The organism is Novosphingobium profundi, from assembly GCF_018491765.1.
Classification (GTDB): domain Bacteria; phylum Pseudomonadota; class Alphaproteobacteria; order Sphingomonadales; family Sphingomonadaceae; genus Novosphingobium; species Novosphingobium profundi.
In genome coordinates, this window is record NZ_JABWCU010000007.1 from 1 (window position 1) to 114615 (window position 114615).

The following is a 114615-nucleotide window of genomic DNA, read 5'->3' on the forward strand; positions in this document are numbered from 1 at the left end:
ACACCTGACGGTGCGCGTCGTCGTCCGTGGGCCCCTCCTATCGACTACCGGGATAACCGCCAGACTACCGAAAGGTGGGGTCAATATTGGACGCCGATAGGGGGTCAGTTTTGCGCGCCGGTTGACAAGCTGGCGGCATGGTCACTGCCGACTTCTCGGTTATCGGCACCGGCACCGAGCCTGTCGTTGATGCTGAGGGCCTCGAACTTGCTTCTGCAACTGCGGTCCTAACTAACGCGACCTATGCGGCTGCTGGCACGAACGAGAAGTTCGCTGGCCCAGACGTCAAGAACATCACAATCGAAGGGCTTGGAACCGTCGATTACCAGACCCTCAACTTCACCCTAACTCCTGAGCGCTCGCCTCAGACCATGCTCGGTAGCGCATACGCTCGCGGCATCGGCACTGCGAGCAAGTCCAGCGAAATCGCTGTCACGTTCTACCGCGCAGACCTCTCGCCAGAAAAGCTCATCCGCAACGGCATCGAGAACCCAGCGGTCGATATTTCGTGGGAGTATGTGATCGGCGGCGAAGGCTACAGGATCACCACAAAAGCACAGCCTTCCTTCCCAGAAGATAACGAAGATGGCGCAAACCAGATGGTCAACATCACGTTCGTTCCAGTCGGCTTCCTAGAAGGCGGCGTAGAAACGGACTTCATCGTTGAGAAGCTGACTGCATAAGAGCCCCCAACTGTTCAACCGCAGTTAGCTTCAGGAGGTAATGGTTCCCTCAGGTCCATTACCTCCACCCATGAGTATCCTCAGCATAAATACACGGCAGCAAGATGCTGTTACAAAACCTGAGGTGAAATTAATGTCTAAGTTCAAACTACCTACCCCTATCTCGACTGATGCTGTCTGGACGGAAATCTGGAAAGACGGTGAATGCTATGGCCAGTTCAAGGTCAAGTATCAGGATATCAGTTCGCCAGAATTCAACTTGCAGTTCAAGCGCGCGGCGGACCAGCTGAGCAAGAGCGAACGCCATCGTGCAGATAACCCCAAAACGCCAGAAGAGGTTCTACTCAAGCGCAATCTCTACATCGGCATCCTTGCTTCCAACTACATCGTAGATAGCAAGATCATTGGCTCGGACGGGGAAACGCTTCCACACAATATGGCGACGGTCCTCGAAATGCTTTTGACCCCTGAACTCTACTTCGTCGCACAGGAACTCGACCAGTTCGCTTCAACTGAAGATAACTTCAAGGCGGCGGTCGCGGCAAAGGAAGCCAAAAAAAACTAATCGACAAACTGTCGTGGCAGCTAGGTCATGCACCCGGCCAACTCGAAAAGATGTATGCCACAGCTGAAGCCTTCCGCAAGCGAGGCGAATTCACACACGCTGTTTTCGCCCAGCTTGCTGAAGAGCCAGAAATCTCCAAAGAGCATCATTCCTATTGGGATGCTTTCCGCATTCTTGAAAGTGAAAGACCAGCCGCAGGATTAGGCGGCGTTTGTCGCATCCCTTGGTCTTCCATCCTCAAATATGCCGAACACTACGGAATGTCCTTCGATGAGACAGAGAGGTTCGTCGATATCATCCGCGAAATGGACGCGACTGTTTTGAAGTCAGCTGAGAGCAAGCCTTCTGAACCAAAGAAGCCCAGCAAACCAAAATAAATAACGGCAGTAATCCTAAGCGGAGTCCTGCCATATGTCTGAAACAGTTGTCCGCATTGTAGTTGATAGCAGCAATGCCCGCTCCGAAAGCCTCGCTGCTGAACGCTCTCTAGACCGCTTTGGTAACGCCTCCCAGCGACTAGATCGAAACCTCGGATCACTAGACCTTCGCATTACCAGCGTCACCCGCAACATGCGCGGAATGCGTACCGCGATTGGTACACTCGGAGTGGGCTTTCTAATCCGAGAGTTCACCCAACTCGCCGACGTATCGACGCAAATGGACGCAAAGCTGCGCCTAGCAGCAGGTAGCCAATACTCGTTTGCTCAGGCCCAACGAGACACCCACGATATTTCCAAGCGCACTCGTAGTGAGCTTTCGAGCACGACCACGCTCTACGCAAAAATGACGCAGAACGGTAAGGCGTTGAAGGCAACTCAGGAAGAGATTGCCCGCGCAACCGAGACCGTCACGAAATCACTCAAAGTGAGCGGCGCGACCAACGGCGAAACATCCTCGACCGTGTTGCAGTTGGGTCAGGCTCTCGCATCTGGCAAGCTGGCCGGTGACGAATTCCGTTCCCTCGCTGAGAACGCCCCTCGCCTAATGCAGCTGATTGCTGACGCGATCGGCAAGCCAAAGGGCGAACTGAAGAAGCTCGCAAGTGAAGGCAAGCTGACCAGCGAAGTGCTGTTCAAGGCCCTTTCGGATAAGCGCTTCACGGCTGCGCTTGATGAGGAATTCAACGCCATTCCGCCTACCTTTGGCGATGCGATGACGGCAGTGAAGAACGCGGCAATTGATGCCTTCGGCGCGTTCGACAAGGGCGGCCAGTTCAGCCAGTCCATCTACAACTTCGCCACTGGTGCAACCGGCGACATGGGCAGCATCACGAAGACGATGCAGAACGCCGGTCAGACAATCTCGACCGCTCTGCGCCTCGTGATCGACAACGCATCGACACTCGGTCTCATCCTAGGCGGTGTCGTAGCCGCTAAGATCGGCCTGTTTGCACAAACGCTAGCGGTCAATGCCGTTGGCGCGCTCGTGGCGTTCCGCAACGCAAATCTGGGCGCAGTCGCCGGAGCCCTTGCTCTCGCCCGTGTCGCTCCGGTCGCCGGCACGGCAACTATCGCACTGACCGGCCTCCGTGCAGCTGGTTCCGGCCTGTTGGCGATCTTCGGTGGTCCTATCGGTGCTGCCGTCACCGCGCTCACGGTGGCCTTTGGCTACTTCGCAGCAACCGCAGCCAACACCGCATCGGTCATGCAGAACACCAACAACGTGATCGCTGACACAGACACCCTCATCAAGCAAATGAGCCTGTCAGGGGACGATGCGAAGACCACTGTTACCGGTGTCGGCACCGAGGCCAACAGCGCAGTTCCAAAGATCAATGCGTTCGCTGGTGCAGTCGGTGAAGCTGCTCAGAAGCTCTACGAACTGGCCGAAGCTCGCCGTGCTGCGAACGTGGCGGAACTTGAAGGCCGTCGCACCGAACTGTCCCAGCAATACACCGAACTCTACAAGGTCAGCAAGAAGGGTCGCCGTGAGGCCATGACGAGCAATCGTCCACAGAAGCTCATGGATAACCTCAGGTCTATCGGCAATTGGGCCGGTGGCGAACTGGGCGAACTCGTTGGCGCTGGAACACCTGACGCTGAAATCGAACAGCGTATGAAGGACCTCAAGACTTCGATGGGCAACATCGACAAGTCCTTGAAGCAGATCACCGCGACCCCTCTCAAGACCATCGCTCAGGACCCCAATTTGCGCGCTCAGGCCGGTGTTGGAGGCGTCTCGACCATTCCACTTGCAGAGGGTTCAGGCAGCAAGGGCACGCACAAGAAGACTGATGCCGAGCGCGAGGCCGAGCGAGCAGCAAAGGAAGCAGAGCGCCAGAAGCAGGCAGCAGAAGACCTTTGGAGGACACTGGAAGAGAACAGGCAGATTGCTTCCAAGATGCCGATTGAGGCGGAGAAGTTCACGGCTCAGCTGGACCTACAGAATGCAGGCGGCAAGGAACTAACCGCGCAGGAAAAGGAGCGTCTATCGACCCTACTCGACCAGACCCGCGCTGCGAAACTGCTCACTGATTTGAAGGTCGCCAACGATAATGGAAAGGCCGAACTGGATTACCAGAAGCGCCGCCTGTCGATGACCGATAAGGAAGCTGCAATCGCAGAATCGGCTTGGGAGTGGGAGAAGCGAGCACTTGAGGAAAAGGTCGATCTAAGCGGCGAAGAGTACAAGGCGCAGCTGGATCAGGTGAAGGCTCGCGCTGCCGAGACCTACGAGATCGAAAAGCAGAACAGGCTCATCAAGAGCCGCGAAAGCCTGCTCCGTGACTACAGCCCGGCCAATGCGCAGGAACTCGACCTTGAGCAGATCGCAGCAGACAGGAAGCAACTGGACCTGTTGCGCTCAAAGTCGCTTGCCGATGGCGGCATCACGGAAGAGCAGTATCGTCGTTCGCTCGACGGCCTGAACCGCGCAACCGCTGAAGTTGCTACTCGCTTCGAATACGAGTTGGGCCAGAGCATCGACCAACTCGGTAGCCAGTTCTCTGGTACGCTAGGCAAGGTCATCAGCAAGTTCGGCCAGCTAATTTCAGGTCTGGCCGATGCTGCGCGCGGTAGCTTCGGCGGCCTTGGCGCTATCGGTTCGCTCATCGAAGTGCTGGGGAAGAACACCGATGGTACCCTGAACGGAATAGGCCAGGCTGCATCGAGGGCATCGCAGAATACCCTAGATAGCATCCTTGGGCGCAACGGTCAGAAGTCGGCCCTGCTGAACCCGCTGAAGAGCCTCGGCGACGGCTTCGAAGGCTTCACCGGCGACATGAAGAAGATATTCACCGGCAAGGGACCGGGTAGTGTCGCAGGCGCAATCGGCAACACCCTCGGCAACGCTGCCTCCGGTATGCAGATGGGCCAGATGGCTGATGGCTTGATGAAGGCCCTCGGCATCGGTTCTAGCAGCACTGGCGCTCAGTTGGGTGGCGCGCTTGGTTCGGCGGTCTTCGGTCCCATCGGTGGCCTCATCGGCTCGATTGGCGGCGGTTTGCTCGGCGGTCTGTTCAAGAAGAAGAAGTACGGCACAGCCAGCATTTCGCTAGGCGATCAGGGATACCTGACCAGCGATGTTACGGGCAACAAGGCCGCATACAAGCAAGCCGCAACCGGCGCAGCAACCAATGTCATCAGCGGTCTGGATCAGATTGCAGACGCCCTCGGTGGCTCGCTCACTGGCTCCCCAACCGTTTCCATCGGTCAGTATAAGGGCAAGTGGCGCGTCAGCGACACCGGACGCACCGGCAAGCTCAAGGGCAACTACAGCGACGTTACTGACTTCGGCAAGGACGGTCAGGAAGCCGCAATCGAATACGCGATGAAGGTCGCTCTGCAACAAGGCGTGCTCTCGGGTATTTCGGACTTTTCGAAGCGCGTTCTGAGCGCAGCCGAAGACCTCGACCGTGCTGTTGATCTGGCAAGCAAGTACGAGAACATCGTCAAGGAACTGGCTCGCATCGACGATCCGATTGGCGCTCCGTTGGCCGAACTCAACAAGGAGTGGAAGACCCTTCGCGAAGAAATGGTCGCCAATGCCGCTACAGCATCAGAGCTGGCGAACGTGGATCGCTACTACATGCTTCAGCGCCAGCAGATGCTTGAGGACCAGCTGTCCGACCTGAACAGCCTCAAGGACAAGCTGATGGGTGAAGGCTCCGGCCTCAGCGCAGTGACCCAGCTGAACAACAAGCTGTCTGAGTTTGCCAAGTACGAGGCCGATATCGCAGCAGGTAAGGCCGTAGACACTTCGGCCCTGTCCGCACTCGGTAGTGATATCTGGGATTTGACCAAGGATACCTACGGCACGTCCACGGCTCAGGCACAGAACATCAGGGATCGACTGCTCAGTGCCGTCGATGGAGCCTCGTCGGCCATCAACGATATCTATGCAGCTGACACGACCGGCAACGCAGAAGCCATTGAAGCACAGACTTCAATGATTGCGGAACAGGTCAAGCAGACAAACCAGACTAATCAGACCCTAGCCGACATTTTGGAAGCCATCAGGGCAAGCGGCAGCGTGTCTGCATGGAAGGTGAGCAGTGCAGTCAACGGCTACCAGTCGGGCACCGTGTAAATAGTGGGGAGGTGACAAATGGCCATTGATCCAGAACGCGGTTCGTTCGTCCAGCAGGAATACAGGTACGCAGAATCTATCAACAATGACGTTCTAGCTGAGCAGTCTCAGGCCCGTGTCATTCCGCTTGATACGAACCTCGATATGGAAGCTGCACAGGCTCTTGCAGATGAAGTCCTAGCTGAACAGCGATACGTCTCCCAAGCCTACAGCGTCACCTTTCAAGGTGTTGATGTGATTGAGGATGAAGACCTCGTTGGCTCACCACCGACATTTCTCTGCAACTTCTACGACTGGCCTGTCCGAGTGACAGAGCGTTTGACCACCATCAGCGTCAACGTCGATTACAAGAACTGGATCACAACCGTGGTCATGAAAGGGCCGATCAAATGATCTCACAACCATTCCTCCTAGTCGCACAGCCAATGACGTTTGAGACTACGGACTTTGAACTCGCAGCGGCTCCGGGCGTGAACCTGACCAATGACAACATGGACATGGAATGGCGTTCAGTCGGCCTGAACGATACCTATGTCGTGCTTGGTTGCTTGGCAGTCGTAGACACAATTGCGGTGTTGCACACCAACCAGCGAACCACTGATACCATCCGTGTTCGTGCTGGTGCTACATGGGACGAAACTGCGACCAATTCAGTCTATGATAGCGGCGTCCTGCCTGCATTCGAGGGCAACAAAGAAGACCCCTACACGACGAAAACGATCATCGACCTAGGGCAGTCCGTGCAGGCTCCATTCTGGCGCATCGACTTCTTTTCACCGGGCCACCCTGACGGTCAGGTCAAGGCTGCTCGTGTCGTGATGGGCGAGCGTTTCGAGGTGCCAACCGGCATCAACTACGGTTGGGAAAAGGTCCTGTATGATGACAGCATTATCACCACCGGCCCCAACTACGAGGACGTTCAGGAATACCCAAGTCGCCCCGGCGTAAAGGCCACAATCGGTCAGGTAGATGAAGCCGATTTCGTTGCCTTGGACCCATTCCTCATGAGGGCAGGCTTCAAGAAGCCAGTGCTGTTCGCTCCTGAACCCGATAACCTAGATACTGCACAGCACTGGACCGTCTATGGTCGTATGAAGGGTAGCAAATGGCAGAACCCATACCATAAATGGTGGGAGATAGATATCGAGGTATCTGGCCTAAGAGCCTAAGCACGACCTTACCTCATAAATATCCGACAGGATATGGGGTGAAATGTGCAGAGAGTCTTTGTAGCAGAAATTACAGCTTATAATCCGAGAACGGATGAGCAGGAAATCCTGCGAATGTGTTCTGCTGGTCACGGCCCTGTATCGTTCCCTGACAGCGATTTCCAGTATATCCCTTGCATCGCTAGTCCGCCGGTTTACTCGTACTCTCTGAGCGAGAATGGCGTACCCGGCGAAATCTCAATCGACTACGGGTCACTCGGCCTGAGCTTTAGCGCAGACCTTCGCAATCTCGACTGGCGCGGTTACGACTTTGACGGCTACCCATGCAAGCTCATGTGGGGCGAATACGGCGCCCCCCTATCGACCTATAGCGCAATCCCAAGCGGGCGCGTTGGTGCCTTAGAAGTTGCATCGTACAGCGTGGGCAGTCTCGCCATACTTGGCCCGGACTCCGACTTGAAGAAGGAAGTCCTGAACGCCTCTTATGGCGGCTCTGGCGCAAGCGATGGTGGCGCGGACATGAAGGGTCTTTTGAAACCCTTCACAGTCGGCAAGGTCGAGAACATCGAGCCTTTGCAGATCGACCCGGCTTATCTCGTCTGGCAGTATCACGGTTATGGCCCGACTGCTGATGTGCTGGCCGTCTACGAAAACGCTCTCACTTTGGGTGATGCCCTGTGGATCGTTGACAGCTACGAGGAATTGATTGGCCTAACCGTCGAACAGCTTCCACCGGGCACGTGGGCTAAGGCCCCTGCCGTGGGCATGTATCGCTTAGGCGCAGAGCCAACCGGAAAGCACACCGCAGACGTGATCGGCGCAGTCGATGACAACGGTTATGCAATCACCTCTTTCGGCGCTATCGCGTGTTGGATGCTGCGCGACATTGCAGGCATTCCAGAAGCCCAGATTGACTACGATTCCGCAGCCGCTCTCGATGCTGATTTCCCACACACATGGGGCGATTACCTCGATGCTCGCGAGAAGCAGGACAATCAGGACGAACCGACAATCGCAGTCGGCAACTATCTCCGCGAAGCAGCAAACCAACTAGCCGCGTACCTCTTCCCAGACCGAAACAATGTCTGGCGCTTCGGTCGCAATACACACGACAAAGAGCCCATCACGATCCAGCAAGGCAGGACAACCTGGCCTGTGGTCACGAGCATCACGAAACCGGCGACTACCACACGCGCCTACAAGGTCCGCGTCGGTGGCCGTCGATGCTTCTCGGTCCACAGCGACAGCGAGATTTCCTCTGCCCTCAAGGATGCAATCGAAGAGGTTGCAGTAGGGATCGGCAAAGCCGTCGAAGATATTTCAGATGACGTAAATGATCTTCGCGGCAACTTCCGCGATCTCGCGCGTGAAGCCTTGGACGCCGACCTAATCGAATTTCAGGACGTTAACCTCAGCTACGGTGCGGAGTTGCTCAAGGCACAGACTGCACTTCACAACCAAAACCATATTGCGATCCGCACGCTCAGTACCCGCATCGACGAGAACGGGGCACTCGTCTCGGAAGATCTCACAAATCTGACTTCCCGCGTCGAGGAAAACGAAAGGACCGTTGAAGCTGGCTTCCTAGAGGTGAACCGAACGATCGCTAGCGAAGTCGAAGCTGCCGTCGAACAATTGGAAACCGGGATCGCATCTTTCGGTGACGATGTGGACGCAGCGTTCGTCGAGGAACGCAGGATCAGGGCTGAGAAAGACCAAGCGAATGCAGACGCCACAGACGCCATTGAACTGCGCGTTGGGGACACCGAAGGCAGGATCAGCACTGTCGAACGTCTCGTCGCAGAACCCAACGAAGCCACCCTCGAAAAAATCGAGGAACTAGGCGTTAGGATAACGGACGAGACCGGCCAGAAGATCGAAGCCGCGAAGCAGGAGGTCACGACCGCAATCGTCGGTCCAAATGGTGCTGCGACAACGCAATTCACAGGCATCAACACGCGCTTTGGCGCAGTTGAAGGCAGGTTGCAGGAAGTTGAATCCGCAGTTGCTGGCGATGATGGCGCGTGGGTCCAGCGCGTTTCAAGTCTGGAAGCCCGACTGGACCCTACCAATGCAGCCAGTTACGAACAGAACGTCCAGCTTATCGCTGACACCAACGGCTTGGTGAGATCATCGCTGACTTGGAAGGTCGTCAATGAAGTGAACGGCGTGAAGGTCGTCGGCGGCATCGGCGTAGTTGGAGAAAATGGCATCATCAACACCGCCATCGAGACTGACGCGCTTTCTGTATGGACACCTAATGGAAAGCAACAGCTCTTCTATCTCGATGGGCAAGGCGCAGTTCTTAACAGCCTCATCGCGAACAAGCTGCAAGTCAGTCAGGGACAGATAACCAATCTGCTCGTCGATACCTTGCAGGTCGCAGGTAACGCAATCACCGCCAATACGATACACACCGCTGGAGACACCTACTGCCCTGCAAACGGAACAGTCGATTTTCTAAATACCGGTTTCATGACCATCGGCGACGGCGTTGATGGATCGGGCATCGTCAGCGTCACATTCACTGTCGATGCTACCGCTTATTACGACGCATCCAGCTTCGTTGAACTGTTCGTAGATACTGGTAGCGGGTATCGCTCCGTAAACTCTGCCGTTCTCGGAATATCAACCGATGATGGTAACTCATACTGGCGCATAGCTGGTGGTCTGCACACCGTTGTAGATGGATCGCAGGTCCGCGTGCTCGCTCGCATCAACTCAGGTCAACATACACCGAGGTCAGTGGCGAGGTCATTCTACGTCCGAAACATCACTATGACGCTTATGGGAGCGAAACGATGACCCACTACGCCTATTTCAAATCAGATGGATCATTGCTGTCCGTGTGTAGCAAGCAAGCCGATTACCGAGACGCCTCTGTGATCGAGGTCGAAGTTCCAGAAGGAACGAGCGGAAACAGCATCTATCTCGACCTTGCGACCATGAGCATCAAGGAGAAGGAACCGTTCGCGTTGACCATCGAATATAACAAGCTGTCCAATCTCCCGACTGGAACCCACATCATCATGAAGGAAGGTGAATTCACAGTCGATGACGGCTCAATCGAGTTCGATGCAGACGTTCCAGAGAGCCTGATGGTGTTCTTGAACCACCCTTGTTTCCTCTCAACTCACATCGAAGTGCCAACAGGCCCGGAGGCAGAATGAAGCTAGATATCAAGAAGGGCTACGCAGGTCAGCGAGCCGCCGAATATCCTACATGGCAGGAGCAAATGGATATCCTTTATCACGAAGGCTACGACGCTTGGCGCGCCATGATTCAGGCCATCAAGGACAAATACCCTAAGCCGGAGTGACTGCCCTGCCCCGCTAAATATCGGCAAACGATATGGCGGGAGAAATCCGATAATGGCGACTTTTGAGTTTGATACGACAGGCACCGTGAATGTCACGAACGGCTCTGTTGAGGTGGTTGGCGTTGATACGAATTGGGTCGCAACTTACCCCGGCCTGATGCTGAACATGGATGGTCTGAGCTATCCAATTGCATCGGTGAACAGCCGCAACAGCATCACGCTAGTCTACCCATATGTTGGCGCGACCTCGACCAACAAGGGCTATGCACTGGTGCCGATCCATCCGAACGCGCTTAGCAGCCAGAAGTCCATCAACGACATGATCGCGGCGATCAATGACCTGATTGCCAACGGAGGCCTTGGCGATGGTAGCGGCGGCACAAGTAGTCCCGGCATTACAAGCGCAGTGGTAAACAGCGCTGGGCACCTCATTATCACTCTGAGCGATGGACGAACTCTGGACGCAGGACTGGTCAAGGGCGCTGATGGTCAGGACGGCCAAGACGGGCAAGATGGAACCGGAAGCGGCGGCGAAGTTGCAATTCAGAGCGTTGTGGACGTAACGCAGTTCGCCGGTCAGGTAGCAGGCGGCAAAGGCGTTTACATGATCGTTCCCGTAGCAGACGGTGAACCGGGCGTCGCACTTACTCAGGAAGCCGAGGTCATCATTCCTGAGGGTAGCACCAATGCCGGTGTAGGCATGTGGGTCAGGACTACTGCCTCTGGTATGGCGCTCGTAGTTGGCCTTTCGAACGTGCCACTGCCTCAGCCAGAAAACCCCGGCGAAGATATCGACCTCTCTGGTAGCGCGACTTTCTACGCTCCACTCAACGAGATTACGCCACTTGGCCTGAACCTCAACGGCACCACTGCTACCCTAACTCTCAGCCGTGCATTTACCGATAGCCAGCTGAAAATCCGCCGTCAGGTCGATACCCCGATTGTCACCCCAACGGAGAGCATCTGGTACACTGGCGCAGCAGGTTCGCCTTACCCTGTGACCGGCGATGCGGTGGCGTCTACAATGACGCTCTCCAAGCGCGGCGAAGGTACAACTTCTTACGCTGATGGTCGCATTACCCTGAACAAGAATGCGTACCTCATCACGCCTAAGCTGAACATCGAGTTCCCTTCGAGTTCTGACACACTGACAACCCAAACCCCGCCTTGGATCATGCTTGAATTTAAGGGCATCACCCCACAAGGCGGCGCGATTATGGGCAGGCTAGAAAGCTACGGCGTCGGCCACGTTGCCCACCAAAAGCACTGGAACAATCGCTCGATTGAGTTCTCGTGTCATCGCGAAGGTACGTCCGGCATTTCAGTCATCAGTGATGAAATCCGTGACCTCTACGACACTGACGACCTTATCCAGACCAAATGGGAGAACGATGAGAACGGCACTGGTGGCATCGTTACGTTCTACGTGAATGGCGAACAGTACGGCGCAAGCAAGCCGACGGAAATCAAGCCGCGCATCACCTCAGATTGCGACTTCCAGCTAAACGCTTCGGTTGAGAACACCTCAAACTCAGTGGACAATCTGGTTGTTGAGTACGTTGGCATCCAGATTGGTAAGCCAGACGTTTCGACCTCCTACAACACGATTGCAGATGGCACTGTAACTCTCGACGACTTGCAGAGCCTTGTCGTTGATGCAACTGGCGTCACTACTCAGCAGGCCGAGCATGTCCTTTCCTACACTGCTAATGGAACTGAGCAGTTTGATCTTTCCATCGTCGTTGGTGAAATGGTTCTTCCAGCTGGGCGACCTTACAAGGCTGTCCTGATGGACTTCTCGACCGGCGAAGCGGTCGCTCACGCAAATGAGCTAGTGATGACCAAGCCGTATGCTCAAAACTGCCGCTTCGAAGACAGCACACTCTATGGCGCACAGGGCTCTTGGACAGAGGTTGGACCTCAGGGCGATGTTCCGATCATCGACGGCATTCGCTACGGATGCGAGGGCATTCGTCAGGGCAATTACGTCATGTTCCAGTTCGTCTACTCGCTAGACACTGCGACTGAGCCTTTCGGTGATCCATCCGGTCTGAACACCTACATGCGCCCCCACAAGTGGTACATCTACGACAACGAAGGCACGCTCTTGCAGCGCGTTGAAATGCCAAGCGGTCAGCCACTCAATTCGTCCTCGATGAAGCCGATTTGGGAAGGCCAATATGACGGTCGCTCTGTTGCTCAGATCACCTCAGACAATCGCTGGTATCCGTTCGGCACCACGCGCTGTTCGGTCGTTTATCGCAACGGCAATCCACCTGCATACGGTCAGCAGTTCATCTACGATCACTTGCCGGTCTACGATCAGCGCGTTCCATTCGCCTCCCACACGAATGCATCTGTGAACGGCTATGACCTTCGCGTCTATGCCGGTTCCGCAGCCGGTGAAGGCCAGTCCAATGGCTTCGCGAACTGGAAAGCTATGCCGTGGCAGTGGGGCGCATACGACTACCAGACCATTCAGGATTGGGGCGCAGCATCGCTTGATCCATACAAGAACCTGTATGCTCCGGTCGCAATGACGCCGAATGCTGCGCTCTGGTTGAAGTACGAGCCATTCAACACAATGGGCCGCTGCCCGATTGTTGGTCCCGGTGGTACTCGCGATGACCGTCAGATTATCCCCGAGCCGGTTGCTCAGTACATGCGCGACGTAACGAAGACGCGCCCCATTGATGGAACTCCCTTAGCGGATATCGCACTCAGCTACATGACCGGCTATGCGAGTGACCCGTTCAACATGGTCGTGAATGGCAAGATCACACCGCTCTACAAGAACAATCCTCGCCGCAATATCGGCACCCGTAGCCACTATTATGGCTACGGCGATGCTGCTCGCCCGGCTGAACAGTCAGTCTACTATCAGGTTGGTCGCTTGTACGAGTGGTCAACGGGACAGAACCCACTTCGCTGTTATGTACCAAGTTCTGGTGCAACTTCGGACAGGCCATACTTCGGCGGCTTCGAAATCGACAGCTTGCACGCCCACCAGTTCCCGCATTGGGGCTCGCTACTTTGGCAGACGCCCGAATTCGCTATGTTCGGTGTTAACTTCTCCGATCAGTGCCGAATGTACGGCAACTCGATCCTAGCCGACTGGCCTAGCAGCATCAGCGCACGTGAACAGGCTTGGACATTCATGCACGCTGTTATGCAATGGAAGACAGCTTCGACCAACTCGACGAGGCTCTACAGTCGCGCTGATATCATGGATTGGGTCGTCTTCGATTTCGAACTGTTCTATGATCGCTGGTACGCAACAACTCCCGGCTTCTTGAACCCGCCTTCGATGCTCAACAGCGGTGGTGGCTTCAGTGGCTATAATGCCATCTACGCGGGCTGTAACAAGTTCGGCCCATGCTACTACACTGAGGGTGTCGGACTGGAACTGTCCGAGTTCCAAGCCGGTTACTGGCTGTCGATCCTACACGCTGCTCACAAGCTAGGCTTCCTAGATGCCCTAAGCGAGCAGTCTGAGAAGTGCGAAGCTATTGTGAACTGGCTCAAGGCAATCCATCGCAAGCGCATTGTGAACCGCATGAACGATGGCGACCTGATGAACATGGCTGGTAGCGACTATCAGGTCATGTACTGGACCGTCGATGATATCCTAAATGCTGGCTACGATGTTTCGGCCCTTCCTCAGAACTTGACGCAGGTAATTGCAGCACATGGCGCGGCTCCTAGCTGGGACACGTTCACAGATGGAACGAACGTCTACAGCCGCGATGGTCAGGCAAATGATGCCAACTTGGCTGGTGCTGCTCTCTTGCTCGATATGGGCATGACGGGAACTGATCTGGAACAGGCCGCAGCAAATGCAGAAGCCAAGTTCCAAGAGAAGCTGGCAAGCGAAACTGCTCGCGGATATCAGTCAGCTGGCAGCGAGTGGTTCCGATACCACCAGACCACGAACAATAGGCCATACAAGCCATAAGCCATGCAAACGGGTTCCTTCGCTAAATACCCAAGCAATAAGGAAGGAACCCGCTCATGGCTGATAGCGAAGAAATCATCTTGGAGTATTTTTATCCCGGCTCTGACACTGCAAAGTCGTTCGAAGAGTATTGGGAAATGCAAGATGATGAGACTGGCGAGTTAATCGACTTCGACCCGACAGCTGCTTTCTTGAGCATCAGCCAAGACGGACGCAGGTTGAAGCTGTTCACTCTCGGTGACGGCCTGATTTGGATCACCGAAACCAAGTCCATGTACCTTTCCTTCCTGAACAATCAGCTGCGCTTCATCCGCGAAGATAGCTCGATGGAATTCAATTTCTGGATCGAGACACCGGACGGCGCAATCAAATCAATCATTGAGAATGGAACCGTAACAGCGGTCAGGGTGAGCTAAGTGGCAGGAGAGCGTGTTCTAAGGTACAACAAAGGTCTAGTTCCTGTTCCCGGTCCTGCTGGCGCTTCCGCCTATGTGGTGGCTGTCGAAGCGGGTTTCATCGGCACAGAAGCAGAATGGCTAGCAAGCCTCGTCGGCGCAGAAGGTCCACAAGGTGTTGCTGGTCCAATCGGCCCTCAAGGCGATATTGGTCCAACCGGCCAACAAGGCGTCAAAGGAGACACTGGAGCGACTGGACCTAAGGGCGAAGTTGGCCCTGCTGGTGCGACAGGTCCCATCGGCGCTCAAGGTCCGCAAGGCGTTAAGGGCGACACTGGATCGCAAGGCCCACAAGGCCCCAAAGGCGACACGGGCGACACTGGACCAGCGGGCGCAGCATCGACGGTAGCTGGCCCACAGGGACCAAAAGGCGACACTGGCCCCGCAGGTCCAGCAGGAACGCCCGGTCTTCCCGGCGCACCCGGCGATAGCGTTTCCGACTTCCGCAATGACGATGGCACTCTCGTATTAGAGATGGCTAGCGGATCGAGGTTCGAGGTCTTTCTGGATGAAATGACTGGCGGCTCTGGTACTCCCGGCGAAGACGGTGTGAGCGTAGATTATGCTCAGATCGACGCTAACGGACACCTCATTCTCACTCTGAGTGATGGACGCACACTGGACGCTGGCATAGCAGTTGGTCCAAAGGGTGACACTGGCGAGACTGGCCCAGCTGGTGCAGATGGCGCGCAAGGCCCTGCCGGTAACGACGGTCAGGACGGCGCACAGGGTCCAGCGGGTGCAGACGGTGCTACGGGCGCAACTGGACCGGGTGTAGCCGCAGGAGGCTCCGCAGGGCAAATTCTCAGCAAGGTAGACGGCACAGACTACAATACCGAATGGGTTGACGCACCAAGCGGAGGCTCTGGTGGTGGTGGTGCGACGATCACAGGCGATGATTACGGATTCGTCTACAAGAGCGGCGACGATGGCCTAGCCAACAGCGCACTTAGGGTTCACCCCGACACTGGCTATCCAACTGTTGGCGACGCCGTGACGCTAGGCCAGTTCGGGCTTGCCAATAGGCAGTTCCTCAATCCTACTTCGTACTGGCGCTCGAACACCTATACGCCTGTCGGAATTCACCCCGGCTTTGCAACTCATCGCCAGTGGCTCGCTCACGGTAACGGCCTGACTGATGCAAGCCACTTCGGTATGCCCTTCACTACCGGAGGCAATCTCTCCAGCCCAATGATCGCGAACACCGATCGCGACAACGAACCACAACTCCACCTTACGACCGATGCCGCAGCAGGCTCGATTGCCTACTGGAAGAGCAGCGTTCCTGTCGTTCAGAACGGGGTGACCAACAAGGGCGGCTTCTATGTCACTTTGCGTATTCGTGTGCCTCAGATCGCAGCTGGTCAGCGTTGGTTCGTTGGCCTCTGTGAAAACCCTGACGCGCCAATCGACGTTGAGCCGACTGCACAGACTGGCTTTTATGTCGGTGTTGGCTGCAACAGCGACGACGCTGATATCTGCTTCATGCGCAACCCGGAAGGCAACGCAGTCTCGTATGGCCAATACGCGGGCCGCGATGGCAACGGCTTCTATCACACCATCGTCATCAAGCACGACTTTGAGGGCGTGATGACTGGCGGCATCTGGGACGGTGCATACTTGCTGGGCGGCGATCTATGGCCTGACTATGTGCCGCTCTATCCAACTGTCTGGGTCTCGACTGGCAGCACCACAACCGCAGCGACAATCTCGGTTTCGCGCGTCGTTGCCGAACTCACCTACGAGAAATTCTCAAACACCTAAGGGGTAGAACATGAAGATCATTGAGGGGATCAGTTCTGCCCTACGAGGGCTCGTACAGCGCGCAGGCGCATTCAAGGGCTATGTTGCTGCAAGGCTAGAGGAGCGCACCACATGGGTAGCAATAGGGGCTGGCGTAACAGGTGCAGCCGCATTGCAAAGTCCGTGGTCGTGGCTCTTTCTAGCTGTTGCAGTGCTTGGCGCGGTGATCCCTTCAAAGAAGAAGGGAGAGGCCGAATAATGGCAGCAGATACAGAAATGCGCGATATCCTGATTGCTCTGAGGCAACAGGTTCAGGACGGCTTCGCTAACATCAACACGAAGCTAGACAACATGGAACGAAAGCATGAGGGACACGAACTCAGGCTTCGCTCTCTAGAGAATGAGGCACAAACCCGTTTGACCTACATTGACCGATTTCAGAAGGTCGAAACAACCGTGCAGGAGCATGAAGGTAGGTTCAAGGAACTGCAAGGTGCAGGAAGAGGCGCAACACTCGTTACCAATATCGGTCGAGTGGTCATCGGCATTGTAATTGGCGCAGTTGGCATTTTTGGCTTCCAGCTATCTTTGGCACCGAAGAAGCCCCCAGTTGCAACGGCCCAGACTACCATCACGGTCCCGGTTCCACCCCAATAAAAAAGCCCCGCAGGTTGCGGGGCTTTTTACGTTCAGTCGTTGCCGTTGGTTATGCTGCGCCACCAAAGGTCAGCTTGAACAGCATTGCTTCGTTCGGGTCATCAAATTCAATCTCGACACCCAGAGGCATATCGAAATCACCGAACTGGAAGTTCATCCAAGCGTCGCACATCTCGCACCAGCCACCAGCAGTGTTATCCTCAAACCACTGGAACAGGATCGATTTGGCGAAATTGCGAGCGATGAAGCTGTTGGTGCTGTCTAGGTCAGCAGCGTCAAGGATGGGAGTGATCTCTTGGGCGTATTCTTGTAATTTCGCAGGATCGAAACAGTATGTGATTGTAGTCATTGTGTAGTGCTCCAAATAGATTGAACCCTCGGATCGCACTACCAATCCGAGGGTTCACGCCATTGCGGCGAAACTCATTAGAAACGCTATGTTGTAGTGCTCTGCGTTCGATCTATTTATCTAAAATCCCTATATTAAGGGAGATAAGGAGTAGGACAGTCACCCGCTTAACTGCCCTACTAAGTCATAATACGATAACGGGATTAATCGCGTCATTATTTAATTTCACTTTTCCAGCTTTCTTGCCACTGCAAGTAGCGCCTCATGCGCAGCGCGAGCAGCATCCTTCTGCTGGGCACGGTGCTTGCGTGAACGCTCTGTGCTTGTGAGCACCTTGTCCTTTTTCGGACGACCCGGCTTGCGTGAACCTGCAATGCCATGATCCAGCTGCCTGACTGTGCAACCGGGAAAGCGTTCTGCAATCCATTCAGCATTGCCTTTGCTGCCTACGATCACCTCGACCGGAGCAATCGCATTCGGATCACGCAGCGAGCAGCGCATCATTGCCTGATAGTCTGCCTGATATGAAATCATCGCGTGTGAAGCCTGAACATCGACACCGACGGCTTCTAGGAACTTGTAGGCTGCATCACGGCGATTCAGCGCACTCAGCAGAACCACGCGATTGACACTGCGAAACTCTTCCTTGTCGATGCCGTGCGCGATGTTTGGCAATCGGTCGTAGGGGTTAAAGAACGTATCCTTGACCATCGCATTGGCGTGCCAGAGGAAATCCTCGTTTTCGAAGTATCGACGGATGAACGCCCCCACCTTTTCGAGTGTGGTGCCATCTTCGTCGGCACTGTTGGCGTGGCGCTTGCTCCACTGGTTTTCGAAAAGATAGCTGATCGTAAGACGTGGACCAGACTTGTGCTGGCTATACATCAAGTCCTTCGTCAACTCAGAGTGACACACCCAATTAACACCGAACAAAGCCTGCCAGAGAACATACATTTCTGTCGCCTCAGCATTCGCGCCAAGGAATGTCACGGACTTGAAACGCGCAACGAATGTCGGTTCCAAGATCGCGAAGAAGTCCAAGTGGCCATCGGTTTCGGGGTTCTCGATCAGGTCACGATAGCGTTCCGTGCTGACATAAACCTTCTGGTCATCACTTTGGATCGGGTTCAGCAGCGGCAAGAACGTCGAGACGTTCTGGTCTTCCTTGCGGTTTGCAATGAGCGTCTCGATTGCCACCGGGGTCTTCATCTGCACGACACTGATGCCCGGAGCCACTTCATCGGACAGCTCAAGGTGTTCGGTCACGATCCTGTGCGTCTCTGCAATACGCTGTTCGATGTGGTCAAACACACCCATGAACTCATCGACTACGAGGTGCCAATGACGGTGATGACCCTTGTCCTTGAGCCTGCGCAGCGCTTCGTGCGTGATGAGCAGGATTTCGCCCTCGTCGGGCACAGCCGCCTGCATGTGACTAGCGATCTTCGGCGCGACGGAATCGAACTCGAATAGCTTGTAGATCGCCTTGACCTGCGAGAAACCAGCGTTCCTGATCTTGCGGATTGTCTGCATTATCAGTTCGATTGTGGGCTGCACGATCAGGTACTTCTGACCGGCCTTAGCCTCTGCAATTGCGTGATGGACTAGCTGATGCGTCTTACCTGAACCGGCTGGCGCGCTGACATAGTGGATCGTCTGACTCATGCTGCGCCACCGCTGAGAAGCGCGCTCATCAAGTATGCGCGGTGTTCGAACTCATATTTTACCGGCTCCTTAGTGAATTCACGCTCACGAAAGTAGCGGTTCTCAACGCGATACTCTGTGATCATACCGGGGATTTTTGTATCACGAATGTATTGACTAATTCGTTTATGTTCCTCGCTGTTGAAATCAACAGTTACGGTTGCAAAGCCATTACGGCATCCAGCAATCGGATCATACTGATATTCACCGTTGATCCACTGGCTAAAATATGATTCCGATTCAACAATTCTTTTGGTCTTCATTTTAAATCTCCATAACGAAAAGAACCCGCTGTCCGGGTTCGCATTGGACAGCAGGTTCAAGTTCTTTTCGCGTTGGAGCGAAGCAACATAGGATTCTACTGCCGAAGCGGCAGTTTGCGAACCCTGCCTTGCTTCATTTTTATTTATCTAAAATCACTATAACAGGGCCGATAAGGATGTGTCATTAATTAAATATGCAACGGCGCGCTACTCACACCTTATGCAACGAATACTATTACTAATAGGGTTTTCGTTGCATCCATTTACTTCTATGAAAATGCGGGTGGTTCTTTTCTGATCGCTATGGGTTCTGGGACGCGAAGCGGACCGGAAACCAGTGCGGTCCTGAAAAGACCAGTCGCAGGCAAGCCAGCACGGACTGCGCGAGCAGGACGAATGGCTTTGCCTCCATATGGCTATCTAGCTGTTAAGAAATCAATATCGGCTTGGCGGCATGGCCGATTGCTCACACTCGCGTGTTCACTGCTCGGCCCTACCAGCAAGTCAGATAGCCACCTCGGCCTCACACTCACTCGCTGGCTCGTTCGCGTTCGACCGGGTTCATATCTGACTTGCGGTTTGTCAGCTGACGGGTTTGGTCTGGCATTCAGATGTGATCGGCTATCCACCCAGGACGGAAAACGAGAAAGATCGGGCGAAGCCCTATGTGAGTAGCGCGCCGTTGCACCCGGATTTTTCACGGATAACCAATCCTTAACCTCATGACTATTAATCCGAATTTGTCAGGTGCAAGCCTGCCAAGCTCTTTGAAAATGTCGTCAGGCTTCAAGAACCAACCGCTTGTTGGTCCATGTTCAAGCATGGACGAATGCCATGGTCAAAAGCCGTGGAAATCTGGATGGGGCGCAAGCCTCAGGCAGTGGTGATGCTCACTCCGAGTGTGAGTAGGCCCGGCAGAAATGTAGGGGCCAGACCTAGCATTGTCGCGATTCTGCTCTTCCGTTGCATAACCCTATGGTGCCTCGGTCGTATTTGAACTCACCGGGTGTCCTCAGTCAGCATTCGCGCTGGCTGGTTGATCGACAAGGTCAACAATCGAGTGGCTGACATCAAGCGGTGTCAGCGGCCCAAGGGCCGTTTTCTCGGTTCAAGGAGCCACACCAATGACGACCAACATCAACTCGACCAATCCCGTCAACGCTCTGGTTAAGAGCTTTCAGGAATCCATTCCTGCAAATCTCGAAAAGCAGCGCGAGTTTCAGGTTCACGGCTTGAGGGAACTCTGGAAGCAGGTTGCGGAAGCATTTCTGATCGCCTTGAAGATCCTTCAGCTGGACAAGGCACAATTGAAGTCCGCTCTTAAGGAGCGCAACATCAGTGAAGCCAAGTCCGGTGCAAACGAGTTCCTGCCGATTGTGAAGCTCCTCTACGGGGAGTGGAAGGACGAAGATCAGACGATCTTCGAACCCAATCGGAGTGCCGAGAAGTACGCTTGCGTCTTCCGGTATTTTTACAAGCGCAAGGATAAGTTCGCTGACGCTCGGTCCATCGTCGATCACATTGAGGAGACCGAAGGAAACCTCAAGGGGATTGAACAGAAGGACCGGGCCGAGAACAAGAAGACCACCGCTAAGGTCTCGTCGGATGACGAACTGAAGCGCGGTCTGTCCGTGCGCAGTGCGATGGAGATTGGTTCTTTGGAGAAAGTGCGAGAAGCCGTTCTCGATCTCCCGGACAACGCCCAGCAGGGCCAGCTTTGGTTCAAGGTCGAAAATGGCAAGGTCTATCTGATGGGGTATCGCACCCTTGAAGATGGCACTCGCGACACCCTCGCGAAGAAGCGCGGCAAGGCGATCATCAATGCGGCTCAGAACGCTGCGACGAACGCCGAACTCGCGGAAATCGAGTAAGAGCAAACCCCGGAAGGCTTAACCGCTTTCCGGGGTTCTTTCTTTTGAAGAGCAACTACAAGACTGAGCAACCCTTGCGAGCATCTCGTTCGTTGCACTTCTACTTATCAGGTTCCTTATGAGCCCGATTTCTTCCTGAAATCCATAAATAAATTGACAGCAGGAAATGCTGCAATTGCTAGGGAGAAGAACATGAATCCAACAATCCACTTGACCTCATTCAAGCTACGCACAGACAGTGCAAAGGTCAAAGAGCCCTACGTTGGCAACGTATATGGTGACGAGAATTTCGCATCAGCTGGAACACATATCTGCCGACTTGCTGCGCAGACCAAAGCGCAGCACTATCTCAGCTTCGCAAGATATGCTGGAACCCATAACAAGAAATGCATTGTAGACATGACAGCAGTTGCACTGTCGTTCCCATCAAATGCCCGAAAGGACATTATCGAGAGGTTGGACGAGTTTCCATATAACTGCTATCTCATTCGCGCTCAGGACAAAATCAACAATCCAAAGCCGCAAGAACGGCTAGTCCTAGCCGTCATGTTCGAACAGCCTATTTTCAACACCGACGAGTACACGCGCATCGCCTCGCTTCTGACTGAAATGCTGGACATTAACGGTCACACAAAGGGCGACTTTTCAGCCACATTCCTATTCGCACCCTCGACGGTTCCCTCAATCGAGCCAGTCGTCACGCTCTATGACGGCCGCGAGTTCCTCAATCCTACCGAGTTCATTGCCGCGAACCGTGGCGTGTGGACCAATGCACGATTGAAGCAAGAAGGCTCTGAGCATCAGCCGAAGCCGATGAAGCTAGACGAATCTGGCCTCTTCCACTTCCCAGCTTGAAGGAGCCTGACATGACCGAACTGACAGCCACACCGATCCCTGCCGACGAGTTGCAGGACATTTTAGACGCGGACGTTGAAGCGCTTCTCAATAACGAAAACGAACTGGAATTTCAGGACGCTTGGGCGATACTCTTCGCTGCTATCGACCGTGCATTGGATGCCCATAAGCCACGATAAGTAGATGAGAAACAGAGGTTTCGTCGCGAAAGGAAAGCCCGTCAGGAAACTGGCGGGCTCTTCAAATTCTAGATTACCGGCGAACGAGGCTCCTATGCCGTGGCAGGTAGAACACCTCGGGCTCAACGCCAAAGAAGAAGTTCGCGTTCGGTGGCCCGTAAATCTCCACTTTTCGAGCTTTCCAAAGCGCTTCGATCACTGGTTCAATCTCATCACGTGAATGAGGTGGAATCGGCAGCGTCCCATCAATTGCATCAACTGGCCCGTCTCGCAGCCGTTCCATAATTGCCTGCTGCAAAACTCGCGATGACATTGCGCTCCTCCAAATCTGTGAAGCACGAGCTTGCCACGCCTCCAGCTCAGCGCAAGCCACTTGCAATTTGTTCCCATTTTGTTCCAATATCTGCTTATGGAACGAATCGACCCTCACCAGATTGCAGAGGCCCTGCTCTCAAGCCCCGGATGGGCGCGAGTTGGGTTGACTGAACCGAGCAAGCACATGCGCGAGAAGGCGGCAGCCGAACTGGCGAACAATATCATGGACCGGCTCGCCGATTATCCGGGCATACCTGATCCTGACCAACTCAGGCTCTTCCCGTAACATGAGCAGCGTAATTTCTGGCCGGGGAGCAACGAACAACGCGACGAGCACGCGGTTCAATCTGCCCCAGCATGAAGCTGACGGCGACTGGCTCGATGACAGGGAACAGATCGACGGCCCAGCGGGCAAGCTGCGCACGACGGTCACAGAGCTTTTTCCGAAAACCATTTTGTCTTTTAATTCAAGCCCCGACATACCCTTTGATCGGAGCGTGCAACCGTACAACGGCTGCGAACACGGCTGTGTCTATTGCTTCGCGCGGCCTTCGCACGCCTTTCACGATCTCTCTCCCGGGCTCGATTTCGAAACCCGGCTCTTTGCGAAGCCCGACGCGGCGCGCCTGCTGCGCGAAACGCTTGCGCGGCGCAGCTACCGTCCCGCCCCGATCGCGATGGGCACCAATACCGACCCCTACCAGCCGATCGAGGGACGCTACCGCCTGACCCGGCAGATCCTCGAATTGTGCCTCGAAGTGCGTCATCCCGTCACGCTCGTCACGAAGTCGGACCGGATCCTTGCCGATCTCGACCTGCTGCGCGAAATGGCAAGGTTCGATCTGGTCAGCGTGGGGCTTTCGATCACCAGCCTCGACCCACGGCTTTCACAGGCGCTCGAACCGCGCGCGGCAAGCCCTGCCAAGCGCCTGGGAGCCCTGCGCGCCCTGGCCGAGGCGCACGTGCCGGTCCACGCGATGATCGCCCCGGTTATCCCCGCCATCACCGACCCCGAACTCGAAGCCATCGTCGAGGCCTGCGCCGCCGTGGGAGCCCGCCATGCCCAGTGGATCATGCTGCGTTTGCCCCACGAAGTCGCGCCGCTGTTTCGCGAATGGCTCGAGGCGCATTTCCCGGATCGCGCCGGCAAGGTCATGGCCATCATCCGCGAGATGCGCGGAGGCAAGGACAACGAGGCGCGCTTTGGCGAACGCTTCCGCCCCCGAAGCGCGTGGGCCGACGTGTTGCGCGGCCGCTTTCGCCTCGCCATGAAGCGCCATGGAATGAGCGCGCCCGACATCCGGCTGGATTGCAGCCAGTTCCGACGCCCCGCCGCCGATGGCCAGCTGAGCCTGCTCTGATCGCGCGCCGCCAACATCGAGCCTGTTGATCGCGTCCCATTTGCAAACGGTTGTCGAAGCCTTGGAACCGCCAGCGGCGCTGGCACGTTGACCCCTTCAACGAAAACATCACGAAGGGATGCGATACCATGGCAGACGAATACGTGACCGAAGAACGCCGCACGATGACGAGCGATGCTCCCGCCGCGCAGCCCACCCATACCACGGTGATCCATGAGCGCGGATCCTCCTCGGGCGGCAGCGGCATCGTCATCGCGCTGGTCCTGCTGGTCGCCGTCATCGGAGGCTTCTACCTCTACAGCCAGACGTCCTCGAGCGAAGCGGCCAAGAACAACGCCATTGCCGAAGCGGCAAGCGACGTCGGCAACGCGGCCTCGCAGGTCGGCGACGCGGCCGAGAACGCCGCGGACAAGGTCACCGACGCCAACTGATCAGCGCGATCGGGAAAAAGACAAAGGGCCGGTGCACCGCAAGGCGATGCACCGGCCCTTTGTCTTTCGTCAAACCTGCGGGGGCGCCCGTCAGGCGGCGCGGCGCACGCCTTCAGGCCCTCTGCGGGCGATGAGCGAGATGTTGGAGAGCCCCTCCACGCTGGCGAGTTGCTCGGCGAATTCACCGTCGAGCGCGAAGTCGCGCCCCAGCCGGACCTGCTGGCGGCGCCCCTCGGGAAGCCGGAGCGTCGCGATGACTTCCCCGCTCCCCTTCGCGCCTTCGCGGATCAGCAGCGCCAATTCCTGGATTGCCTCGACCGTGCTCACCTCGAGTTGCAAGAGCATGCGCGCATTTGCCGTCACTTCGGCGAGTGGACGCCCCCCGCGCACGGTCACGCGCGGCGGCTCGTCCTCGCTGGGGCTGTCGAGCTCGACGGTGAGCAGGAGGCAGGCATTCTCCTTGCCCCAGGCGACGAAACTGTCGACCATGTTCTCCTCGAAGCAACAGGCCGAGAAATTGCCCGATGCGTCCGAGTAATCGACCATCACGAAGTCCTTGCCGCGCTTGGTCTTGCGCTTCTGGACGTTCTCCACCATCGCGGCCATGACCGCGCCCGACTTGCCGCCGGACGCTCCGCCCGCCATCAGGCTGGAATAAGTCCGCGCGCCGTTGGCCGAGGCCACCGCCCGGAACTGCTCCACCGGGTGCGCGGCGAAGTAGAAGCCGAAGACCTCGCGCTCTTTGGCCATCTGGTCCATCCGGCTCCACGGCTTGGCGTCGACGAGACGCAGGCCCTGTACGACGTGATCCTCGCCCCCGAACAGGCCGCCCTGGCTCGAATTGCGCTCGCGCGCGGCCATGTCGGCCTCGGCGAGCAGCGTGTCGGCGTTGGCGATGACCTTGGCGCGGTTGGGCTCGAGACTGTCGAGACCGCCCGCCGCGCCCAGGCTTTCCAGCAGGCGCCGGTTCATCGAGCCAGCGGGCGCGCGGCGGAACAGGTCGTCGAGGCTCTCGAACACGCCGTTCGCCTCGCGCTCCTGGACAACCGCGTCCATCGCCTTCTCGCCCACGTTGCGGATGCCCGCCAGCGCATAGCGCACGGCAAGGCTGTCGTGCGTCTCCTCGACGATGAACTCGGCTTCCGAGCGGTTGATGTCGGGCGGTGCCAGTTCGATGCCGTTGCGACGCATGTCGTCGACGAAGATCGCCAGCTTTTCCGACTGGTGCATGTCGAAGCACATCGCCGCGGCATAGAACTCGTGCGGATAGTGCGCCTTGAACCAGGCCGTGTGGTAGGCCAGCAGCGCGTAAGCGGCCGCGTGCGACTTGTTGAAGCCGTAGCCGGCGAATTTGTCGATCAAGTCGAACAGCTCGTTTGCCTTGGGCGCGTCGATGTCGGAGACGGCCTTGCACCCCTCGACGAAGCGCTTGCGCTGTTTGTCCATCTCGGCCTGGACCTTCTTGCCCATCGCGCGGCGCAGCAAGTCTGCATCGCCCAGCGAGTATCCCGCCAGGATCTGCGCGGCCTGCATGACCTGTTCCTGATAGACGAAGATGCCGTAGGTTTCCTCGAGGATGCCCTTGAGCTTGTCATGCGGGTACATGATCTTCTCGAGCCCGTTCTTGCGTCGGCCGAAGAGCGGGATGTTGTCCATCGGGCCCGGACGGTAGAGCGAAACGAGCGCGATGATGTCGCCGAAATTGGTCGGCTTCACGGCCGCGAGCGTGCGGCGCATGCCTTCCGATTCGAGCTGGAACACGCCCACCGTGTCGCCGCGCTTAAGGAGTTCGTACGTAGCCGGATCGTCCCAGCTCAGCGTCGAGAGGTCGATCTTGATACCCCGCCGCTCAAGCAGGTCGCAAGCCCGGCGCAGCACCGAAAGCGTCTTGAGGCCGAGGAAGTCGAACTTGATGAGGCCGGTGTCCTCGACATACTTCATGTCGAACTGGGTCACCGGCATGTCCGAACGCGGGTCGCGGTAGAGCGGGACGAGCTGCTCGAGCGGACGGTCGCCGATGACCACGCCCGCCGCGTGGGTCGAGGAGTTGCGCGGCATGCCCTCGAGCTGGATGGCGAGGTCGACGAGGCGCTTCACTTCGTGGTCGGTGTCGTATTCCCGGCGGAATTCCTCGACCGCGGGGGTGACCGAACCGTCCTTCTCCTTCTTGCCGTTGAGCGCCTGGTCAAGCGTCCACGGGTCGGTCGGATGGTTGGGCACCATCTTGCACAGGCTGTCGACGCGGCCGTAGCCCATCTGGAGGATGCGCCCGCAGTCGCGCAGCACCGCGCGCGCCTTCATCTTGCCGAAGGTGATGATCTGCGCGACGTGGTCGTGCCCGTACTTCTTCTGCACGTAGCGGATCGTCTCGCCACGCCGCGTTTCGCAAAAGTCGATGTCGAAGTCGGGCATCGAGACGCGTTCCGGGTTGAGGAAGCGTTCGAAGAGCAGACCGAGCTTGAGCGGATCGAGGTCGGTGATGGTCAGCGCCCAGGCGACCAGCGAGCCCGCACCCGAACCACGCCCCGGGCCCACCGGAATGCCGTTGTCCTTGGACCACTTGATGAAGTCGGCAACGATCAGGAAGTAGCCGGGAAAGCCCATGCCGACGATGATGTCGATCTCGAACTTCAGGCGCTTGGCGTAATCGACGAAGTCCTCGGTCACCCCTTTCTCGCGCAAGACCTCATAGGCTGCGGCAAGCTCGTCGCCCTCGAGTGCAAGCGCCTCGTCGAGTTCGTCCTCGGTGACGTCGGGCCAGTAGGGCGTCAGGCGACGCGCGAGGCCCCGGCGCGAATCGCGCGCGAGCATGCGCGCTTCGCCTTCCTTGTCGCCGGCAAGGCTGGGCAGCAGCGCGCCGCGGCGCGGCGGGATATAGGCGCAGCGCTGGGCGACGACGAGCGTGTTGGCCATCGCCTCAGGGAGATCGGCGAACATCTCCTCCATGACCTCGATCGGCTTGACCCAGCGTTCGGTCGAGGAACGCGGGCGCTCGGCCGCGTCGACCTGCGTCGAGTTGGCGATGCACAACATGGCGTCGTGCGCGGAATGGAACGTGCTTTCCGAGTACTGCGCCGGATTGGTCGCGACGAGCGGGATATCGCGTGCGTAGGCGAGCTCGACCAGTGCCTCCTCGCTCGCGTCCTCGACCTCTTCGCCGGTCCGCGCGATCTCGATGTAGAGGCGCTCGGGAAACAGGCGCTCCAAGCTCTCGCAATAGCGTGCGGCGGCCTCATCCCTGCCTTCGGCGTAGAGCCTTGCGAGCGCGCCCTCGCCCCCACCGGTCAGGCACAGAAGTCCCTCGGTATAGCCTTCCAGCGAAGCGAGCTCGACGTGCGGCTCGAGCTCGAGCGGGCGTTCGAGGTGCGCGCGGCTGACGTGGCGGCACAGGTTCTCCCAGCCCGCCTCGTTCTGCGCGAAGAGTGCCAGCCAGTCGATCGGCCGCTCCTGCCCCTGCGCGACGCCACCGGGCCGCGCGATCGCGAGGAAAGTGCCGACGATCGGCTGAATCCCCGCGCCCTTGGCCGCCTGCGCATATGTCGGAGCGGCATAGAGGCCATTGCGGTCGCAGATCGCCATGGCTGGAAATCCACGCGTCTTCGCGAGCTTTGCCATCGCCTTGGGGTCGATCGAGCCGTCCAGCATGGTGAAACTGGAAAAGATGCGCAAAGGGACGAAAGGAGAGAAGGCCATCTGCGGAATTTAGGCATCGCCCCATGCTCGGATCAAGGGCTTGGCTCCACTCTGCCGGGGATATAGCCCGTCTCCGGGCCAGCATGTTGCAGTGCGCGAAAAACATGGTTAACATTCCCCCTAACGACACCCCCTTCACAGCTGCCAATGTGGGTGATAAATGCGAATCAACTACCTGGATATTATAGAAATTTAGACACCCGCACGACCGCACCAGCAAAGTTAGCGAATTTTCAATCCGCAAACGAAGCTTTAAGGACATTTGTCTAAGTTCGGTGGCGACTAGGGATCGTGCGCAGGCACGACGGACATCAACCGAGACGACGCGAGGTCGGTACCTGGAGGGCTTGGTCAGGTAGCGATCGTGCGTCGCACTGCGAGAGAACCAGACCGTTATGCCCGCAACGTACCGGCAGCCGATCGCTGCGCCACGCGACTGAAACGCGCGTGCCTGATATCGCCACCATAGCGCTGTGCAGCACGGCCTGCGCCGGCCTTCTGTGCATCGCCATGATCCTGTCCTGGTTCAAGGACGGGCGCCCCCGACACAGCTTCTGGCTCTTCGCGCCTTTCGCCCTGGCGCTGCCCGCCGGTGTGCTCCTTTCCTATCCCGACCGCTTCGGCACACAGATCGCGCTGGCCTTCGGCTGGTTCCTGTTGACGCTGGTCTATGCAGCAACCTGGCAAACCGCGCGGTTCGCAGCCGGGCGCAAGCCGCGCTTCGCGCTGGCTTTCCTGGCCTGCTTCGTGCCGCTGGTGATCTCGCTTACGCTGGGCAGCGCCGAGCTCCACGCGCAGTGGCGGATGCTGCCTCGCGCCCTGCTCATGGCCGTGTTCTGCCTGCTGGCCGCGCGCGAATTCCGCCGGCTGGCCGACCGCCACCTGCCTTCGGCGCAGGCCTTAGCGTGGGTCTTCCTGGGCTTTGGCATCTTTCATGCCTTGCGCAGTCCACTGGCTTTCGTGCTGCCCGCTCCGTTCGGGGCGCGGGATGTACAAGTATGGGCCATCGCGGCCTTCAACTTCCAGATCGTGCTCAACGGCCTGCTGCTCGGCGTGTTCATGACCACGCTGGGCCGCGAGCGCATATCCATGCACCACTTCCACCTCGCCATGGTCGATCCGCTGACCGGCGTCGGCAACCGCCGCGCGTTCGACCGCCGGCTTGCCCAGATCCTGGGTGATACGGCAGCGAACCACGCAGGCGCGGACAAGGACCGGCCACTTGCGGTCGCCGTCCTCGACATCGACAACTTCAAGGCCGTCAATGACCGCTTCGGCCACAGCTTCGGCGACATCGTCATCGCCGGCGCCGCCAACATCGCCTGCGACGCCATCGGCCATCGCAATGTCTTCCGCCTCGGCGGGGAGGAATTCGCGGTCGTGATCGAGGGCCATCGCCCCCCCATCGCCGAAGCGATGGTCGAAGGCATGCGCCTTGGCTTCTCGATGCTCAGCCATGTCGCCAATGAGGTATCGCACCGCGCGACGTTGAGCGCGGGCGTGGCGATCGCGGGCCCCCATTCGGATGCCGGTGACCTCCTTTCCGAAGCCGATCGCGCGCTCTACCTTGCCAAGGCGCTCGGCCGCAATCGAACCGTCGTTGCCGACGAAGCGACAATGTCGCGATTGATGGATGAGGCGCTCCACGACATGGTTCCCGACCAGAAGGAGCGCGGCCGCGCGAACGATCGCGAAGAGGGTGACGGACCGGCCAAGGACGGCAATCTCGTGCCGCTGACAGGGCGCAAACGCGCCTGACCGGCTCCCACGGCGAGGCCCGCCCCTTCGGGGCAAGCTTGGCCAGCCTAGAGCAAGGCTTCGATATCGCGCGCTATGGCCTCGGGCTTGTCGCGCGGGCCATAGCGCCGCACCACCTGGCCATCTCGACCAATCAGGAACTTGGTGAAGTTCCACTTGATCGAGGTGCTGCCCAGCAGTCCGGGCGCCTCGGCCTTGAGCCACTGGAACAATGGGTCCGCGGCGTCGCCGTTGACCTCGATCTTGCCCATGAGCGGGAACGAGAGCCCGAAATTGACCTCGCAGAACTGGGCAATCTCGTCGGCAGAGCCAGGCTCCTGGCCGCCGAACTGGTTGCAGGGGAAGGCGATGACTTCGAAGCCGCGGGATCCATAGGCTTGCCAGAGCGCCTCGAGCCCCTTGTACTGCGGCGTGAAACCGCACTTGCTGGCCGTATTGACGACCAGCACCACCTTGCCGAGACGGTCAGACAGGCTGACCGTCTCGCCATTGGGCAGCGTCGCCGAAAAATCGGCGATCGAGCGAGGTGAAGCGGGTTCAGTCACCCGTCTTGGGGAAATCGGCGCGCCGGTAGAGCGCAACGATCTCGCTGTACTTGAAGGTGCGGTCGCCGTCCTTCTGGATCGCGTAGTCGGGACGCTTTTCCTCGGGAATGTCCATGATGAACTCGATGAGTTCCGCCACCGTGCCACGGCGAAGCGTCTTGAAGCGATGGAACAGGCCGCCGCCGTCCTCACACTTGTGCAGTTCGGCCGAATCGTTCCAGGCAAAGCCCGTCGCGGCGCCTTCGCCGCCGTGGATGGTGGAGGGATTGTCGCTCATCGCGCGGACCTTTCCTGTTCACGGACCGGGACCGGGCGGAAAATCCCGGCATCCCCGTCCCTTTATTGTTTCGATATATTTCATCTGGCGTCAGAGCGCATCGAAATCAACGCATGACGCCCTGAAAAGTTCTAGTTGAGCACACCTTCGTGCAGCCGAACGACCCGGTCCATGGCGGCAGCCAGGCGTTCGTTGTGGGTCGCGACAAGAGCCGCGCTGCCCTGCCCGCGCACGAGTTCGAGGAACTGGCCGAAAACCGTGTCCGCCGTCGCCTCGTCGAGATTGCCGGTGGGTTCGTCGGCAAGCACCAACCGGGGGGTATTGGCGAGCGCGCGGGCCACGGCCACGCGCTGCTGCTCGCCGCCCGACAGCGCGCTCGGCCGGTGTTCGAGCCGCGCACCCAGGCCGAGCGAGGAGAGCAGCGTCTTCGCACGCTCCTCGCAGGCCACACGGGGGCGCCCGGTAATGAGCTGGGGCAGCACCACATTCTCGATCGCGTTGAAATCGGGGAGGAGGTGGTGAAACTGGTAGACGAAGCCGATGTGGTCACGCCGCACCGCCGCGCGCGCATCCTTGCCCAGGTTGCTGGCGTCGATCCCGGCGATCTCGATTCGACCTCCGAATCCCCCCTCCAGCAGCCCGATTGCCTGCAACATGGTCGACTTGCCCGAGCCCGAAGGCCCCAGCAGCGCGACGATCTCGCCCGGCCGGACCTCGAGGTCGACGCCGCGCAGCACGTCGATGCGCACGCCGCCCTGCTCGAAGCTGCGGGTGACCTTGGAGAGGCGCACCACCGGATCGGTGCGCGGGTCGGCCGGGGCGGGAACGACGAGGGGATCACTCATAGCGCAGGACCTGTACAGGATCGGTGCTCGCCGCCTTGAACGCGGGGTAGAGCGTGGCGAGGAAACTCAGAACGAGCGAGAGCACGCAGATCACCGCAATTTCCACCGGGTCCGCCCTTGCAGGCAGTTCGGTGAGGAAGCGGATCGAGGGATCCCACAGGTTCTGCCCGGTCACGATCTCCACCGCGTGGACGATCGGCTGGCGGAAATAGAGGAAGACGAAACCAAGCAGGAGCCCCGCAACGGTGCCCGCCGCGCCGATACAGAAGCCCGCGGTCACGAAGACCTTGAGCAGCGAGCGGCGCGTCGCACCCATCGTGCGCAGGATCGCGATGTCGCGGGTCTTGGCGCGCACCAGCATGATCAGCGAGGAAAGGATGTTGAACACCGCCACCAGCACGATGATCGAGAGCACCACGAACATCGCCACGCGCTCGACCGCCAGCGCCTCGAACAGCGAGGCGTTCATCTGCTTCCAGTTGGTAACCACCGCCTGCCCGGCCAGCTTGCGCTCGAGCGGGGCGAGGATCTGGTCGACCTTGTCGGGATTGGTGGTGGTCACCTCGATCATGCCGATCGAGTCGCCCGTCAGGAGAAGCTGCTGCGCGTTGGGCATGGGCATGACCACGTAGCGCTGGTCGAGGTCGTAAATGCCGATCTCGAAGATCGCGGTCACCGTGTAGGCGATCTGCCGCGGCACGGTGCCGAAGGGCGTCGCGCGGCCCGCCGGATTGATGATGGTGATCGTGTCACCCACTTGCACGCCGAGGTTCTTGGCGAGTTCCGAGCCGATCGCGACGTTGTTCACCCCGTCGATCAGCGAATCCATCGAGCCCGCCTTGAGCTTGGACTTGTAGGACTGGATGTCGGCCTCAGTATTCCCGCGTAGCAGGATCGCCTCGACCCGTCCGTTGAAGGTGGTCAGCAACGGCTGCTCGATCAGCGGCGCGGCGCGGGTCACGCCCGGCGTCTTCTTCACGTCCTGAAGGACGTCCTGCCAATCGTCGATCCGACCGCCATAGGCCTGGATGATCGCGTGGCCGTTGAGCCCGACGATCTTGTCGAAGAGCTCGGCCCTGAAGCCGTTCATGACGCTCATCACGATGACGAGCGCGGCCACGCCCAGCATGACCGCGACGAGACTGATGCCAGCGACCAGCGCGATGAACCGCTCACCCTTGCCGGGGAGCATGTAACGCTTGGCGATGGTCCATTCGAAAGGAGAAAGGAGCAAGCGGGGTACCGCCTTCGTGCAAATGTGATCGATCCGAGTGCGGGCCTTACGGCGAAGCCCGCGAGGAGGCAAGTTGCGCGCCTCGCATGCAGCCCGTCCGCCCCGCGCGGCATTATCGCATAGCGCGGGGCGCGGTTCCCGCACGAATGGAACGGAACGGCCTTTTCCGACATATCGGCCTGCCGCTCGCTTGCCGCGTCACGACAGCGTCATCCGGTCGAGCCAAGGGAACATTGCGGGGCGTTTGGCGTTTGTTCCCCTTGCAATTGCGGGCGATCCCTGCAAATGCGCGGGCGAATTCGACGCTGGCGCGGGCCCTCATTCCATGAACATTACACACCCCTTTCGTGACGCCGACGGGGACAAACTGCGCGAAGAGTGCGGTGTCTTCGGCGTAATCGGAGCACAGGACGCGGCGAACATCACCGCCGCGGGCCTCCATTCCCTGCAGCATCGCGGCCAGGAGGCGGTGGGCATCACCTCCTTCTCGGGCAGCGATTTCCATTCGCATCGCGGGCTCGGGCACGTTGCCCAGGTCTTCAACCCGCGCACGCTGGACACGCTGCCCGGCTCGATGGCCTCGGGCCACGTGCGCTATTCGACGACCGGCGGTTCGGGCCTGCGCAACGTGCAGCCGCTCTTCGCCGATCTCGCCACCGGCGGCTTCTCGATCGCGCACAACGGCAACATCTCGAACGCGATGACGCTCAAGCGCGACCTCGTCATGAAGGGGTCGATCTTCCAGTCGACCTCGGACACCGAGGTGATCATCCACCTCGTCGCGACCAGCCGCTATCCCACGCTGCTCGACAAGTTCATCGACGCGCTGCGCATGGTCGAGGGCGGCTACGCGCTCATCTGCATGACCGACGAGGGCATGATGGCCTGCCGCGATCCGCTGGGCATCCGCCCGCTGGTCATGGGCCGCATCGGCGAGGCAATCGTCTTCGCCTCCGAAACGGTGGCGTTCGACGTGATCGGCGCTGAGTTCATCCGCGCGGTCGAGCCGGGCGAACTGGTGCAGGTGGACTTCAAGGGGACGATCTCCAGCCACCGCCCCTTCGGCAACCCCTCGCCCCGCCCCTGCATCTTCGAGCACGTCTACTTCAGCCGTCCCGACTCGGTGATGGACGGCATCTCGGTTTACGAGGCGCGCAAGCAGATCGGCAAGGAACTCGCCAAGGAAGCGCCCGCGAGCGCCGACATCGTGATCCCCGTGCCTGACAGCGGCGTTCCCGCCGCAATCGGCTACGCGCAGGAATCGGGCATTCCCTTCGAGTTGGGCATCATCCGTTCGCACTACGTGGGCCGCACCTTCATCCAGCCCGGTGACGCCGCGCGCCACGCCGACGTCAAGCGCAAGCACAACGCCAACCGCGCGATCGTGGAAGGCAAGCGCATCATCCTCATCGACGATTCGATCGTGCGCGGCACGACCTCGATGAAGATCGTCGAGATGATGCGCGATGCGGGCGCGGCCGAAGTGCACATGCGCATCGCCAGCCCGCCCACGCAGCACTCGTGCTTCTACGGCGTCGACACGCCCGAGCGCTCCAAGCTGCTTGCCGCGAACATGGACATCGAGGCGATGGCCGCCTTCATCAAGGCCGACAGCCTCGCCTTCGTCTCGATCGACGGCCTCTACCGTGCCGTGGGCGAGCCCAAGCGCGCGAAGAAGTGCCCGCAGTTCTGCGACGCCTGCTTCACCGGCGACTACCCGACCAAGCTGACCGACTTCGACGTCGCGGGCGTCGAGGCATGACCGAGGCGGCGAGCGGTTCGGGCGACAAGGCGTTCGACGGCCAGATCGCGCTGGTGACCGGGGCTAGCCGCGGCATCGGTGCGGCAACCGCGCTCGCGCTTGCCGCGGCCGGTGCCCACGTCGTGCTCACCGGGCGCGACACCAAGGCACTGGAGACGGTCGAGGAGCAGATCTTCGAGGCCGGCGGCTCGGCGACCATCGCCCCCGTAGACCTTGTCGAGCCCGACGGCATCGCCCGCCTTGCCTCCGCAGTCTCGCAACGCTGGGGCAAGCTCGACATCCTCGTCATCAACGCCGCCATCCTGCCCGAGCTGACCAGCGTGGCCGACATCGACCAGCGCGCCTTTAACAAGGCGCTCACCACCAACGTCCTTGCCTCGCAGGCGCTGATCGCAAATTTCGACCCGCTGCTGCGTAAGAGCCAGGACGCCCGCGTGATCGGCATGACGACCACGGTGGCCGGTGCCCCGCGCGCCTTCTGGGGCGCCTATGGTGCCACCAAGGCCGCACTCGAGGTTCTACTTGCGTGTTATGCGCAAGAAACCGAGAAAACCTCGAAGATTCGCGTCGCCATCGTTAACCCTGGCGCGACCCGCACCGCGATGCGCGCCCGCGCCTATCCCGGCGAAGACCCCGCCACCGTCAAGCCTGCGGCCGATGTCGCCGACCGACTGATGTCTCTCCTTTCCGAAAATTTCCCGAGCGGACACCGAGAATCGCTTAACCATTCGCGGTAAGAGCGAGTAAACTGTCTCCTGACAGTCTTTGCCAATAATTAGCGGCCGATTCTGGTCGCTGGTCGCAATTGGACTCACGGCGCAGGAACGTTCGCGATGGCCGAAACGGGCAACCAGCTTTACGAAAACGCAGCTCAGGAAGATCGCAGCGCGCCCCGCGAGCGCATATCGATCCCCGCATCGCTACGTGCCTCGGGAGGCAAGGGATACCAGACCGTGGTCTGTGACCTCTCGATGTCCGGCTTTTCCGCCACCGCGATGAGCCGCATCCATCCCGGCACCTATTGCTGGCTGACCCTGCCTGGCATGGAATCGATGGCGGCCAAGGTCATCTGGTGGGACGAAGGCATGGTTGGCTGCGCGTTCGAGAAATTGATTGCGCCCGTCATCTTCGAGGACCTCATGGTGCGCTGGCGCAGCAAGGGCTATCTCGCCGGCAACCCGTAAGCGCCGGGCAGCGCCCCGTTTCGGCCGCGCGCCCTAGCTCTTCCCCTTGAATTTCTCCCAGGCTCCCAGGGCCCGCTCGCGACCCGAGCGGTGCTCGATCAGGCGCGCCGGATAGGCCTTGGGGCGGCTCATCGGCGAGGGATCGTGGATTTCGCCGCTGGGCAGGTCCGCGAGTTCGGGAACCCATTCGCGGATATAGGCGGCCGCATCGAATTTCTCCGACTGGCTGAGCGGCGCCATGATCCGCACGAACATGTTCGCGTCGACGCCCGACCCCGCCGTCCACTGCCAGTTGACCGCGTTCGAGGCATAGTCGGCGTCGACCAGCGTGTCCCAGAACCAGCGCTCACCCTCCCGCCAGTCGATCAGCAAGTGCTTGATCAGAAAACTTGCCGCGATCATCCGCACCCGGTTGTGCATCCAGCCGGTGTGCCAGAGCTGGCGCATCCCCGCATCGACGATCGGGTAACCGGTGCGCCCCTGCTGCCAGGCGGCAAGGTCCTCCTCGGCTTGCTTGCCGGTGCGCCAGGGGAACTGGTCGAAATCCTCCTTGGCCGACCGGCTGCCATAGTCGGGAAGCTGGAGGATCACGTTCTGCGCATAATCGCGCCAACCGATTTCGCTGAGGAACACGTGCACGCTTCCGCCCGCCGAAGAGGTAGCGTGCCAGACCTGCGCAGGGCTGATCTCGCCGAAGTGGAGATGCGGCGAAAGGAACGAGGTGCCCTCGCGCGCGGGAAGATTGCGCTGCCCCTCGTAGCGCGCGGCCTCCCCGATGAAGGCGTCGAGACGCTTTTTCGCTCCGACCTCGCCAGGCTCCCAGAAAGCGCGCAGGCCGCCCGCCCAGTCGGGCCTGGTCGGCAGCAGGGCCCAGTCGGCCAGCGGATCGCTTGCCGGCCAGACATCCGGGGCCGCGATCGTGTGCGGACGGCGCAGCGGCTCGCTCGGAGGCATGCGCTCATGCAGCGCGCGCCAGAACGGGGTGAAGATCTTGTAGGGCTGCCCGGCCCCTGTTGTGACCGCCCCGGGCGGTGCGAGGTAGTTTCCGTGATGAAGATGCAGCGTCAACGCCTTGCCCACGCCTTTCTCGGCGTTGCGCCACCAGGGTTCGTAATGGTGAAGCGCATGGACCTCGCTCGCGCCCACTTCCTGCGCGACTTGGGCGAGCACTTCCTCGCAGCGCCCCCGGCGCAGGATCAGGCGCGACCCTTTCCCGCGCAAGCTTGCATCGAGGCTTTCGAGCGAATGGTGCAGCCACCAGCGCGAGGCGCCCCCCATGGCGCGGTGCTTCGCGGTTTCATCGTCGAGGACATAGACGGGAACGACCGGACCCTTGGCTGCGGCGGCCGCCAGGGCGGCCTGATCCGACAGGCGAAGGTCGCGCCGGAACCATACGATGACAGGTGCACTCATGGCTTGCGGAACGCCTCGTCTTGCGCTGCGTTCCCGAGACCATGGTCGTTCCCGCACAAACGCTTCGTCTGCCCGTTCGCGGCTTTCCGATCAACCGCCCGAAGGCGCTGGTCGTGGCGCTTGCGGCCTGGGCCGGCTTCGGCCTCGTCACCTGGGCGGTGCTGTCCGGCCACACCGCCGCGATCGATCGCAGCGCACTCCTGTTCTGGCGCGATTCGGACTTGCGCCCGAACGGTCCGGTCAAATTGCTCGAAACGGTCCGCGACGTCACGGCTCTGGGCGGCGTGCTCCTGCGCAACCTCTTCGCTCTGGGTGCGGTGGTCGCGCTGCTGTTCCTGCGGCTGCGACGCGAGGCAAGCCTCCTTACCCTCACCATCACGCTGGGATGGCTGGTCGAGGCGCTGATCAAAGGCCTCGTCGGGCGCGACCGGCCCGAGATCGCGCTTCATCTCACCGAAGCGGGTGGCGCAAGTTTCCCCAGCGGGCACAGCTTCAATTCGGCGGTGGTCTACATGTCCATCGCGCTTGCCTTCGCCGCGCTGAGCCGCCGCCGCAAGGTGCGCCTGACCATTGTCCTCAGCGCGATTCTGGGTAGCCTCGCCGTCGCCTGGAGCCGGGTGTGGCTCGGCGTCCACTGGCCGAGCGACGCGCTGGCCGGATGGCTGGGCGGCACGGCCTGGACCTTTTCCGCCGCCGCCCTGCTGCGTCCAGCCGCCGACGCCGCAGCCGACGCCACCGCGCAGCCCGTCAGCGCGCCTGACAGCCCCTGAGTTCCAGCGGCACCTCGACGTCCACCCGGAAGCTGCGCGCAAACCGCTCGCCGGCGAAGCGCGCATCGCCCACCTCGACCCGGGCGCTGCACCGACCCCGCTTGATCCGCGCGAACGGTACCTGCGACCAATCGAGGAAATCGCGAAGCTCGGGCGAAATCCGCTCGGCCTTTTGAACCAGTGAATCAGACATGTGGTCGGGACTGGCTGGCGTGTAGTCGAGCAGAGCGAACGGCCGGCGCAGGGGATCGTAATTCCCATGCGCCACCCTTCCCGCCTCGCGCCAGACCATCTCGCGGCGCCAGAAGGCGATCGGCTCGGGACCGGCGAAGACGCGGTCGGGATCCGCGTGGGGCGGTGACTTCGCCAGGGCGGTCCTAGCCATCTGCGAGATCGCGATGTTCCCGCCGATGAAGACGAGAACGACCATAAGGGATGCCACGGCGGCCCGTCCCGACTGCTTCGCCGCACGGCGCCGCGAGAGGGCGATGCCGGTCCCCAGCATCGCCAGCAGCCAGGGCGAGATGATGAACAGGCCATCGGTATGGAACCAGCGCGAACTCGCCAGCGAAAAAAGCTGCACCGCATAGGTATTTTGCAGATCGAGCAGCGGATGGGTCAGCGCGCCAAGGTAGCACAGCGCCACCAGCCAGCCGGTATGCATCCCCGGACCACTGCCGAAACGGGCGCCGCGCCGTACCTGCCAGCGGTCCAGCAACCACAGCAGAGCGGCCAGGATCGGCGGCATCACCAGAACGCCGCCGACGAGACCATGGGTAAAGCCCCGGTGCATGGCGAGCGGCGCCCAGGGCGACCAGCCGAAGAACACGTCGATATCGGGCATGTTTGCAGCCAGCACGCAAGCCGCCAGGCCCTTTCGGGTGCGGCGCTTGAGCCCGGTCTCCGCAAGCGCCCAGCCGACCAGGCTGTGGGTCAGGTTATCCATTCATTCCCGTCTCTTGAAATGCACATTGCACGCGTGGAGCGAACTCTATCACCATCCCGACCCGGGCAGGCAAGTTCGCTTTGCTATTCTCGGTTTCCACCGTTTCGCGTGTTTGTGCCCGATCGGGACATCGCAAATCGCCAAATCGCACTGGCAAAGTCGTCCGGCATGGGCCATCTTGGGAGCAATGGCGGTCGCGCGTTCCACAGTTCTATCCCTGTCCCGACCGGACATCCTTTCAATTTTCCGGAATCCATCCAGGCAATGACCGATTACTCGAATCTTCCTTACCGCCCCTGTGTCGGGGTGATGCTGGTCAATGCCGACGGCAAAGTCTTCGTCGGCAAGCGCATCGACAACCGCGAAGGAGATTTCTGGCAGATGCCACAAGGCGGTGTCGACGAAGGCGAAGACCTCAAGGACGCGGCCCTGCGCGAGCTCTGGGAAGAGACCGGCGTCGCGCAGGACAAGGTCGTCATCCTCTCGCGCACCAAGGACGAACTGCTCTACGACCTGCCCGAGGAACTGCTCGGCAAGTTGTGGAAAGGCAAGTACCGCGGCCAGCGCCAGCACTGGTTCCTCGCCCGTTTCGAGGGCATCGATACGGACGTCGATCTCGATGCCCACGTGCCGGCCGAATTCTGCGAATGGAAGTGGATCGACGGCGAGCAGTTGCCCGAGCTCATCGTTCCTTTCAAGAAGCGCGTCTATCGCTCTGTTCTGGAAGAATTTCGCGCCCTGATCTGAGCATCGCGCACGCACGAGACGCCTGCAATCCCAGGCTCGACGAAACCCGCGCGGGGCAGGCCTTGCGCGGGTTTTCGCAACTCAGTTCTCGGTGACCTTGGGCTTGGCCGTCGCTTCCTCTGCGCTGGCCATTGCGGGGGTCGCGGGTCCCTTGGCGATGGCCGCCGCGACCTCGCGGGCCTGCGGACAGTCCCCGCCGCACAGCGTCTTGAGCCGCGCGAGGCTGAGCCCCGCCTTCTCGGTCGCGCCCTTCTCGGCCAGAGCCACGCCCTCGCCGGTCAGCGCATCGAGATTGCGCGGATCACTTTCGAGCGCGACGCGGTAATAGTGGATCGCCTTGCCCTGGAGGCCCTTCTTGCGCTCGGCATCCGCGAGCGCGACGAGCACCCGTGTGCTGCCCGGCGAAACCGCCAGCGCCGCCTCGAACGCGTTCACCGCATCGGCGGTGTCGCCGGCCGCCAGGCTCGCCTTGCCTTCGCCCAGCAACGTGACCGCGCGCGGATCAAGCGGCGCGGTCACCTGCGAATGGAGCATGCTCGAGGAGACGGCAACGGCAAGACAAAGGGCAGCGGCAACGGGCGTGTAACGCATCAAGAAGTCCTTGGCAGAGGTGTGTGTCCCCGACATTGCCCAAGGCTATCACAAGCGCTTGAAACGCGCGACGAAAAAGCCGTCGGTTCCATCGCTTTCGGGCGACAGGCGCAGCCCCAGTCCTCGCGGAGTTCCCGCCGGCAGTTCGATCGTGTCGGCGCGCCAGCCCGGATTGCGGGCAAGGAAGCCCTCGACCTGTTCGGCACCTTCGACGTCGAGCAGCGAACAGGTCACGAAGACAAGTCGCCCCTCCGGTTTCACCAGCGTCGCGGCAAGATCGAGCAGATGAGCCTGCGTTGCGGCGTAGCGCAGCAACTGCCGGTCGGTCAGGCGCCAGCGCGCCTCCGGATTGCGCCGCCAGGTGCCGGTCCCCGAACAGGGCGCATCGACCAGTACGGCATCGGCCTGGCCCACCAGTCCGGTGAGCGAGGCGGCCTCCTTGCCGGGGTTGAGCAGGATCGTCTCGATCGGGAAGGCCCCTGCCCGCTCGGCGCGCGGCGCGAGGCGCGAAAGCCGGGTGCGATCGCTGTCGCAAGCGACGAGCCGGCCCCGGTTCGCCATGCTCGCGGCAAGCGCGAGGGTTTTGCCCCCGGCACCCGCGCATAGATCGACGACCGTTTCGCCCGGCACCGCGCCAACCACCTCGCAGGTGAGCTGCGAGCCGGTGTCCTGCACTTCGATCGCACCGCGCGCATAAGCCTCGGTCGGCTCGATGCGGGTATCGGGAGGGTAACGCCAGCCGTGCGCGGCGGCGGTCTTCTCTCCGCCCTCGGGAAGGTCCTCGATCGCCCCGACAAGCGTGTTGAGGCGCACGTCGAGCGGCGCGCGGTCAAGCAGATGCGCCGCCGCCTCCGCGCTGACGCCGCTGCGCGCGAGCCTCGCCATCAGCCAGTCGGGCGCGGCTCCACGCCCTGCGACAGGCTCGTCGGGCGTGATCATCTCGGGCGCATGCCGCGTGCCGTCGAATAGAGCGGCGAGATCGGGGTTATCCTGGGCCACGCGCAACATCGCCGCGCGTCCCGAAACAGGGATCTCGCCGCAGACGCGGATCGCGCGGTACGTCAGCTCGCGCACCGCACGCCGGTCCTTGCTGCCCGCGAAACGGCGCGCGCGGAACCAGTCGGCGATGATGCGGTCCGCCGGCGCCCCATTGGCGCGGGCGGCCGCGATCACGCTATCGAGGATCTCGATCGCGGCCTGGACCCGGGCGGACGGCGTCATGGCCGCCCTCCTCAGCGGGTCGGGTAGTTCGGAGCCTCGCGGGTGATCGTCACGTCGTGGACGTGGCTTTCGCTAAGGCCCGCGCCGGTGATGCGGATGAACTTGGAGTTCTTGCGCAGATCCTCGATCGTCGCCGAGCCGGTGTAGCCCATCGCCGCCTTGATGCCGCCCACCAGCTGGTGGATGACGTCCTTGGCGGGGCCCTTGAATGCCACCTGGCCCTCGATGCCCTCCGGAACCAGCTTCATCTGGTCCTTGATGTCGCCCTGGAAGTAGCGGTCGGCCGAACCGCGGCCCATGGCGCCCACAGAGCCCATGCCGCGGTACGACTTGTAGGCGCGGCCCTGGTACAGGAAGGTTTCGCCCGGCGCTTCGGCGGTACCTGCCAGCATCGAGCCGACCATGACGGTCGAAGCGCCAGCGGCAAGCGCCTTGGCGGCGTCGCCCGAAGTGCGAAGGCCACCGTCACCGATCACGGGCACGCCCGACTTCTCGGCTTCCTCGGCGGCTTCCATGATCGCGGTGAGCTGCGGCACGCCAACACCCGCAACGATGCGCGTGGTGCAGATCGAGCCCGGGCCGATGCCGACCTTGACGCAATCGGCACCCGCATCGACGAGCGCGCGCGCGGCTTCGGCCGTCGCGACGTTGCCAGCGATGACCTGGGCCGAGTTGGAAAGCTTCTTCACCCGCTCGACCGCACGCGCGACGTCGGCGTTGTGGCCATGCGCGGTGTCGATCACGACGACGTCGCACTCGGCATCGATCAGCGCTTCGGTGCGGGCGAAGCCCTTGTCACCCACCGTGGTCGCCGCCGCGACGCGCAGGCGACCCGCGCTGTCCTTGGTGGCATCGGGATAGGTCACGGCCTTCTCGATGTCCTTGACGGTGATCAGGCCCACGCAGCGGAAAGCATCGTCGACGACGAGCAGCTTCTCGATGCGGCGGGCGTGGAGCAGGCGGCGCGCCTCGTCCTGGCTGACGCCCGTCGTAACCGTCGCGAGGTTCTCGTGGGTCATCAGCTCGCGCACGGGCTGCATCAGGTTGGCGGCAAAGCGCACATCGCGGTTCGTGAGGATGCCGACCAGCTTGCCGCTGCCTTCGACCACGGGAATGCCGCTGATCTTGTGCATCTGCATGAGCGCCTGGGCATCACCCAGCGTCGCGTCGGGCGCAATCGTGATCGGGTTGACGACCATCCCGCTCTCGAAGCGCTTGACCGCGCGGACCGCCGCACACTGCTCTTCGATGTTAAGGTTGCGGTGGAGCACGCCGATGCCGCCGAGCTGCGCCATGACAATCGCCATGTCGGCTTCGGTCACGGTGTCCATCGCCGAGGAAATGACGGGAATGTTGAGGCCGATGTCGCGCGTCAGACGCGTGCGGGTATCCGCCTGATTGGGGACGATGTCGGACTTCGCGGGACGAAGAAGTACGTCGTCAAAGGTAAGTCCGAGCTGGATATCCATGTGCGCCACCGTAGCCTTTGGGGAGATTCGTGGCGGCCCATGTAACCAAGTGGTGCGCCTAGGGCTAGTGGGCAACTGAGGTTCTTTGGGTGTCCGATGGGCAAGTGGCCACGAATTTTGCGCACGTTCCGCCCACGCGAGGCCCCGCCAGCCCCCTTCCTCGGGTCTATTTCGTATCGGGTCGAGGCGCCGGACGGTTGCGGGCATCGCCGAACCAGCGGCCAAGCGCGGCAAGCATGCGCACGTCGTCCATCTCGCCCCCCAGCTCCAGCCCATGCGAGAGATCGTCGCTCGGGCGGTGGTAATTGGTATCGTAATAGCGGCGCATGTCGTCCATGTCGCCATAGGCCGTGGTCACCATGACCGCAGGAATGTCGTGCTGCAACAGGGCCCAGCCGTCCTGGCGGCGCACGAATTCATTGGCCGCATCGCTGTCCAGCAGGCGCAGGCCTTCCTTGTGCGCGACCTTGGCGATATCCGCGTCGAGCCCGGTCATGCCCTTGCCCACGATCGCGAAGGGCGTGCCCTTGGGCGCGATCGCATCCGAATCGATGTTGAAGGCCGCCACGATCTGCTCGAGCGGGACTGGCGGGTCCTCGGCAAAGGCGTGGGCACCGAGCAACCCGAGCTCCTCCGCGGTGGTCGATAGGAAATAGACGTCCCGATCGAGCGGCGGCCCCTTGGCAAGCTGGCGCGCAACTTCGGTCAGCGCCGCGACGCCGCTCGCATTGTCGATCGCGCCATTGCAGATGAGGTCCTCGGCCGGAGCCTCCCCGCAAGTCCCGAAATGGTCCCAATGCGCCACGAACAGGACCGCTCCGGCCTCGGGGTGCAAACCGCGCAGCTTGCCGACCAGATTGTGGGTGTGGATCGTGGTCGATCGCGTGGTGGCCTCGAGCGATGCGGTCAACCCCAGCGTCATCGGCTGGAAATCGGCGCGCCTGGACGCAGCTTCGAGCGAGCGCAGCGTATCGGGCAGCCCGGCCAGCATCGCTTCCATCGACGCTGCGCTGATGAAAGCCTCGAGATCACCTCCGGTCGAATCCTGGGCCAGCGCGTAGCCCGAGCGATTGCGCCGCGCCACGATCTCGTCGAAACTGCGCGCACCGTCGAGTACCGTCAGCACCGCCGCCGCCCCCATGGCAAGGAACGCGTTCTGGCGACCACCGAGCGCCGCATCGGTCTCGTCGCTGCCGTCGAGCAGGACCACGATACGCCCTGCCAGCTGGTTGCGCGTCAGGGCCTCGGCGGCAAGATTGCCCACGAACAGGAGCGGCGCCCGCCGAACCATGCCGCGCTTGCCCGAGGTCAGCACGAGCATCTCGGACGGGACCAGCGGTGCACGCGCACTCTTGCGGTAGAACTGCGACGACGAGGTGGCGGGCTCGCGCGCAACCAGCGTGACGGGGGAGAACCACTCGTTCGCCGGATCGTTGGTGCCCGAGACAAGCCCAATGTCGAACCATTGCCGCCCGAGATAACGTAAGGTCTTGGCCTCGCCGTCGGTCCCGGGCTCACGTCCGCCGAAATCGTCGCTGGCCAGCACTTCGATGTGGTGACGCAGGCGCGCCTCGAGCCCGCGATCGTTCTTGCGCGAAGCCGCCTCCGCGCTCGCCCCGCCGACCAGTGCGAGCAAAGCGGCCGCGGACGCGATCAGGCACCGGCGCGTCGGCGCCGGGCGCCCCCACCGATTTCCAGCGAATTGCGTGCAGAACGAGAGTACGGACAACGATGAATCAGCTTGCTGTGGACACGGCTCGCCGCCGCGAAGCGGTCATTGCACAAGGCAGAGCGTTCCCGCAACGTCAGACTGTGCTGAAAACGCCACTTCGTCGCATTGCCTCCCGATGGAGCGGTGCAATCGTTTTGAAGGGAACCGGGACGCCACTCGGGATTTTCCCTCAACCGCCAAATCGTCTAGGTCGGACAGGTCGCCCGTGCGGGGCGCGCCTGAATCCATCAGGCCAGTCATCATAGGGGGCACCGATCATGCGGCTCAACCGGTTCGATCCCAACTCCATCCGCGTGCGCAGCGAGGGCGGCGGCGGCGGTTTTCCCGGCGGTGGTGGCGGGAAGCTGGGCTGTGGCTCGCTCATCATCGTGGTGATCGCGGCGCTCGTCTTCGGGGTCGATCCCGGCCAGATGCTCGGCACGCTCGAGGACGTCCAGCAGCAGATGCCAAGCCAGCCTGCCCAGCCCCGGGCCGGTTCGAACGATGCCGAGACGGTCTGCACGCAGAACGCCTATGCGCTCGAGGCCTGCAACGCGCTTTCCTCGCTCGATGCCACCTGGAAGCCGATCTTCCAGCAGGCGGGCGCCCGCTTCGAACAGCCCGAGCTCCACTTCTACACCGCACAGGTACGTTCGGGCTGCGGTGCGGCGCAAAGCGCGATGGGGCCGTTCTATTGCCCCGCCGACGAGGGCATCTACATCGACACCAGCTTCTACGACCAGCTCGAACGCCAGCTCGGCGCCAAGGGCGATTTCGCGCGCTACTACGTGATCGCTCATGAGTACGGGCACCATGTCCAGAAGATGACCGGGATCGAAGCGCAAGTGCGCCGCGCGCAGAGCGCCAACCCCGCAAGGGCCAATGCACTCCAGGTCCGGATGGAACTCCAGGCGGACTGCTATGCCGGCGTCTGGGCCGGGCGCAACCGCGACCGCATCGAGCCGGGCGACATGGAGGAAGGCCTCACCGCCGCCAGCGCCATCGGCGACGACACCCTGCTGCGCAACGCAGGGCAAAGCGTGAACCCCGAGAAGTTCACCCACGGCACCAGCGCGCAGCGCATGGAGTGGCTCAAGCGCGGGCTCGAGAGCGGGAACGAGGACAGCTGTGATACGTTCGGATCATCGTAAGGGGTTTACGAAACCCCGCCTTCAAAAATGACATCGCGCGCCGCCCCCGGGCCCTCGATCCGGACGCTCGACGCGCACCGTGGAGACCGATGATGCCCTTGCCTGCCCGTTCCCTGCTGTCCTGCCTTGCCATCGTCACGCTGCCCCTCGCGCAGCCGGCGCTCGCCCGCCAGGACAGCCAGGACAAGGAGCCGATCACCAAGAACGATCCCTCCGCGCTCGACATTGCCAAGACCCCGGTCACCGACCTCAATCTCGACGGGAAAGAAATCCCGGCGGTCCTCGTCAAGGCGAGCCAGAATCCGTACGACCTCACCGGCCTCAAATCCTGCAAGCAGATTTCCGATGCGGTTCAGGAACTGTTCCTCGTGCTCGGGCCCGACGTCGACATCCCCCAGGAGCAGCGCGATCGCATCAGCGCGGCGCGCGTGGCCAAGTGGGTGGTTTCCTCGTTCATTCCCTTTCGCGGTTTGATCCGCGAGATTTCGGGGGCAAACGATCGCGAACGCAAGATCCGCGCGGCGATCCAGGCGGGCATGACCCGGCGCGGGTTTCTGAAGGGCATCGGCTCCTCGCGTGGCTGCGCCTACCCTGCGGCTCCTGCCACCGCTGCGGACATCGTGCGCATCGAAGCCGAACTCGACAGGGTCGAGGCCGAGCACAAGTCCGACGACGACAAGAACCAGAGCAAGGCTGGCGACAAGGACGATAATCGCCGCCGCGAAACGGATGAGCGGCAAGGGCAGGAGCGTACCAGCAAGGGCGTTCCCATCGTCAACGAACCGGTCGTTCAGCCGATCGGCTGACCGAGCGAACGAACACCTTTCAGTCGCGCTCGTAACCCTTGCGCGCCTCAGCGATCTCGTTGTCGATGTCGGCAAGCGCCTCGGCGCGGGCCTCGCCTTCAAGCCCCTTGTGCGCCGCCACGCTCGCGCGTGCACGCTCGAGAGCGGCCAGCGTGATCCGGGCGGTCGAAGTCGGCGCGCCGGTGCAGATCACCTGGCTCTGTCCGTTGCGCCCCGAAGAATTGCGCGGGGAATCCACCGCGCAGCGGCTGTCGATGACCATTTCCTGCATGATCGCGCGTCCGCCCTCGCCTCCGGCCTGCGAGATCCGGATGGTCTGGACCTTGCCCCCGTGCGAGGTGAACTCCTCGACCTTGGGTGCATGGGCCAGCGCCTGCTGCACCATCTGTTCGATCTGCGCCCCTTCGATACCGGCACGGCGTGCCTCGGCCACGGCGCGCGCGGCTTCGCTGCGGGCACGGACAGCTTCACCACGGGCGCGCGCAGCTTCACCCTGGGCGCGGGAGGCTTCGCCGCGAATGCGCGCAGCTTCGCCTTGGGCGCGGGCGGCTTCGCTGCGGGCACGGGCGGCCTCGGCGCTGGACCTCTCGCCATTGATGGCGGGAGGCACGGGCGGAACCGGCGGAACTGGCGGCAAGGGAGCAGCCAGCGGCAAGCGCGCAAGCGGTGCAGCGGCGAGGTTCGGCTCGGGCGCCGGCGGTGCAGGCGGCGTGGGTGCCGGAGGCGCGCTCGGCGCATCGGTCGGCAACACCGGCACCGGAGGGACCGGGGGCACGCCGTCGATCGTCTCGGGCTCGCCGTCGAAAGCGGCATAGCTGACCGTCGCGGTCATCGGCACGGCAACGAACGCGAGCGCGAAGAGGCTGCGCCCGGCAACCTTGCGCCAACCTGGCACCTCGCTGCGGCGCAGCGCCTTGAGCCGCTGGATGATCGGCTTGTCGCCCGAAAGCCCGCCCGCCATCGGCGCCCCCAGCGTCAACTGGCCACGTCCCGCAAACGAGGCGATAAGCTGGCCATAGCGCGCCTTCTCGGCTCTCTCGCACCCGGCGACGACACGCGCATCGCAGGCGGCTTCCTGGTCGCCGCGCATGGCGCGCCAGGCTGCCCAGCCCAGCGGATTGAACCAGTGCAGCGCGAAGAGCGGCTGCATCGCCATGATCGCGAGGAGATCGCCTCCCGCATGGTGCTCGAGTTCATGGGCTATCGCGAAGTCGGAACTTTCCGAATCCACGCTGGCGAGGAATCCGAGTGGCAGCGCCACGACCTTGTCGAACACCCCGAAGGCGAGCGGTGCGCCCGCGAGCGGGCTCTCGACGATCCGCACCCGTCCGGAGGTCGCCACCACCCGCGCATCGCGCAGGATCTGACGCCGCATCATCTGGTAGTTCCAGGTGCGCCAGACGAGGAACGCAAGCGCTCCTCCCAACCAGAGGGCCATCAAGAGGTTCGTCCAAGGCAATGTGGCGAGCGCATCTCCAGCCGTTGGCGCCGAAACCGGAGGCGTCGTCGCCAAGGGAGCAAGGTCCGGGCTCAACGCGGCCGGAGCAAGTCCCTCGGTAACGGCCGGCGCCACCTCGCTCGCCGCCGCGCGGGTCTGTTCGACCCCGACGTGCAGTCCCGAGAGCCAGTGCGTAGGCGCCAGGGCGCGCGGCAACGACAGCGGCGGCATCACCAGCCGCACGAAAGGAAGCAACCACAAGGCATAGGCCGCCTGGGTACCGAACCACTGCGCCACCGGGCGGCGCGCGAGCAGCACCAGCGTCATCAGGACACCGGTCATCACGAAGGTATCGATCAGCCAATCGGTCATGATTTCAGCTCCTTGAGCAGGGCTTCGATTTCGGCAATGTCCTTGTCGGAAAGGGCTTCGGCCTGGGCCAGATGCGCAAAGAGCGGCGCCGCCCTGCCCCCGAACAGCCGGTCGACAAGACGGCGGCTCTCGGTGCCGACATAGTCCGCGCGCGCCATCGCCGGGCTGTAGAGAAAACGCTTGCCGTCGCGCTCGGTGGTGAGCGCCTGCTTGGTGACCAGACGCGCCAGCAGGGTCTTGACGGTGGGAAGCGACCAGCCCTTCGCCTCGCACACTTGCGCGCAGACATCCTGCGCCGATTGCGGCGCTTCACGCCAGAGCACTTCCATCACGGCGTGCTCGGCTTCGGAAATGCGATCGGGCGTATCGGGCTTTTCGGACGCATCGGCCAAGGGAACGACTCCATCGTTTACACATGTAAACGACTACGCCTGTAAACAGGACAAGACAAGTCCCGCGACGTCGCCGGGCGGATACGGTATGCCGTTCGTCGATCCGACGACTATCCACAGTGTCTCACATCAGCGAGCGGATACCGCGCGAGAGTTTGCGCATGCCCAGCGCCAGCGCCACCAGGAACACCCCGCGTACGACGAAGCTGATCATCAGGATCACGGCGAGAAACGCGAGCCCCGTCGCCAGCGAAGAGAACAGCAGAACCAGCCCCAGGACGAGGTCGAGCAAGCCCATGAACAGGCGCCAGCCCCGGTCATGCTCGGCCTTCAAGGCCCAGACGACCTGGATCACGCCCGAAACCGCGAGCCAGGCCCCGATCGCCCAAACCAGCGACATCGCTCCCGCAACCGGGTTGAACAGCGCGAAGCCCCCGGCGATCAGCGCGATCACGCCAAGCGCGATCTCCAGCCAGCGCGCGCGCTGCGAGAGCGAGGTCGCGCCCGCTGCAATCGCCGCGATGCCATAGAAGACAAGAGTGAGCCCCACCATCAGTCCGGTCGCTACCCCGGCCACCACAGGGTTGGTGACCACGATCAGGCCGAAAACGAGCAACAGGACACCATAGGCGAGGACCCAGGGCCAGGCCTTGCCCGGCGCATGCGCCAGCGCGCCGAGCAAGGGATCCTTCTCGACGTCGGGGGTCAGCATCGGATCGATCGTTTCGCGTTCCATGGCATCATCCTTTGGGTGCGCCGCGCACGCGCGCGTGCCGGTCAGGGTTTCGACCCGAGGATGCGCTCCGAACCGCTCCCAGGGCATAAGGTGAAACACCTAGAGCATGCCGGAAGTTGCCGTCTTCAGAGACTTTTCATCGGCAAAACGCGGTTAACGCGGCCCCACTAAGTCCCATGCAAAGAGGGCCGCCTCTTGCGAGACGGCCCTCCTTTCGATTTTGGTTATCCGACTTCGCGGATCAGTACACGCGCGCCTTGGGCTTGATGTACTCGACGTCGTCGGTCAGCGTGAACTCGTGCACCGGACGGTAGTCGAGGCGAACTTCGCCGCCCTTGCCGCCCCAGCCGTTGAACCAGGCGGCGGTGTGCTTCATCCAGTTCGCGTCGTCGCGGTTGGGGAAGTCCTCGTGCGCGTGGGCGCCGCGGCTTTCCTTGCGGTTGTGCGCGCCGTGCAGCGTCACGGTCGCCTGGCTGATGAGGTTGTCCAGCTCCATCGTCTCGATGAGGTCGGAGTTCCAGATCAGGCCACGGTCCGAAACATGGATGTCTTCCATCTTCTTGTACGTGACGGCGAGCTTTTCCTTGCCCTCGGCCATCAGCTCGTCGGTACGGAACACGGCGGCGTGACCCGACATCGTGCGCTGCATCTCGGTGCGGATCTCGGCCGTGGGCGTGCCACCCTTGGCGTTGCGGAAGTGATCGAGGCGGGTAAGCGCCAGGTCCGCCGAATCCTTGGGCAGGTCCGGAGCCGCCGAAGCCGGGTCGACCAGCTCCTTGAGACGGTGACCGGCCGCGCGGCCGAACACGACAAGGTCGATCAGCGAGTTCGAGCCCAGGCGGTTCGCGCCGTGAACCGAGACGCAAGCCGCCTCGCCCACCGCGAAGAGGCCGGGGACGACCGTCTCGGGGTTGCCATCGGCGCCGATCGTCATGACCTCGCCGTGGTAGTTGGTCGGAATGCCGCCCATGTTGTAGTGGACGGTCGGAACCACGGGGAGCGGCTGGCGGGTCAGGTCGACACCGGCAAAGATCTTGCCGCTCTCGGTGATGCCCGGAAGACGCTCGGCCAGCACCTTGGGATCGATGTGATCGAGGTGCAGGTAGATGTGGTCCTTGTGCGGGCCGACGCCGCGGCCTTCGCGGATTTCCATGGCCATCGAACGCGAGACGACGTCACGCGAGGCAAGGTCCTTGGCCGAGGGCGCGTAGCGCTCCATGAAGCGCTCGCCTTCGGAGTTGGTGAGGTAGCCACCCTCGCCGCGCGCACCTTCGGTAATCAGCACGCCCGCGCCGTAGATGCCGGTCGGGTGGAACTGGACGAACTCCATGTCCTGCATGCACAGCCCGGCGCGCAGAACCATGCCGCCGCCATCGCCGGTGCAGGTGTGCGCCGAAGTCGCGGTGAAGTAGCTGCGGCCATAGCCACCGGTCGCGAGCACCACGGCCTTCGAGCGGAAGCGGTGGATCGAGCCATCGTCCATGCACAGGGCGATCACGCCCACGCACTTGCCGTTGTCCATGATCAGGTCGATCGCGAAGTACTCGATGAAGAAGTCCGCGTCGTACTTCAGCGACTGCTGGTAGAGCGCGTGCAGCATGGCGTGACCGGTACGGTCGGCCGCGGCGCAAGTGCGCTGGACCGGCGGGCCTTCACCCATGTTCTGCATGTGGCCACCGAACGGACGCTGGTAGATCGTGCCGTCCGCGTTGCGGCTGAAGGGCACGCCGGCGTGCTCGAGCTCGTAGACCGCGGCGGGCGCTTCGCGCACCATGTATTCGATCGCGTCCTGGTCGCCCAACCAGTCCGACCCCTTGACGGTGTCGTACATGTGCCAGGTCCAGTGGTCGGGCGTGTTGTTCTTGAGGCTTGCCGCGATGCCGCCCTGCGCCGCCACGGTGTGGCTACGGGTGGGGAACACCTTGGTGATGCACGCGGTTTTGAGGCCAGCTTCGGCCGAGCCCATCGTGGCGCGAAGGCCCGAGCCGCCCGCGCCGACGACGACGGTGTCGTAAACGTGGTCGATGATCTTGTAGGCGGGACCAGTCTTATCCTGGGTCATTCAATCAGGCTCCCAGCGCGAGGCGAAGGACGCACAGGACGCCGAAGGCGGCGCCTGCGAATACGGCGAAGTTGAGCGCGACGAGGCACGCGAACTTGGTGCCGTGGTCGTGGACGTAGTCTTCCATCATGACCTGGACGCCAAGGCGAGCGTGCCAGAAGGTCGAGATGATGAGCAGCGCCATCGCGATGGCCGGGACCGGCTTGGACAGCCAGGCTTCGACCGAGATGTAGCTGAGGTCGCCGAGCAGCAGGATCGAGACGGCGAGCCAGATCAGCAGGAAGAGGTTGCCGACCGCGGTGAAGCGCTGGGTCAGCCAGTGATGCGCGCCGTGCTTGGCCGAGCCGAGGCCGCGCACGCGGCCGATGGAGGTTCCGTTACCCATGGTGCTTGTCCTTCCTCAGCGCAGCAGCAGGATCGCCCAGAAGGCGATGGTGAGAACGACACCGAGCACGGTGGTGAGGATCGACCAGGTGCGGTTGCCCTTGAGTTCGAAACCCGCGCCGATGTCGAGCACGAAGTGGCGAAGGCCGCTCATCATGTGGTTGAAGAAGCACCAGCTGATGCCGACCAGCACGACGTAGCCGGGGATCGAGGTCATGCACTCGACCAGCTGCGCATAAGCAGCCGGGCCACTGGCGAGCGCGCCCAGCCACCACAGCAGCAGCGCGAGTCCGACCACGAGGCCATGCCCGCTCACGCGGTGCATGATCGAGACGAACATATGCGGCCCCCAGCGCCAGATCTGGAGGTGCGGCGATAACGGACGGTTCTTGCTACCGGCGGTGGCCATGTCCTTGCGAATCCCCTTGCCTGCGGCAGCCCTGTGCGCTGCCCTAGTCGAAGTCCCCTTAGTCATTTCGTTGCAGCGCGCAAGTTCCACGCGCGCCCGGCGCGCCGTTGAATGAAGGAATTGTGCCGCAGCGCAGCGGCAAGTTTCGCATGCGCACTCCCGCTCGGCGCATTCGCGACGTACCGTCCGGCGCATCCGCGCCTTCGCGTGTCGTATCACCCTACCTGCCTCCCGACTGGACAGCCGCCTCGCCAGCGCCTAGGCGCGCGATGGTGATGGTGGCTCCCTCCCGGGGGCTCCCCCGAGCGACGAGACAGGATTGCCCCCGTGAGCTGGAAGATTACCGCCTTCGCCGACCGTGCCACCATCGAGCACGCGCTGATCGCGCACGAAGATGCCCTGGACTGGGATCCGGAAATCGTGATCTCGGGATGCGAAGTCGCCGAGGACAAGCCCGACGACTGGCGGCTCGATGCCTGGCTCGATCACAAGCCGCGCAAGGCCGACACGAACGCGCTCGCCGCCTTGTTTTCCGGCAAGGCACCGAGCTTCCATGTCGAAGAACTGCCCGAGACCGACTGGCTGGTCTCGAGCCAGCAGGACCTCGAACCGATCCGCGCCGGCATCTTCCACGTCCACACCCCCGATCATCCCGCGATCGAGGAGCCGGGGATGGTCGACTTCACCATCCCGGCCAGCCAGGCCTTCGGCACCGGCCAGCACGCCACCACGGCGGGCTGCCTCGCGATGCTCACCCACATGAAGCGCCAGGGCGTGATCGTGCGCAATTGTGCCGACATCGGCACCGGAACGGGCCTGCTCGCCTTCGCCGCGCTCGCGCTTTGGCCGCGCACGATCGCCACCGCCAGCGACATCGACGCGGTCTGTCCGGCGGTGGTGGAAAGCAATGCCAAGCTCAACGGGATCACCATGGGCGAAGGCAACGGCGAACTGGTCATGACCGTCGCGGCCGGAATGGATCACCCCCTGCTTCACGCGCGTGGGCCCTACGACCTGATCATGGCCAACATCCTGGCGGGTCCGCTGGTTTCGCTCGCCCCCGATTTCGGCCCGGCACTCGTCCCCGGCGGCCACCTCGTGCTGGCCGGCCTGCTCGAGACCCAGGAACCGGCGGTGCGGCAGGCCTGCCAGCGCGCGGGACTGCGCTTGGCCGCGCGCATGGTCAATGGCGACTGGTCGATCCTGTGGCTGCGCAAACGGCGCAACTGGTCCGCCATCTGACGGGCCGAACCTGATCGGGCCCGCCCGACCGGGTACCGATCAGCAAATCAGCAGATCACATCAGCAGTTCGCAAGGGTACCGCGCAACGATTGCGACGCAGACACCCTGGCCGCGAACGCCCGGTCGTCCGTTCATCCCAGGATTTCCAGGTCGAGCCGCCCCGATTCACGCGCATGGCGCGCCAGAATTGCCTGGGCTCCACTGTCGAGCATGGCGTCGAACGCGAAGCCGACGTGGTTCGCCAGAATCCAGCGGACCTGGCCGCGAATCCATCCGGCGCCCTCAAGCGAAAAGCCCAGCGCCTGCCCCACGTGCAAGGCGCCGTTCTCGAGAATGAGCTGACAGCCCGCTGCGGAGACATGACGCGCCACGGCGCGTGGATGCCTTAACACCTCGCGTGTTTCCACGTCTCGATCCCTCCTTGCCCCCTCAAAATCAAGGATCAAATAGGTAATCGACAAAGGTTAATTCAATTTAAATTTTCGTAAATTTTCCCCTAACTGAAAGTCAGGAAGATCTTCGTTCATATGCGGCAAAATACATAATTCGCAATTAACCTTTGCCGGTTAAGCGAAATTAAGGATTTTCCGAGAATCTGGCGATGTCAGGGGGGTTGGTACTGGCAGTCGAGAGAGAGACCAACCATGATACATGACGAAACTGAAAGGCCCGATTCCGTTATCGGGCCGCTAGGGGAAAAGCTGGAGCGGGACACCCTACCGCCCCCAAACACATCGCGATGGGTCGTACGTCGCAAGGCCGAAGTGGTGGCAGCCGTCAACGGCGGCCTGCTCACGATCACCGAAGCGTGCGAACGTTACAGCCTCACGCTCGAGGAGCTTGCCTCTTGGCAACGCGCCGTCGAACGCGAGGGCATGGCAGGGCTGCGGGCTACCCGCGTTCAGCATTATCGGCAAATGCACGAACGCCAGGGCCGCAATTCCTGAATTATCGAGTTTTCAGCCTGCATGTTCATGCAGTCTGTGTACCCCCGGGGATTTCCCCAAGGATCGGGCTGGCGTCTTCGGGCGTCAGCCCGCTTCCGCCACGATCCTGGCCCAACCCTCTTCGTCGATTACCGGGATCCCCAGTTCGGCCGCCTTCTTGAGCTTGGAGCCCGCCCCCGGCCCAGCCACGATGAGATCGGTCTTCGCCGAAACCGAACCCGCCGCCTTCGCGCCCAGCCGCTCGGCCTGCGCCTTGGCCTCGTCGCGGCTCATCGTCTCGAGCTTGCCGGTGAAGACCACCGTCTTGCCCGCCACCTCGCTCGCGACGCTCTCGACCACATAGGCCGGAGGCGAGACTTCCGACAGCAGATCGTCCCAGACCGCGCGGTTGTGCTCTTCATGGAAGAAATCGCCGAGCGCCTCGACCACGACCGGCCCCACTCCGTCGATCGAGACGAGTTCGGCATAAGCCTCGCTGGCGGCCTCGACCGCCTCCTCGCCTTGCTTGACGTGCGCCTTCTCGGCGATCTCGCGAAGCGCGGGCAAAGTCTCGAAACGCTTCATCAGATCGCGTGCGGTGACCGCGCCCACGTGGCGGATGCCAAGTCCGAACAGCAGCCGCGCAGCGTCGGGCTGGCGCCGGTTTTCCACCGCCGCCAACAGGTTGTCCACAGACTTGTCCTTCCAGCCTTCAAGCGCGAGAATTTCCTCGCGGCGCTTTGCAAGCCGGAAGATGTCGGCCGGGCTTTCAAGCCAGCCATGGGCGAAGAACTCGTCGATCGTCTTCTCCCCAAGACCATCGATGTCGAGCGCACCGCGGCTGACGAAGTGCTTGAGGCGCTCGGTGCGCTGCGCGGGACAGATCAGCCCGCCGGTGCAGCGCACGTCCACCTCGCCCTCCTCGGCCACCGCTTCCGAGCCGCACTCGGGGCAATGGTCAGGGAACACGAAAGCCTCGCGTTCCTCCTCGCGGCTGCGGTTCTCGACGACTTGCGGGATCACGTCGCCTGCCCGCTGGATCACCACCGTGTCGCCCGGCCGCACACCCAGGCGCGCGATTTCGTCGCGGTTGTGGAGCGTAACGTTGGTCACCGTCACGCCGCCGACAAGCACGGGCCGCAAGCGTCCGACCGGGGTCAGCTTGCCGGTGCGGCCGACCTGGATCTCGATCTTCTCGAGCGTGGTCTCAGCCTGTTCGGCAGGAAACTTGTGCGCCAGCGCCCAGCGCGGCGCCTTGGCGACAAAGCCCAGCCGCTGCTGGAGATCGAGCCGGTCGACCTTGTAGACCACTCCGTCGATCTCGAAAGGCAGATCGGCGCGCCCGTCGCGGATCGCGCGGTAGGCCCCGAGCAGTTCCTCGAGGTTCTCGCAGCGCCGAAACTGGGGCGAGACCGGCAGGCCCCAACTCTCGATGCGGCGCACGACCTCGTGCTGGGTCTCCCCCGGAACCGCGCTCGCAGCCCCCCAGCCGTGTGCCCAGAAGCGCAAGGGGCGCTTCGCCGTCACGCCCGCGTCCTTCTGGCGCAGCGAACCGGCGGCCGCGTTGCGCGGGTTCGCGAACTGGCGCACTTTGGCAAGGTCCAGTTCCTCGCCCTTGCGCTCGGCTTCCGCCTTCGCCTCCTCCATCAACGCCGCGTTGAGCGCGTGGAAGGCGGCCTTCTCCATGTACACTTCGCCGCGCACTTCGAAGACCTCGGGAATACCCTCCCCCTTCAGTTCCTGCACGATGTCGGGAATATGCGCGACATTGGGGGTGACATCCTCGCCGACCTGACCATCGCCGCGCGTTGCCGCGCGCACCAGCTTGCCCTTCTCGTAACGCAAAGAGCACGAGAGGCCATCGATCTTGTCCTCCGCCGTCACCGCCAGCGGCGCCTCGGCGGGCAGCGCGAGAAACCGGCGTACGCGCGCAAGGAACTCGGCCACTTCCTCGTCGGAAAAGGCATTGTCGAGGCTCATCATGCGCACTTCGTGACTGACCTTGCCCAGCGGCGAGGCGGCGACTTCGTGGCCGACCGCGTTCGCCGGACTGTCTGCGCGCACGAGATGGGGATAGGCCGCCTCCAGCTCCGCGTTGCGGCGCACGAGGGCGTCGTATTCGGCGTCCGAGATTTCCGGCGCGTCCTCGGCATGGTACTTGCGGTTGGCGCGCTTGATCTGGCGCGCCAGGCGCATCAGTTCGTTGGCGGCGTCGGCTTCGGCGAGAAGGTCGTGCGGGGAATCGGAAGTCATGCCCCCTCCTATGGCGCAAAGTGGCCCGCAGCGGGAGACTACATCGCTTCCTTGACCCCGGCTTTCACCAGCCACCAGTTGACCGGATAGGCCGTGACGAAGCCCGCCAGCATCGAGACCTGCATGAGAAACCAGAACTCTACACCGTCGACTTGTGCGACGCTGCCATAGGCGGGTCGGAACCAGGCGAACTGGCCCAGCGCCATGACCCCGTACATGCCCACTTGCCAGGAGGTGATCGACAGGAAATCGGCCTTCACCGCCTCGGCGATCCCCTTGCCTGGCGAGAGTTTGCGCATCGGGACGATCGCGAAATATTGAAAGGCGATGCCGATCGCGAAGGCCAGCACATAGTCGAGGATCCAGACCGCGAAGGTCTTCTCGGCGAAAAGCGAGTGCCAGCCCAGCGCCACCGCGATACCCGGCACCGCGAAAGCCAGCCACTCGGCCAGTATGTCGCCCAGCGTGCACCCCGCGCCGCAATGGCTCGCCCCCTTGGCAACCGAAAGCCAGGTCGGGTCCGAGGCGTGGCGGTGATGGCCCGCATGGCCGTTACCGGCGTGATGACCACCTCCCGAATGTGCCTCGTGCCCAGCGTGTCGCCCTCCGCCCTCAGCCTGCCGGTAGAGCCAGAGCCAAAGAACCGAGCCGAACAGCGCACATAATGGCCATACCCAGGCCATGACCTTCATGTGCGGCGGATGGCGGCGAACCTGGAACAGGATCACGCCCGCGCACAGGAAACCCAGAGCCAGCGAAACGATCGAGACGTAGTGAAGCCACTGCGGGAATTGGGGATCGGACATACCAAGCCAACACCTGGACCGCGCGAATGATCCCGAGGGGTGTTGCCGGGCCCCTGCCCCTACCCTCGCCTGCTCCTACCCTCAGCTGCCTGCTACCCGCAGCGCGGGGTGCAGGCTCACGCCCGGATCAGCAGCCGGTCTGCCTGCGCGCGCGCTTCCTCGGTCACTTCAGCGCCCGAGAGCATGCGCGCGATCTCTTCCTTGCGCTCGGCCTCGCTGAGCGGAGCGACCGAGGTTCGGGTCACCGTGCCCTTCGAAGACTTGGAGATCATGTAGTGACGATCGCCGCGCGCGGCGACTTGCGGGCTGTGCGTCACGGCCAAGAGCTGGCCATCCGAAGCCAGGCGCGACAGGCGCTCGCCGATGGCGTCGGCCACCGCACCGCCCACGCCGCGATCGATTTCGTCGAAGATCACCGTTGCCGCTCCACCCTCTTCAGCCAGAGCCACCTTGAGCGCGAGGATGAAGCGCGAAAGTTCGCCACCCGAAGCGATCTTGGCGAGCGGCGCGAAATCGGCACCGGGATTGGTGGAAATGAGGAACTCGACCGCGTCCATGCCGCTTGCGCTCCAGCGTGCCTCGGGCAGCTTCATGACCGAGGTCTGGAAGCGTGCCGCATCGAGCTTGAGCGGCGCGAGCTCACTCGCCACCGCCTTGTCGAGACGCTTCGCCGCCGCGCGGCGCAGATCATGGCGCTTTTCGGCAAGGTCCCGGTAATGCAGCGCGGCCTTTTGCGCGGCCGCCTCGAGCCGGGCGATGTGCTCGCTCCCGCCCTCGATCGCGTCAAGCGTGGTGCGCATGTGCGCCATCTTCTCGGGAAGATCGTCGGGCGTACAGGCGTGCTTGCGCGCTTGCGCGCGCAGATCGAACAGGCGCGTCTCGATGCGGTCGAGTTCGGCCGGATCGAACGCCAGCGCCTGTGCCGCCTGCTCGAGCTTTTCCTCGGTCTCGCCCGCCTCGATCACCGCGCGATCGAGCGCGGCGAGCGCCTCGCCCAGCAGCGGGTGCTCACCCGCGATCCGGTCGAGCCGGCGTGCCGCACCGCGCAAGTTGGCGAGCGCCGAATCGCTGCCCTCCCAGACGTGGCGCAGCGCATCGAGGTCCTCGGCCAGCTTCTCGCCCTTCTGCATGTCGGCGCGGGCGAGCGCGAGCGCTTCCTCCTCGCCGGCTTCCGGGGCGAGCGCGGTCAGTTCGGCCAGGTGCGCCAGCAGCAGGTCCTGGTCCTCGGCCGCGCGCGCAACGTCGGCACGCGCCGCGTCAAGGGCGTCCTGCGCCGCGCGCCAGGCCTTGAAGGCGGTTTCGAGCCCGGCAAGGTCGCCTCCGGCAAAGCGGTCGAGCAGGATGCGGTGCCCCTTGGCGTTGACAAGCCCGCGATCGTCGTGCTGGCCATGGATTTCCACCAGGGCAGGCGCAATCTCGCGCAGAAGCGCGACGCTGACCGGCTGGTCGTTCAACCACGCGCGCGAGCCTCCGTCGGCCTTGAGCTGGCGACGCAGGATCAGTGGTTCGCCAGGCTCCATCTCGATCGAAGCCTCGTCGAGCGCAGACTGGAGCGGCCCAGGCAGGTTGGCGAATTCGAAACTCGCCGTTACCGCCGCACGATCTTCCCCCGCGCGGACAAGCCCATTGTCGGCGCGATTGCCGATGACGAGGCCGAGCGCGTCGAGCAGGATCGACTTGCCCGCCCCGGTTTCGCCCGTCAGCACACCGAGGCCACGGGCGAAATCGAGATCGAGCGCCTCGATCAGGACGATGTTTCGGATGGAGAGCCGGGTCAACATGTTCGCGAATCGTTCTAGCGGACGTTTTCGCCGTCGTCACCCGACTTTGCGCGTGCGGCGCCTGCCTTTTTTGCGGTGCGACCCGAAAGGCGGGCTCGCTCAGCGCAGAAGTTGCAGCCCTTCCCAGATGCCCATGAGCCAAGCCCCGGCGAACACGGCGCACATGACTTCGACTTCCCAGTAAACGGGGGCAATGGCCGCGTTGACGCGCGATTTGGACGGAACGAACATCGCAACGAATTTCCTCTTGAGCGAATCGATACATTCGATTGCGCCGCGAACGCCCTTTTAACTCAACTCACAGGGTAGAGAAATAGGAAATCGTCGCCACCTCTCCAATCCGCACGGGCTTTGCCGCAAACGAAATGGCCCCCGGAGCCGAAGCGCCGGGGGCCATTTCGAAATCCGCTAGAAGCGCTCGCGACGAACCGATGCCGTCAGGCCGCGAGGTAGTCGTGTGCGTTCTTGTCCATCAGCTTGTAGGCGCGCTCGTACCACTTGCTATTCGGATAGTTGCGCTCGAGCACGGCGGCCGCCTTCTGCGCCTCCTCGGGAATGCCGAGGTTGAGGTAGCATTCCACGAGACGGTAGAGCGCCTCGGGAGTGTGGCTGGTGGTCTGGAAGTTGTCGACGACCTGGCGGAAGCGCAGGGTCGCCGCGAGCCACTTGCCACGCTGCTGGTAGTTGCGCCCGACGGTCATTTCCTTGCCGGCGAGGTGATCGTTGACGAGATCGAGCTTGAGGCGCGCATCAGCCGCGTACTGGGTGGTCGGGTAGCGCCGGATGATGTCCGTCAGCGCGGCCTTGGCCTGCTCGGTGGTCTTCTGGTCGCGCGTCACGTCGCTGATCTGCTCGTAGTAGCACATCGAGATCAGGTAATACGCGTAAGGTGCGTCCTTGTTGCCCGGGTGGATCGACAGGAAACGCTGCGCCGACTGGATCGCCTTGTTGTAATCCCGCGCGGCATAATAGCTGAACGCACTCATGAGCTGCGCGCGGCGTGCCCAGGGCGAATAGGGATGTTGGCGCTCGACCTCGTCGAACAGGGCCGCGGCCTGCTTGGTGCGGCCGGTGTCGAGGCGCTGGCGGGCCGCTGCGTAAAGCGTGTCCACGTCGCGCGCGACGTAGGCAGTGTCCTTCTTCTTGCCAGCTCCGCCACCGCAACCGGCCGTGAGAACGAGGGCGCCACAGGCTGCGGCGAGTACGACGGGTTTGAGGCGCGAGCTTTCGAACATGGCGCGTCTATAGCCAGCGGTTTGCTGAACGCCAAGTGAAGTTGCGCAGTGTTTTTCCACGTCGCGCCGAAGCCCGGGCGCGACATGCCGTTCCCGCCCGGGGCACCATACCAATCACTTAGCCGAGGATATTGCCCTCTTTGCGCCTTGCTTGCCCGTCCCGGCCTGCCATAGTGGCCCGACATGGCAGGCAGCAGCGATCTCTATTCCCCCGTCATGTCCGATGCGCTCGTGATCCTGGGCGCAGCGGGCATCGTCATTCCGGTCTTCAACCGATTCCGCATCACACCGGTGATCGGCTTTATTTTGGTGGGCCTGCTCGTCGGCCCGTTCGGCCTCGGGCGCCACGTCTTCGAGCACCCCTGGCTCAGCCACATTACCATCACCGATCCGGGCGGGCTCGATATCTTCGCCGAGTTCGGCATCATCCTGCTGCTGTTCTCGATCGGCCTCGAACTCTCGTTCGGCCGTTTGTGGGACATGCGCCGGATGGTCTTTGGCCTTGGCATGATGGAGCTGCTGGTCATCGGCAGCACGCTGACCTTCATCCTCGCCGCCATCGGACAGGCCTTTGCCGGCGCCTTGGCACTGGGCCTCGCGCTCTCGCTGTCCTCCACCGCGCTCGTTCTCAAGATCACCAACGCGGCAACACCGGTCGGGCGCGCCGCCCTCGCGATGCTGCTGTTCGAGGACATCGCGCTCGTTCCGATCATCTTCCTTCTCGGCGCTCTTGCCCCCCATGCCGCCGCCGACGGCATGGGCAACCTCATCCACACGCTGGTGTGGGGCACCGGGGTGGTGCTCGGCCTGCTGATCTTCGGGCGTTTTCTGCTGCCTCCGCTGTTCGCGCAGGCTGCCCGCACCAAGAGCCCCGAACTGTTTCTCGCCGCCTCGATGCTGGTGGTGATCCTCGCCTCGCTGCTGACCGCCGCGGTCGGCCTCTCGCCGATCGTTGGCGCACTCGTGGCGGGCCTGCTCATCGCCGAGACCGAATACCACTCCGAGGTCGAGCAGATCATGGAGCCGTTCAAGGGCCTGGCTCTCGGCGTCTTCCTGATCACCATTGGCATGAGCATCGACCTGTGGGTCGTCTGGGAGTACCTCTGGTCGATCCTGGTCGCGACAGTGGGCGTGCTGTTGATTAAGGCAGTGGTGACCGGTGTGTTGCTGCGCCTGATGGGCGCACGGCGCGGCACCGCGACCGAAACCGGCATCCTCATGTCGAGCCCTTCGGAAACGACCCTGATCGTGCTGAGCGCAGCCGCCTCGGCGCAGCTCATCCAGCCTGGCACCAACCAGTTCTGGCAGATCGTGACCGCCATCGGGCTGACTGTCACACCGCTCCTTTCGATGTTCGGCAAGATGGCCGCGCGGCGGGTCGACGAAGTCGAATCGCCCCGCCACCCGACCGAAACCACCGATACCCCGCGCACCATCATCATCGGCTTCGGCCGCGTCGGCCGCCTCGTTGCCGACATGCTGGCGCGCCACGAACGTCCTTATATCGCGATCGACACCGATACCGACTTCATCGCCGATGGCCGCGCGGCCGGCTACCATGTCGCGTTCGGCGATGCCGGGCGCGGTGACGCGATGGAGCGCCTCGGCGCGGGCGAGGCCGCCGCCGTCATCCTCACCATGGACGTGCCGGTCACCGCGCAGCGCATCGTGCGCAAGTTGCGCCAGCAATACCCCGAATTGCCGATCATCGCGCGCGCGCGCGATGCCGAGCACGCCGCCTTGCTCTACCGCGCCGGCGCGACCCATGCGGTGCCCGAGACGCTCGAAAGCTCGCTCCAGCTGTCCGAGGCCGTGCTCGTGGAAACCGGCGTGGCGATGGGACCGGTGATCGCCTCGATCCATGAGAAGCGCGATGCCCTGCGCGAACAGATCATGCAACAAGGTGGACTGGCGCAGAAGCCGGCGCTGCGCTCCAGCGTTCTGACCAAGCCCGAAAGCGCTTGAGGAAACCGGAAGCATGACGACAATCCGCCGCGCTACCCGAGCCGACTTGGACGCGATCGTCGCTCTCGAGCGCGCGACCTTTCCCGAGGAAAGCTACGATCCGGTCGCCCTGCGGCAATTTCTCGACCTGTTTCCCTCTCGCTTCTTCGTAGCCGAGAGCGCGGGAGAGATCGCCGGATACACACTCGGCGGGGTCGACGACGCGGGCGAGGGCTGGCTGCTCTCGCTTGGCGTTTCCCCGGCACACCAAGGCCAGCGCATCGGAACCGCGCTGATCGCCGCCGTGCTCGAGGCGCTTTGCGCGGTTCGCGTCATCCGGCTGACCGTGCTGCCCGATAACGCCCACGCGATAGCGCTTTACGAGAGAAATGGCTTCACCACAGAAGCCCTCGTGAACGACTACTATGGCCCCGGCCAGCACCGTCTGGTGATGGCCCGCCTGGCACCAGGCTAAGCGCCCGGCCCCTCCCGATCAGGTGTCGCTGGTCTCGACGCGCACGCAGGCACTGAACCGCCCGTCGTCATCCTGGCGATGCCAGACTTCGGCCACGTCGAACTGGATCAACTCATCGTCCACATCGAGTGCAAGATACTCCCCCATACGCGGGAGAAAATCGAACTCAGCCACCATCAACGGCTGGGCATCGTCCTCATCTGTATAGATTTCGACTGCCGGCATGGTCCCCCTTTCTGCCGCAGGAATGTCTCCCACGGCATTGAATTGATTCGCCCGGAGCCCTCCCCGACGAATCGTAGTTAAGTTAACTTATGTTATTGAACGAGGTTCTTACAGTGATCCGCATCACGGACCTTCCCGATTTGGGGCAATTCTCGCTGCAAATAAGGGCTTGTCAGGAGAACTTCGGTTCGAAAACTGACCAGCCGGTTTGGTATACAAGTCTTTCGAGCGCCATTTGTCCCAATTGCGAATTGCCGTTGCCGTTCAAGCCGGGTGACCAGACTGCAATGCTCGCAATTCCAGGCGCGACGCATAAGATCCCGCCGCCCACGCCCGATTTCCCAGGCAATCCGATCCGGTAGGCGAAGTCTCCCGAGTTGTCGTAATGTCCGCAAGACATCATCAGCGCATTGATCCGGCGCGCGCGGCGCTCGGTCACGAAACGGCGCCCTTCCACCCGCCCGCCGTCCATGAGGTAGCGTCCGGCCATCGCCAACTGGCGGCACGACATCGAAAGCGCGCAAAAATGGAAATAGGTCCCCAGCACTTTGGCGACGTCGCCGCGAACGGTACCGAAGGCGCGCATGTAATTGGCCAGCGCCATGTTGGTGAAGCCGGTCTCCTGCTCGGCTCGCGCGACCTCCTCATCGATACGGATCGTCTCGTCACTGGCCAGTTCGCGCACAAAACGCAGCATCTGCCCGATTGCCTCGCGCGGTTCGAGATGCCCGAGCAGCACGTCGGTGACCACGATGGCCCCGGCATTGATAAAGGGATTGCGCGGCCGGCCGCGCTCGCTTTCGAGTTGCACGATCGAATTGAACGCCGAGCCCGAGGGCTCTCGGCCCACCCGCGTCCATAACTGGTCCCCCACCGCGCCGATCGCCAGTGTCAATGCGAAGACCTTCGAGATGGACTGGATCGAAAACGGCTCTTCGGCGTCGCCCGCGACGTGAACCGATCCGTCACGCAGCACCACGGCCATGCCGAAGCGTTCGGGCGCAATGGCTGCCAACGGCGCAATGTAGTCCGCGACTTTCCCCCGCTCGGTCTCGCGGGCCATGGCCCCGGCGATGTCCTCGACAATCTGCGTGATATCCATGGCTTGCCTGCTCGCATAAGCCGCGCTCGCCCACCAGCCCTATTCCGCCAATGAAGTTGCGCGACCCGCATCCCCCGAACCGCCTCGCCCCCCGATCCAATGCCGACGCACCTTCTTTGGAGGTCCCAGAAGCACGTCGGCACGCTTGCGAAGGAACCGCGTCAAAGGTTTCTCGACACATTGATGGAACACGAGCCCGACCAGGGCCGACAGGAGGAGCATGACCAGGACCATCGCCACCAGACCGGCGACACCGCCATTTAGCCCACTTACCTTCCAGAGCTTGCCCACACCCTGCAGGATGAAAGGATGGAGCAAATAGATGGAATAGCTCGCATCGCCATGACGCTGGAGCCACCCTGCCCGCAAGCTGCGCCCTTGGCGATCGAGCGCCACCGCGCCCAGCACGATCGCCCCGGCCGCCGCCGCACTGACGAGCCCTGCATGCGCCAGGCCCCGCGGCACGAGCACGAGGTCAAGGACGACAAGGCCCACGCCCCCCAGAACGAGCACGCTTTGCGCCCGGCCGACGGACAAGACATGACGATCCGACGCCCGCGCCACGATCATACCCAGCGCGAAAGCAAGAACGATGTCCTGCCCCCAATATCCCAACAGCCCACCCGCTCCGCGCAGTTGCGCGAGCCAGACGAGGCCGATGGCCGCGCTCGCCAGAACGACGCGCACGCTTTTGCGCGCCAGCAGGCACAGGCTGAAGAGCGCGTAGAACGTCATCTCGTAGTTGAGCGTCCAGCCGACGACCACGATCGGCTTGGTCACCTCTCCACCGGGCTGGATGTCCGGCAAGAACGCCAGCGACGTGAGCAGCATTTCGGGCGAGAGGGCATCGCGGTTGAAAAGCTGAAAACCGACACCCAGCGCCGTAGCGGCCACCAGCGTGACGAGCCAGTAGATCGGCACGATGCGCACGATCCGGTGCACGGCAAAACGCAGCGAGCCGGGATTCCGCGCATCGGTGGTCGCAACCATGATGAAGCCGGAAATGACGAAGAAAATCTCCACCCCGCGCGCGCCGAGCGCAGGTGGTTCGGGCATCCACCCGACCGCGGTGTAGTGCGCCAGGTTGTTGAGGACATGATGGCACACCACCATGTAGGCCGCGAGCGCGCGCAGCACCTGCACATTGGCGAAGTTCGATCCGGAAGGTCTGTCCACCCGCCTGGTCCCCGCGACGACGGGTCGATGCACCGTCAGGTGTGAGGATAGCGCAGAGCCCAAGCGGCCAGAGCCAAACTGGAGCCGGTTCGGAGGCAATAGCTTTTGTGGCCAGGATTACGCTTCATCACCGGTGGATCAGCGCAAGCTTCGGAAGGCCCGGCGCATGTCGCAAAAGCGCGCGCCGGGCCTTCCCGAATCCGGATCAGCCAGCGAGAGCGGCCTTGACCGCGGCGATCGCCTCGGCGCCCTTTGCACCATCGGGGCCACCGCCTTGAGCCATGTCGGCGCGGCCACCGCCGCCCTTGCCGCCCATGGCTGCCACACCCACGCGCACGAGGTCGACGGCCGAGGCCTTGTCGGTGAGGTCGTCCGTAACCGCCACGGCGATCGCGCCCTTGCCCTCGTTGACCGCCACGATGGCCGCCACGCCCGAGCCCATGCGCTGCTTGGCCTGGTCGAGCAGCCCGCGCAGTTCCTTGGGGTCAAGGCCTTCGAGCACCTGTCCCGAGAAGGTCATGCCGTTGATGTCCTCGTCGGCCGGGCCCGAAGCCGCACCGCCGCCGCCAAGCGCGAGCGCCTTCTTGGCTTCGGCGAGTTCGCGTTCGAGCTTCTTGCGCTCGTCGAGCAAGGCGATAACGCGCGCCTCGACCTCATCGGGTGTCGTGCGCAGCGCCGAAGCCGTCGCCTTGAGCGCGTCCTCGCGCGCGACGAACCACTGACGCGCACCTTCGCCGGTCAGTGCCTCGATACGGCGCACGCCCGAGGAGACCGCGCTTTCCGACACGATGCGGAACACGCCGATGTCACCCGTCGCGTTGACGTGGGTGCCACCGCACAGCTCGACCGAGTACGAGCGCTTGCCGTTGGGGCGGCCCATCGAGAGCACGCGGACTTCGTCGCCGTACTTTTCGCCGAAGAGCGCCATGGCACCTGCCTCGATGGCGTCGTCGGGGGTCATCAGGCGGGTCATGACGGCTTCGTTGCCGCGAATCTCCGCGTTCACCTCGGCCTCGATCGCGGCGATGTCCTCGTCCGAGAGCGCCTTGGGATGCGAGAAGTCGAAACGCAGGCGTTCGGGCGCAACCATCGAGCCCTTCTGCGTCACGTGATCGCCGAGACGATCGCGCAGCGCCTGATGCAGGAGGTGCGTGGCCGAGTGGTTGGCGCGGATCGCATCGCGGCGCGCAACGTCGACCGAGAGCAGGACCGAATCGCCCAGCTTGATCGTGCCGGCCTCGACGGTGCCCGACATGGCGTGGAGACGGCCGAGCGGCTTGGCCGTGTCGGCGATCGCGATCTTGAGGTCGCTGCCCGGAAGCGCGCCGGTGATCGTGCCGGCATCGCCGACCTGGCCACCCGATTCGCCATAGAACGGGGTCTGGTTGGTGAGCACCGTGACGGCGTCGCCGGCCTTGGCCTCGCTCACTTCCTTGCCATCGACGAGCAGCGCCACGACGCGGCCCTCGCCGGTGGTGGCGGTGTAGCCGGTGAACTCGCTGGCGCCTTCGCGCTCGGCGATGTCGTACCAGATCTCGGCGTCGGCGGCCTGTCCCGACCCCTTCCACGCGGCGCGTGCGGCGGCCTTCTGCTGCGCCATCGCGGACTGGAAGCCTTCCTCGTCGACCGTGATGCCGCGCGGGCGCAGCGCATCGACGGTGAGGTCATAGGGGAAGCCGTAGGTGTCGTAGAGCTTGAACGCAGTCTCGCCCGCGAGCGTCGCACCCTCGCCCATGTCGCCGGTCGCCTCGTCGAGGAGCTTCAGGCCATTCGAAAGCGTGCGGCGGAACTGGATTTCCTCGCGCTCGAGGGTTTCCTCGATCAGCGGCTGCGCGCGGCCGAGTTCGGGGAAGGCCTGGCCCATCTCGGCGACGAGCGCGGGCACGAGGCGGTGCATCAGAGGGTCCTTGGCGCCGAGCAGGTGCGCGTGGCGCATGGCACGGCGCATGATGCGGCGAAGCACGTAGCCACGGCCCTCGTTCGAGGGGAGCACGCCGTCGGCCAGGAGGAAGCTGGTCGAACGCAAGTGATCGGCGATCACGCGGTGGCTGGCGCGGGTCTCGCCCTCGGCCTTGACGCCGGTGAGGTTTTCGGACGCCGCGATCAGGTTGCGGAAGAGGTCGATGTCGTAGTTGTCATGCTGCCCTTGCATGACCGCGGCGAGGCGCTCGAGGCCCATGCCGGTGTCGATCGAGGGGCGCGGCAGGTTGCCGACGATCTCGCCCGCGGCCTGCTCGAACTGCATGAAGACGAGATTCCAGATCTCGATGAAGCGGTCGCCGTCCTCTTCCGGCGAACCCGGAGGGCCGCCCCAGATGTGGTCGCCATGGTCGAAGAAGATTTCCGAGCACGGACCGCACGGGCCGTCATCGCCCATCGACCAGAAGTTGTCCTTGGTCGGGATGCGGATGATGCGATCATCGCTGAGCCCGGCGATCTTCTTCCACAAGTCGAACGCCTCGTCGTCGGTGTGGTAGACGGTGACGAGCAGCTTTTCCTTGGCAAGGCCCCACTCCTTGGTGAGCAGGCCCCAGGCGTTGGTGATCGCCTCTTCCTTGAAATAGTCGCCGAACGAGAAGTTGCCGAGCATCTCGAAGAAGGTGTGGTGGCGCGCGGTGTAGCCGACGTTGTCGAGGTCGTTATGCTTGCCGCCTGCGCGTACGCACTTCTGCGAGGAGGTCGCGCGCGAATAGTCGCGCTTTTCCTGGCCGGTAAATACGTTCTTGAACGGGACCATGCCGGCGTTCACGAACATCAGCGTCGGGTCGTTGTAGGGGACCAGCGGCGCGGACTGGACAGGCGTGTGCCCCTTCGACGCAAAGTAGTCGAGAAAGGACCGGCGGATATCGTTCGTCGTCTGCATAAGCGCGCCGATAAGCTACGCGCGCGCGGGGCACAAGACGCTTGGTGCGGTCAGTGTGTTCGATTTCGGCGATGAAACGCGCAAGTGTGTCCGCCTGGCTACTGCGGATCGCGCACGAAGTAGCTCGCGAGTTCGACATGGGTGGACCACCGGAACTGGCCGACGGGGCGCAGTTCGACGAGACGGAAGCCCGCTTCGATCAGCCGCGCGCCATCGCGCGACCAGCTCGACGGGTTGCACGAAATGTACACCACGCGATGGACCGAGCTGTCGGCGATGCACTCCACCTGTTCGCGCGCGCCGGCACGCGGGGGGTCGAGGACAACCGCCTCGAACTTGGAGAGTTCGTCAGCCTGGAGCGGGTTGCGGAACAAGTCGCGGTGTGCGCTGAACACCGGGCGCTGGGCGCGGTCAGCACCGTGCTTGCAGGCCAGGTGCACATCGCGTGCGGCTTCGGCGGCGAAGACCTTGCAGGTGGGGCTGGCCAGCGCGAGCGCGAAAGTGCCGAGGCCCGAAAAGAGATCGGCGACGCTGACCGCACCCTCGAGCCATTCGCGCGCGGCGGCGACGAGCGCCTCCTCGCCGTCCTTGGTCGCCTGCAGGAAGCTGCCCGGCGGGAACGGCACCGGCGTCTCACCCAGCGTCACGGTGACGGGCGCGGGCTCCCACACGGTTTCGTAGCCATAGCCGCCGTCCATCGTCAGGCGCGCGAGGCCATGATCCTTGGCGAAGTCCAGCATCGCCTCGGTCGCGGCGAGGCCCTCGGCCGTCAACCCCTTGACGCCAAGGTCCACCCCCTGGTCGACAAGCGTCATCTCGATATCGCAGGCCATGCGCGGCAGGTCCGCTTTCGAGGGCTTGGCCGACCGCCCGCGCGGCCCCTTTCTGGCGGGAGCCGCCTTGCCCATGGTGATGAGCAGCTTGCGCAAGGGGCCCAGCAGCACGGTGATTTCGGGCACGAGGACCGGGCATTCCTCCAGCTCGACCAGTCGGTGCGACTTCGCCTCGCGAAAACCGATGGCGATGCGCCCGCCCGAGCTTTCGGCGCGCAACGAAGCGCGGCGACGCGCGCCCGGCGGCGAGAGATAGGGCGCGGCGATGCGCTCGGCACCCAGTTCCTGCGAGGAGGAGGCGTTGGCGACCCGGCTCTCGACGAAGGCTTCCAGCGTCTCCTCGTCAAGCTGCTGCAGCTGGCACCCCCCGCAGCGTCCGAAGTGGCGGCAGGCAGGCTCGACGTGGTGTGGCCCCCATTCGAGCGTGCCGTCGGCCCGCAGCACGTCGCCGGGAGCGGCGCCCCAGGCAAAGCGCCCCGAGGCGGTCACACCGTCGCCCTTGGAGGCGATTCGCAGGATTTCTTCGTTCAGATCGGTCACAGACAGGCCGCTAGCGCAGCCGGTAGGGCTTGGGCAAGCTGACTTGCGGTAAAGGCTGGCGGACAAAGCCGCGCCGCCTCGCCATGAAGCCAGACACCCTGGCAGGCCGCCGCGAAGGGATCGCACCCGGTGGCGGCCCGGCTGGCGATGGCCCCCGCCAACACGTCTCCGGTGCCCGCCGTCGAAAGCCAGGCAGAAGCGCGCGGCGCGCAGGCGAGGCGACCGTCGGGCCCCGCGATCACGGTGTCGGGCCCCTTGGCGACCACCACCATGCCGCTCGCCCGTGCCAGCGCGCGGGCGCGTTCGACACGCGTGGCCCCTTCCCCGCAATCGAAAGCGCGTTCCAGCGCGACCAGTTCGCCCTCGTGCGGCGTGGCGATCAACGGCGCGGTGCGTTCGGCGAGGAGACGCGGTCCCAGCAGCACCAGCGCGTCGGCGTCGAGCACGAGCGGCACCGGGTCGGCCAGCGCCACCGCCAGCTTCTCGCGCGCGGCCGCATCACGGCCGAGGCCGGGGCCGATCAGCACGGCCGCATTGCGATGGTCGGCGAGCAGTTCCGAGACCGGCCCCGTCTCGACCACCAGATCGGGCGGACAGTTGCGCTTGCTCTCGGCGAAGAGTTTGACATAGCCCGCTCCGGCCCCTTGCGCCGCCGTACTGGCCAGAATTGCCGCTCCCGGCATCGCCCCGCCGACGACGGCGAGCAACCCCCGCGTATACTTGTGCACGTGCGCCGAAGGGCCCGAAATCGTCGGCCGCGCGATGCGCTGCGCAGCCTCCCTGACCGGTTCCACCCCGATCGGCACCAGGCGCAGCGCGCCCATCCGCGCGCAGGCTGGCATCAGGAAATGCGCGAATTTCCATGCACCGAGTGCCAGTGTCAGGCGGTAGTCGAGCAACCCTTCGTTGAGCACGAGGCCGGAATCGGTTGCCACGCCGCTCGGCAGATCGATCGCGATCGCCTTGCGGTGGCTGGCGGCAAGACGCTGGAGCAGATCGACGTGGGGCGACTCGAGCGGGCGCGAAAGACCGCTGCCGAACAGGCAGTCGACGAAGACCTCGCCGCGCGGCAGCGCATCATCCGGACCGAGCACGGGCCCCGTGTAGAGCGCGCGTGCCGCCCGCGCCGCGTCGGTCGCAGGCGCCTTCGCCGCCACGACCGCAACCTTGCCGCCGCGCTCGAGGATGGCCTGGGCGATCACGTAGCCATCGCCGCCGTTGTTGCCGGGGCCGGCCAGCACGGTGACCGCGTGGCCACCCGAGAGGCGCCAGACCCATTGCGCCGCCCCGCGCCCGGCCCGCTGCATCAGCGCATCGACTCCTGTACCTGCCTCGATCAGGCGGTCTTCGGCTTCGCGCATCTGGCGGGCGGTGAGAATCTGGTCAGGACTTTGCATTCCTCGGGTTTAACGCTTTCACCGTCACGGGGAAGAGATAGCGGTCGGTACCCACGCGCACTTCGAGCTGGTCGCCCTCGAGCCGCGTCACCGCGCGGTCGGCCCCGTCGCTAGGCTTGAGGCCCGAGCCGTCGGTCTCCACATCGAAGCGGCGAAAGCCGCCATCGGGATGATGGACGACGAGCACGAGGCCAGTGCCGGTCTTATCGCGCTCGACCGCGCAGACGGGCTTCATCGCGTCCGAACCGGCCAACGCGCAGGCGATGGTCTCACCGCCTTGCGCCGCCGCCGGTGGTTCCTGCGCGCCCGAGCACGCGGCCAGGGGCAGGACCATCCAAAGAGGGAGCGAGCGGGAGACGTGGAAACGGCGCATGCCTTTTGCTGACAGGCCGAGGGCCGAGCGACAAGTGCGCATGCACCTGCCGCTCCTGATCGGGACACCTTCGGCAAGGCACCCCGGCTGCGCGTTCAGTGCCGCGCGACCTGCAGGGCAAGTGCCTCGCGAACCGCACGGGCCGTCGCGATTTCCCCTTCGGTCAGATCGAGGCGGGAAAATTCATCATCCAGCAGCACCGGCAGCAGCGCGCTCGGGTGACGTACGGCGAGCGCGAACGTCTCGTCCTGCGCGGCGTCATAAACCATCCAGGGCGTCTCGTTGCGAGTCACCTGCGACGTGATCCCCATGCCCTTCCGGAGCCCGAGGATAGGGAAATAGGTGATCCGGTTGGCCCCGCGCGCCTTTTTCGCGCGCATCGTGATCCGTGCCCAGACGGGCTCGAGCGGGGCCGGTTCCTTCAGCCCCTTGAGCGTCGCGTTCATGTGCACGAAGCGGCGCAGCATCAGGATCGCACAGCCGCCCAGCAGAACGACAATCGCGAGCGCCCCCAGCCACCGGTTCCACAACTCGTCGATCGCGAGCGAGAGCGTGATGTTGTCGGGATGGCCGCGCTCCGCCACGATCTGGGTATCGAATTCGCCGCCACCGGGACTGAGAAACGAGAACTCGACCGAGCGGATCTTGGTCACGCCGTCGCGGGGATAGGCGATGCCCGCCTTGCAGTTCATCGTGAGCTTGCGGTAGCGGCATTCGCTGCTGGCAAGCGAGGCATCCTCGACCACCACCGGATCGCGCCAGACCCTGAAGTCCTGGTAAAGTCCGGGCCAGACCGTCACGATGGTGCCCAGGGCAATCACCCCCATCACGGCACCAAGCAGGGGTAGCCGGAACCGGTCGGCGAAACCGTGACGGCGAATGGCAATGGGCCGTCGCGGGAGAAGCGCGGCGGGATCGGGAAGACCGTAGTCCTTTTTCATGACCTGCAACCTGTTGGACGGCGAAGAACCGGAGCCGGACCTCACCTCAAAAGATGAATGAATTCATCAAATTAGAGGAAACGTCCAAAAACGGCAGAGCGGCGCTGTCGAATATCTGCGCGAACATCGCAGAAATCGCACACCCCGCCGTATCGGCCAGTCGTCCAACAGTATCGGGGGCCAAGGGATGAACTCCCCCGGCCCCCGAAAGACCCCTTTTTTTTTACCAGCGCGCCTCTCGAGCCGCGCGTGTCTCGTCAGCGGCGCTTGAGCTGCGCGACGTCGCGCACGGCGCCCTTGGCAGCACTGGTCGTCATCGCGGCATAGGCCTCCAACGCCGCCGAGACCTTGCGCTTGCGCGGATGGACCGGGGTCCAGGCCTCGGGTCCGCGGGCGACCTGCGTGGCGCGGCGCTTCTCCATCTCGGCCTCGCTGATCATCAGGTTGATGGTGCGGCCCGGGATGTCGATCTCGATCGTGTCGCCGTTCTCGACGAGGCCGATCTCGCCGCCTTCGGCCGCCTCGGGCGAGGCGTGCCCGATCGAAAGACCCGAAGTACCGCCCGAGAAGCGCCCGTCGGTGAGGAGCGCGCAGGCCTTGCCCAGCCCCTTCGACTTCAGATAGCTGGTCGGATAGAGCATTTCCTGCATGCCCGGGCCGCCGCGCGGCCCTTCGTACCGGATCACGACCACGTCGTTGGCCTGGACCTGTCCGCCCAGGATGCCCGCCACGGCCGCATCCTGGCTCTCGTAGACGCGCGCAGTCCCGGTGAACTTGAGGATGCTGTCATCGACGCCCGCGGTCTTCACGATGCAGCCCTCGCGCGCGATGTTGCCGAAAAGCACTGCGAGACCGCCGTCCTGGCTGAAGGCGTGCTCCTTCGAACGGATCACGCCACCTTCACGATCGAGGTCGAGTTCCTTCCAGCGATTGGCCTGGCTGAAGGCAACTTGCGTCGGCACGCCGCCGGGCGCGGCCTTGTAGAACTCCTGGACGCTGGCATCGTTGGTGCGGCTGATATCCCAGCGGTTGAGCGCATCACCCAGCGTGCGCGCATGGACGGTCGAACACTCCGAGTGGAGCAGACCGGCCCGGTCGAGCTGGCCCAGGATCGCCATGATGCCGCCCGCGCGGTGGACGTCCTCCATGTGCACGTCCGACTTGGCCGGGGCGACCTTGGAAAGGCAGGGAACCTGGCGCGAAAGGCGGTCGATGTCGTTCATCGTGAAATCGACACCCGCCTCCACGGCCGCGGCCAGCAGGTGGAGGACGGTGTTGGTCGAGCCGCCCATCGCGATGTCGAGGCTCATCGCGTTCTCGAAGGCCTTGAAGCTGGCGATGGCGCGCGGCAGGACGCTTTCGTCCTCCTGCTCGTAGTAGCGCTGGCACAAGTCGACGACGAGATGGCCCGCCTCGCGAAACAGGCGCTCGCGATCGGCGTGGGTCGCCAGCGTCGAGCCGTTACCCGGCAGCGAAAGGCCGAGTGCCTCGGTGAGGCAGTTCATCGAATTCGCCGTAAACATGCCCGAGCACGAGCCGCAGGTCGGGCACGCCGAGCGTTCGATCGCCGCGACTTCCTCGTCGGAGTAGCTCTCGTCGGCGGCGGCAACCATGGCATCGACGAGGTCGAGCGCATGCTCCTTGCCCTTGAGCACGACCTTGCCCGCTTCCATCGGGCCGCCCGAAACGAAGACGACCGGGATGTTGATGCGCATTGCAGCCATCAGCATGCCCGGCGTGATCTTGTCGCAGTTCGAGATGCACACCATGGCGTCGGCGCAGTGCGCGTTGACCATGTATTCCACGCTGTCGGCGATGAGATCGCGGCTGGGCAGCGAATAAAGCATGCCGTCGTGGCCCATGGCGATGCCGTCATCGACCGCGATGGTGTTGAATTCCTTGGCGACGCCGCCCGCAGCCTCGATCTCGCGCGCGACCAGCTGGCCCAGGTCCTTGAGGTGGACGTGGCCCGGCACGAACTGCGTGAACGAGTTGACGACCGCGATGATCGGCTTGCCGAAATCGCCGTCCTTCATGCCGGTCGCACGCCACAGGCCACGCGCGCCTGCCATGTTGCGGCCGTGGGTGGACGTGCGGGAACGGTAGGCGGGCATGGGAAAACTCCGAGAAATCTGGGTTGCGCGCAAGGCTGCGAACCTTTGCGCGGGGTTTCATGGCCTTGGCCCCTACGCCAAAACCCTGCGCCCCGAAAGGCATAAAATTTCACACGGAGCGCCATCGGCTTGTCGGATCGTACCGGGACCGGTCGGGTCCGAGCCCCGCCGTATTTTCCCGTCCGGCTCCATTTTTTGCATCGCAGCACGACTTTCGGTATCCTCCCCTCATGGAACCTGTCGACCACCTCGTGCTGGAACCGGAAGAAAGGGAGTGGCTGGATCTCGCGCGGATCTGGATAAAGGGCCACTTCGTGCGCAACGCCGAAGATGCCTATGCCTCGCTCGACGGGAAACTCGCGGTGGTCCGGGCCAATCTTACCCAAGGCTGGGTCGGTCCCAAGGACACCTGGAAACTTCAGTCGCTCGGCATCGCGATGGGCGATGCGCTGGCGCAGGACCTCATGCTCGACTGGGTCACCATCGACGACGAATACGGACGCCAGCCCGCGCTGCACTGGCCGGGAACCTCGATCGTATGCTTTCCCCTCACCATGATCGCCCAGCGCATCGAGGAGGGCGAACACGTCGATATCGACACGATGTACGAGACGACGCGCGAACAACTGAACGAAATCGCCTTCTCGGGCGACGTCGAATAGGCCGCAGATAGCCAATTCGGCGCCAAGAACAGCGGATTGGCGCGAATGGACCGGAAATCGAGGCAAATGCAATTCGATCGCCGGACTTGAATTCCGGCTCACAACATGTATATAGGACTTATCGAACGTCGATCACGACGATCGGAAAGGCTTTCGGACAACCGTTTTTCGGAAGCCGTCTTTTCCGCTTTTTGCCGATCGGTCTTGCAGTTCGCTCTTGGGCGGCTTGCAGATTTTTTCGTGCCGTAGCGGCACCTTAAGGCGATTGAAGCGTTAAAGCCGAACCGGACGCGGGCATCTGCCTCGCGCCCTCCCAACACTGGCACCGCGAGCCGAAAGACACTTTGCCTTGAGCGCTTCGCCCCGAAGCGGGGAACGTTCAACGCAAGGCCGCCCCGACGGATCAACTCCACTCCGGCGGCAACTGCCGCCCACGTTTGGGACGGCCGTGTCATATAAGCGACCGCGAATGTCTCTATGTGCCGCAAGCGGCCTCGCGCCGCCGAAAGGCAAACAACCATCTATAAGGATGGTATCAATAAGGATGGCAGGGAAATCCTGCCAAAGAAGTGAAACGATGAATTACCAGAACCATGCAGCCCACGGCCACGCCGGCCCCAACCATCCGCTCCTCGCCCGCCACGCGGTCGCGAAGCCCCTGTCGGGCAAGACTGCGCCCGTCGCCCCCGCGCTTATCCCGACCCTCGAACTCCAGCGCCTTGTCGCAGGGATGGTGGACTAAGGCCGACGCCGCAGCCATCCACACCGACACGCCCGCCGCTCGAACAGGAGACGACACAATGGACCTCAACCAGGCCTACGCCGCACACCAGTGCGCCCTGATCGATGCCGGGCGCACTTGCGACGCACGCGAACGCAGCGAAATCCTCGCCGCGGCCTCGCGTATCGCGCAGCGCATAAGCGCTTTTCAGCACTCGCTCGGCGCCCGCGCCGCGCAGGCCTGGCACAGCGCGCCCAGCCCGGTCCCCTTTGGCTACCTGCAACCGGAACCTTCCGCCTGAGGGCGAAGGGCCCGCTTGATCTTCATTCGATTTCGAGCGCGACCTGGTTGCACACGCGGATCAGCCGCTCGGCCCATTGGGCCTGACCGGCCGCATCGGCGATGAGATCCTGGCGGATCTCGAGGTACAGATAGGGTCGCCCTTCGCTCTCGACGTGGCGCTCGATCGCCGCGTTGTAGACCTTCCCCGAATAGGGCTCCTGATCCCCCACGATAAGCCCTTCGGCCTCGAACAGGCGGGTGGCGATGCGCGCGCCGCGCGGGTCCTTGTCGTAAAGCACGCCGCAATGCCAGGGACGCGTCTCTTCGGGGCGCGTCGCCATCTGCGGGGTGAAGCTGTGCAGAATCAGCGTCAACTGCGGCGGCGCCTTGTTGAGCAATGTGGTCAGCGCGTCATGGAACGGGTGGTGAAAGCGCGCGAGCCGCGCCGCCCGGTCGATGCCCACATTGCCCGGGATCGCGTAGCCATCACTCGCCTCGGGAATGGCCGCCGGATCCTCGACGGTGCGGTTGGTGTCACAGACCAGGCGGCTGACATTGCCCAGCAGCGCCGCCATTCCGGGCCGTTCGCACATGCGCTCTGCAATTCCCGCCACGCCGATATCGACGGCGATATGCTCGTCCATTAGTTTGGACGAGATGCCAAGAGCGATGTCTGCCGGCACGCGGTTAGAAGCATGGTCGGCCACGACGAGGATGCCGCCAAAACGCGGCGTGCCCACGATGCGATAGCTTTCGGTCTCGTTCTGCATGACCTGGACCCTAGCGCAGCCTTCCCGCCATCCGCCACCAGCCGGGATGACTTTGCGCCAGTTTTTCCGCCGCTTCGTCACGCGCCTCGAGACTGTCGTAGAGCGCAAAGCAGGTCGCGCCCGAACCGGACATGCGCGCGAGGAAGGGCTGCGTCCCCCGCAGCGCGGCCAGCACCTCGGCGATCACCGGACAGATGGCGATGGCCGGGGCCTCGAGATCGTTGCGTCCCTCGAGCGCAATCGCCCGCAAGCTCGCGCTCATGGGCATCGCGCCGCGATCCTCGCCGTCCCACGCCTGGAAAACCGGCCCGGTTGGCAGTGCCTCGCGCGGGTTGACCAACAACACCGCGCAGCCGGCCAGATCGTTTTCGGCAACTTCTTCAAGGTCGGTTCCGGTGCCCGTGCCGATGCAGGGCCGCGAGAGCACGCAGGCCGGCACGTCCGCGCCCAGCTTCGCCGCGCGCGCGCGCCAGTCCTCGGGCAGGCCCTGCGCGCGATCGACGAGGCGGAAGATCGCCCCCGCATCGGCCGAGCCACCGCCCAGCCCCGCCGCGACCGGGAGCCGCTTCTCGAGCGTTACTGCCCAGCCTCCGCTTGTCCCGCCTGCCCCGCGCGGTAGCGCGCTCAGTGCATTGGCGACGATATTGTCGAAAGGGTTGTGCAGCGCGCCCACGAATTCGCCATGCACTTCCAGGTAATCCTGGTCCGCCGGCGCGACCGCCAGCGCGTCCCCGTCATCGACGAAGGCGAACAGCGTTTCGAGATCGTGGTAGCCATCCTCGCGGCGACGACGGACATGGAGCGCGAGATTGATCTTCGCGTAAGCGGTTTCGTTCATCGCCACGTCTGTGAAACGAGAGGAGCGCCGGGGCAAGCCCCGACGCTCCGCAATCTCCGGTTTCGCCTGGAAAAACGCGATCACATGTTCGGATAATTCGGCCCACCGCCACCTTCGGGCGTCACCCACTCGATGTTCTGAGTGGGATCCTTGATGTCGCAGGTCTTGCAGTGGACGCAGTTCTGCGCGTTGATCTGAAGCTTCATGCCCGATCCGTCGGTATCCACGAACTCGTAGACCCCGGCCGGGCAATAGCGCGCCTCGGGACCCGCGTAGACCGGCAGGTTGACCGTGGTCGGGATCGCCGGATCCTTGAGCTTCAGGTGGCAGGGCTGCTCTTCCTCGTGGTTGGTGAACGAGTAGGAGACGCTGGTCAGGCGATCGAAGCTGATCACGCCGTCGGGCTTGGGATAGTCGATCGGCTTGTAGAGATCCGCGCGCTGGAGCGCCGAGGCGTCGGTGTGGTGCTTCATCGGCTTGGCGATGCCGAAACCGAAGAGCGTACGCAGCCACATGTCGGCGCCGGCCAGCAGCGTGCCGAGCTCGCCGCCCCACTTGGCGACCATCGGCTCGGCGTTCTGGACGAGCTTCAACTCATCGGCGATCCAGCTCGAACGCACGGCCTCGTCGTAGTCCTGCAGCGTATCCTGCGCACGCTCGCCCTTGATCGCGGCCGCGATGCTCTCGGCCGCCAGCATGCCCGACTTCATCGCCGTGTGGCTGCCCTTGATGCGCGGCACGTTGACGAAGCCGGCCGAGCAGCCTGCCAGCACGCCGCCCGGGAAGGCCAGCTGCGGGACCGACTGCCAGCCACCCTCGTTGATCACGCGTGCGCCATAGGCGACGCGCTTGCCGCCCTCGAGGATCGCCTTGATCTCGGGGTGCTGCTTCCAGCGCTGGAATTCCTCGAAGGGGTAGATGTAGGGGTTCTTGTAGTCGAGCGCGGCCACGAAGCCGAGCGAGACCTGCCCGTTCGCCTGGTGGTACAGGAAACCGCCACCCCAGGCGTCGTTTTCCGAAAGCGGCCATCCCTGCGTGTGAATCACGCGACCGGCCACGTGCTTGGCCGGATCGATGTCCCACAGCTCCTTCATGCCCAGGCCATAGACCTGCGGCTGGCAATTGGCCTCAAGGTCGTACTTGGCCTTGAGACGCTTGGTCAGGTGCCCGCGCGCGCCCTCGCAGAACACGGTGTACTTGCCGAGCAGGTTCATGCCCGGCTGGAAATCGCCCTTGGGCTCGCCCTCGCGATCAACGCCCATGTCCCCGGTCTGCACGCCGATCACCGCACCCGCCTCGTCATAGAGGATTTCGGCGGCCGGGAAGCCGGGGAAGATTTCGACCTCGAGCGCTTCGGCCTGTTCGGCCAGCCAGCGGCACAAGTTGCCCAGCGACCCGGTGTAGTTGCCGTGGTTGCCCATGAACTTGGGCTGGATCAGGTGCGGGATCGAGAATTTCTTCTTTTTGGTCAGGTGCCAGTGCCAGCTGTCGGTCACCGCGACTTCGGCCATCGGGCAATCCATCTCGCGCCACTCGGGCAGGAGCTCGTCGAGCGCCTTGGGATCGAAGGTCGCGCCCGACAGAATGTGGGCACCGACCTCGGAACCCTTCTCCAGCACGCAGACCTGCAATTCGGGATCGAGCTGTTTGAGCCGGATCGCCGTCGACAGGCCAGCCGGCCCGCCTCCAACGATCACGACGTCATAAGGCATCTCTTCGCGTTCAATCATGGGCCCCTCGGCGGTAGACTTGTATTTTGTTGCGCGCTTTGTTCCGGTTTGCCTTGATTGCTCGCTGCCGACAGGTCAATACCCCGCGCAATGGATCCGCGCCCCAATCAGCACTTTCTGGCCGAAATCACGGACGCCCTCGACTGGTGGAGACTGGCCGGGGTCGATTGTGACTATGTCGACGATGCGCAGGATTGGCTGGCCCCGCCCGAGGAAGAGGAACTTCCTCCCAGCGAATGGCGCCTCGCCCGGGTCGAGAACGAAGCGGTTGCCGCAACCGTCAGCGAACCCCGCCTCGCCCCCGAGCATTTCCCGGCCACTCTCGCCGATTTCGCCGCGTGGTGGATGAACGAGCCGCTGCTCGACGATGGACCGCCCGCCATGCGCATTGCCCCCTCAGGCAAGGCCGGCGCGGAGGTGATGGTCGTCGTCGAGGCCCCCGAACGCGAGGACCGCGAGGCGCTGCTTTCAGGCCCCCAGGGGCAGTTGCTCGACGCCATCCTCGCAAGCCTGGGCCTCACGCGCAGCCAAGCCTATTTCGCCAGCGCCCTTCCCCGCGCGATGCCCGCCCCCGACTGGGGCGATGCACTGCAGCGCGGCATGGGGACGGTGCTGCGCCATCACATCGCGCTTGTCGCCCCCAGGCGCCTTTTCGTGCTGGGAGGCAACGTCCTGCCGCTTTTGGGCCACGAATCGCCGCAACGCGCTGCCGTTTCGCGATTATTTGACCATGAAGGAGCATCGATACCCCTGCTCGCGTCGTGGGGCCTGGACTCTCTGCTCAACCGGCCGAGAACCAAGCCGGTCCTGTGGAGGGCGATGCTCGACTGGATGGCGCCCTGAGAGGCGCACCGGCTGCGCGTTGCACGTGCGAACGGCGGGCCATGACACAAGACCAATATTCGGGATACGCGACGTGAAACGAGTTCAGGGAACGGCACGCTTGAAGGGCGCGGTGGGGGCGAACGGCCTGCCCTCGCGGGGCTTGGCGCGCACCGCACTGGCACTCGCCGCCCTTGCGACGACCGCGCTCGGCACCGCTGGCGCGGCCAGGGCCAACAGCGCCGCGGTGGAATATTTCCGCAAGCGCGGCGACGACAGCGCGGTCCCGAGCCTGCTCAGCACCCCCGATCGGGCGATCTACCGCGAATACTTCGACGCGATCGACGCCAAGGACTGGAGCAAGGTCCAGCGCATGCTGGCCAACCTGCCCGAAGGCCCGATGCGCCAGGAAGCCCGCGCCGAATACTTCCTCGCCGCCGGTTCGCCCAAGATCGAGCGTCCCGACCTCGAGGCCTGGCTTGCCGAGGGCACCGAACTTCCGGGCGCCAGCCAGATTACCCAACTGGCCCTGCGCCGCGGCGCAACCTCCACGCCGCCACTGCCCAGCGAACAGACTTTCGCGCGGCTCCCCACCATTTCCAAGCGCGTACGCCCCTCGCCGATCAACGACGGCACGATGCCCGCCAGCCTGTCGAGCGCGATCCTCGGCCGGATCAGCGCCGACGATCCCGCCGGCGCGCGCACGCTGCTCGACGGCGTCGACGCCACGCTTTCGCCCTCCGCCCAGGCCGAATGGCGCCAGCGCGTGGCCTGGAGCTATTACATCGAAAACCAGGACGGTCCGGCCTACGAGCTGGCCCAGCGCGCCACGCAAGGGACCGGTCCCTGGGTGGGCGAGGCGTGGTGGACGGCGGGCCTTGCCGCCTGGCGCATCGGCGACTTCGACGGCGCTTCGGATGCTTTCGCGCAGTGCGCGCGATCGGCCGAGAACGACGAGCTCAAGAGCGCGGGCTACTATTGGAACGCCCGCGCGCTGATCCGCGCGCGCCGCCCGGAAAAAGCCGCCGACGTGCTGCGCATGGCCGCCGCGCGCGACGAGACGCTCTACGGCATGCTCGCCGCCGAACAGCTTGGCATGAGCCTGCCCGAGCAGCACACGGGGGCCGACTTCTCGCAGGCCGACTGGCAAAAGCTGCGCGCGATCCCCAATGTGCGCACCGCCGTCTCGCTCGCCGAGATCGGCGAGGACAACCTCGCCGACGAAGTGCTGCGCCACCAGGCGCGTATCGGCGATGCGGCGCAATACGCCCCGCTTTCGCGCCTCGCGCGGGATCTGGGCCTGCCCCAGACACAGCTCTGGATGGGCTACAACGCGCCGCGCGGCGGCAAGCCCGACCCCGCCTCGCGCTTTCCCACGCCCAAGTGGACCCCGGCGGGCGGCTGGAAGGTCGATCCGGCGCTGGTCTACGCCCACGCACTCCAGGAATCGATCTTCAACACCGACATCGTCAGCCCCGCCGGCGCGCGTGGTTTAATGCAGATCATGCCCGCCGCCGCGCAGGACCACGCCAGCGAACTGGGCGTTTCCGGCTCGGCGAGCGACCTCAACAAGCCCGAGATCAACCTCGCCTTCGGCCAGAGCCACCTGCTCACGCTCCAACGCGACAGCGGCACCCAGGGCCTCCTGCCCAAGGTCATGGCCGCCTACAACGCGGGCCCCTTGCCGGTCCGGCGCTGGAACACCGAGGTCAAGGATCAGGGCGATCCCCTCCTGTGGATGGAATCGCTGCCCTACTGGGAAACCCGGGGCTACGTGAATATCGTCATGCGCAACTACTGGATGTACGAGCGTCAGGCCGGGGGTGAATCGGAGAGCCGCATGGCTCTAGCCCAAGGCATGTGGCCGACTTTCCCGGGCCTGTCCGGCTCGAAGGCGGTACGCATGTCGGCAAACGGCCGACTCTCCGCGCCGGTGGACCTCTACCACCAGGCCACCATCCGGATGGCCGACAGCCGAGACTGATCATTCCGTGGCCATCGACACCTCGCGTACGTTCAAGCCGATCAACATCGCCCTGCTCACCATTTCGGACACGCGGGGCCCCGACGAGGATACCTCGGGCGACATTCTCGCCGCGCGGATCAAGGACGCGGGCCACAAGCTCGCCGCGCGCGCAATCGTGATCGACGATGTCGCGCGCCTTGTCAGCCGCCTCAACGACTGGATCGACGACAAGGGCATCGACGCCATCGTCACGACGGGCGGCACCGGCCTCACCGGCCGCGACGTGACCCCCGAAGCGCTCGAGAAGGTCAAGGACAAGGACATTCCCGGCTTCGGCGAACTGTTCCGCTGGATCAGCTACCAAACCATCGGGACCTCGACCGTGCAGAGCCGCGCCCATGCGGTGCTCTCGCGCGGGACCTACATCTTCGCCCTGCCCGGCTCGAACGGTGCGGTAAAAGACGGCTGGGACGGCATTCTCGCCGAGCAGCTCGACAGTCGCAATCGCCCCTGCAATTTCGTCGAATTGATGCCCCGCCTGCGCGAAGTCTGAGCGCGCGCGACGCGCTAACGCGCCTTTTCCAACCTGACTCGATAGCCCCCGCGATGCGCGGGGCACGGTCGTCTGCAGGCCGTCCGGGCGGCTGGTCGCGCAGGGCACAACCCTGTGGACAACCCGTTCATAAGCTGTGCAGGAACGCTGCATAAGCTGTGCGCATCGTGTGGGCATGTTGTGCAAAGCGGTTCTTGCTGCGCCGCACACATGTTCGATTGCCGCCTGCGGTGCGCACGTATAGGCTCACCTTCACGCGCGCACCTTTCGTGCCGCGCTTGCCGGAGGGCCATCGGTGGAATCCCCAGAGCATGACCCCGCCCACGTTCCCGCGCCGAACCCGCTGCACGAACTCGCCCAGGCGCTTGGCCTCGCGCGCGAATGGCGCGACGTCGAGGGGCGCGACCGGATCGTTCCCGATGCGGTCCTGACCCGGATCGCGGGCGCCCTGGGCTATCCGGCGCAGAACGAGGCCGAGATCGCCACTAGCCGCGCCGCGATCGCGCGCGAGCGCGCGACCGTCCCCGCAATGATCGTCACCGAAGTCGGGCGCCCCACCCCACTTCCCCCGGGCCTCGCGCAAATGCACCTTACCGCGCACGATGGCGCAGCGCAGACGCTCGCGCTGGCCGAGGCGACCATCCCACCGATCGCCACCCCTGGCTACTACCAGCTCGACTTTGCCGGGCACGCGATCACGCTGGCCGTCGCGCCCGCACGCTGCCCGGAACTCGACGCGCGCTACTGGGGCCCCGCCCTTCAGATTGCCTCGCTGCGCGCAGAGGACGGAAAACCTTACGGCACACTCGCCGAACTGGCCAAGGCGGTCGAGCTGTTCGCGGCGCGCGGGGCCCAAGCCCTCGCGATCAACCCACTCCACGCGCTCTTTGCCGGTGAGGGGCGTGACTACAGCCCTTATTCGCCTTCAAGCCGCCAGCAGCTCAACACCGCGTTCGCTGCGCCCGAGCTGCTCGGCCTGCCTCCGCTCGACTGGGACCCGGCCGGAGATGCCCCGCTGATCGACTGGACGCAGGCCCTCCCCCGTCAGCAGGCCGAACTGCGCCACCTCTTCGCCACTCTCGACGCTCCAACGCGCGCCCGGTTCGAGGCCGAGACCCGCGATGATGCCGAGCTCGCCCGCCATGCCCTGTTCGACGCGCTCGACACCCACCACCGCGCCAAAGGGCGCCGGCACTGGCGCGAATGGCCCGAAAAGCACCACGATCCCGAGGGCAAGGGCGTGCGTCGCTTCGCCGAAGACCACGCCGACGAAATCGCCTTCCACACGTTCACCCAGTGGCTGACCCGCACTGGCCTCGCCCAAGTCAAGGCGCGCGCGCGCGCGGCGGGCATGGCGATCGGCCTCGTCGGCGATCTGGCCGTGGGCGTCCACACTGGCGGTGCCGACAGCTGGACCCGCCAAGGCACGATGCTCGAAGGCCTCACCATTGGCGCACCGCCCGATCCGCTCGGGCCGCTGGGACAGAACTGGAACCTCACGAGCTTCTCCCCGCAGGGCCTCAAGCGCAGCGGCTATGCGCCGTGGATCGCCCTGCTGCGCAGTGCCTTCGCGGCCAGCGGGGCACTCCGGATCGACCACGCCTTCGGCATGGCCCGGCTATGGGTCATCCCGGAGGGCGAGGGGCCGGAAATGGGCGCCTACCTCGCCTATCCCTTCGAGGACATGCTGCGCCTTGCCGTGCTCGAGGCGCACCGCGCGGACGCGCTGCTGATTGCCGAGAACCTGGGCACCGCACCTTTCGGCTTCCTCGACGCGCTCGAGGCGCGCCACCTGCTCGACATGCGCGTCCTGTGGTTCGAACGCGCGGCCGACGACGGCTTCATCGGGGCGGCCGACTACCCGGTGGATGCGGTCGCCATGACCGGCACTCACGACACCGCGACGCTGGCGGGCTGGTGGACGGGACGCGACCTCGAATGGGCCGAAGCTCTTGGTCGCCTTCCGCAAGGCACCACGCCCGACGAGGCGGCGCTGCGCCGCGCTTGGGACCGTGGCCTGCTCTGGGCCTGCCTGACGCACGACGCCGCCCCGCGCCCCGCGCCCGATGACCCTGCCCCGGTGGTCTCCGCCGCGCTCGCGCATATCGGACGAACGCCTTCGGTGCTGGCGATCGCTCCACTCGAGGACCTGCTGTGCGAAATCGAACAGCCCAATCTTCCCGGAACCATCGACGAACACCCCAATTGGCGCCGCCGCATGGAAATTCCGCTCAGCGAAGCGCTCGAGCGCGCCGATGTGGCAAGCCGCCTGGAATCGCTCGACAAGGCACGCAAGGAAACCAAATCCACGCCGCCTCCAGGTTAAATATTCGAAATCGACCCGGACCTGCGCGATGGCACAAAAATAATTAACCGCCATCGAGTCATGATCTTTGGCAATGAACGCAATCACCCTTCAGCGGCTTCCTGAAGAACCCTTCACACTTGCAACAAATCGCGTGAACGAATGGCGTGGCATCTGCATCGATCACTTCACGCGTATTGAAATGGCGACAACCAAATGTCTTGCCACGCTCTCGCTCGACGCGAAGAGAGGCGCGCAGGTTCGCCTGCCCCACTTGGTCGGACAGCGGCTTGAGGCGCTCGCCTCGCTCATCAGGCCGGAGGCTCCCTTTGCCGACGAGGGCAAGGGCGCACTACCAATTCTCGAAAAATGCATCGCGAACATCGCCTTGCGCACCATGCTTTGCCACGGAACCGGCAAGGTCACGCTCGATGCCCGTGGCGAATGGACGTATGTCCTGCGGCTCGTCGCCTTCCGCTCCAAGATGATCCAGAACGACATTCAGGTCATCACCGAAGGCGAATCGGAAGCCCTGCGCGACGACCTCAAGAGGCTCGCGCAGGACACTTCCTCGCGCCTCGGGCAGATACGCGCGCATTTCCGCTAGCCACCGCGATCACGCTGAGGGCGCCCCCGATGCCCGAGAGCACACCTCGCCCCCGTCGTTTATGTAACGACGTCAGGCGCGGTGCGACCGGTGTGCCGGGCGATGCCCGCGATGGCCTCCGCCGCCGCGATCTGGTCGGCCAGCATCGCGCCGGTATCGGCATCAAGATCGCCCGAAGGGGGCATGTAATTCTCCAAATAGACGCGCAAGGTCGCCCCTGCCGTGCCAGTTCCCGAGAGGCGGAAGACCACGCGGCTGCCGCCTTCGAAAAGGACGCGAATGCCCTGGTTCGCGCTGACCGAGCCATCGACCGGATCGGTGTAGGAAAAGCTGTCGGCTTTCGCGACCTCGAGCGCACCAAAGGCCTGCCCCGCCAGCGTGTCCAACTGCGCCACAAGTGCGGCCATCAGCGCGTCCGCGCCATCCTTGTCGACGCCTTCGTAGTCATGGCGCGCGTAGTAGTTGCGCCCAAAGCGGGCCCAGTGCAACCGGGCCAGCTCGTCCACCGAAATGCCCCGCACGGCGAGGATGTTGAGCCAGAGCAGCACGGCCCAGAGCCCGTCCTTCTCGCGCACGTGGTCCGAGCCCGTCCCTGCGCTTTCCTCGCCGCAGATCGTCACCATGCCGGCGTCGAGCAGGTTGCCGAAGAACTTCCAGCCGGTCGGCGTCTCGAAACAGCGTACGCCCAGCGCCTCGGCCACGCGGTCGGCCGCCGCGCTCGTCGGCATCGAGCGGGCAATGCCGGTCAGGCGATTGCGGTAGGCGGGCGCGCACTCGATATTGGCGGCGAGCATGGCGAGCGAGTCCGACGGCGTCACGAAGCGACCGCGCCCGATGATGAGATTGCGATCGCCGTCCCCGTCCGATGCCGCGCCGAGATCGGGCGCATCCGGCCCCATCATGAGATCGTGCAGCGCCTTTGCATGGATCAGGTTGGGATCGGGATGGTGCCCGCCGAAATCCTCGAGCGGGATGCCATTGACCACCGTACCCGCGGCGAAGCCGAGCCGACGCTCGAGGATTTCGGTCGCGTAAGGGCCGGTCACCGCGCTCATCGCGTCAAAGCACATGGTGAAGCCCGAGGCGACGATCCCGCGGATCGCATCGAAGTCGAACAGTTCCTCCATGAGATTGGCGTAGTCGGCGACGGGGTCGATGATCTCGACGTTCATGTCGCCCACTTCGACGATGCCCACCGCGTCGAGATCGATGTCCGCCGCCTCCACCGTGAGCCAGCGCTCAATGGTCGTCGTGCGCGCGTGGATTGCCTCGGTCACGCCTTCCGGCGCAGGACCACCGTTGGCGATGTTGTACTTGATTCCGAAGTCCTCGTCCGGACCGCCAGGATTGTGACTTGCCGAAAGAACCAGGCCGCCGCTCGCCTTGTACTTGCGGATGACGTTGCTCGCCGCCGGGGTGGAGAGGATGCCGCCCCGGCCCACAAGCACGCGCGCGTAACCGTTGGCCGCCGCCATGCGGATCGCCTGCTGGATGACCGCGCGATTGTGGAACCTCCCGTCACCGCCCAGGACGAGCGTCGCGCCCGCACCCCGCTCGACGACGTCGAACACCGACTGGATGAAATTCTCCGCGTAGCCCGGCTGCTGGAACACCTTGACCTTCTTGCGAAGGCCCGAGGTCCCAGGCTTCTGCCCGTCGAACGGGGTCGTCGGCATGGACACGATATCGGTCAATTCAATCTCTCCAGTTATGCGCAAGCATCCGATACATGGGAATAAGTCGATTGCGGCAGAAAGTTTCATCGCTGCGATGCAGCACGACGATGTACTTCCGAAGACTGGAGAGGAAGGTCAAGCCGGGTTTTGCCGCAGACGGGCCATCCGGCCGCGCGCTGCGATGAAATTGCGCCTATTTACGCAGTCTGAGATGCCGTTGCGATCAGCTGCCGTGATGCGGTGGACCGGAGGTGCACCAAGAGCGATATTCACCGCGCCGGCGCCGCCGTGCGATGTGCCACCCCAAGCCGAGCCCGAGAACGAAGATCTGGAAAAGGAATGGCAGCGTCGCCATGATGTCGTAAACTTCCTCGCGCACCGGCCCGGGCAGGTATCGGTAGAAATACGAGGTTAGTGCGATCAGTTGCGCGCCGGCCATCCACATGGGATAGACACGGTTTGCAAAGAGCGCGACGGCAGCCATGTCGACGAACAGGATCAGGTCGATCACCAGGTGCCCCATGTCGAGGCCCGCGTAAACGATCGCCCCCTTCGCGGCGAAGTGATAGAACTGGTGCACCGCGATCACGACGACCATCAGGCCCGCAAGCACGCGCTCCGGGCCAGCCCCGCGCCACCAGGCCGCAGCGCATAGCACCGTTGCCGCCAACGCCGCGATCATTTGCGAACGCCCCCACTCTCGGCTTCACGGCCGTGCATCGCTCAGAGCAACTCGGCGAGATAGTGCACGACGCTCAATCCCGCTCCGGCGACCAGCAGGATTCCCGCCGCGATGACCACGATCGCCGCGCTGCGATTCCAGCCCCCGTTACGACCTTCGAAGATTCCGGGCACGACGCTCGGAGCCTCTGCGACGTCCCGACCCTGTCCGTCGACACCGCCGCGCGAGACCGAAGGTGAACGCGGATCAGGCGAGCAAATGGGAACGACGGCAGGTGCCGCAACCGGCGCAACCATCGCCAGACCGATATCCTCGGGGGGTGACTCGGCGTTCGCCTGCACCTCCTCACCAAGGAAACGCCGATAGGCACGCGCCAATTCCGCACGCGGCGGCGAACCGGTCCGCCCGCGAACGGCCTCGATCCGCTGGTTTACAGCGCTTTCGGAAATGCCCAGCTCGTACGCGATTTCCTTGCTCGTGAAATTGTTGGCGATGAGCCCCAGCACTTCACGCTGCTTGTCCGTCAAATCGCGAAATATATCGTCGTAGATCCAACACTTGTCGTGTCCCGCCGCACCCAAAACTCGCCATCCCCTTTCGTCCGATGCCCGCCATGCAACGCCTGTTGCCGCACATGGTCCCGGTCCGGTCGCACAGAGACTTTCCGTTGCGCCAACGTACCCAGGATGTCCTCCGCCAGGACCGGGAACGGATGTACGTCACCAAATTCCGCACATTGCCATCACGAGCCCAGGAATCCCCCTCCCATGCTCTCTCCCTTCATACACCCCGTGTGCGGAAATGCACCCCCAATGGAACGGATGTCGCCATTTTACGACTGTCCAGCTCATTTCTCTTTGCGACTGTGCCGCAAGGGCAACGCCCCCATGGCAACGGGCCGGACAGCTTGCGCTGCCCGGCCCGAATGATCGCCTGTAAAGGACGCTGGGACGAGATCCCGCGCGCTTATTCCTCGCCCATGCGCAGGGCCGCGATGAAGGCTTCCTGCGGGATCGAGACGTTGCCGTACTCGCGCATGCGGGCTTTACCCTTCTTCTGCTTTTCCAGGAGCTTCTTCTTGCGGGTGATGTCACCACCATAGCACTTGGCGGTCACGTCCTTGCGCATCGCGGCGATCGTCTCGCGCGCGATGACCTTGCCGCCGATCGCGGCCTGGACCGGAATCTTGAACAGGTGCCTTGGGATCAGTTCCTTGAGACGCTCGCACATCCCGCGCCCGCGTTCCTCGGCGACCGAGCGGTGGACGATGAGCGAAAGCGCATCAACCGGTTCGGCGTTGACGAGGATGTTCATCTTCACGAGGTCACCCTCGCGCAGGCCGATCTGCTCGTAATCGAAGCTCGCGTAGCCGCGGCTGATCGACTTCAGGCGGTCGTAGAAGTCGAAGACGACTTCGTTGAGCGGCAGTTCGTACGTCACCTGGGCGCGCCCACCGACGTAGGTCAGGTCCGTCTGGATACCGCGGCGATCCTGGCACAACTTGAGGATCGCGCCGAGATACTCGTCGGGCGTGTAGATCGTCGCCTTGATCCACGGTTCCTCGATCATCTCGATGCGGTTGGGATCGGGATAATCGGCCGGGTTGTGCAGCTCGATGGTCTTGGCATCCTCGTTCTTCGAGTGCGAGAGCTGGATGCGGTAGACGACCGAAGGCGCCGTGGTGATGAGGTCGAGGTCGTATTCGCGGCTGAGCCGCTCCTGGATGATCTCGAGGTGGAGAAGCCCCAAGAAACCGCAACGGAAGCCGAAGCCGAGCGCCGCGCTCGTTTCCATTTCAAAACTGAAGGAGGCGTCGTTGAGGCGCAGCTTGCCGATCGAATCGCGCAGCTTCTCGAAATCGGCAGCGTCGACCGGGAAGAGCCCGCAGAACACCACCGGCTGGACTTCCTTGTAGCCCGGCAGCGGCGTGGTCGCACCCTGCTTCACGGTGGTGATGGTGTCGCCGACCTTGGCCTGTTCGACTTCCTTGATCTGCGCGGTAATGAAGCCGATCTCGCCCGGCCCCAGTTCGGCCAGGTCGATGCGCTTGGGCGTCATGCAACCCACGCGGTCGATCAGGTGCTCGGTGCCGCCTTGCATGAACTTGACGTTGAGGCCCTTCTTGATGACCCCGTCGATCACGCGCACGAGGATCACGACGCCCAGGTACGGATCGTACCAGGAGTCGACCAGCATGGCCTTCAAAGGCGCATCACGCTCGCCCTTCGGCGGGGGAATCTTGGTGACGATCGCTTCCAGCGTCTCCTCGATGCCGATGCCCGACTTGGCGCTGGCCAGCACCGCCTCGGAGGCATCGATGCCGATGATGTCCTCGATCTCGGTGCGCACCTTCTCCGGCTCGGCGGCAGGAAGGTCGACCTTGTTGATAACGGGCACGATCTCGTGGTCGTGCTCGATCGACTGGTAGACGTTGGCAAGCGTCTGCGCTTCGACGCCCTGCGCGGCGTCGACCACCAGGAGCGCACCCTCGCAGGCGGCGAGGCTGCGGCTGACCTCGTAGGCGAAGTCGACGTGGCCGGGCGTATCCATCAGGTTGAGCTCATAAGTGAGCCCGTCCTTGGCGGTGTAGTTCAGGCGCACGGTCTGCGCCTTGATCGTGATCCCGCGTTCCTTCTCGATGTCCATGTTGTCGAGCACTTGCGCGGACATCTCGCGCTCGGTCAGGCCACCGGTGTACTGGATCAGGCGGTCGGCCAGCGTCGACTTGCCATGGTCGATGTGGGCAATGATCGAGAAGTTTCGGATCAGGGAAAGGTCTGTCATGGGAATCGCCGTTAGCAGCGGTTTGCGCGCCTGTCAGCCTGCCTTGCGAAGCGAACGCGTATCATTTTCGCCACCCCCGCCACGCGGCGGGGCAAAGATCACCGCGCCATTGCCGTCGAGTTCAAGTGGTTGGACGAATTCGACCCCCATGCGATCCTCGCGACTCCAGCGCGCACAGGCCTGCATCGCGTAGTCCTGCGCGAGGTAAACGGTAAACTGGGTTCCCACTGGCACATTCCAGAGCCCCTCGACCATCGCGCCTGTCCGCGAGATGTTGCGGATGGTGCCATTGTAGCTGTGCGAGCCGTGCTCAAGGACGACCTTGCGCAACATCGTCTGGCGCGGCGCGCGCGCCGAACGCGGCCCGCGCGCGACCGCGCCGAGGCCCTCCTCGAGCCGCTTGTCGGCGGCCTGCACGCTGAGCGGTCGTTCGTAGATGAAGCCCTGGACGTGGCTGCACCCCAGCATGCGCACCAGATCCAGCTCGTCGAGCGTTTCCACGCCTTCGGCGGTGGTTTCCATGCCCAGTGCCTCGGCAAGGCTCACGATCGAGGAGATGATCGCGCCGTTGCGGCTGCCCTTCTGGGTCGCGCCGCGCACGAAGCTTTGATCGATCTTGATCTTGTCGAAGGGCGCCTTCTTCAGATAGCCGAGCGAGGAATAGCCGGTGCCGAAATCATCAAGCGCCAGGCGCACTCCCACCGCCTTCAACGAAGCGAACATGGCTTCCGTCGATTTGTCCTCGCCCAGAAACACGCTTTCGGTGATTTCGAGCTCGAGCCGGGCAGGCTCGATCCCCGCCGCGGCGATTGCGCTCGTCACGATCGCGGGCAGCGCGGGATTGGCGAATTGCAGCGGCGAGACGTTGACCGCCACGCGCACGCTTTCGGGCCAGCGCGCGAGGTCGTGGCAGGCCGTGCGCAGCGCCCATTCGCCGATCGGCGCGACCAGCCCGGTGTCTTCGGCGATCGGCACGAACTTGGCGGGCGAAATGTAGCCGTGAACCGGGTGCTTCCAGCGCAGCAGCGCTTCGAAGCCGGTGATCGTCTCGGTGGTGGTGCGCACCTGGGGCTGGTAGTGGAGTTCGAGAGCGCCGTGTGCAATGGCATCGCGCAAGTCCTCTTCGAGCTGCTGGCGCTCCTTCGCGTCCGAATGCAAGTCGCTGTCGTAGAAATGGTGGCGGCCGCGCCCGTTGCCCTTGGCCGCGTAGAGCGCGAGGTCAGCGTTGCGGATGATCTCTTCCGAGCTGCTGCCGTTCTCCGGGCAGACCGCGATGCCGACCGAAGCCCCGATGATCACGCGCGCGCCCTCGATCGAATAGGGCTGCGAGAGGTTCTCGATGATCCGGCGGGCAAGGTTGGCCAGCCCCTCGGTGACGTGGTGGCCGGGCAGGATGACCTCGAACTCGTCACCGCCCAGGCGCCCGACGCGCCCATGCTTGCCCACCGTCGAGCGCAGGCGGTCCGCGACCTGGCGCAGCAGGGCATCGCCAGCCGGGTGGCCCATCGTGTCGTTGACCTGCTTGAAGCGGTCGAGGTCGAGCAGGAACACCGCGCAGGCACGGCTGTCGATGCGCGGCGCGCCAAGTATCTTCTCGAGCCATTCGGACATCTGGAAGCGGTTGGCGAGCTTGGTCAGCGAATCGAAGCGCGCCAGCTGCGTGACGTGCTGCTGCGAGCGGCGGGTCTCGGTCAGGTCCGTGCCCGAACCACGAAAGCCCATGAAATTGTTGAACTGGTCAAGGACCGGGCGCCCCGAAATCGACCACCAGCGCTCGTCCTCCTCGGGCGTCGCCGCGCGCACCGAAAGCTCCTTGAACGAGGAGCGCGTGGAAAGATGGAACACCAGCGTGCGCTCGTTTTCCCCTTCGTGACCCTGAAGCCGGAACAGGCTCGACAGCGGCTTGCCCATGAGGTCTTCGGGGGCCTTGCGCAGGCGCGCGCAGATATGGGCCGAAACATACGTCACCAGCCCGCGCCGGTCGGTTTCCCAGAACCAGCCCTGCCCGGTCTGCTCGTATTCGTTGAGCAGATCTTCGGCGCGGCGCTGTGCGCGTTCGCGCTCGGAGCGAGCCTCGATCTCGGCGGCGACCTGCTCACTGCGGCGCACCGCCAGGTAAAGTCCGATGACGCTGCCGCTGACGAGGAACACCAGTGAGGAGAGCGAGCCCGAGACAATCCAGGCGCCGCCCCACAGGGCAACCGTCGCGACGATGATCGAGGCCAGACGCCCTTCGAGCAGCACGGAGGCCATGAGGATAAGGATGACGAAGCAGCTCGCGGTCGTGTCCCATTCGAGCGCCACGACGCGCTCTGTCCAGCGCGCGCAGACATAGCCGAACAACCCCATCGGCACCCCGATCGCGACGATCAGCAGCAGATAGCGCTTCCAGTCGGTGTGGGCGAGTGTCTGCTCGAGGCGGAACAGGTAGGTTCCCATTAGGCAGATCGCGAAGCTGATGGTGAGCAAGGCGCACGAAAGAGCGGCGGGCAGGCTGCGCGAGACGAGCCCCATCGTCATCAGGACCGAGCCCATGCAGATGACGATCAGGATCCAGTTCGCGGGCAACAGATAAAGCAACGGATCGCTTGCCTGTGAGACCGTTCCGCTTGCCAGCGCGAAGTCGGACGTCGGCGTGCGTGCACCCGAGGCCACTCCGGACGACCCCACCCCCGGCGATGCTACGCCCGGCGATGCCAACCCCGACGATGAACGCGTTGCGGCGCCGGGCGGCGAAACACGCCGCCCAACGACCGATTTCTTCTGCGATCCCGAGCGTGAAACACCGAATCGCGCTGCGTCTGTCCGGGGACCAGGTCCCTTTGTGTCCATGGCACTTCCATGCCCTGAAACCGATTGCGAAACGGTTAAGTGGTAACCGGGCGCCCCGGAAGGTTACGCAGCCCGGCAGTGCGCGCGCGGCCGCCGGGGCCCGACACGAAATCGCCTCCCTCGCCGCAACCAACCAGAAGGTTGATACGGCAAGGGAGGCGCCGGAAATTCCTGTTCCTGGCCTGGGCGCGAACTGGCACGAAAGCCTCGGCCCGCGCGCCGGACAGTCAGACGCGCATGGGCATCAGCACGTAGAGCGCGGGGCTCTTGTCGTTCTGGCGGATCAGCGTCGGCGCCCCGGCGTCGGCCAGGTGCAGCTCGACCGAATCGCCTTCGATCTGGCCGAGGATGTCCTTGAGGTAGTTGGCGTTGAAACCGATCTCGAAGCCATCCGCAGCATAATCGGCGGGCACTTCCTCGGCCGCCGTGCCGTTGTCGGGCGAGGTCACCGAAAGCGTGATGCGGTCGGTGTCGAGCGCCATCTTGACCGCGCGGGTCTTTTCGGTGGCGATCGTTGCGACGCGGTCGACACCCTCGAAGAAGGCGCGCGGATCGAGCTTCAGAAGCTTGTCGTTCGCGGTCGGGATGACGCGGGTGTAATCGGGGAAGGTACCATCGATCAGCTTGCTGGTCAGCACCACGCCGGTTTCGCCGCCGAGTGTGAAGCGCACCTTGCTGGCCGAAAGGTCGACGAGGACCTTGGTGTCGAGCGCCTCTTCAAGCAGCTTGCGCAGTTCGGCCACGCATTTGCGAGGTACGATCACGTCGGGCATGCCGTCCGCGCCGTCCGGGCGGGCGATGGTGAAGCGGGCGAGACGGTGACCGTCGGTCGCCGCCGCCTTCAGTTCCTCGTCCGAGACGTGGAAGAAGATGCCGTTCAGGTAGTAACGCGTTTCCTCGGTCGAGATCGCGAAACGCGTGCGGTCGATCATCTGCGCAAGCGTCGAGGCCGGAATCTCGAAACTGGTCGGGAGTTCGCCCTCGGCGATCATCGGAAAGTCGTCACGCGGGAGCGTCGGCAGCTGGAAGCGGCTGCGCCCGGCCTTGACCACCATGCGGTTGTCGGCGGCGTCGAGGCTGACCTGGCTGCCGTCGGGCAGCTTGCGCGCGATGTCGAAGAGCAAGTGCGCCGAGACGGTGATTGCGCCCGGCTGCTCCACCGCGACCGCGCTCAGCGTTTCCACGACCTGCAGGTCGAGGTCGGTTGCCATGATGCGCAGCGACGAGCTGCCCGAGGCTTCGATCAGCACGTTCGAGAGGATGGGAATGGTGTTGCGGCGTTCGACAACGGACTGCACGTGGCTCAGGCAACGCAGCAGCGTGGAACGTTCGATGGTGGCCTTCATAACAGCCTCAGGTCCCCTTTGATCGGCCCGGGAATGTTCACAATCCCCAAAACAAGGACAAATATCTCTAGCGCGCGCGTTCGATGCGGCAAGCGCGATCTGGACTGCAATTGGTGAATCTGGGGATAATTCCGGGTCTTTTCGTGCTTTTTTCGCCGAGCACCACCGCCCTAATTGCTCTTGCACTGCAGCAAGGAAGGGCCATGTTCAGCCAGAGACGGGTCCGATCGGGCCGAAACCACGGGAGTCGAGACCCCTTGTCGATCGAAACGCCGAGCAAGACCTCGGGCACTTTGCATATCCAGCGCAAGGGACCCGATGGCCAGCGCCGCGAAATCACGCTTGAGGAATGGAAGACGGCGGTCGCCGGACACGAGGGCCTGCGCCTGTCCGACGGCGACGCGCAGCAGGTCAATCCGCTCACCCATGCGGTGATCACGATGCCCAACCGGGGTGGCGATGCCGAAGTCTGGCGCGAGGACTGCCAGGACTGGCTGCGCGTGTTCTGGTGGTCGCCGCTGGGCTACGTGAGCTTCCCCGCCCCCGACCCGGCCCAGCGGGTCGAGCAGATCCGCCTCGATCTTGCCCGCAGCCTGGCGTTGCATCTCGACGCCAAGATCTACGACGACGAGGGCCGCGAGGCCGACTGAACCCGAACGCGGGTCCGCCTGTTCCCCGCTCAGCGCGCCTGCGCCGAGTGGGGATCGACCTTGGGTTCGGCACCGAGTTCGGCCTTGGCGAGGCCTTCCACGCGCAGCCCCGGACGGCCATAGAGATCGAACACGAGGATCTCGTTGCGCCCAGGCTTCAGGAACGCGCCCGGCAGATAGAGCGTGCGCTGCGGCCCCACGTTCCAGTAGCGGCCGAGGTTGTGGCCGTTGACGAAGACCACGCCCTTGGAGAGCCCGGCGGTATCGAGGAAAGTGTCGCCCGCGCGCTCGACCTCGAACGAAGCCTTGTAGAAGCACGGCCCCTCGCACGCGCCCTTGGCAGTCACCTTGGGTGGAGGGTTCATCGGCAACGAATACGTGCTCCAGCCGGAAAGCGTCCGGCCATCGAGCTTGGGCGCGCCGACGAGCCCCGCGCGCTCACCCGGCAAAGCCGGACCATAGTTCACCCGGCCGGTGTTCTCGACCAGGATCGAGAGCGTCGCCCCGCGCTTGACCGAGGCCAACGTCAGCGTCGTCTGCTTGAGGCGACGATCGATGGCCCCTTGGAATACGCCGTCGAGATAGATCGCCGCGTAGGCGCGCACTTCGGGCAGCACGAGGTCGACCGGATGCTCGGCCCCCTCGCCCAGCTTCGTGCGGTAGAGGATGTAACCGTAGGATTGGCCCACGTCCTCCATCGTCGGCGGGACCTCGCTGCCGGTGGCGACGGGCGCGGGCAGACGCGACCACAGGCTCTGGCCCTTGCCCAACGCAATCGGGGCCAGCGTGATCGTGCCCGGGTCCTGTGGCACGGGTGGCAGCGCCTCGCCGGTCACCGACTGGATCGCGTCACGAAAGGCGAAGAACTTGGGCGTTACGCGGCCGTCCTCGGAAAGCGGCGAATCGTAATCGTAGCTGGTGACGTCGGGCTCGTAGTTGACCTTGGCCCCGGTGGTGTGGTCGGCATTGGCCCCGGCCGCATTGGCGCCCGCCATCCAGCCGAAGCTGGTGCCGCCGGTGAACATATAGAGGTTCACCGAGGCCCCGGCCTCGAGCATTTGCTTCAGTTCGGCGGCCATCGCCGTGCCGTCGCGGGTTTCGCGTTTCGCGCCCCAGTGGTCGAACCAGCCGTCCCAATACTCGCCCACGAAAATCGGCGCGCCGGGGCGGAACTTTTCCAACGCCGCGAACGCGCCCTTGGCGCTGCCGGGCGCGAAATTGAGCGCGACGGGAAGATCGGGCAAGGCCCCTCGCTGCAACAGGTCGGGTCCGTCGGCGGTGAACAGCAGGCGCGGCGAGAAGCCCGCACGCACGAAGGCGGCGCGCATCGCCTCCATATAGGCATGGTCCTCGCCGTAGGAGCCGTATTCGTTCTCGACCTGTATGCCGATTACCGGCCCGCCATTCGTCTTCTGGAGCGGGGCGACTTCCTTCGCCAGCGCGTTCAGGTAGCGCTGCGCAGCGGCCATGAAGCCGGGATACTGCGAGCGCACGACCATCTGCGGGTCCTTGTTGAGCCATGGCGGAAGGCCACCCCAGTCCCATTCGGCGCAGACGTAGGGGCCGGGCCGCACGATCACCATGAGACCCTCTTCGGCCGCCTCGCGGATGAATTCGGCGATGTCGTTCTGGCCGGTGAAGTCGAACGTGCCCGGCGCGCGCTCGTGCACGTTCCAGAAAGCGTAAGTCTCGATCGTGTTGAGACCCATCGCCCGTGCCTTTTTCAGGCGGTCGCGCCAGTAGGCGCGCGGGATACGCGGATAGAACATAGAGCCTGAAATGACCTGCCGCCCGGCGACGGCGGCGGGACCGCCCATGGGATCACTGCGAGGCACTTCACCCGTCACCGCTGCCGAAGCAACTGCCTCTCCGGCCAGCGCCGTTGACGGTGCAAGCAGCGCCCCGGCGAAACCCAGGGCGATGCCCGAGTGGATCCAACGGCGAAATGGTGGGCGGCGGCCAGGTGATGTCGTGCTCATGCGCACAGCCTGCCATCGCGAAATAACCAATTCAATACCTTTTACGATCAGGCATTAAATTGGGTTCGATCTACAGCGTCTTGGCCATGCAGATCGACTGGGCGCGTCCCACGTAGCGCCCGTAAGGCGCGCATTCGCGGTAGCCGTGGCGTTCGTAGAAGGCGACCGCGCGCTGGTTCACGCGCCGGGTCGACAGGCGCACGGCGCGGTAGCCATCGATGCCGCGCGCCCGCTCCTCAAGAGCGGCCAGCAGCGCCGCGCCGCAGCCCTGCTCGGCGTACATGCGCTTGATCTCGGCAACGCGTTCACCGCCATCGTCCGAAAGCGGGCGATAGGCGCCGCAGCCGATCACCGTGCCCGCGCCGTCGCGCGCGAGCAGCAGTACCGCGCCAGGCCCTGTTGCGTCGCACGGATCGAACGACGAGGTCCCGGCATCGCCGGTCAGCGCTTCGAGCGCACGCGAAAGGCGGGCCATCACCTCGCCTGCCTCGGCTCCCCGGGGATCGCACGGCGCGATCCCCGGGGCGGGTATGCTCATCCCGTCGCGGATCAGATCATCACCATGCCGCCGTTGACATGGATCGTCTGGCCGGTGACGTAGCCGGCTTCCTTCGAGGCGAGGTAGCAGGCGGCAGCGGCAATGTCGTCGCCCGCGCCCATGCGGCCCATCGGGATCTTCGCGTTGAGCGCGTCCTTCTGCGCATCGGGCAGCACTTCGGTCATCGCCGTAGCGATGAAGCCGGGCGCGATGCAGTTGACGGTCACGCCGCGGCTGGCGAGTTCCTGCGCAAGGCTCTTCGACATCGCGGTGATGCCGCCCTTGGCCGCGCAGTAGTTCATCTGGCCCGGGTTACCCGTGGTGCCCACCACCGAGGTGACGTTGATGATGCGCCCGAAGCGGGCCTTCATCATCGGCTTGGTGGCAGCGCGCATCAGGCGGAAGGTCGATTCCAGGTTGATCTTGATGACCTGGTCCCATTCCTCGTCCTTCATGCGCATCGCGAGGTTGTCGCGCGTGATGCCGGCATTGTTGACGAGGATGTCGATCTTGCCGAGCGCCTCGAGCGCGGCGGGCACCAGCTTCTCGACCTGCTCCACATCCGAGAGGTTGCAGGGGATCGCGACGTGATCGACTTCCTGCGGGGCCTGCGGGGTGTGCTCGTCGAGTTCCTCGCGAAAGGCGCGCAGCTTGTCCGCGTTCGAGCCCGAGATGGCGAGGCGCGCACCTTGCGCAGCCAGCTTGCGTGCGATCGACGAACCGATGCCGCCGCTGGCGCCGGTGACGAGGGCGGTCATTCCGTGAAGGTCAAACATGCTCATTCCTTAAATGCGTTCATTCGGGTTTTCGGGCCAGGAACTGGACCACCGCGCCGAGACCCTGGTGGAAGGCCCCTTCGTTGACCTCGCGCAGCGTTTCGGCGGCGTGGAGGATGGTCAGTTCCGAGAAATCGTCTTCGAGAAAGGCCGCGCGCATCAGCATGTCCGCCTGCGCACCCGAGGGCCCGCCGCGTCCAGGTTGCTGAAGCGTGTCGGGCGTATAGGCTTCGATCAGCACGGTGCCGCCGGGCTTGAGCGCCTTCGCCACGCGGGCGTGGAGGTTAGCGCGCAAGGCGGGCGGAAAGTGCGCGAAGATCGCCACCACACTGTCCCAGCGCGCCTCACCAAGGTCGTACGCGGCGAGATCGGCCACTTCGGTGGTGATCGCCACGCCGCGGCTGGCCGCCAGTTCCTGCGCCTTGCCCATGCCCACCGCCGACTGGTCGACGGCGGTGACGGCAAGGCCCTGCTGGGCCAGCCAGACCGCGTTGCGCCCCTGCCCTTCGGCCAGGCACAGGCAGGTGCCCTTCTTCAGATCGTCAAAGCGGGCGACCAGCCAGTCGTTGGGCTGGGTGCCATAGGCGAAGTCGGTGGCGTAGCGCTCGTCCCACATGGGTGAACTCCTCGTGTCCAGACTGCCTTGCGGCTCCCAGCTATAACGCCTCAGAGGCTTTTGGCCAGTTCCTCGATCTCGGCCATGGTCGAGGCGGCGGCGACGTTCACCTCGCCCGCCGAGCGCTTGATCATGGGCCCCACGACCTTGCCGCCCAGTTCCACGAAATCGGTGACGCCCGCCGCGGCCATCGCGATCGCGCTTTCACGCCAGCGCACGCGGCCGCAGACCTGCTCGACCAGCAACTGCTTCACCTGCGCCGGATCGGTCACCACCGAGGCGGTGACGTTGGCGTAAAGTGCAACGGCCAGCGTGCCCGGTGCGGTCTTCTCCAGTGCCTCGGCCATCGCATCGGCGGCCGGCTGCATCAGCGGGCAGTGGAACGGCGCGGAAACCGGCAGGATCACGCCACGCTTGATGCCGTGGTCCTTGACCAGCGCGACCGCGCGCTCGATCGCGCCCTTGTGGCCCGAAAGCACGACCTGGCCCGGATCGTTGTCGTTGGCGACAGTGCAGACTTCCCCTTCGGCCGCCGCCTCGGCCAGCGCCGTGGCCTTCTCGATGTCGGCGCCGAGCAGCGCGGCCATGGCGCCCAGGCCCACCGGCACCGCGGCCTGCATCGATTCGCCGCGCAGCTTGAGGAGACGCGCGGTGTCGGCAAGGCTGAAAGCGCCCGACGCGCAGAGCGCCGTGTATTCACCGAGCGAGTGGCCGGCCACGAAATCCGCCTTGTCGGCCAGCGAAATCCCGCCGTCCTTCTCGAGCACGCGCAGCACGGCGATGGCGTGCGCCATGATCGCGGGCTGGGCGTTGGCGGTCAGCGTGAGCTGGTCCTCGGGGCCCTCGGCCATGATCTTGAACAGGTCCTGGCCGAGCGCGTCGTTCACTTCCTCGAAGACCTCGCGCGCGGTGGCGCTCGCCTCGGCAAGCTCGACACCCATGCCGACCTTCTGGCTGCCCTGGCCCGGAAAAACGAAAGCACGCATAGCAACAATCCTCTGTGCCCGGCCACGACGGCCTCAGGTGCCTCGCCGGGGAAAGTGGCAGCGCTTATTGCGCTTGGGGCCGGAGGGCAAGCCCCGCAACCCGGCATCGCCCCCTCTCCCGGCCCCAGGCTGTTCTCCCTTGCGCGCCGGAAAGCGGCATCGTGCGAGCCCTTCAGCAAACATGACAGAGTATTTCACGCGAAATTCGATGTATTCACCTGTAACTTCGCATCAACCCCGATCGAAAATGGGTTGAACTACTGAGCGACAGCGCATGAAAACCGGCTCACGATCCCTAGCGAACGCCCCACCACGCAGGACGACGATGCACCAACCACCCGACCTGATCGAACGCACGCTCGATGCCCTGGAAAGGCTGATGAAGATGTTCGCGTTCGAGCGAGTCCTCTACCTGGCCTGTACGGTCATTTCCTTTGCGATGCTGATGATCAGCCTCGCCATTCTGTTCCAGTCCGGCCAGATCTCGGTTCCCCAGCTGGGCATGATCTTCGGCGCTTCGGGCCTGATCGCTGCCTCGGCCGCGCGCGTCTCGTTCTTCCTCAACAAGTCCTTCGACCTCATCTCGCTGATCATCCAGCAACTTTCGCAAGGCAAGGATTCATGAACGCACCGCCGCCGCAGGACATGCGCACGATCACCGAGGCGATCGACAGCCTGCACGCGTCCTCGCGCCGCTCGATCCCGATGTTCCTGATCGGGCTCGCCGCCACGCTCATCGCGGCCGGTGTGGCGATCTTCTACATCATCCAGCTCTCCTCCGACCTTGCCGACGCGCGCGAGCAATTGGCCAGGACGCAGAAGAAACTGGTCGAGGCCGAGAAAAGCCTCGCCGTGGGCCACGCGGTGCTGCGTTCGGTCGACGAGAAGATCGCCAGCACGGGAGAGCCGCGAGACCGCGAAATCCGCCAGATCAAGGCGGCCATCTCCGACCTCGACCGCAGCCAGACCGATCTCGCCTGGGCTTCGAAGGCGGTGGGCGTGGCAGCCGCGAAGATCACCCCCGCCAACGCCCCGCCAAGCCCGCTGCCGAGCGCCACCCCGACCGCGCCCGGCTGGTACGCGGTCACCGCCAGCTATCCGGAGAATCCGACGGGCCTTCGCGAAGCGCTCGACGACGTTGCCAAAGCCGCCCGCAAGGGGCTTTGCGCCGAAGTCTGGAAGACGCAGATCAGCAAGCACTATGCGGTGATCCTCGGCCCCAGGGCCACCCGCGAGGTGGCGCAGGAGGCGGTCGCCCTCGCCCGCGCGAGCGGCATGGCCGCCGACGCCTTCCTCCAGGTCGACCGCGACTGGGAGCGCATCCCCGAAGGCGGCAAGTGCGAAACCGCCCGCGCGCCGAAAAACTGACGGTCAGGCCGGCTTGCCGAAGGGAACGATGCGGTTGGCCGCGTCATGGCCGATGTCGGCCGCGCCGAGATAGGCAATGGCATGACGCTGGCACCAGTGGCGCGCGATCTCCTCGGGCGCGATGCCGAAGGGACGGTCGTTCTCGGGCACCGCGCTCACCCGGCCGAGGCGCAGGCCCGCAATTCCGCCCAGATGCGCGGTCAGGTGGAAGAACAGTCGGTCGATGGCATAGAGGTATTCCGAAACTTCCTCGACCATCACCACGTGCCCGGCCAGCCCCGGCATCAGCGGCGTTCCCGCCAGCATGGCCAGCGTCATCAGGTTGAAGGCGACGACGGGATGTTTTTCTCCGGCCAGCGACGGCTCGATCGGCTCCGCGCCTCCCGGCTTCGTGACGCCGCCCGAGAGGTAGCCCAGTACACGGCGGATCGCATCCTCGCCGCTCTCGCGCCGGATGTCGGCCAGCATGGGCGCATGGACCGGACGGCCGATTCGCGCCCGGTAGAGCCCGCCCAGCAGATAGCCCGCATCGGAGTAGCCCAGGAAAAGCTTGTCCTGCGCCGCATGATCGAGCCTGGCGAGCGCGTCCTCGGCAACGCGGCAGGCGCCATAGCCGCCGCGCGCGAACCACACCGCGTCGGTGCCCGGATCGTTGGCGCATTCGAGCAGCGCTTCAAGCCGCAGGGCATCGGCGCCGGCGAAATGTCCGTCTTCGGCAAAGCACTGTTCGTGGACGACGAGTTCCAGCTCGGGAAACTCGGCCCCGGCAAGGGCAAGGACCCGCTCCGCGTCGACGCGCTGGATCGGGGTGGACGGTGCACAGACTGCGATACGCATGGTGATCCCCTTCCTATCGATGTTGTCTTGCGCCGCAAGGGCGCATACCGAGGGAACATGACCGACTGTTCCGAGGCCGCCGCGAGCGCCCCCGCCACCGCCCCTGCCCCCGCCCTCATCGCCACGCCCGCGCAGCTGACCGCGCACCCCTGGTTCTTCTGCGGCATCGGCGGCTCGGGCATGCTGCCCCTCGCGCTCATCCTCAAGGGCCTGGGCGCGACGATCGCGGGCTCGGACCGCGGCCGCGACCAGGGCCGCAGCCCCGAAAAGTTCGCCTGGCTCGAATCGCTCGGCTTCACGCTCTTTCCCCAGGACGGCAGCGGCATCACTGCGCCCGACCAGACCCTCGTCGCCTCGGCTGCGGTCGAGGATACCGTGCCCGAGGTCGTGCGCGCGACCGAACTGGGCTGTCCGCGCATGACCCGCGCGCAGCTTCTCGCCGCGCTGTTCAACGCCGCGCCCGAAGGCATCGCCATCGGCGGCACCTCGGGCAAGTCCACCGTGACCGGCATGACCGGGTGGATCATGACCCGGGCGGGCACCGATCCCACGATCATGAACGGCGCGGTGATGAAGAACTTCGTCAGCGACGAGGCCCCCTTCGCCAGCGCGCGCGTGGGCGGAGGAGACATCTTCGTTTCCGAGGTCGACGAGAGCGACGGCTCGATCGCCCTCTACCACCCCAAGGTCGCGGTGCTGCTCAACGTCAGTCTCGACCACAAGTCGCTCGAGGAACTGCGCGGCCTCTTCGGCGATTTCCTCGCCCGGGCCGAGATCGCGGCGGTCAACCTTGACGACGCCGAAAGCGCCGCGCTCGCCCACCGCGCGAAATCGGCGATCACCTTCGGTATCACCAACCCGCACGTGCGCCTGCGCGCGGGCGACGTGGTCCAGGGGCCCACCTCGCTCAGCGCCACCGTGACCGATCGCCTGGAAGGCACCACCCACGCGCTGAAGCTTCAGGTCCCGGGCAAGCACAACCTCTACAACGCGCTCGCCGCGATCGCCGCGGCCCACGCCGCCGGGGTTCCCGTGGCCAAGGCGGTCGAGGCACTCGCCAGCTTCACCGGCCTCGCCCGCCGCTTCGACATCGTGGGCACCTCGCCCTCGGGCATTACCGTCATCGACGACTTCGGGCACAATCCCGACAAGGTCTCGGCCACGCTGTCCACACTGAAAGCGCATCCCGGACGCATCATCGCCTTCTTCCAGCCGCATGGCTATGGCCCCTTGCGCCAGATGGGCCATGAACTTGCCCGCGTCATGGCCTCCAAGCTCACCGCGAACGACGTCGCGATCCTGTGCGATCCGGTCTATTTCGGAGGCACTGTCGACCGCTCGGTCGGCAGCGAGCGCATCGTCGCGCTGATCGGCGAGGATGGCGGCAAGGCCGAGCACCTGGCCGAACGCGCGGCCTGCGCGACCCGCATCGCCGAGCTCGCCGAGCCGGGCGACCGGATCGTGGTGATGGGCGCTCGCGACGACACGCTCACGACTTTCGCGAAAGACCTCCTCGACCGCCTGCCCTGATCACTGCCGAGACCACTGCGCACCTGCGGTAACTCGCGCCTTGCGGCGCAGGCCTGCGCGCGCCCTTGGACGTGCCCCCATGCCGCACGTCCAAGGCGTTCACGCGCCCTAGCGCCGATCCCCCGCACAAATCCCGATACCCCACGAACGCGCGCTTAGCAGACCTCGCGGTACTGCCGCCTGCGCAACCACCTATCGGGAGCGGATATGTCACTACCTCCACAAGGCTCGGCGGTGTGGGGACGACTGGCCTCTGGCGGCCTGTCACGCCTGCAGACGAGTCATCTGGGCACGCAGATGCTGATCAAGCGGCTGGAACTCAGCCCCTCGCCACCTGCGGCCAAAGCCACCGAAATCTACAACTACTTCGTAAAGTGGGAGCGGTCCCTTGCAAATGAAGTCGCCCAACTCAATCGCCTCTGACGGCACGCCGATCAACGGGTTGCTGCCCGTCGATGCGGTCATCGATCTCATCAAGGCCGGGGCCAGCCTCAGCCTCGCGGGCCGCAAGGCCGCGCTCGACCGCCTGCCGGCGGGAAGGTGGATCGCCGGGACCTCGCCCTACTTCATGACCGCCGATGGCGGACGGATCATCGACGACGACGTGCTCTTCGTCACCGATCTCGGAAGCATCGGCGAAGTCACTTTCGCGACTTACGACGCCGACCAGCTCGAACGCATCTCGGGCGATGCGCCCGACAGCGGCCTCGCGCTTGCGGTGATCCCGGCAGGTTCGCGCTGCCACACCGAATTCGCGCAGAACGCGGCGAGCTATCCGATGGCCTTCCTGCGCCCGACCGTGGGCTGGATCTCGGGCTACGACCTCGCCCATCCCGACGAGAGCGCCTATGCCTACGACGGCCAGGTCGCGACGGCCTACGAAGACCGGGTTGCGGTGGCCCACATCACGATCCCCGAAAGCGAGAGCCCGGTGATCGAGATCGTCAACATCTTCGCGCCCGACGGCGGCGACGTGATCCGCTTCGAGGAAGCCGGATTTACCCCCGAATGGTGCCTCGTCGGCGGCGAGCGCAAGCGCTTTGCCGACTATGTCGTCGAACGCGGACGCGAAGGCGGCGACCTGCCGCTGGTGGGCGACTTCGGCGGCGCGCGGGTCAACGCCTCGCTCAAGACGGTGGACGCACAGGCCGGCACGGTCGAGCTCTACGCCCCGGTCTTCGCGGGCGTCGACTACAGCTTCGCCGCGCCCGTGGGCGACTACGCCGATGGCTTTCGCAAGGCGCTCGAGACCCAGCCCTTCGACGGCGCGGTCTGGTCTTGCAACTGCATCCTCAACTTCCTGTTCGGCCAGCTCGAGGGTGTCGCCATCGGCGGCGTGGCCGGTCCGGTCACCTTCGGCGAAGTCGCCTACCAGCTGCTCAACCAGACCATGGTCGTGATCCGCAAGGATTGAGCGCGCCGGGGAGCGGACCTGAGAGGCATCCGGCGGGTGCGCAAGCCCCTCAGGTCCCGGCGGTCACCAAGCACGCGACGCAACATTAATCCGATCTCATACCTAGGCCAGCGCATACGCCAAATTTGACAAGCCGCCCCTAGGCTTACCTTCCAATCCGCAGACGAGGAAATGGCATGTCCCAGACGGCATCGAACATGGAAATTCCCGACAGGCTGGAAATGTTCGCTATCACCGAGACCGACAACGCGCGCTTTGGCGGCATTGCCCAGCTCATACGTCGGCTCGGCCCGGGGGTGCTCGACACCTTCTACACCTCGATCCGCGCGGACCGGCGGCGCTCCTCCTTCTTCAAGTCGCAAGGCATGATGGACCATGCCCGCTCAAAACAGCTCGACCATTGGGTCGACCTGTTCTCGGGCCGGATCGACCAGACCTACATGGCGCGCGCCGAACGCATCGGCAAAGTCCATGCGCAAATCGGCCTGCCCCCCACCTTCTACATCGGCGCCTATGCCCAGGTCCTCGCCGAAGTCATCGAGCGCGACCTCTCGCGCTCGATCGCGGGCGTGCTGGTGCGCGGCAAGGTCAAGAACCTCGCCACGCTCGTCAAGGTCGCGCTGATGGACATGGACATTGCCACCTCGGCCTACCTCGCCGCGCAGGACCACAGCCGCGAAACAACGCTGAGCTCGCTTTCGCAGGCGCTCGAGGCGGTGGCGCAGGGCGATCTCACCACCGAGCTGGGCACCCTGCCCCCCGGTTTCGAGCAGATCCAGTCCGACTTCGCCGCGATGTGCGACGCGATCGTCCAGACGCTGGGCGCGGTCGCCGCCTCTTCCGAGCAAATTCGCGTGGGCGCCTCCGAGATCCGTGCCGCGAGCGACGATCTCTCGCAGCGCACCGAGAGCCAGGCCGCCGCTCTCGAGGAATCGGCCGCCGCTCTCGATCAGTTGACCAACGGCGTGCGCACTTCGGCGCAAGGGGCAAGCGAGGTCAACCGCTCGGTCGGCGAGGCCGAAACCGAGGCGCGCGACGGCGGCCAGGTGGTCGAAGAGGCGGTCGCGGCGATGGACGGGATCCAGAAGAGCGCCAAGGAGATCGGCGCCTTCGTCAACGTGATCGATTCGATCGCCTTCCAGACCAATCTGCTTGCCCTCAACGCCGGGGTCGAGGCCGCGCGCGCGGGCGATGCCGGCAAGGGCTTCGCGGTCGTCGCCAACGAGGTGCGCGCGCTCGCCCAGCGCTCGGCCGAAGCCGCGCAGAACATCAAGGACCTCATCGGGGGGTCGGAACAGCAAGTCCAGCGCGGTGTCGCGCTGGTCGGCCGCACCGGCGAGGTATTCCGCCGGATCGTCGAGAAGGTCTCCGGAATTACCGGCCTCGCCTCGCAGATGTCCGACCTTTCGCAGACCCAGGCGGGACAGCTCAGCCAGGTCAACTCGGCGATCGGCGACATGGACCGCATGACCCAACAGAACGCGGCCATGGTCGAAGAGACCACCGCCGCCGCGCGCAACCTCGCGCAGCAGGCCGAGGACCTCGCCAAGCTGGTGCGCATGTTCAAGCTCGAAGTGGGCCCGAGCCACGGCGCACCGATAGCCGTCGTCGCGAAAAACCCACGCAAGCCCGCAACAAAGGCCCTGCCCGAACCGTCCTACACCCCCGCTCCGTCCGCGGCGCCGCGCACGGCCGGCGCGCTCGCGCTCAAGCCCGAGGAAGCCCCCGACGCGGACTGGACCGAATTCTGATACCTATGGCCGGGCCAAGTTCGGCCCGGCTCGGCACGCGTCTTTTCAGTGCGCGGCCTTGCCGCGCGCCTTGGCCACGAGGTGCAGGATGACGGCGATAACCGCGCCGAGCACAAGTCCGACAATGGCCGAAACCAGCGCATAGGATATCCAGCCGGTGACCGGCCCCAATGGCCCGCTCGCCTGTTCGACCGTGTGCTGTAGGCCATGCGCCATGTGCGCGGGTGCCGCGAACCCGAGTTCTTCCAGCCCGTGCAGGAGAATTCCGCCGCCGACCCAGAGCATCGCCAGCGTGCCCACCGAACTCAGCAACTTGAGCACCACCGGCATCGCGCGCAGCAGGAAGCGCCCGACCCCTTGCGCCATCTTCGAGGCCTTGCGCGCAAGGTGCAGGCCGACGTCGTCCATCTTCACGATCAACGCCACCGCGCCATAGACGCCAAAGGTGATGACCAGCCCGACGATCGCCAGCGTCACCGCGCGGGTCACCAGCGTCGCATCGCTCACTTCCGCGAGCGCAATCGCCATGATCTCGGCCGAGAGGATGAGGTCGGTCCGGATCGCGCCGGAGGTGCGCGCCTTCTCGAAGGCGACGGGATCGGTGATCGTGTCCTCAAGCGTTTCGCCGTGCTTGGCGCCGCCCAGCATCTCGAGGATCTTCTCGGCCCCCTCGAACGAGAGATAGAGGCCGCCCATCATCAGGATTGGCGTGATCGCCTGTGGCAGAAACGCGCTCAGCACGAGCGCGATCGGAAGCAGGATGACCAGCTTGTTGAAGATCGAACCCTTGGTGATGCGCCAGATCATCGGCAGCTCGCGGTCGGGCGTGAAGCCGGTCACGTAGCCGGGCGTCACGGCGGCATCGTCGATGACGACGCCCGCGGCCTTGCTGCCAGCCTTGGCCACCCCCGCGCCGACGTCGTCGACCGAAGCGGCCGCGGCACGGGCAATGACCGATACGTCGTCAAGCAGGGCGACAAGGCCGGAGGGCATCGCGAAAAAATCCTTTCGAAAACCGCCAGTGCGGCAGGAATATCAGCCATGCGGGGGAATTGGGGAGCGATCAAGAAAAAGCCGCGCAAGCCCCGACAAGTGCACGGCTTTTCACGCTTCGCAGCGCCCCGGAAACGCCGGCGAAACACGAAAAGCGATACCGGACGCTTAAAGCCCCCGCGTCCCGACCGTTCTTCCCAATGTCCGGAGCGCAGCCAGCAAGCCGCTCCCAACTTTCTGAAAACTGGGGAAGAAATCATGTCGGTTATCTACACGAACATCAGCGCCATCCGTGCCTCGAACGCTTCGATCGCCGCCAACAAGATGCTCGGCATCTCGATGGAGCGCCTCTCGACTGGCAAGCGCATCAATTCGGCCAAGGACGATGCCGCAGGCCTTGCCATCTCCACCTCGATGACCTCGCAGATCCGCGGCATGAGCCAGGGCGTGCGCAACGCCAACGACGGCATCAGCCTCGCCCAGACCGCCGACGGCGCGCTTTCCGAAGTGACCAACATGCTTCAGCGGGTGCGCGAACTGGCAATCCAGTCGGCCTCGGCCACCTACCAGGACAGCGATCGCACCGCGATGCAGCAGGAAGTGACCGCGCTTACCGACCAGATCGACGACATTCTCACGCAGACCACCTTCAACGGCAACACGCTGTTCTCGACGACCTCGGGCAGCGATGTCACCTTCGACATCCAGACCGGTGCAAATTCGGGCGAGACGGTCACCCTCACCGCGACCTCGATCGACGGCACCAAGATCGACGCCACCGCGCTCGACGTTTCGACCTCGACGCTCGCCTCGACCACGCTCGACAACATCGATGATGCCCTGCTCGACGTGAACGCCACCCGCGCCTCGCTCGGCGCTGGCCAGAACCGACTGGAATCGGCGGTCAACAACCTCACCAGCACGGTGACCAACTTGTCCGATGCCCGATCGCGGATCGAGGATGCGGACTACGCCGTGGAAACCACCCAGATGGCCAAGGCGCAGATCCTCTCGCAAGCCTCGACCGCCATGATCGCCCAGGCGAACCAGGCCCAGCAGAACGTGATGAGCCTCCTGCGCTAAGCCCGACCGGGCGTCCCGCAGGAAGGCAGACCAACCAGGTCCCGCAAGCACCCGGTGGGGATGATCCCCACCGGGTCAATTGCGTGGCGTTCAGAACGAGGTTCCCAGCGTCACGTTGACCGATCGGCCCTGCCCTGCAACCGGACGCAGCGTTCCACTGACATCGTAGTCGCCCAATGCCATGCCGCCGAGCGGAAGGTAGTAGCCCTTGTCGAAGAGGTTCGTCGCCTCCAGGCCAAGGCGCCAGCCCGCCAGCGCATAGGCCGCCCCGAGATTGAACAGCGCATAAGCCGAGGTCACCGGCTCGTTGCGGCGGGTGTCGACCCGGTCCTTGCGATCGACCCACTCCACGCTTCCCGAGAGTTCGAGCGCGCCGCTGCGGTGGAGCACGGCGAGCTTCGCGTTGAGCGGCATCTGGTGGTAGAGCGGCAAGTCGTCCGACAGGTTCTGCCCGTGGACCCAGGCGAGCGTCGCGCGAAGGCTCGTGCCCTCCTGCGCCGTTCCCTGCACCAGCGCATTCGCCGAGACATCGAGTCCGTAGAACGCGGCCTGGACATTGGCGAACCGGAGCTGGACGAATTGGCTGTCGAGGTCCTGGAGGTAGGCCGCATCAATGTAATCGTCGACGTGCGTATAATAGGGCGAGACCTTCAGGCTCACGCCCCGCGCCGGCGTCAGTTGAAGGGCCGCGCTCACGGTATCGGCGCGCTCGGGCTTCAGGTCGAGATTGCCGACATAGCCGTTGCCGTCGCCATACCAGCCGATCATCCGGCTTGCCATCGAACCCTGCCCCCAGGTGTAGCGCTCGTAGATGTTGGGCGAACGCGCCTTGTGCGCGTAGCCCAGCTCCACGGTGAGCGCGTCCGACGCCGTCCAGCGCGTCAGCGCCGAGCCCGACCAGTTGCCGTCGACCCGGCGATGCCCTTGCGCATTGAACGCGGCCGCGGCGGCAACGTCAGCCGCCTGCATCATGCCCGTGCCATAAGGCTGGACGTCGCCGGTATCCATCGCGACGCGGTCAAAGCGCAGGCCCGCCGTGGTGGTGAGCGTGTCCGACCAGTCCGCCTGCCACTCGCCATAGGCGCCGATGCGATCGCGATGCGCCGCGTTGATGTTCACGAAAGCATCCGGCCCCATCATCGAGGAGCCCGCGACCGGCGGCCAGGTGTCGTTCAGCCACTGGTGGTGGTATTCGAGCCCGGCGCGCACGATCTGGTGCTCGGCCAGCGGCACCTCGAACTTCGCCGCGCTTGTGAACGTGTGCACGGTCGTGTTCATCGGCATGTCGCCAGGGAGCTTGTCGGCAAGAAAATTCATCTTGTGCCGCGTGTCGCGGTAGCTTGCCGAGAGATCGAGGTTGCCCCAGTCATAACTGCCCCGAAAGCGGCCCTGGACGAACCATGAGCGGTTGTCCGTCATGTCCATCCACTGGTTCACGAAGCCCTCGTAGGGGCTGTAGTGGTAGCCGCCCTTGAGTTCGAACAGGCCCGCCCCGGTCTTGAGCGCCAGCGCGAGCGCCTGGTCGGTCTTGGCGTATTCGCTCGAGTGGACGGTGCCCAGCTTGCCGCCGGCCTTGTAATTGTCCGACTGGGTGTAGGCACCGGTGTAGGTCGCGCTGAACGTGCGCGTCGCCATCGTCAGCGCGGCCGAGCCGCCAAAGGCGTTGCCGTTCGAGCGGTAGTAGCTGGACGCGCTGCCCTTCACCAGCAGCGCCTCGCTCGACGAAAAGACCGGGGCGGCACTCTCCACCGCGATCACTCCGCCGATATTGTCGCCGCCCAGGCTCACGGGTGCGATGCCCGGCGTCACCAGCACCGAGCCGAGCGTCTGCGGGTTGGTGTAGGAGAGCGGCGAATTCATGTCGTTGGGGCACGACTGGTCGATCGGCTGGCCATCGACCAGCACGCGCAGGCGCTGCTCGGAAAGACCGCGCAAGGCGGGCATCGCGGAAAAGCCGCCCCCGGTATTGGCGCTCACCCCCGCAATCGCGGAAAGCACCGAGGCGGTGTCGCTAGCCGCCCCGGCTTGGCGGTGCAGGTCCTCGCCCGAGAGGCTGGTGGCCGCAATGGTCGGGTCGGGCTTGTGGCCTTCCACCACCGCGATCGGGCGCGGGTCGGCGGCCTCCTCGGCCTCGGCACGGGTGGCAAACAGGGGAAGCAGCATCGAGCCGGCAAGCAAAGCGGTGCGCGCGCGGCGCACGAATGGGGTATTCATCGAAAAGATCATCCTGAATTTTGCGTGGGAACACGGCGCGCACGCCCCCCGGCTGGAGCGGGAGGTCAGCGCTGCGTCGGCTCGCGCGCGCCTCGCTCAACACGAGCGAGGGAGCGCAAGCCCGTTCAGGAGAGCTTCGGAGGCCCGCGCAGCGGCGGGCGATGATAGCGCGCCCGCGCCAGGCGCAAGGGCGGCGTGGACCGGAACCCGAGCGCGAGGACAAAGGCGAGCGCAAGCGCGAGGACGACGGGGTCGGCGCCCGAAAGCGCGTGCGCGGACAGCGCGGTAAAGGGGCAGTCCCTGGCGGCCTTGGCATGGCCATCGTGCGCCGGGTCGGGCTTGTCGGGCAGCGCCATCACGCGCAGCTGGCTGTGCCCCTGACTGTCGCAGATCTCGACCGTGAGGACGTGCCCTGCGCGGCTGCCGATCATGAAACCGGCCGGCACAAACGCCTTCATTGCCAGCGAAAGCGCCAGCACGAACGCAAACACCGTAAAGTGGCGCGTCAGAAGGTTGCGAATCCCCTGCATCCGATCCCGCGCCTAGTCCTGTCGGGCCTGCGTGTCACGCCGCGGCGCGCGGACAAATTGTCCCACGCGCGCCACGAGAGCAGCAGCCCGAAGGTCAGTTCATCGCCAGGATCAGGCTCCGGACCTGGGGATAGACCTGCTTTTCCCACTTCGAGCCCGAGAAGGTGCCGTAGTGCCCGACGCCCGGCTGCAAGTGATGCTGCTTGAGGTGCGGGCGCAGGCTGGAGCAGAGCAAATGCGCCGCCGCCGTCTGGCCGACCGAGCAGATGTCGTCACGCTCCCCCTCCACGGTGAGCAGCGCGGTCTTGCGGATCGCCCCGCAGTCGACCGGCTCCCCCCGGAAGGTCAGCTCGCCCTTGGCCAGAAGCGCGCGCTGGAACACCTTGTCGATCGTCTCGAGGTAAAACTCCTCGGTCAGGTCGAGCACGGCGAAGTACTCGTCGTAGAAGGTCTCGATCTTGTCGACGCGCGCCGTGTCGCCATCGACCAGCGCCTGGTAGAGCTTGCGGAACTGGTCGAAATGCCGCCCCATGTTCATCGCCATGAACGCGCTGAGCTGGAGGAAGCCCGGGTAGACCCGCCGCCCGCCGCCGCGATGGCGCCAGGGCACGGTCTGGATCATGTTGGCGGCGAACCAGTCGTAGGAATGCGCGAAGGCCAACTCGTTGACGACGGTGGGCGTCTCGCGCACGTCGATCGGACCGCCCATCAGGGTCATCGTGCGCGGCTGGCAGGGATCATCGTCCTTCGCCATGATCGCCGCCGCCGCCAGCACCGGCACACAAGGCTGGCACACCGCCAGCACATTGGCGCCCTTGCGCTGCGCGGGATCGCCCAATTCCTGGAGGAAGGTGATCACGTAGTCGATGTAATCCTCGAGGCCGAAGCGGCCAGCGGCAAGCGGCACGTCGCGCGCGTTCTTCCAGTCAGTGATGTAGACATCGTGATCGCTCAGCATCGTCTCGACGGTGTTGCGCAAAAGCGTCGAGAAATGCCCCGAGATCGGCGCCACGATCAGCACCTTGGGCTGGGGCAGCGTGACCTCGGGTTTGGCGAAGTGCAGCAGATCGCCGAAGGGCAGGTCCATGACCACCTGTTCGACGACGGCCACCTCGCGCCCGCCGCAGGGGACCGAGGCGATCGCGTAGGCGGGACGTGCGTGGGTGATCGCCGCCTTCTCATAGACCTCGGCGAGCGCGAACAGGCGGCGCGCGAAGGGCATGTCCTGCGCCCCGTCCAGCGCCTCGTCGCGAAAGCGCCGCGCAAGGCGCGCGGCGAAACGCGAAGGTGCGAGAAGATCGTTGGTGGCCTCGTAGGCGTCGTAGAGCATGGGTACTTCCCTTCGCCTTTCCTTGTAGCCGCGAGAACCCGGCCCGGGAGGGCAAGGCAACGGAAAAACGCGCCCTGCCCACCGTGCCCATCCTGGCGGCAACGCGGCCGTGCGCACGATCGATGCACCCGCTATGCTGCGCTGCATCATGACGGGATGCAAGAAAAACCGCTGCCAACGTGAATGCCATTTGCGCAGTGCGTCAGGCGCGCGACAGTGTTAGTCTGGCCCTACACCGGGACGAGACGAGGAAGGATGCACGACGATGGCTGACAAGGCTGAACCAGCGGCAGGCGCAAGCGGCGCTACGCTCACGATCTCGTCCAAGACCTATTCGGCCTGGTCGCTGCGCGGTTGGCTGCTGTGCCGTCTCGCCGGGCTCGACGTGGTCGAGAAGCCCGCGCCCAACGATGCGAACAACCGCGCCGAATTGCTGCTTCTGTCCCCTTCGGTCCTCGTGCCGCGCCTGACCTTCGACGGCGCGAGCGTGTGGGACACGCTCGCCATCGCCGAATTCCTCAACGAGGAATTTCCCGAGGCCGGGCTCTACCCCTCCGACCGCATCGCGCGCGCGCATTGCCGCTCGATCTCGGGCGAGATCCATTCGGGCTTCACCAACTTGCGTTCGGCCCTGCCGATGAATCTGAAGGTGAAGCACGAACGCTTCCCGGTCTTCTCGGGCGCTCGCCCCGACATCGAACGGATCGAGACGATCTGGAGCGAATGCCTCGAGACATATGGCGGCCCGTTCCTGTTCGGCGCGAAACCGACAGTCGCCGACGCCATGTACGCGCCCGTCGCCACTCGGTTCATCACTTATGCCGTTTCGGTCTCGGCCCCGTGCCTCGCCTATTGCCGCACGGTCACCGAATGGGCGCCGATGGCCGACTGGATTGCCGC

At 63.8% G+C, this 114615-nt stretch carries 103 protein-coding genes (1 of these 103 only partly in view); 49 read left to right on the top strand and 54 right to left on the bottom strand.

The annotated features are described in order from the left end of the window. Positions 1–137 precede the first annotated feature (137 nt). From HT136_RS08435 to HT136_RS08500, 14 genes are all read left to right on the top strand, one after another. Entirely contained in the window at positions 138–683 is a 546-nt protein-coding gene (locus HT136_RS08435) for a phage tail tube protein (protein WP_214199276.1), read from the top strand. 133 nt (positions 684–816) lie between these two features. Beyond that, positions 817–1248 (top strand): hypothetical protein, encoded by a 432-nt coding sequence (locus tag HT136_RS08440; protein WP_214199278.1) that lies wholly within the window; start codon positions 817–819, stop codon positions 1246–1248. A gap of 50 nt (positions 1249–1298) precedes the next feature. Continuing rightward, positions 1299–1625: a phage tail assembly chaperone gene (locus tag HT136_RS08445; RefSeq protein WP_214199279.1), complete on the top strand. Its 327-nt coding sequence runs from the start codon at positions 1299–1301 to the stop codon at positions 1623–1625. A 34-nt stretch (positions 1626–1659) separates the two neighbouring features. Next, the gene (locus tag HT136_RS08450) at positions 1660–5775 is read left to right on the top strand and encodes a tape measure protein (RefSeq protein WP_214199281.1); all 4116 of its coding nucleotides are present in this window, start codon (positions 1660–1662) and stop codon (positions 5773–5775) included. Positions 5776–5793: 18 nt separating this feature from the next. Then, complete coding sequence (locus HT136_RS08455) at positions 5794–6168, top strand: hypothetical protein (protein WP_214199283.1); 375 nt, start codon at positions 5794–5796, stop codon at positions 6166–6168. Continuing rightward, positions 6165–6944 carry a hypothetical protein gene (locus tag HT136_RS08460; RefSeq protein ID WP_214199285.1) on the top strand — a complete coding sequence of 260 codons (780 nt, stop codon included), beginning with the start codon at positions 6165–6167 and terminating at the stop codon, positions 6942–6944. The genes HT136_RS08455 and HT136_RS08460 overlap by 4 nt, the downstream gene beginning before the upstream one ends. A 45-nt stretch (positions 6945–6989) precedes the next feature. After that, a complete protein-coding gene (locus HT136_RS08465) occupies positions 6990–9749 on the top strand; it encodes a coiled-coil domain-containing protein (protein ID WP_214199287.1) in 2760 nt (919 codons plus the stop codon). Then, on the top strand, positions 9746–10114 hold the full coding sequence (locus tag HT136_RS08470) for a hypothetical protein (RefSeq protein ID WP_214199289.1): 369 nt from the start codon (positions 9746–9748) through the stop codon (positions 10112–10114). The genes HT136_RS08465 and HT136_RS08470 overlap by 4 nt, the downstream gene beginning before the upstream one ends. Next, the gene (locus HT136_RS08475) at positions 10111–10263 is read left to right on the top strand and encodes a hypothetical protein (protein WP_214199290.1); all 153 of its coding nucleotides are present in this window, start codon (positions 10111–10113) and stop codon (positions 10261–10263) included. Before HT136_RS08470 ends, HT136_RS08475 begins: the two co-directional genes overlap by 4 nt. A gap of 52 nt (positions 10264–10315) precedes the next feature. Then, the gene (locus HT136_RS08480) at positions 10316–14218 is read left to right on the top strand and encodes a hypothetical protein (RefSeq protein ID WP_214199292.1); all 3903 of its coding nucleotides are present in this window, start codon (positions 10316–10318) and stop codon (positions 14216–14218) included. A 56-nt stretch (positions 14219–14274) separates the two neighbouring features. After that, positions 14275–14634 (top strand): hypothetical protein, encoded by a 360-nt coding sequence (locus HT136_RS08485; protein ID WP_214199294.1) that lies wholly within the window; start codon positions 14275–14277, stop codon positions 14632–14634. A 513-nt stretch (positions 14635–15147) separates the two neighbouring features. After that, positions 15148–16437, top strand: a complete 1290-nt coding sequence (locus HT136_RS08490) for a hypothetical protein (protein ID WP_214199296.1) — start codon at positions 15148–15150, stop codon at positions 16435–16437. Positions 16438–16447: 10 nt separating this feature from the next. Then, complete coding sequence (locus HT136_RS08495; protein ID WP_214199297.1) at positions 16448–16675, top strand: hypothetical protein; 228 nt, start codon at positions 16448–16450, stop codon at positions 16673–16675. Further along, on the top strand, positions 16675–17073 hold the full coding sequence (locus HT136_RS08500) for a hypothetical protein (protein ID WP_214199299.1): 399 nt from the start codon (positions 16675–16677) through the stop codon (positions 17071–17073). Before HT136_RS08495 ends, HT136_RS08500 begins: the two co-directional genes overlap by 1 nt. A gap of 49 nt (positions 17074–17122) precedes the next feature. Here HT136_RS08500 and HT136_RS08505 read toward each other — a convergent pair whose 3' ends face one another. The 3 genes from HT136_RS08505 to HT136_RS08515 all read right to left on the bottom strand — a co-directional run bounded on the left by HT136_RS08505 (position 17123) and on the right by HT136_RS08515 (position 19389). Further along, positions 17123–17422, bottom strand: coding sequence for a hypothetical protein (locus HT136_RS08505; protein WP_214199301.1), 300 nt, complete (start codon positions 17420–17422; stop codon positions 17123–17125). A 225-nt stretch (positions 17423–17647) separates the two neighbouring features. After that, positions 17648–19087 (bottom strand): DEAD/DEAH box helicase family protein, encoded by a 1440-nt coding sequence (locus HT136_RS08510; protein ID WP_214199303.1) that lies wholly within the window; start codon positions 19085–19087, stop codon positions 17648–17650. Beyond that, entirely contained in the window at positions 19084–19389 is a 306-nt protein-coding gene (locus tag HT136_RS08515) for a hypothetical protein (protein WP_214199305.1), read from the bottom strand. Before HT136_RS08515 ends, HT136_RS08510 begins: the two co-directional genes overlap by 4 nt. 1124 nt (positions 19390–20513) lie before the next feature. On the opposite strand from HT136_RS08515, the gene HT136_RS08520 reads away from it, so the two are divergent. The 6 genes from HT136_RS08520 (at position 20514) to HT136_RS08540 (ending at position 24401) form a co-directional block, all read left to right on the top strand. Then, positions 20514–21260 (top strand): hypothetical protein, encoded by a 747-nt coding sequence (locus tag HT136_RS08520; protein WP_214199307.1) that lies wholly within the window; start codon positions 20514–20516, stop codon positions 21258–21260. Between the two features lie 192 nt (positions 21261–21452). Continuing rightward, positions 21453–22115: a hypothetical protein gene (locus HT136_RS08525; RefSeq protein ID WP_214199309.1), complete on the top strand. Its 663-nt coding sequence runs from the start codon at positions 21453–21455 to the stop codon at positions 22113–22115. An 11-nt stretch (positions 22116–22126) separates the two neighbouring features. Further along, the gene (locus HT136_RS08530) at positions 22127–22294 is read left to right on the top strand and encodes a hypothetical protein (RefSeq protein ID WP_214199312.1); all 168 of its coding nucleotides are present in this window, start codon (positions 22127–22129) and stop codon (positions 22292–22294) included. A 409-nt stretch (positions 22295–22703) separates the two neighbouring features. Continuing rightward, a complete protein-coding gene (locus HT136_RS26260) occupies positions 22704–22895 on the top strand; it encodes a DUF6771 family protein (RefSeq protein ID WP_246543523.1) in 192 nt (63 codons plus the stop codon). A gap of 1 nt (position 22896) precedes the next feature. Next, on the top strand, positions 22897–23970 hold the full coding sequence (locus HT136_RS08535) for a PA0069 family radical SAM protein (protein WP_214199314.1): 1074 nt from the start codon (positions 22897–22899) through the stop codon (positions 23968–23970). Positions 23971–24098: 128 nt separating this feature from the next. After that, positions 24099–24401 carry a hypothetical protein gene (locus HT136_RS08540; protein WP_214199316.1) on the top strand — a complete coding sequence of 101 codons (303 nt, stop codon included), beginning with the start codon at positions 24099–24101 and terminating at the stop codon, positions 24399–24401. Between the two features lie 90 nt (positions 24402–24491). Here HT136_RS08540 and dnaE read toward each other — a convergent pair whose 3' ends face one another. Beyond that, a complete protein-coding gene (gene dnaE / locus HT136_RS08545; protein WP_214199318.1) occupies positions 24492–28094 on the bottom strand; it encodes a DNA polymerase III subunit alpha in 3603 nt (1200 codons plus the stop codon). A gap of 447 nt (positions 28095–28541) precedes the next feature. Here dnaE and HT136_RS26605 point away from each other — a divergent pair, with 447 nt between their 5' ends. Then, entirely contained in the window at positions 28542–29852 is a 1311-nt protein-coding gene (locus HT136_RS26605; RefSeq protein ID WP_214199320.1) for a GGDEF domain-containing protein, read from the top strand. Positions 29853–29899: 47 nt separating this feature from the next. Here the strand turns inward: HT136_RS26605 and HT136_RS08555 are convergent, their stop codons facing one another. The 4 genes from HT136_RS08555 to HT136_RS08570 form a co-directional block, all read right to left on the bottom strand. Further along, the gene (locus HT136_RS08555; protein ID WP_214199322.1) at positions 29900–30397 is read right to left on the bottom strand and encodes a glutathione peroxidase; all 498 of its coding nucleotides are present in this window, start codon (positions 30395–30397) and stop codon (positions 29900–29902) included. After that, complete coding sequence (locus HT136_RS08560; protein ID WP_214199324.1) at positions 30390–30674, bottom strand: hypothetical protein; 285 nt, start codon at positions 30672–30674, stop codon at positions 30390–30392. The genes HT136_RS08555 and HT136_RS08560 overlap by 8 nt, the downstream gene beginning before the upstream one ends. A 131-nt stretch (positions 30675–30805) precedes the next feature. Next, the gene (locus HT136_RS08565; RefSeq protein WP_214199326.1) at positions 30806–31519 is read right to left on the bottom strand and encodes an ABC transporter ATP-binding protein; all 714 of its coding nucleotides are present in this window, start codon (positions 31517–31519) and stop codon (positions 30806–30808) included. Next, a complete protein-coding gene (locus HT136_RS08570) occupies positions 31512–32753 on the bottom strand; it encodes a lipoprotein-releasing ABC transporter permease subunit (protein ID WP_214199328.1) in 1242 nt (413 codons plus the stop codon). Before HT136_RS08570 ends, HT136_RS08565 begins: the two co-directional genes overlap by 8 nt. Before the next feature lie 325 nt (positions 32754–33078). Here HT136_RS08570 and purF point away from each other — a divergent pair, with 325 nt between their 5' ends. The 3 genes from purF to HT136_RS08585 all read left to right on the top strand — a co-directional run bounded on the left by purF (position 33079) and on the right by HT136_RS08585 (position 35699). Beyond that, positions 33079–34515, top strand: a complete 1437-nt coding sequence (gene purF / locus HT136_RS08575; protein WP_214199329.1) for an amidophosphoribosyltransferase — start codon at positions 33079–33081, stop codon at positions 34513–34515. After that, positions 34512–35252 (top strand): SDR family NAD(P)-dependent oxidoreductase, encoded by a 741-nt coding sequence (locus HT136_RS08580; protein WP_214199331.1) that lies wholly within the window; start codon positions 34512–34514, stop codon positions 35250–35252. Before purF ends, HT136_RS08580 begins: the two co-directional genes overlap by 4 nt. Positions 35253–35348: 96 nt before the next feature. Further along, entirely contained in the window at positions 35349–35699 is a 351-nt protein-coding gene (locus HT136_RS08585) for a PilZ domain-containing protein (RefSeq protein ID WP_214199333.1), read from the top strand. Between the two features lie 33 nt (positions 35700–35732). Here HT136_RS08585 and HT136_RS08590 read toward each other — a convergent pair whose 3' ends face one another. Beyond that, positions 35733–37112, bottom strand: a complete 1380-nt coding sequence (locus HT136_RS08590; protein WP_214199335.1) for a cryptochrome/photolyase family protein — start codon at positions 37110–37112, stop codon at positions 35733–35735. Here HT136_RS08590 and HT136_RS08595 point away from each other — a divergent pair. Beyond that, positions 37103–37882, top strand: coding sequence for a phosphatase PAP2 family protein (locus HT136_RS08595; RefSeq protein WP_343222143.1), 780 nt, complete (start codon positions 37103–37105; stop codon positions 37880–37882). The genes HT136_RS08590 and HT136_RS08595 overlap by 10 nt on opposite strands. Here the strand turns inward: HT136_RS08595 and HT136_RS08600 are convergent. After that, positions 37860–38828: a metal-dependent hydrolase gene (locus tag HT136_RS08600; RefSeq protein WP_214199337.1), complete on the bottom strand. Its 969-nt coding sequence runs from the start codon at positions 38826–38828 to the stop codon at positions 37860–37862. The two genes, HT136_RS08595 and HT136_RS08600, sit on opposite strands and share 23 nt — an antisense overlap. Before the next feature lie 264 nt (positions 38829–39092). Between HT136_RS08600 and HT136_RS08605 the strand changes: the two genes are divergently transcribed. After that, a complete protein-coding gene (locus HT136_RS08605) occupies positions 39093–39575 on the top strand; it encodes an RNA pyrophosphohydrolase (RefSeq protein ID WP_214199339.1) in 483 nt (160 codons plus the stop codon). A gap of 81 nt (positions 39576–39656) precedes the next feature. On the opposite strand, the gene HT136_RS08610 is transcribed toward HT136_RS08605, so the two are convergent. The 4 genes from HT136_RS08610 to HT136_RS08625 form a co-directional block, all read right to left on the bottom strand. Beyond that, positions 39657–40166, bottom strand: a complete 510-nt coding sequence (locus tag HT136_RS08610; RefSeq protein ID WP_246543481.1) for a tetratricopeptide repeat protein — start codon at positions 40164–40166, stop codon at positions 39657–39659. Between the two features lie 48 nt (positions 40167–40214). Beyond that, positions 40215–41387, bottom strand: coding sequence for an RsmB/NOP family class I SAM-dependent RNA methyltransferase (locus HT136_RS08615; RefSeq protein WP_214199343.1), 1173 nt, complete (start codon positions 41385–41387; stop codon positions 40215–40217). An 11-nt stretch (positions 41388–41398) separates the two neighbouring features. After that, positions 41399–42856: an IMP dehydrogenase gene (gene guaB, locus HT136_RS08620; protein WP_214199345.1), complete on the bottom strand. Its 1458-nt coding sequence runs from the start codon at positions 42854–42856 to the stop codon at positions 41399–41401. A 166-nt stretch (positions 42857–43022) separates the two neighbouring features. After that, positions 43023–44492, bottom strand: coding sequence for a M28 family peptidase (locus tag HT136_RS08625; RefSeq protein ID WP_246543482.1), 1470 nt, complete (start codon positions 44490–44492; stop codon positions 43023–43025). Positions 44493–44845: 353 nt separating this feature from the next. Between HT136_RS08625 and ypfJ the strand changes: the two genes are divergently transcribed. After that, entirely contained in the window at positions 44846–45718 is an 873-nt protein-coding gene (gene ypfJ / locus HT136_RS08630) for a KPN_02809 family neutral zinc metallopeptidase (protein ID WP_214199347.1), read from the top strand. Positions 45719–45816: 98 nt separating this feature from the next. Continuing rightward, positions 45817–46524 (top strand): hypothetical protein, encoded by a 708-nt coding sequence (locus tag HT136_RS08635; RefSeq protein ID WP_246543483.1) that lies wholly within the window; start codon positions 45817–45819, stop codon positions 46522–46524. A gap of 19 nt (positions 46525–46543) precedes the next feature. Here HT136_RS08635 and HT136_RS08640 read toward each other — a convergent pair whose 3' ends face one another. From HT136_RS08640 to sdhC, 6 genes are all read right to left on the bottom strand, one after another. Further along, on the bottom strand, positions 46544–48334 hold the full coding sequence (locus tag HT136_RS08640; RefSeq protein WP_214199350.1) for a M56 family metallopeptidase: 1791 nt from the start codon (positions 48332–48334) through the stop codon (positions 46544–46546). Next, positions 48331–48726: a BlaI/MecI/CopY family transcriptional regulator gene (locus HT136_RS08645; RefSeq protein ID WP_214199352.1), complete on the bottom strand. Its 396-nt coding sequence runs from the start codon at positions 48724–48726 to the stop codon at positions 48331–48333. The genes HT136_RS08640 and HT136_RS08645 overlap by 4 nt, the downstream gene beginning before the upstream one ends. A 124-nt stretch (positions 48727–48850) precedes the next feature. Then, a complete protein-coding gene (locus HT136_RS08650; protein ID WP_214199355.1) occupies positions 48851–49462 on the bottom strand; it encodes an HdeD family acid-resistance protein in 612 nt (203 codons plus the stop codon). A 241-nt stretch (positions 49463–49703) separates the two neighbouring features. Then, on the bottom strand, positions 49704–51524 hold the full coding sequence (gene sdhA, locus HT136_RS08655; protein WP_214199357.1) for a succinate dehydrogenase flavoprotein subunit: 1821 nt from the start codon (positions 51522–51524) through the stop codon (positions 49704–49706). A gap of 4 nt (positions 51525–51528) precedes the next feature. Next, positions 51529–51909 carry a succinate dehydrogenase, hydrophobic membrane anchor protein gene (gene sdhD / locus HT136_RS08660; protein ID WP_214199359.1) on the bottom strand — a complete coding sequence of 127 codons (381 nt, stop codon included), beginning with the start codon at positions 51907–51909 and terminating at the stop codon, positions 51529–51531. 15 nt (positions 51910–51924) lie between these two features. Then, entirely contained in the window at positions 51925–52317 is a 393-nt protein-coding gene (gene sdhC, locus HT136_RS08665; RefSeq protein WP_214199361.1) for a succinate dehydrogenase, cytochrome b556 subunit, read from the bottom strand. Between the two features lie 327 nt (positions 52318–52644). Here sdhC and HT136_RS08670 point away from each other — a divergent pair, with 327 nt between their 5' ends. Continuing rightward, complete coding sequence (locus tag HT136_RS08670) at positions 52645–53559, top strand: 50S ribosomal protein L11 methyltransferase (RefSeq protein ID WP_214199363.1); 915 nt, start codon at positions 52645–52647, stop codon at positions 53557–53559. A 132-nt stretch (positions 53560–53691) separates the two neighbouring features. Here the strand turns inward: HT136_RS08670 and HT136_RS26500 are convergent, their stop codons facing one another. Continuing rightward, positions 53692–53967 carry a PilZ domain-containing protein gene (locus HT136_RS26500; protein WP_214199364.1) on the bottom strand — a complete coding sequence of 92 codons (276 nt, stop codon included), beginning with the start codon at positions 53965–53967 and terminating at the stop codon, positions 53692–53694. Positions 53968–54204: 237 nt separating this feature from the next. Here HT136_RS26500 and sciP point away from each other — a divergent pair, with 237 nt between their 5' ends. Further along, positions 54205–54507, top strand: coding sequence for a CtrA inhibitor SciP (sciP, locus tag HT136_RS08680; protein WP_214199366.1), 303 nt, complete (start codon positions 54205–54207; stop codon positions 54505–54507). Positions 54508–54591: 84 nt separating this feature from the next. Here sciP and ligA read toward each other — a convergent pair whose 3' ends face one another. The 5 genes from ligA to HT136_RS08700 all read right to left on the bottom strand — a co-directional run bounded on the left by ligA (position 54592) and on the right by HT136_RS08700 (position 60561). Continuing rightward, entirely contained in the window at positions 54592–56739 is a 2148-nt protein-coding gene (gene ligA / locus HT136_RS08685; protein WP_214199368.1) for an NAD-dependent DNA ligase LigA, read from the bottom strand. Positions 56740–56777: 38 nt separating this feature from the next. Next, complete coding sequence (locus HT136_RS08690) at positions 56778–57545, bottom strand: DUF4396 domain-containing protein (protein ID WP_214199370.1); 768 nt, start codon at positions 57543–57545, stop codon at positions 56778–56780. A gap of 116 nt (positions 57546–57661) precedes the next feature. Further along, positions 57662–59326 carry a DNA repair protein RecN gene (gene recN, locus HT136_RS08695; protein WP_214199372.1) on the bottom strand — a complete coding sequence of 555 codons (1665 nt, stop codon included), beginning with the start codon at positions 59324–59326 and terminating at the stop codon, positions 57662–57664. A gap of 99 nt (positions 59327–59425) precedes the next feature. Continuing rightward, positions 59426–59557 (bottom strand): hypothetical protein, encoded by a 132-nt coding sequence (locus HT136_RS26505; protein ID WP_281423387.1) that lies wholly within the window; start codon positions 59555–59557, stop codon positions 59426–59428. 206 nt (positions 59558–59763) lie between these two features. Continuing rightward, positions 59764–60561, bottom strand: a complete 798-nt coding sequence (locus HT136_RS08700; protein WP_214199374.1) for an outer membrane protein assembly factor BamD — start codon at positions 60559–60561, stop codon at positions 59764–59766. 183 nt (positions 60562–60744) lie between these two features. On the opposite strand from HT136_RS08700, the gene HT136_RS08705 reads away from it, so the two are divergent. Together HT136_RS08705 and HT136_RS08710 are read left to right on the top strand one after the other, a co-directional pair. Further along, the gene (locus HT136_RS08705) at positions 60745–62526 is read left to right on the top strand and encodes a cation:proton antiporter domain-containing protein (RefSeq protein WP_214199376.1); all 1782 of its coding nucleotides are present in this window, start codon (positions 60745–60747) and stop codon (positions 62524–62526) included. Between the two features lie 13 nt (positions 62527–62539). After that, positions 62540–62980, top strand: coding sequence for a GNAT family N-acetyltransferase (locus HT136_RS08710; protein ID WP_214199378.1), 441 nt, complete (start codon positions 62540–62542; stop codon positions 62978–62980). Positions 62981–62998: 18 nt separating this feature from the next. On the opposite strand, the gene HT136_RS08715 is transcribed toward HT136_RS08710, so the two are convergent. The 9 genes from HT136_RS08715 to ilvD all read right to left on the bottom strand — a co-directional run bounded on the left by HT136_RS08715 (position 62999) and on the right by ilvD (position 74544). Then, positions 62999–63205: a hypothetical protein gene (locus HT136_RS08715; protein ID WP_214199380.1), complete on the bottom strand. Its 207-nt coding sequence runs from the start codon at positions 63203–63205 to the stop codon at positions 62999–63001. A gap of 172 nt (positions 63206–63377) precedes the next feature. After that, complete coding sequence (locus HT136_RS08720; protein WP_214199382.1) at positions 63378–64307, bottom strand: glutaminase; 930 nt, start codon at positions 64305–64307, stop codon at positions 63378–63380. 39 nt (positions 64308–64346) lie between these two features. Continuing rightward, complete coding sequence (locus HT136_RS08725; RefSeq protein ID WP_214199383.1) at positions 64347–65483, bottom strand: acyltransferase family protein; 1137 nt, start codon at positions 65481–65483, stop codon at positions 64347–64349. A 205-nt stretch (positions 65484–65688) separates the two neighbouring features. Further along, positions 65689–68346, bottom strand: coding sequence for an alanine--tRNA ligase (gene alaS / locus HT136_RS08730; protein WP_214199384.1), 2658 nt, complete (start codon positions 68344–68346; stop codon positions 65689–65691). Between the two features lie 98 nt (positions 68347–68444). Beyond that, positions 68445–69710 carry a class I SAM-dependent RNA methyltransferase gene (locus tag HT136_RS08735; RefSeq protein ID WP_214199574.1) on the bottom strand — a complete coding sequence of 422 codons (1266 nt, stop codon included), beginning with the start codon at positions 69708–69710 and terminating at the stop codon, positions 68445–68447. 5 nt (positions 69711–69715) lie between these two features. After that, positions 69716–71116, bottom strand: a complete 1401-nt coding sequence (locus HT136_RS08740; RefSeq protein ID WP_214199385.1) for an NAD(P)H-hydrate dehydratase — start codon at positions 71114–71116, stop codon at positions 69716–69718. After that, the gene (locus HT136_RS08745; RefSeq protein WP_246543484.1) at positions 71103–71531 is read right to left on the bottom strand and encodes a hypothetical protein; all 429 of its coding nucleotides are present in this window, start codon (positions 71529–71531) and stop codon (positions 71103–71105) included. The genes HT136_RS08740 and HT136_RS08745 overlap by 14 nt, the downstream gene beginning before the upstream one ends. A 53-nt stretch (positions 71532–71584) precedes the next feature. Further along, positions 71585–72430, bottom strand: a complete 846-nt coding sequence (locus HT136_RS08750) for a hypothetical protein (RefSeq protein WP_214199386.1) — start codon at positions 72428–72430, stop codon at positions 71585–71587. 257 nt (positions 72431–72687) lie between these two features. Beyond that, positions 72688–74544, bottom strand: coding sequence for a dihydroxy-acid dehydratase (gene ilvD / locus HT136_RS08755; protein WP_214199387.1), 1857 nt, complete (start codon positions 74542–74544; stop codon positions 72688–72690). Positions 74545–74774: 230 nt separating this feature from the next. Here ilvD and HT136_RS08760 point away from each other — a divergent pair, with 230 nt between their 5' ends. The 3 genes from HT136_RS08760 to HT136_RS08770 all read left to right on the top strand — a co-directional run bounded on the left by HT136_RS08760 (position 74775) and on the right by HT136_RS08770 (position 76228). After that, complete coding sequence (locus tag HT136_RS08760; protein WP_214199388.1) at positions 74775–75206, top strand: DUF3806 domain-containing protein; 432 nt, start codon at positions 74775–74777, stop codon at positions 75204–75206. Positions 75207–75783: 577 nt separating this feature from the next. Further along, complete coding sequence (locus tag HT136_RS08765) at positions 75784–75948, top strand: hypothetical protein (RefSeq protein WP_214199389.1); 165 nt, start codon at positions 75784–75786, stop codon at positions 75946–75948. A 58-nt stretch (positions 75949–76006) separates the two neighbouring features. Continuing rightward, the gene (locus HT136_RS08770) at positions 76007–76228 is read left to right on the top strand and encodes a hypothetical protein (RefSeq protein WP_214199390.1); all 222 of its coding nucleotides are present in this window, start codon (positions 76007–76009) and stop codon (positions 76226–76228) included. A gap of 22 nt (positions 76229–76250) precedes the next feature. On the opposite strand, the gene HT136_RS08775 is transcribed toward HT136_RS08770, so the two are convergent. The 3 genes from HT136_RS08775 to HT136_RS08785 all read right to left on the bottom strand — a co-directional run bounded on the left by HT136_RS08775 (position 76251) and on the right by HT136_RS08785 (position 79547). Then, positions 76251–76979, bottom strand: a complete 729-nt coding sequence (locus HT136_RS08775; RefSeq protein ID WP_214199391.1) for an N-formylglutamate amidohydrolase — start codon at positions 76977–76979, stop codon at positions 76251–76253. A gap of 10 nt (positions 76980–76989) precedes the next feature. Then, the gene (locus tag HT136_RS08780; protein WP_214199392.1) at positions 76990–77817 is read right to left on the bottom strand and encodes a 4-(cytidine 5'-diphospho)-2-C-methyl-D-erythritol kinase; all 828 of its coding nucleotides are present in this window, start codon (positions 77815–77817) and stop codon (positions 76990–76992) included. An 80-nt stretch (positions 77818–77897) separates the two neighbouring features. Beyond that, entirely contained in the window at positions 77898–79547 is a 1650-nt protein-coding gene (locus tag HT136_RS08785; protein WP_214199393.1) for an electron transfer flavoprotein-ubiquinone oxidoreductase, read from the bottom strand. Between the two features lie 90 nt (positions 79548–79637). Here HT136_RS08785 and HT136_RS08790 point away from each other — a divergent pair, with 90 nt between their 5' ends. The 5 genes from HT136_RS08790 to HT136_RS08810 all read left to right on the top strand — a co-directional run bounded on the left by HT136_RS08790 (position 79638) and on the right by HT136_RS08810 (position 85800). Beyond that, complete coding sequence (locus HT136_RS08790) at positions 79638–80390, top strand: uracil-DNA glycosylase family protein (RefSeq protein WP_214199394.1); 753 nt, start codon at positions 79638–79640, stop codon at positions 80388–80390. 142 nt (positions 80391–80532) lie between these two features. Next, entirely contained in the window at positions 80533–82353 is a 1821-nt protein-coding gene (locus tag HT136_RS08795) for a lytic transglycosylase domain-containing protein (RefSeq protein ID WP_425516888.1), read from the top strand. Between the two features lie 7 nt (positions 82354–82360). Continuing rightward, positions 82361–82888 carry a molybdenum cofactor biosynthesis protein B gene (gene moaB, locus HT136_RS08800; RefSeq protein ID WP_214199396.1) on the top strand — a complete coding sequence of 176 codons (528 nt, stop codon included), beginning with the start codon at positions 82361–82363 and terminating at the stop codon, positions 82886–82888. A 295-nt stretch (positions 82889–83183) separates the two neighbouring features. After that, positions 83184–85214 carry a 4-alpha-glucanotransferase gene (malQ, locus tag HT136_RS08805; RefSeq protein WP_343222144.1) on the top strand — a complete coding sequence of 677 codons (2031 nt, stop codon included), beginning with the start codon at positions 83184–83186 and terminating at the stop codon, positions 85212–85214. A 73-nt stretch (positions 85215–85287) separates the two neighbouring features. Beyond that, positions 85288–85800 (top strand): hypothetical protein, encoded by a 513-nt coding sequence (locus HT136_RS08810; protein WP_214199397.1) that lies wholly within the window; start codon positions 85288–85290, stop codon positions 85798–85800. A gap of 59 nt (positions 85801–85859) precedes the next feature. On the opposite strand, the gene HT136_RS08815 is transcribed toward HT136_RS08810, so the two are convergent. From HT136_RS08815 to dnaN, 6 genes are all read right to left on the bottom strand, one after another. Beyond that, positions 85860–87476 carry an alpha-D-glucose phosphate-specific phosphoglucomutase gene (locus HT136_RS08815; protein WP_214199577.1) on the bottom strand — a complete coding sequence of 539 codons (1617 nt, stop codon included), beginning with the start codon at positions 87474–87476 and terminating at the stop codon, positions 85860–85862. A 223-nt stretch (positions 87477–87699) separates the two neighbouring features. After that, positions 87700–88158 (bottom strand): hypothetical protein, encoded by a 459-nt coding sequence (locus HT136_RS08820; RefSeq protein WP_214199398.1) that lies wholly within the window; start codon positions 88156–88158, stop codon positions 87700–87702. 41 nt (positions 88159–88199) lie between these two features. Beyond that, a complete protein-coding gene (locus tag HT136_RS08825; RefSeq protein ID WP_246543485.1) occupies positions 88200–88685 on the bottom strand; it encodes a helix-turn-helix transcriptional regulator in 486 nt (161 codons plus the stop codon). A 439-nt stretch (positions 88686–89124) separates the two neighbouring features. Next, entirely contained in the window at positions 89125–90942 is a 1818-nt protein-coding gene (lepA, locus tag HT136_RS08830) for a translation elongation factor 4 (protein WP_214199400.1), read from the bottom strand. Positions 90943–90975: 33 nt separating this feature from the next. Further along, on the bottom strand, positions 90976–93774 hold the full coding sequence (locus HT136_RS08835; RefSeq protein WP_214199401.1) for an EAL domain-containing protein: 2799 nt from the start codon (positions 93772–93774) through the stop codon (positions 90976–90978). A gap of 227 nt (positions 93775–94001) precedes the next feature. Next, a complete protein-coding gene (gene dnaN, locus HT136_RS08840) occupies positions 94002–95120 on the bottom strand; it encodes a DNA polymerase III subunit beta (protein WP_214199402.1) in 1119 nt (372 codons plus the stop codon). A gap of 257 nt (positions 95121–95377) precedes the next feature. Here dnaN and HT136_RS08845 point away from each other — a divergent pair, with 257 nt between their 5' ends. Further along, positions 95378–95770, top strand: a complete 393-nt coding sequence (locus HT136_RS08845; RefSeq protein ID WP_246543486.1) for a hypothetical protein — start codon at positions 95378–95380, stop codon at positions 95768–95770. Positions 95771–95799: 29 nt separating this feature from the next. On the opposite strand, the gene HT136_RS08850 is transcribed toward HT136_RS08845, so the two are convergent. The 5 genes from HT136_RS08850 to fabD all read right to left on the bottom strand — a co-directional run bounded on the left by HT136_RS08850 (position 95800) and on the right by fabD (position 100665). Then, a complete protein-coding gene (locus HT136_RS08850; protein WP_214199403.1) occupies positions 95800–97749 on the bottom strand; it encodes a glycoside hydrolase family 35 protein in 1950 nt (649 codons plus the stop codon). A 70-nt stretch (positions 97750–97819) separates the two neighbouring features. Next, positions 97820–98224, bottom strand: a complete 405-nt coding sequence (locus tag HT136_RS08855; protein WP_214199404.1) for a GNAT family N-acetyltransferase — start codon at positions 98222–98224, stop codon at positions 97820–97822. Positions 98225–98298: 74 nt separating this feature from the next. Then, the gene (gene fabG, locus HT136_RS08860) at positions 98299–99063 is read right to left on the bottom strand and encodes a 3-oxoacyl-[acyl-carrier-protein] reductase (RefSeq protein ID WP_214199405.1); all 765 of its coding nucleotides are present in this window, start codon (positions 99061–99063) and stop codon (positions 98299–98301) included. A gap of 19 nt (positions 99064–99082) precedes the next feature. Further along, positions 99083–99679 carry an SAM-dependent methyltransferase gene (locus tag HT136_RS08865; RefSeq protein WP_214199406.1) on the bottom strand — a complete coding sequence of 199 codons (597 nt, stop codon included), beginning with the start codon at positions 99677–99679 and terminating at the stop codon, positions 99083–99085. A gap of 50 nt (positions 99680–99729) precedes the next feature. Beyond that, positions 99730–100665, bottom strand: a complete 936-nt coding sequence (gene fabD, locus HT136_RS08870; protein ID WP_214199407.1) for an ACP S-malonyltransferase — start codon at positions 100663–100665, stop codon at positions 99730–99732. 325 nt (positions 100666–100990) lie between these two features. Between fabD and HT136_RS08875 the strand changes: the two genes are divergently transcribed. Then, the gene (locus HT136_RS08875; RefSeq protein ID WP_214199408.1) at positions 100991–101290 is read left to right on the top strand and encodes a hypothetical protein; all 300 of its coding nucleotides are present in this window, start codon (positions 100991–100993) and stop codon (positions 101288–101290) included. Next, positions 101287–102033: a hypothetical protein gene (locus HT136_RS08880; RefSeq protein WP_214199409.1), complete on the top strand. Its 747-nt coding sequence runs from the start codon at positions 101287–101289 to the stop codon at positions 102031–102033. Before HT136_RS08875 ends, HT136_RS08880 begins: the two co-directional genes overlap by 4 nt. Positions 102034–102036: 3 nt before the next feature. Here the strand turns inward: HT136_RS08880 and HT136_RS08885 are convergent, their stop codons facing one another. Next, a complete protein-coding gene (locus HT136_RS08885) occupies positions 102037–102870 on the bottom strand; it encodes an LD-carboxypeptidase (protein ID WP_214199410.1) in 834 nt (277 codons plus the stop codon). Positions 102871–102927: 57 nt separating this feature from the next. On the opposite strand from HT136_RS08885, the gene HT136_RS08890 reads away from it, so the two are divergent. From HT136_RS08890 to HT136_RS08905, 4 genes are all read left to right on the top strand, one after another. Continuing rightward, the gene (locus HT136_RS08890; RefSeq protein WP_214199411.1) at positions 102928–104400 is read left to right on the top strand and encodes a glutamate ligase domain-containing protein; all 1473 of its coding nucleotides are present in this window, start codon (positions 102928–102930) and stop codon (positions 104398–104400) included. 207 nt (positions 104401–104607) lie between these two features. After that, the gene (locus HT136_RS08895) at positions 104608–104823 is read left to right on the top strand and encodes a hypothetical protein (protein WP_214199412.1); all 216 of its coding nucleotides are present in this window, start codon (positions 104608–104610) and stop codon (positions 104821–104823) included. Next, positions 104795–105814, top strand: coding sequence for a DUF6976 family protein (locus tag HT136_RS08900; RefSeq protein ID WP_214199413.1), 1020 nt, complete (start codon positions 104795–104797; stop codon positions 105812–105814). Before HT136_RS08895 ends, HT136_RS08900 begins: the two co-directional genes overlap by 29 nt. Before the next feature lie 176 nt (positions 105815–105990). Continuing rightward, positions 105991–107565, top strand: a complete 1575-nt coding sequence (locus HT136_RS08905; protein WP_246543487.1) for a globin-coupled sensor protein — start codon at positions 105991–105993, stop codon at positions 107563–107565. Between the two features lie 45 nt (positions 107566–107610). Here the strand turns inward: HT136_RS08905 and HT136_RS08910 are convergent, their stop codons facing one another. Next, entirely contained in the window at positions 107611–108558 is a 948-nt protein-coding gene (locus HT136_RS08910) for a DUF808 domain-containing protein (RefSeq protein ID WP_214199414.1), read from the bottom strand. 258 nt (positions 108559–108816) lie between these two features. Here HT136_RS08910 and HT136_RS08915 point away from each other — a divergent pair, with 258 nt between their 5' ends. Further along, positions 108817–109641, top strand: a complete 825-nt coding sequence (locus HT136_RS08915; protein WP_214199415.1) for a flagellin N-terminal helical domain-containing protein — start codon at positions 108817–108819, stop codon at positions 109639–109641. A 90-nt stretch (positions 109642–109731) separates the two neighbouring features. On the opposite strand, the gene HT136_RS08920 is transcribed toward HT136_RS08915, so the two are convergent. From HT136_RS08920 to HT136_RS08930, 3 genes are all read right to left on the bottom strand, one after another. Beyond that, positions 109732–111855: a TonB-dependent receptor gene (locus HT136_RS08920; protein ID WP_246543492.1), complete on the bottom strand. Its 2124-nt coding sequence runs from the start codon at positions 111853–111855 to the stop codon at positions 109732–109734. A gap of 125 nt (positions 111856–111980) precedes the next feature. Continuing rightward, positions 111981–112385: a DUF2946 family protein gene (locus HT136_RS08925; RefSeq protein WP_214199417.1), complete on the bottom strand. Its 405-nt coding sequence runs from the start codon at positions 112383–112385 to the stop codon at positions 111981–111983. Positions 112386–112479: 94 nt separating this feature from the next. After that, positions 112480–113715, bottom strand: coding sequence for a polyhydroxyalkanoate depolymerase (locus HT136_RS08930; RefSeq protein WP_214199418.1), 1236 nt, complete (start codon positions 113713–113715; stop codon positions 112480–112482). Positions 113716–113980: 265 nt separating this feature from the next. Here HT136_RS08930 and HT136_RS08935 point away from each other — a divergent pair, with 265 nt between their 5' ends. After that, positions 113981–114615: the 5' portion of a glutathione S-transferase gene (locus HT136_RS08935; protein WP_214199419.1), read on the top strand. 49 nt of this gene lie beyond the right edge of the window; 635 of the gene's 684 nt are visible here — the first part of the coding sequence; it begins with the start codon at positions 113981–113983; the stop codon falls past the right edge of the window.

What these genes read in the sequence shown, in the direction of transcription:
- HT136_RS08495 (WP_214199297.1), top strand. Translation starts at nt 16,448, where the DNA reads ATGAAGATCATTGAGGGGATCAGTTCTGCCCTACGAGGGCTCGTACAG.
- HT136_RS08560 (WP_214199324.1), bottom strand. Translation starts at nt 30,674, where the DNA reads ATGAGCGACAATCCCTCCACCATCCACGGCGGCGAAGGCGCCGCGACG.
- HT136_RS08895 (WP_214199412.1), top strand. Translation starts at nt 104,608, where the DNA reads ATGTCACTACCTCCACAAGGCTCGGCGGTGTGGGGACGACTGGCCTCT.
- HT136_RS08775 (WP_214199391.1), bottom strand. Translation starts at nt 76,979, where the DNA reads ATGCAGAACGAGACCGAAAGCTATCGCATCGTGGGCACGCCGCGTTTT.
- HT136_RS26505 (WP_281423387.1), bottom strand. Translation starts at nt 59,557, where the DNA reads ATGTTCGTTCCGTCCAAATCGCGCGTCAACGCGGCCATTGCCCCCGTT.
- HT136_RS08500 (WP_214199299.1), top strand. Translation starts at nt 16,675, where the DNA reads ATGGCAGCAGATACAGAAATGCGCGATATCCTGATTGCTCTGAGGCAA.
- alaS (WP_214199384.1), bottom strand. Translation starts at nt 68,346, where the DNA reads ATGCAGACGACGAACGATATCCGCCGGTCCTTTCTCGACTACTTTGCG.
- HT136_RS26260 (WP_246543523.1), top strand. Translation starts at nt 22,704, where the DNA reads ATGGAACGAATCGACCCTCACCAGATTGCAGAGGCCCTGCTCTCAAGC.
- sciP (WP_214199366.1), top strand. Translation starts at nt 54,205, where the DNA reads ATGATACATGACGAAACTGAAAGGCCCGATTCCGTTATCGGGCCGCTA.
- HT136_RS08605 (WP_214199339.1), top strand. Translation starts at nt 39,093, where the DNA reads ATGACCGATTACTCGAATCTTCCTTACCGCCCCTGTGTCGGGGTGATG.
- HT136_RS08565 (WP_214199326.1), bottom strand. Translation starts at nt 31,519, where the DNA reads ATGAGTGATCCCCTCGTCGTTCCCGCCCCGGCCGACCCGCGCACCGAT.
- HT136_RS08440 (WP_214199278.1), top strand. Translation starts at nt 817, where the DNA reads ATGTCTAAGTTCAAACTACCTACCCCTATCTCGACTGATGCTGTCTGG.
- HT136_RS08890 (WP_214199411.1), top strand. Translation starts at nt 102,928, where the DNA reads ATGACCGACTGTTCCGAGGCCGCCGCGAGCGCCCCCGCCACCGCCCCT.
- HT136_RS08470 (WP_214199289.1), top strand. Translation starts at nt 9,746, where the DNA reads ATGACCCACTACGCCTATTTCAAATCAGATGGATCATTGCTGTCCGTG.
- HT136_RS08505 (WP_214199301.1), bottom strand. Translation starts at nt 17,422, where the DNA reads ATGACTACAATCACATACTGTTTCGATCCTGCGAAATTACAAGAATAC.
- ilvD (WP_214199387.1), bottom strand. Translation starts at nt 74,544, where the DNA reads ATGCCCGCCTACCGTTCCCGCACGTCCACCCACGGCCGCAACATGGCA.
- HT136_RS08700 (WP_214199374.1), bottom strand. Translation starts at nt 60,561, where the DNA reads ATGTTCGAAAGCTCGCGCCTCAAACCCGTCGTACTCGCCGCAGCCTGT.
- HT136_RS08855 (WP_214199404.1), bottom strand. Translation starts at nt 98,224, where the DNA reads ATGGCCCGCCTTTCGCGTGCGCTCGAAGCGCTGACCGGCGATGCCGGG.
- HT136_RS08930 (WP_214199418.1), bottom strand. Translation starts at nt 113,715, where the DNA reads ATGCTCTACGACGCCTACGAGGCCACCAACGATCTTCTCGCACCTTCG.
- HT136_RS08815 (WP_214199577.1), bottom strand. Translation starts at nt 87,476, where the DNA reads ATGCCGACGACCCCGTTCGACGGGCAGAAGCCTGGGACCTCGGGCCTT.
- HT136_RS08525 (WP_214199309.1), top strand. Translation starts at nt 21,453, where the DNA reads ATGAATCCAACAATCCACTTGACCTCATTCAAGCTACGCACAGACAGT.
- HT136_RS08925 (WP_214199417.1), bottom strand. Translation starts at nt 112,385, where the DNA reads ATGCAGGGGATTCGCAACCTTCTGACGCGCCACTTTACGGTGTTTGCG.
- lepA (WP_214199400.1), bottom strand. Translation starts at nt 90,942, where the DNA reads ATGACAGACCTTTCCCTGATCCGAAACTTCTCGATCATTGCCCACATC.
- HT136_RS08875 (WP_214199408.1), top strand. Translation starts at nt 100,991, where the DNA reads ATGCACCAACCACCCGACCTGATCGAACGCACGCTCGATGCCCTGGAA.
- HT136_RS08865 (WP_214199406.1), bottom strand. Translation starts at nt 99,679, where the DNA reads ATGTGGGACGAGCGCTACGCCACCGACTTCGCCTATGGCACCCAGCCC.
- HT136_RS08540 (WP_214199316.1), top strand. Translation starts at nt 24,099, where the DNA reads ATGGCAGACGAATACGTGACCGAAGAACGCCGCACGATGACGAGCGAT.
- HT136_RS08590 (WP_214199335.1), bottom strand. Translation starts at nt 37,112, where the DNA reads ATGAGTGCACCTGTCATCGTATGGTTCCGGCGCGACCTTCGCCTGTCG.
- HT136_RS08455 (WP_214199283.1), top strand. Translation starts at nt 5,794, where the DNA reads ATGGCCATTGATCCAGAACGCGGTTCGTTCGTCCAGCAGGAATACAGG.
- HT136_RS08910 (WP_214199414.1), bottom strand. Translation starts at nt 108,558, where the DNA reads ATGCCCTCCGGCCTTGTCGCCCTGCTTGACGACGTATCGGTCATTGCC.
- HT136_RS08915 (WP_214199415.1), top strand. Translation starts at nt 108,817, where the DNA reads ATGTCGGTTATCTACACGAACATCAGCGCCATCCGTGCCTCGAACGCT.
- HT136_RS08820 (WP_214199398.1), bottom strand. Translation starts at nt 88,158, where the DNA reads ATGATCGCGGCGTTGGCGGCAACGGTGCTATGCGCTGCGGCCTGGTGG.
- HT136_RS08435 (WP_214199276.1), top strand. Translation starts at nt 138, where the DNA reads ATGGTCACTGCCGACTTCTCGGTTATCGGCACCGGCACCGAGCCTGTC.
- HT136_RS08905 (WP_246543487.1), top strand. Translation starts at nt 105,991, where the DNA reads ATGTCCCAGACGGCATCGAACATGGAAATTCCCGACAGGCTGGAAATG.
- HT136_RS08480 (WP_214199292.1), top strand. Translation starts at nt 10,316, where the DNA reads ATGGCGACTTTTGAGTTTGATACGACAGGCACCGTGAATGTCACGAAC.
- HT136_RS08780 (WP_214199392.1), bottom strand. Translation starts at nt 77,817, where the DNA reads ATGAACGAAACCGCTTACGCGAAGATCAATCTCGCGCTCCATGTCCGT.
- HT136_RS08900 (WP_214199413.1), top strand. Translation starts at nt 104,795, where the DNA reads ATGAAGTCGCCCAACTCAATCGCCTCTGACGGCACGCCGATCAACGGG.
- HT136_RS08740 (WP_214199385.1), bottom strand. Translation starts at nt 71,116, where the DNA reads ATGCAAAGTCCTGACCAGATTCTCACCGCCCGCCAGATGCGCGAAGCC.
- HT136_RS08445 (WP_214199279.1), top strand. Translation starts at nt 1,299, where the DNA reads ATGTATGCCACAGCTGAAGCCTTCCGCAAGCGAGGCGAATTCACACAC.
- fabG (WP_214199405.1), bottom strand. Translation starts at nt 99,063, where the DNA reads ATGTTTGACCTTCACGGAATGACCGCCCTCGTCACCGGCGCCAGCGGC.
- HT136_RS08785 (WP_214199393.1), bottom strand. Translation starts at nt 79,547, where the DNA reads ATGATTGAACGCGAAGAGATGCCTTATGACGTCGTGATCGTTGGAGGC.
- HT136_RS08770 (WP_214199390.1), top strand. Translation starts at nt 76,007, where the DNA reads ATGGACCTCAACCAGGCCTACGCCGCACACCAGTGCGCCCTGATCGAT.
- fabD (WP_214199407.1), bottom strand. Translation starts at nt 100,665, where the DNA reads ATGCGTGCTTTCGTTTTTCCGGGCCAGGGCAGCCAGAAGGTCGGCATG.
- HT136_RS08790 (WP_214199394.1), top strand. Translation starts at nt 79,638, where the DNA reads ATGGATCCGCGCCCCAATCAGCACTTTCTGGCCGAAATCACGGACGCC.
- guaB (WP_214199345.1), bottom strand. Translation starts at nt 42,856, where the DNA reads ATGGATATCCAGCTCGGACTTACCTTTGACGACGTACTTCTTCGTCCC.
- HT136_RS08475 (WP_214199290.1), top strand. Translation starts at nt 10,111, where the DNA reads ATGAAGCTAGATATCAAGAAGGGCTACGCAGGTCAGCGAGCCGCCGAA.
- HT136_RS08885 (WP_214199410.1), bottom strand. Translation starts at nt 102,870, where the DNA reads ATGCGTATCGCAGTCTGTGCACCGTCCACCCCGATCCAGCGCGTCGAC.
- purF (WP_214199329.1), top strand. Translation starts at nt 33,079, where the DNA reads ATGAACATTACACACCCCTTTCGTGACGCCGACGGGGACAAACTGCGC.
- HT136_RS08600 (WP_214199337.1), bottom strand. Translation starts at nt 38,828, where the DNA reads ATGGATAACCTGACCCACAGCCTGGTCGGCTGGGCGCTTGCGGAGACC.
- HT136_RS08530 (WP_214199312.1), top strand. Translation starts at nt 22,127, where the DNA reads ATGACCGAACTGACAGCCACACCGATCCCTGCCGACGAGTTGCAGGAC.
- HT136_RS08705 (WP_214199376.1), top strand. Translation starts at nt 60,745, where the DNA reads ATGGCAGGCAGCAGCGATCTCTATTCCCCCGTCATGTCCGATGCGCTC.
- HT136_RS08650 (WP_214199355.1), bottom strand. Translation starts at nt 49,462, where the DNA reads ATGGAACGCGAAACGATCGATCCGATGCTGACCCCCGACGTCGAGAAG.
- HT136_RS08535 (WP_214199314.1), top strand. Translation starts at nt 22,897, where the DNA reads ATGAGCAGCGTAATTTCTGGCCGGGGAGCAACGAACAACGCGACGAGC.
- HT136_RS08750 (WP_214199386.1), bottom strand. Translation starts at nt 72,430, where the DNA reads ATGAAAAAGGACTACGGTCTTCCCGATCCCGCCGCGCTTCTCCCGCGA.
- sdhA (WP_214199357.1), bottom strand. Translation starts at nt 51,524, where the DNA reads ATGACCCAGGATAAGACTGGTCCCGCCTACAAGATCATCGACCACGTT.
- HT136_RS08520 (WP_214199307.1), top strand. Translation starts at nt 20,514, where the DNA reads ATGACGACCAACATCAACTCGACCAATCCCGTCAACGCTCTGGTTAAG.
- HT136_RS08835 (WP_214199401.1), bottom strand. Translation starts at nt 93,774, where the DNA reads ATGGACACAAAGGGACCTGGTCCCCGGACAGACGCAGCGCGATTCGGT.
- HT136_RS08640 (WP_214199350.1), bottom strand. Translation starts at nt 48,334, where the DNA reads ATGACCGATTGGCTGATCGATACCTTCGTGATGACCGGTGTCCTGATG.
- HT136_RS08880 (WP_214199409.1), top strand. Translation starts at nt 101,287, where the DNA reads ATGAACGCACCGCCGCCGCAGGACATGCGCACGATCACCGAGGCGATC.
- HT136_RS08585 (WP_214199333.1), top strand. Translation starts at nt 35,349, where the DNA reads ATGGCCGAAACGGGCAACCAGCTTTACGAAAACGCAGCTCAGGAAGAT.
- HT136_RS08715 (WP_214199380.1), bottom strand. Translation starts at nt 63,205, where the DNA reads ATGCCGGCAGTCGAAATCTATACAGATGAGGACGATGCCCAGCCGTTG.
- HT136_RS08460 (WP_214199285.1), top strand. Translation starts at nt 6,165, where the DNA reads ATGATCTCACAACCATTCCTCCTAGTCGCACAGCCAATGACGTTTGAG.
- HT136_RS08490 (WP_214199296.1), top strand. Translation starts at nt 15,148, where the DNA reads ATGGCTAGCGGATCGAGGTTCGAGGTCTTTCTGGATGAAATGACTGGC.
- HT136_RS08610 (WP_246543481.1), bottom strand. Translation starts at nt 40,166, where the DNA reads ATGCGTTACACGCCCGTTGCCGCTGCCCTTTGTCTTGCCGTTGCCGTC.
- ypfJ (WP_214199347.1), top strand. Translation starts at nt 44,846, where the DNA reads ATGCGGCTCAACCGGTTCGATCCCAACTCCATCCGCGTGCGCAGCGAG.
- HT136_RS08690 (WP_214199370.1), bottom strand. Translation starts at nt 57,545, where the DNA reads ATGTCCGATCCCCAATTCCCGCAGTGGCTTCACTACGTCTCGATCGTT.
- HT136_RS08515 (WP_214199305.1), bottom strand. Translation starts at nt 19,389, where the DNA reads ATGAAGACCAAAAGAATTGTTGAATCGGAATCATATTTTAGCCAGTGG.
- HT136_RS08710 (WP_214199378.1), top strand. Translation starts at nt 62,540, where the DNA reads ATGACGACAATCCGCCGCGCTACCCGAGCCGACTTGGACGCGATCGTC.
- dnaE (WP_214199318.1), bottom strand. Translation starts at nt 28,094, where the DNA reads ATGGCCTTCTCTCCTTTCGTCCCTTTGCGCATCTTTTCCAGTTTCACC.
- HT136_RS08450 (WP_214199281.1), top strand. Translation starts at nt 1,660, where the DNA reads ATGTCTGAAACAGTTGTCCGCATTGTAGTTGATAGCAGCAATGCCCGC.
- HT136_RS08760 (WP_214199388.1), top strand. Translation starts at nt 74,775, where the DNA reads ATGGAACCTGTCGACCACCTCGTGCTGGAACCGGAAGAAAGGGAGTGG.
- HT136_RS08920 (WP_246543492.1), bottom strand. Translation starts at nt 111,855, where the DNA reads ATGAATACCCCATTCGTGCGCCGCGCGCGCACCGCTTTGCTTGCCGGC.
- recN (WP_214199372.1), bottom strand. Translation starts at nt 59,326, where the DNA reads ATGTTGACCCGGCTCTCCATCCGAAACATCGTCCTGATCGAGGCGCTC.
- HT136_RS08765 (WP_214199389.1), top strand. Translation starts at nt 75,784, where the DNA reads ATGAATTACCAGAACCATGCAGCCCACGGCCACGCCGGCCCCAACCAT.
- ligA (WP_214199368.1), bottom strand. Translation starts at nt 56,739, where the DNA reads ATGACTTCCGATTCCCCGCACGACCTTCTCGCCGAAGCCGACGCCGCC.
- HT136_RS08485 (WP_214199294.1), top strand. Translation starts at nt 14,275, where the DNA reads ATGGCTGATAGCGAAGAAATCATCTTGGAGTATTTTTATCCCGGCTCT.
- HT136_RS08810 (WP_214199397.1), top strand. Translation starts at nt 85,288, where the DNA reads ATGAACGCAATCACCCTTCAGCGGCTTCCTGAAGAACCCTTCACACTT.
- HT136_RS08580 (WP_214199331.1), top strand. Translation starts at nt 34,512, where the DNA reads ATGACCGAGGCGGCGAGCGGTTCGGGCGACAAGGCGTTCGACGGCCAG.
- HT136_RS08510 (WP_214199303.1), bottom strand. Translation starts at nt 19,087, where the DNA reads ATGAGTCAGACGATCCACTATGTCAGCGCGCCAGCCGGTTCAGGTAAG.
- dnaN (WP_214199402.1), bottom strand. Translation starts at nt 95,120, where the DNA reads ATGAAGGCCACCATCGAACGTTCCACGCTGCTGCGTTGCCTGAGCCAC.
- HT136_RS08615 (WP_214199343.1), bottom strand. Translation starts at nt 41,387, where the DNA reads ATGACGCCGTCCGCCCGGGTCCAGGCCGCGATCGAGATCCTCGATAGC.
- HT136_RS08720 (WP_214199382.1), bottom strand. Translation starts at nt 64,307, where the DNA reads ATGGATATCACGCAGATTGTCGAGGACATCGCCGGGGCCATGGCCCGC.
- sdhD (WP_214199359.1), bottom strand. Translation starts at nt 51,909, where the DNA reads ATGGGTAACGGAACCTCCATCGGCCGCGTGCGCGGCCTCGGCTCGGCC.
- HT136_RS08745 (WP_246543484.1), bottom strand. Translation starts at nt 71,531, where the DNA reads ATGCGCACTTGTCGCTCGGCCCTCGGCCTGTCAGCAAAAGGCATGCGC.
- sdhC (WP_214199361.1), bottom strand. Translation starts at nt 52,317, where the DNA reads ATGGCCACCGCCGGTAGCAAGAACCGTCCGTTATCGCCGCACCTCCAG.
- HT136_RS08850 (WP_214199403.1), bottom strand. Translation starts at nt 97,749, where the DNA reads ATGAGCACGACATCACCTGGCCGCCGCCCACCATTTCGCCGTTGGATC.